Origin of the sequence: Sphingomonas natans (assembly GCF_030546695.1) — a bacterium.
Lineage (GTDB): Bacteria > Pseudomonadota > Alphaproteobacteria > Sphingomonadales > Sphingomonadaceae > Sphingomonas_I > Sphingomonas_I natans.
Map to the genome: position 1 here is coordinate 54,855 of NZ_JAUOTP010000011.1, position 109,711 is coordinate 164,565.

124 protein-coding genes and 1 riboswitch (2 of these 125 only partly in view) are annotated in these 109,711 nt (G+C 66.9%); of the genes, 42 read left to right on the top strand and 82 right to left on the bottom strand.

What is annotated here, in order from left to right; translation table 11 throughout:
• The 11 genes in view from Q4F19_RS19405 to flgB are tightly spaced (at most 42 nt apart) and all read right to left on the bottom strand, a layout consistent with a single transcriptional unit that may run on beyond the window.
• Positions 1-613: the 5' portion of a flagellin N-terminal helical domain-containing protein gene (locus Q4F19_RS19405; protein WP_303546202.1), read on the bottom strand. 308 nt of this gene lie to the left of the window's left edge; 613 of the gene's 921 nt are visible here — the first part of the coding sequence; its start codon is at positions 611-613; its stop codon lies beyond the left edge, outside the window.
• A gap of 10 nt (positions 614-623) precedes the next feature.
• A complete protein-coding gene (flgK, locus tag Q4F19_RS19410; protein ID WP_303546205.1) occupies positions 624-2,045 on the bottom strand; it encodes a flagellar hook-associated protein FlgK in 1,422 nt (473 codons plus the stop codon).
• The gene (locus tag Q4F19_RS19415; protein ID WP_303546207.1) at positions 2,042-2,374 is read right to left on the bottom strand and encodes a rod-binding protein; all 333 of its coding nucleotides are present in this window, start codon (positions 2,372-2,374) and stop codon (positions 2,042-2,044) included. Before Q4F19_RS19415 ends, flgK begins: the two co-directional genes overlap by 4 nt.
• Positions 2,371-3,462, bottom strand: coding sequence for a flagellar basal body P-ring protein FlgI (locus tag Q4F19_RS19420; protein WP_431312439.1), 1,092 nt, complete (start codon positions 3,460-3,462; stop codon positions 2,371-2,373). Before Q4F19_RS19420 ends, Q4F19_RS19415 begins: the two co-directional genes overlap by 4 nt.
• Before the next feature lie 20 nt (positions 3,463-3,482).
• Entirely contained in the window at positions 3,483-4,175 is a 693-nt protein-coding gene (locus Q4F19_RS19425) for a flagellar basal body L-ring protein FlgH (RefSeq protein ID WP_303546210.1), read from the bottom strand.
• Positions 4,176-4,180: 5 nt separating this feature from the next.
• Complete coding sequence (flgG, locus tag Q4F19_RS19430) at positions 4,181-4,969, bottom strand: flagellar basal-body rod protein FlgG (protein WP_303546212.1); 789 nt, start codon at positions 4,967-4,969, stop codon at positions 4,181-4,183.
• Positions 4,970-4,994: 25 nt separating this feature from the next.
• The gene (flgF, locus tag Q4F19_RS19435; protein WP_303546214.1) at positions 4,995-5,738 is read right to left on the bottom strand and encodes a flagellar basal-body rod protein FlgF; all 744 of its coding nucleotides are present in this window, start codon (positions 5,736-5,738) and stop codon (positions 4,995-4,997) included.
• Positions 5,739-5,761: 23 nt separating this feature from the next.
• Positions 5,762-7,063, bottom strand: coding sequence for a flagellar hook protein FlgE (locus Q4F19_RS19440; RefSeq protein ID WP_303546216.1), 1,302 nt, complete (start codon positions 7,061-7,063; stop codon positions 5,762-5,764).
• A 42-nt stretch (positions 7,064-7,105) separates the two neighbouring features.
• On the bottom strand, positions 7,106-7,783 hold the full coding sequence (locus Q4F19_RS19445; protein ID WP_303546218.1) for a flagellar hook assembly protein FlgD: 678 nt from the start codon (positions 7,781-7,783) through the stop codon (positions 7,106-7,108).
• A complete protein-coding gene (gene flgC / locus Q4F19_RS19450; RefSeq protein ID WP_303546220.1) occupies positions 7,780-8,184 on the bottom strand; it encodes a flagellar basal body rod protein FlgC in 405 nt (134 codons plus the stop codon). The genes Q4F19_RS19445 and flgC overlap by 4 nt, the downstream gene beginning before the upstream one ends.
• A gap of 3 nt (positions 8,185-8,187) precedes the next feature.
• Complete coding sequence (gene flgB / locus Q4F19_RS19455; RefSeq protein WP_303546222.1) at positions 8,188-8,550, bottom strand: flagellar basal body rod protein FlgB; 363 nt, start codon at positions 8,548-8,550, stop codon at positions 8,188-8,190.
• Positions 8,551-8,768: 218 nt separating this feature from the next.
• Here flgB and Q4F19_RS19460 point away from each other — a divergent pair, with 218 nt between their 5' ends.
• From Q4F19_RS19460 to Q4F19_RS19490, 7 genes are all read left to right on the top strand, one after another.
• Positions 8,769-9,443, top strand: a complete 675-nt coding sequence (locus tag Q4F19_RS19460; RefSeq protein WP_303546224.1) for a motility protein A — start codon at positions 8,769-8,771, stop codon at positions 9,441-9,443.
• Positions 9,444-9,453: 10 nt separating this feature from the next.
• On the top strand, positions 9,454-9,906 hold the full coding sequence (locus tag Q4F19_RS19465) for an OmpA family protein (RefSeq protein ID WP_303546226.1): 453 nt from the start codon (positions 9,454-9,456) through the stop codon (positions 9,904-9,906).
• Between the two features lie 197 nt (positions 9,907-10,103).
• On the top strand, positions 10,104-10,670 hold the full coding sequence (locus Q4F19_RS19470) for a flagella basal body P-ring formation protein FlgA (RefSeq protein ID WP_303546228.1): 567 nt from the start codon (positions 10,104-10,106) through the stop codon (positions 10,668-10,670).
• A gap of 68 nt (positions 10,671-10,738) precedes the next feature.
• Positions 10,739-11,017 carry a flagellar biosynthesis anti-sigma factor FlgM gene (gene flgM, locus Q4F19_RS19475; RefSeq protein ID WP_431312440.1) on the top strand — a complete coding sequence of 93 codons (279 nt, stop codon included), beginning with the start codon at positions 10,739-10,741 and terminating at the stop codon, positions 11,015-11,017.
• On the top strand, positions 11,014-11,334 hold the full coding sequence (locus Q4F19_RS19480) for a hypothetical protein (RefSeq protein WP_303546229.1): 321 nt from the start codon (positions 11,014-11,016) through the stop codon (positions 11,332-11,334). The genes flgM and Q4F19_RS19480 overlap by 4 nt, the downstream gene beginning before the upstream one ends.
• A gap of 235 nt (positions 11,335-11,569) precedes the next feature.
• Positions 11,570-13,696 (top strand): flagellar biosynthesis protein FlhA, encoded by a 2,127-nt coding sequence (gene flhA / locus Q4F19_RS19485; RefSeq protein ID WP_303546231.1) that lies wholly within the window; start codon positions 11,570-11,572, stop codon positions 13,694-13,696.
• A 14-nt stretch (positions 13,697-13,710) separates the two neighbouring features.
• Positions 13,711-14,436: a sigma-70 family RNA polymerase sigma factor gene (locus Q4F19_RS19490; protein ID WP_303546458.1), complete on the top strand. Its 726-nt coding sequence runs from the start codon at positions 13,711-13,713 to the stop codon at positions 14,434-14,436.
• Between the two features lie 127 nt (positions 14,437-14,563).
• Here the strand turns inward: Q4F19_RS19490 and Q4F19_RS19495 are convergent, their stop codons facing one another.
• The 7 genes from Q4F19_RS19495 to gluQRS form a co-directional block, all read right to left on the bottom strand.
• Positions 14,564-14,935 (bottom strand): UrcA family protein, encoded by a 372-nt coding sequence (locus tag Q4F19_RS19495; protein WP_303546232.1) that lies wholly within the window; start codon positions 14,933-14,935, stop codon positions 14,564-14,566.
• A 253-nt stretch (positions 14,936-15,188) separates the two neighbouring features.
• The gene (locus tag Q4F19_RS19500) at positions 15,189-15,830 is read right to left on the bottom strand and encodes a queuosine precursor transporter (RefSeq protein WP_303546233.1); all 642 of its coding nucleotides are present in this window, start codon (positions 15,828-15,830) and stop codon (positions 15,189-15,191) included.
• Positions 15,831-16,030: 200 nt separating this feature from the next.
• Positions 16,031-17,011, bottom strand: coding sequence for an L-histidine N(alpha)-methyltransferase (gene egtD / locus Q4F19_RS19505; protein WP_303546235.1), 981 nt, complete (start codon positions 17,009-17,011; stop codon positions 16,031-16,033).
• Positions 17,012-18,283, bottom strand: coding sequence for an ergothioneine biosynthesis protein EgtB (gene egtB, locus Q4F19_RS19510; protein ID WP_303546237.1), 1,272 nt, complete (start codon positions 18,281-18,283; stop codon positions 17,012-17,014).
• Between the two features lie 73 nt (positions 18,284-18,356).
• Positions 18,357-18,929: a cob(I)yrinic acid a,c-diamide adenosyltransferase gene (locus Q4F19_RS19515; RefSeq protein ID WP_303546239.1), complete on the bottom strand. Its 573-nt coding sequence runs from the start codon at positions 18,927-18,929 to the stop codon at positions 18,357-18,359.
• Between the two features lie 11 nt (positions 18,930-18,940).
• The gene (locus Q4F19_RS19520) at positions 18,941-19,174 is read right to left on the bottom strand and encodes an HIG1 domain-containing protein (RefSeq protein WP_303546241.1); all 234 of its coding nucleotides are present in this window, start codon (positions 19,172-19,174) and stop codon (positions 18,941-18,943) included.
• Positions 19,175-19,183: 9 nt separating this feature from the next.
• Complete coding sequence (gene gluQRS / locus Q4F19_RS19525; protein ID WP_303546242.1) at positions 19,184-20,041, bottom strand: tRNA glutamyl-Q(34) synthetase GluQRS; 858 nt, start codon at positions 20,039-20,041, stop codon at positions 19,184-19,186.
• A 189-nt stretch (positions 20,042-20,230) separates the two neighbouring features.
• Here gluQRS and Q4F19_RS19530 point away from each other — a divergent pair, with 189 nt between their 5' ends.
• On the top strand, positions 20,231-20,797 hold the full coding sequence (locus tag Q4F19_RS19530; RefSeq protein ID WP_303546244.1) for an HNH endonuclease: 567 nt from the start codon (positions 20,231-20,233) through the stop codon (positions 20,795-20,797).
• 117 nt (positions 20,798-20,914) lie between these two features.
• Here Q4F19_RS19530 and Q4F19_RS19535 read toward each other — a convergent pair whose 3' ends face one another.
• The 3 genes from Q4F19_RS19535 to pepN all read right to left on the bottom strand — a co-directional run bounded on the left by Q4F19_RS19535 (position 20,915) and on the right by pepN (position 24,990).
• Positions 20,915-21,817: a sigma-70 family RNA polymerase sigma factor gene (locus Q4F19_RS19535; protein ID WP_303546246.1), complete on the bottom strand. Its 903-nt coding sequence runs from the start codon at positions 21,815-21,817 to the stop codon at positions 20,915-20,917.
• Positions 21,810-22,271 (bottom strand): carboxymuconolactone decarboxylase family protein, encoded by a 462-nt coding sequence (locus tag Q4F19_RS19540; protein WP_303546248.1) that lies wholly within the window; start codon positions 22,269-22,271, stop codon positions 21,810-21,812. The genes Q4F19_RS19535 and Q4F19_RS19540 overlap by 8 nt, the downstream gene beginning before the upstream one ends.
• Before the next feature lie 115 nt (positions 22,272-22,386).
• On the bottom strand, positions 22,387-24,990 hold the full coding sequence (pepN, locus tag Q4F19_RS19545) for an aminopeptidase N (RefSeq protein WP_303546250.1): 2,604 nt from the start codon (positions 24,988-24,990) through the stop codon (positions 22,387-22,389).
• A 288-nt stretch (positions 24,991-25,278) separates the two neighbouring features.
• Here pepN and Q4F19_RS19550 point away from each other — a divergent pair, with 288 nt between their 5' ends.
• Complete coding sequence (locus tag Q4F19_RS19550) at positions 25,279-26,094, top strand: Rossmann-fold NAD(P)-binding domain-containing protein (RefSeq protein ID WP_303546251.1); 816 nt, start codon at positions 25,279-25,281, stop codon at positions 26,092-26,094.
• On the opposite strand, the gene Q4F19_RS19555 is transcribed toward Q4F19_RS19550, so the two are convergent.
• On the bottom strand, positions 26,004-26,924 hold the full coding sequence (locus Q4F19_RS19555; RefSeq protein WP_303546252.1) for a DMT family transporter: 921 nt from the start codon (positions 26,922-26,924) through the stop codon (positions 26,004-26,006). The genes Q4F19_RS19550 and Q4F19_RS19555 overlap by 91 nt on opposite strands.
• A complete protein-coding gene (locus Q4F19_RS19560) occupies positions 26,921-27,922 on the bottom strand; it encodes a threonine aldolase family protein (RefSeq protein WP_303546253.1) in 1,002 nt (333 codons plus the stop codon). Before Q4F19_RS19560 ends, Q4F19_RS19555 begins: the two co-directional genes overlap by 4 nt.
• A 51-nt stretch (positions 27,923-27,973) precedes the next feature.
• Between Q4F19_RS19560 and Q4F19_RS19565 the strand changes: the two genes are divergently transcribed.
• From Q4F19_RS19565 to Q4F19_RS19595, 7 genes are all read left to right on the top strand, one after another.
• The gene (locus Q4F19_RS19565) at positions 27,974-29,713 is read left to right on the top strand and encodes a DUF885 domain-containing protein (RefSeq protein ID WP_303546255.1); all 1,740 of its coding nucleotides are present in this window, start codon (positions 27,974-27,976) and stop codon (positions 29,711-29,713) included.
• A gap of 55 nt (positions 29,714-29,768) precedes the next feature.
• Complete coding sequence (locus Q4F19_RS19570; protein ID WP_303546257.1) at positions 29,769-30,062, top strand: plasmid stabilization protein; 294 nt, start codon at positions 29,769-29,771, stop codon at positions 30,060-30,062.
• 176 nt (positions 30,063-30,238) lie between these two features.
• Complete coding sequence (gene argB, locus Q4F19_RS19575) at positions 30,239-31,111, top strand: acetylglutamate kinase (protein ID WP_303546259.1); 873 nt, start codon at positions 30,239-30,241, stop codon at positions 31,109-31,111.
• Positions 31,112-31,199: 88 nt separating this feature from the next.
• A complete protein-coding gene (locus tag Q4F19_RS19580; RefSeq protein WP_303546261.1) occupies positions 31,200-31,505 on the top strand; it encodes a YggT family protein in 306 nt (101 codons plus the stop codon).
• Between the two features lie 7 nt (positions 31,506-31,512).
• On the top strand, positions 31,513-32,406 hold the full coding sequence (folD, locus tag Q4F19_RS19585; protein WP_303546263.1) for a bifunctional methylenetetrahydrofolate dehydrogenase/methenyltetrahydrofolate cyclohydrolase FolD: 894 nt from the start codon (positions 31,513-31,515) through the stop codon (positions 32,404-32,406).
• Entirely contained in the window at positions 32,403-32,990 is a 588-nt protein-coding gene (locus tag Q4F19_RS19590; RefSeq protein ID WP_303546265.1) for a Cif family virulence factor, read from the top strand. Before folD ends, Q4F19_RS19590 begins: the two co-directional genes overlap by 4 nt.
• Complete coding sequence (locus Q4F19_RS19595) at positions 32,987-33,619, top strand: MarC family protein (protein WP_303546267.1); 633 nt, start codon at positions 32,987-32,989, stop codon at positions 33,617-33,619. Before Q4F19_RS19590 ends, Q4F19_RS19595 begins: the two co-directional genes overlap by 4 nt.
• 36 nt (positions 33,620-33,655) lie before the next feature.
• On the opposite strand, the gene Q4F19_RS19600 is transcribed toward Q4F19_RS19595, so the two are convergent.
• The gene (locus tag Q4F19_RS19600; protein WP_303546269.1) at positions 33,656-35,437 is read right to left on the bottom strand and encodes an AcrB/AcrD/AcrF family protein; all 1,782 of its coding nucleotides are present in this window, start codon (positions 35,435-35,437) and stop codon (positions 33,656-33,658) included.
• Between the two features lie 50 nt (positions 35,438-35,487).
• On the opposite strand from Q4F19_RS19600, the gene Q4F19_RS19605 reads away from it, so the two are divergent.
• Positions 35,488-35,892 carry a GtrA family protein gene (locus Q4F19_RS19605; protein WP_303546271.1) on the top strand — a complete coding sequence of 135 codons (405 nt, stop codon included), beginning with the start codon at positions 35,488-35,490 and terminating at the stop codon, positions 35,890-35,892.
• A 9-nt stretch (positions 35,893-35,901) separates the two neighbouring features.
• Here Q4F19_RS19605 and Q4F19_RS19610 read toward each other — a convergent pair whose 3' ends face one another.
• The 3 genes from Q4F19_RS19610 to Q4F19_RS19620 form a co-directional block, all read right to left on the bottom strand.
• Positions 35,902-37,551, bottom strand: coding sequence for a hypothetical protein (locus Q4F19_RS19610; protein ID WP_303546273.1), 1,650 nt, complete (start codon positions 37,549-37,551; stop codon positions 35,902-35,904).
• A 115-nt stretch (positions 37,552-37,666) separates the two neighbouring features.
• The gene (locus Q4F19_RS19615; RefSeq protein ID WP_303546275.1) at positions 37,667-37,921 is read right to left on the bottom strand and encodes a GCG_CRPN prefix-to-repeats domain-containing protein; all 255 of its coding nucleotides are present in this window, start codon (positions 37,919-37,921) and stop codon (positions 37,667-37,669) included.
• 91 nt (positions 37,922-38,012) lie between these two features.
• Positions 38,013-39,302: an RsmB/NOP family class I SAM-dependent RNA methyltransferase gene (locus Q4F19_RS19620; protein WP_303546277.1), complete on the bottom strand. Its 1,290-nt coding sequence runs from the start codon at positions 39,300-39,302 to the stop codon at positions 38,013-38,015.
• Positions 39,303-39,363: 61 nt separating this feature from the next.
• Between Q4F19_RS19620 and Q4F19_RS19625 the strand changes: the two genes are divergently transcribed.
• Positions 39,364-39,549, top strand: coding sequence for a DUF1674 domain-containing protein (locus tag Q4F19_RS19625; protein WP_303546279.1), 186 nt, complete (start codon positions 39,364-39,366; stop codon positions 39,547-39,549).
• 57 nt (positions 39,550-39,606) lie between these two features.
• Positions 39,607-41,457 carry an AsmA family protein gene (locus Q4F19_RS19630; RefSeq protein WP_303546281.1) on the top strand — a complete coding sequence of 617 codons (1,851 nt, stop codon included), beginning with the start codon at positions 39,607-39,609 and terminating at the stop codon, positions 41,455-41,457.
• Positions 41,458-41,582: 125 nt separating this feature from the next.
• Here the strand turns inward: Q4F19_RS19630 and Q4F19_RS19635 are convergent, their stop codons facing one another.
• Positions 41,583-41,990 (bottom strand): SufE family protein, encoded by a 408-nt coding sequence (locus tag Q4F19_RS19635; RefSeq protein ID WP_303546283.1) that lies wholly within the window; start codon positions 41,988-41,990, stop codon positions 41,583-41,585.
• Positions 41,991-42,113: 123 nt separating this feature from the next.
• On the opposite strand from Q4F19_RS19635, the gene rutB reads away from it, so the two are divergent.
• The 11 genes from rutB (at position 42,114) to Q4F19_RS19690 (ending at position 53,060) form a co-directional block, all read left to right on the top strand.
• The gene (rutB, locus tag Q4F19_RS19640) at positions 42,114-42,797 is read left to right on the top strand and encodes a pyrimidine utilization protein B (RefSeq protein WP_303546460.1); all 684 of its coding nucleotides are present in this window, start codon (positions 42,114-42,116) and stop codon (positions 42,795-42,797) included.
• A gap of 117 nt (positions 42,798-42,914) precedes the next feature.
• On the top strand, positions 42,915-43,298 hold the full coding sequence (rutC, locus tag Q4F19_RS19645) for a pyrimidine utilization protein C (protein ID WP_303546285.1): 384 nt from the start codon (positions 42,915-42,917) through the stop codon (positions 43,296-43,298).
• The gene (rutD, locus tag Q4F19_RS19650; RefSeq protein WP_303546286.1) at positions 43,298-44,101 is read left to right on the top strand and encodes a pyrimidine utilization protein D; all 804 of its coding nucleotides are present in this window, start codon (positions 43,298-43,300) and stop codon (positions 44,099-44,101) included. The genes rutC and rutD overlap by 1 nt, the downstream gene beginning before the upstream one ends.
• A gap of 2 nt (positions 44,102-44,103) precedes the next feature.
• On the top strand, positions 44,104-45,174 hold the full coding sequence (gene rutA, locus Q4F19_RS19655; RefSeq protein ID WP_303546288.1) for a pyrimidine utilization protein A: 1,071 nt from the start codon (positions 44,104-44,106) through the stop codon (positions 45,172-45,174).
• Between the two features lie 90 nt (positions 45,175-45,264).
• Positions 45,265-46,503, top strand: a complete 1,239-nt coding sequence (locus Q4F19_RS19660; RefSeq protein WP_303546289.1) for a hypothetical protein — start codon at positions 45,265-45,267, stop codon at positions 46,501-46,503.
• 94 nt (positions 46,504-46,597) lie between these two features.
• Positions 46,598-47,050 (top strand): hypothetical protein, encoded by a 453-nt coding sequence (locus Q4F19_RS19665; RefSeq protein ID WP_303546291.1) that lies wholly within the window; start codon positions 46,598-46,600, stop codon positions 47,048-47,050.
• 145 nt (positions 47,051-47,195) lie between these two features.
• Positions 47,196-47,900 (top strand): tetratricopeptide repeat protein, encoded by a 705-nt coding sequence (locus Q4F19_RS19670; RefSeq protein ID WP_303546293.1) that lies wholly within the window; start codon positions 47,196-47,198, stop codon positions 47,898-47,900.
• 2 nt (positions 47,901-47,902) lie between these two features.
• Positions 47,903-49,228, top strand: coding sequence for a PQQ-like beta-propeller repeat protein (locus Q4F19_RS19675; protein ID WP_303546294.1), 1,326 nt, complete (start codon positions 47,903-47,905; stop codon positions 49,226-49,228).
• Between the two features lie 169 nt (positions 49,229-49,397).
• Positions 49,398-49,490: riboswitch (TPP riboswitch) on the top strand.
• A gap of 50 nt (positions 49,491-49,540) precedes the next feature.
• Positions 49,541-51,430 (top strand): phosphomethylpyrimidine synthase ThiC, encoded by a 1,890-nt coding sequence (gene thiC, locus Q4F19_RS19680; protein ID WP_303546295.1) that lies wholly within the window; start codon positions 49,541-49,543, stop codon positions 51,428-51,430.
• Between the two features lie 146 nt (positions 51,431-51,576).
• Entirely contained in the window at positions 51,577-52,506 is a 930-nt protein-coding gene (locus tag Q4F19_RS19685; protein ID WP_303546296.1) for a hypothetical protein, read from the top strand.
• Positions 52,503-53,060 (top strand): hypothetical protein, encoded by a 558-nt coding sequence (locus Q4F19_RS19690; protein WP_303546297.1) that lies wholly within the window; start codon positions 52,503-52,505, stop codon positions 53,058-53,060. The genes Q4F19_RS19685 and Q4F19_RS19690 overlap by 4 nt, the downstream gene beginning before the upstream one ends.
• Positions 53,061-53,149: 89 nt before the next feature.
• On the opposite strand, the gene Q4F19_RS19695 is transcribed toward Q4F19_RS19690, so the two are convergent.
• Genes Q4F19_RS19695 through Q4F19_RS19705 form a run of 3 tightly spaced genes read right to left on the bottom strand, consistent with a single transcriptional unit; the run spans position 53,150 to position 54,194 of the window.
• Positions 53,150-53,392, bottom strand: coding sequence for a type II toxin-antitoxin system prevent-host-death family antitoxin (locus tag Q4F19_RS19695; RefSeq protein WP_303546298.1), 243 nt, complete (start codon positions 53,390-53,392; stop codon positions 53,150-53,152).
• A 29-nt stretch (positions 53,393-53,421) separates the two neighbouring features.
• Positions 53,422-53,721, bottom strand: a complete 300-nt coding sequence (locus tag Q4F19_RS19700) for a type II toxin-antitoxin system ParD family antitoxin (protein WP_303546299.1) — start codon at positions 53,719-53,721, stop codon at positions 53,422-53,424.
• A gap of 59 nt (positions 53,722-53,780) precedes the next feature.
• The gene (locus tag Q4F19_RS19705; RefSeq protein ID WP_303546300.1) at positions 53,781-54,194 is read right to left on the bottom strand and encodes a GFA family protein; all 414 of its coding nucleotides are present in this window, start codon (positions 54,192-54,194) and stop codon (positions 53,781-53,783) included.
• A 132-nt stretch (positions 54,195-54,326) separates the two neighbouring features.
• Between Q4F19_RS19705 and Q4F19_RS19710 the strand changes: the two genes are divergently transcribed.
• The gene (locus tag Q4F19_RS19710) at positions 54,327-54,536 is read left to right on the top strand and encodes a hypothetical protein (RefSeq protein WP_303546301.1); all 210 of its coding nucleotides are present in this window, start codon (positions 54,327-54,329) and stop codon (positions 54,534-54,536) included.
• A gap of 52 nt (positions 54,537-54,588) precedes the next feature.
• Here Q4F19_RS19710 and Q4F19_RS19715 read toward each other — a convergent pair whose 3' ends face one another.
• A complete protein-coding gene (locus tag Q4F19_RS19715) occupies positions 54,589-55,386 on the bottom strand; it encodes a hypothetical protein (RefSeq protein ID WP_303546302.1) in 798 nt (265 codons plus the stop codon).
• A 250-nt stretch (positions 55,387-55,636) separates the two neighbouring features.
• Positions 55,637-56,332: a uracil-DNA glycosylase gene (ung, locus tag Q4F19_RS19720; RefSeq protein WP_303546303.1), complete on the bottom strand. Its 696-nt coding sequence runs from the start codon at positions 56,330-56,332 to the stop codon at positions 55,637-55,639.
• A 73-nt stretch (positions 56,333-56,405) separates the two neighbouring features.
• Between ung and Q4F19_RS19725 the strand changes: the two genes are divergently transcribed.
• Positions 56,406-56,801 (top strand): VOC family protein, encoded by a 396-nt coding sequence (locus tag Q4F19_RS19725; RefSeq protein ID WP_303546304.1) that lies wholly within the window; start codon positions 56,406-56,408, stop codon positions 56,799-56,801.
• Positions 56,802-57,313: 512 nt separating this feature from the next.
• Here Q4F19_RS19725 and Q4F19_RS19730 read toward each other — a convergent pair.
• From Q4F19_RS19730 to Q4F19_RS19755, 6 genes are all read right to left on the bottom strand, one after another.
• Positions 57,314-57,622: an alkylphosphonate utilization protein gene (locus Q4F19_RS19730; protein ID WP_303546305.1), complete on the bottom strand. Its 309-nt coding sequence runs from the start codon at positions 57,620-57,622 to the stop codon at positions 57,314-57,316.
• Positions 57,619-57,744, bottom strand: coding sequence for a hypothetical protein (locus Q4F19_RS19735; RefSeq protein ID WP_303546306.1), 126 nt, complete (start codon positions 57,742-57,744; stop codon positions 57,619-57,621). Before Q4F19_RS19735 ends, Q4F19_RS19730 begins: the two co-directional genes overlap by 4 nt.
• Before the next feature lie 64 nt (positions 57,745-57,808).
• On the bottom strand, positions 57,809-58,339 hold the full coding sequence (locus Q4F19_RS19740; protein ID WP_303546307.1) for a GNAT family N-acetyltransferase: 531 nt from the start codon (positions 58,337-58,339) through the stop codon (positions 57,809-57,811).
• Entirely contained in the window at positions 58,336-58,872 is a 537-nt protein-coding gene (locus Q4F19_RS19745; protein WP_303546308.1) for a SixA phosphatase family protein, read from the bottom strand. The genes Q4F19_RS19740 and Q4F19_RS19745 overlap by 4 nt, the downstream gene beginning before the upstream one ends.
• Positions 58,832-61,612, bottom strand: coding sequence for an ATP-dependent DNA helicase (locus Q4F19_RS19750; RefSeq protein ID WP_431312436.1), 2,781 nt, complete (start codon positions 61,610-61,612; stop codon positions 58,832-58,834). The genes Q4F19_RS19745 and Q4F19_RS19750 overlap by 41 nt, the downstream gene beginning before the upstream one ends.
• A complete protein-coding gene (locus Q4F19_RS19755; protein WP_303546309.1) occupies positions 61,609-62,172 on the bottom strand; it encodes a hypothetical protein in 564 nt (187 codons plus the stop codon). Before Q4F19_RS19755 ends, Q4F19_RS19750 begins: the two co-directional genes overlap by 4 nt.
• A gap of 164 nt (positions 62,173-62,336) precedes the next feature.
• Between Q4F19_RS19755 and Q4F19_RS19760 the strand changes: the two genes are divergently transcribed.
• The 3 genes from Q4F19_RS19760 (at position 62,337) to recQ (ending at position 68,233) form a co-directional block, all read left to right on the top strand.
• Positions 62,337-64,151, top strand: coding sequence for an ABCB family ABC transporter ATP-binding protein/permease (locus Q4F19_RS19760; RefSeq protein WP_303546310.1), 1,815 nt, complete (start codon positions 62,337-62,339; stop codon positions 64,149-64,151).
• Between the two features lie 222 nt (positions 64,152-64,373).
• A complete protein-coding gene (locus Q4F19_RS19765; protein WP_303546311.1) occupies positions 64,374-66,479 on the top strand; it encodes a M3 family metallopeptidase in 2,106 nt (701 codons plus the stop codon).
• Positions 66,476-68,233: a DNA helicase RecQ gene (recQ, locus tag Q4F19_RS19770; protein ID WP_303546312.1), complete on the top strand. Its 1,758-nt coding sequence runs from the start codon at positions 66,476-66,478 to the stop codon at positions 68,231-68,233. Before Q4F19_RS19765 ends, recQ begins: the two co-directional genes overlap by 4 nt.
• 121 nt (positions 68,234-68,354) lie before the next feature.
• On the opposite strand, the gene Q4F19_RS19775 is transcribed toward recQ, so the two are convergent.
• Positions 68,355-69,335 carry a YihY/virulence factor BrkB family protein gene (locus Q4F19_RS19775; protein ID WP_303546313.1) on the bottom strand — a complete coding sequence of 327 codons (981 nt, stop codon included), beginning with the start codon at positions 69,333-69,335 and terminating at the stop codon, positions 68,355-68,357.
• 111 nt (positions 69,336-69,446) lie between these two features.
• Here Q4F19_RS19775 and Q4F19_RS19780 point away from each other — a divergent pair, with 111 nt between their 5' ends.
• The 3 genes from Q4F19_RS19780 (at position 69,447) to Q4F19_RS19790 (ending at position 73,434) form a co-directional block, all read left to right on the top strand.
• The gene (locus Q4F19_RS19780) at positions 69,447-70,253 is read left to right on the top strand and encodes a creatininase family protein (RefSeq protein WP_303546314.1); all 807 of its coding nucleotides are present in this window, start codon (positions 69,447-69,449) and stop codon (positions 70,251-70,253) included.
• Between the two features lie 14 nt (positions 70,254-70,267).
• Entirely contained in the window at positions 70,268-71,191 is a 924-nt protein-coding gene (thiL, locus tag Q4F19_RS19785) for a thiamine-phosphate kinase (protein WP_303546315.1), read from the top strand.
• Between the two features lie 107 nt (positions 71,192-71,298).
• Entirely contained in the window at positions 71,299-73,434 is a 2,136-nt protein-coding gene (locus tag Q4F19_RS19790; RefSeq protein ID WP_303546316.1) for a sodium-translocating pyrophosphatase, read from the top strand.
• Between the two features lie 160 nt (positions 73,435-73,594).
• Here the strand turns inward: Q4F19_RS19790 and Q4F19_RS19795 are convergent, their stop codons facing one another.
• The 34 genes from Q4F19_RS19795 to Q4F19_RS19960 all read right to left on the bottom strand — a co-directional run bounded on the left by Q4F19_RS19795 (position 73,595) and on the right by Q4F19_RS19960 (position 97,599).
• Entirely contained in the window at positions 73,595-75,727 is a 2,133-nt protein-coding gene (locus tag Q4F19_RS19795) for a prolyl oligopeptidase family serine peptidase (protein WP_303546317.1), read from the bottom strand.
• A gap of 79 nt (positions 75,728-75,806) precedes the next feature.
• Entirely contained in the window at positions 75,807-76,223 is a 417-nt protein-coding gene (rplQ, locus tag Q4F19_RS19800; RefSeq protein WP_303546319.1) for a 50S ribosomal protein L17, read from the bottom strand.
• 141 nt (positions 76,224-76,364) lie between these two features.
• A complete protein-coding gene (locus tag Q4F19_RS19805) occupies positions 76,365-77,432 on the bottom strand; it encodes a DNA-directed RNA polymerase subunit alpha (protein WP_303546321.1) in 1,068 nt (355 codons plus the stop codon).
• 84 nt (positions 77,433-77,516) lie between these two features.
• Entirely contained in the window at positions 77,517-77,906 is a 390-nt protein-coding gene (gene rpsK / locus Q4F19_RS19810) for a 30S ribosomal protein S11 (RefSeq protein ID WP_303546323.1), read from the bottom strand.
• 112 nt (positions 77,907-78,018) lie between these two features.
• Complete coding sequence (rpsM, locus tag Q4F19_RS19815; protein ID WP_303546324.1) at positions 78,019-78,387, bottom strand: 30S ribosomal protein S13; 369 nt, start codon at positions 78,385-78,387, stop codon at positions 78,019-78,021.
• A gap of 219 nt (positions 78,388-78,606) precedes the next feature.
• Positions 78,607-79,269: an adenylate kinase gene (locus Q4F19_RS19820; protein WP_303546326.1), complete on the bottom strand. Its 663-nt coding sequence runs from the start codon at positions 79,267-79,269 to the stop codon at positions 78,607-78,609.
• Positions 79,266-80,627: a preprotein translocase subunit SecY gene (secY, locus tag Q4F19_RS19825; RefSeq protein ID WP_303546328.1), complete on the bottom strand. Its 1,362-nt coding sequence runs from the start codon at positions 80,625-80,627 to the stop codon at positions 79,266-79,268. Before secY ends, Q4F19_RS19820 begins: the two co-directional genes overlap by 4 nt.
• Before the next feature lie 119 nt (positions 80,628-80,746).
• Entirely contained in the window at positions 80,747-81,301 is a 555-nt protein-coding gene (rplO, locus tag Q4F19_RS19830) for a 50S ribosomal protein L15 (RefSeq protein WP_303546330.1), read from the bottom strand.
• A 46-nt stretch (positions 81,302-81,347) separates the two neighbouring features.
• Entirely contained in the window at positions 81,348-81,524 is a 177-nt protein-coding gene (gene rpmD, locus Q4F19_RS19835) for a 50S ribosomal protein L30 (RefSeq protein WP_303546332.1), read from the bottom strand.
• Between the two features lie 5 nt (positions 81,525-81,529).
• Positions 81,530-82,279 (bottom strand): 30S ribosomal protein S5, encoded by a 750-nt coding sequence (gene rpsE, locus Q4F19_RS19840; RefSeq protein WP_303546334.1) that lies wholly within the window; start codon positions 82,277-82,279, stop codon positions 81,530-81,532.
• Entirely contained in the window at positions 82,280-82,636 is a 357-nt protein-coding gene (rplR, locus tag Q4F19_RS19845; protein ID WP_303546336.1) for a 50S ribosomal protein L18, read from the bottom strand. It abuts the gene before it with no gap.
• Positions 82,636-83,169, bottom strand: coding sequence for a 50S ribosomal protein L6 (rplF, locus tag Q4F19_RS19850; RefSeq protein WP_303546338.1), 534 nt, complete (start codon positions 83,167-83,169; stop codon positions 82,636-82,638). Before rplF ends, rplR begins: the two co-directional genes overlap by 1 nt.
• Complete coding sequence (gene rpsH, locus Q4F19_RS19855) at positions 83,169-83,564, bottom strand: 30S ribosomal protein S8 (RefSeq protein ID WP_303546340.1); 396 nt, start codon at positions 83,562-83,564, stop codon at positions 83,169-83,171. Before rpsH ends, rplF begins: the two co-directional genes overlap by 1 nt.
• Positions 83,565-83,575: 11 nt before the next feature.
• Positions 83,576-83,881 carry a 30S ribosomal protein S14 gene (gene rpsN / locus Q4F19_RS19860; protein WP_303546342.1) on the bottom strand — a complete coding sequence of 102 codons (306 nt, stop codon included), beginning with the start codon at positions 83,879-83,881 and terminating at the stop codon, positions 83,576-83,578.
• A gap of 48 nt (positions 83,882-83,929) precedes the next feature.
• A complete protein-coding gene (gene rplE / locus Q4F19_RS19865) occupies positions 83,930-84,514 on the bottom strand; it encodes a 50S ribosomal protein L5 (protein WP_303546344.1) in 585 nt (194 codons plus the stop codon).
• Complete coding sequence (gene rplX, locus Q4F19_RS19870) at positions 84,507-84,824, bottom strand: 50S ribosomal protein L24 (RefSeq protein WP_303546346.1); 318 nt, start codon at positions 84,822-84,824, stop codon at positions 84,507-84,509. Before rplX ends, rplE begins: the two co-directional genes overlap by 8 nt.
• Positions 84,824-85,195 (bottom strand): 50S ribosomal protein L14, encoded by a 372-nt coding sequence (gene rplN / locus Q4F19_RS19875; RefSeq protein ID WP_303546348.1) that lies wholly within the window; start codon positions 85,193-85,195, stop codon positions 84,824-84,826. Before rplN ends, rplX begins: the two co-directional genes overlap by 1 nt.
• A gap of 15 nt (positions 85,196-85,210) precedes the next feature.
• A complete protein-coding gene (gene rpsQ / locus Q4F19_RS19880; protein WP_303546350.1) occupies positions 85,211-85,477 on the bottom strand; it encodes a 30S ribosomal protein S17 in 267 nt (88 codons plus the stop codon).
• A 12-nt stretch (positions 85,478-85,489) separates the two neighbouring features.
• Positions 85,490-85,693, bottom strand: coding sequence for a 50S ribosomal protein L29 (gene rpmC, locus Q4F19_RS19885; RefSeq protein ID WP_303546352.1), 204 nt, complete (start codon positions 85,691-85,693; stop codon positions 85,490-85,492).
• A 2-nt stretch (positions 85,694-85,695) separates the two neighbouring features.
• On the bottom strand, positions 85,696-86,127 hold the full coding sequence (gene rplP, locus Q4F19_RS19890) for a 50S ribosomal protein L16 (RefSeq protein ID WP_303546353.1): 432 nt from the start codon (positions 86,125-86,127) through the stop codon (positions 85,696-85,698).
• A gap of 63 nt (positions 86,128-86,190) precedes the next feature.
• Positions 86,191-86,886 carry a 30S ribosomal protein S3 gene (gene rpsC / locus Q4F19_RS19895; RefSeq protein WP_303546354.1) on the bottom strand — a complete coding sequence of 232 codons (696 nt, stop codon included), beginning with the start codon at positions 86,884-86,886 and terminating at the stop codon, positions 86,191-86,193.
• On the bottom strand, positions 86,886-87,263 hold the full coding sequence (gene rplV, locus Q4F19_RS19900) for a 50S ribosomal protein L22 (RefSeq protein WP_303546356.1): 378 nt from the start codon (positions 87,261-87,263) through the stop codon (positions 86,886-86,888). Before rplV ends, rpsC begins: the two co-directional genes overlap by 1 nt.
• The gene (rpsS, locus tag Q4F19_RS19905) at positions 87,263-87,538 is read right to left on the bottom strand and encodes a 30S ribosomal protein S19 (protein ID WP_303546357.1); all 276 of its coding nucleotides are present in this window, start codon (positions 87,536-87,538) and stop codon (positions 87,263-87,265) included. The genes rplV and rpsS overlap by 1 nt, the downstream gene beginning before the upstream one ends.
• Positions 87,539-87,540: 2 nt before the next feature.
• Entirely contained in the window at positions 87,541-88,380 is an 840-nt protein-coding gene (rplB, locus tag Q4F19_RS19910; RefSeq protein WP_303546359.1) for a 50S ribosomal protein L2, read from the bottom strand.
• A gap of 4 nt (positions 88,381-88,384) precedes the next feature.
• Complete coding sequence (locus Q4F19_RS19915; protein WP_303546361.1) at positions 88,385-88,699, bottom strand: 50S ribosomal protein L23; 315 nt, start codon at positions 88,697-88,699, stop codon at positions 88,385-88,387.
• Entirely contained in the window at positions 88,692-89,318 is a 627-nt protein-coding gene (gene rplD / locus Q4F19_RS19920) for a 50S ribosomal protein L4 (RefSeq protein ID WP_303546363.1), read from the bottom strand. The genes Q4F19_RS19915 and rplD overlap by 8 nt, the downstream gene beginning before the upstream one ends.
• A gap of 2 nt (positions 89,319-89,320) precedes the next feature.
• Entirely contained in the window at positions 89,321-90,181 is an 861-nt protein-coding gene (gene rplC, locus Q4F19_RS19925; protein ID WP_303546365.1) for a 50S ribosomal protein L3, read from the bottom strand.
• A 299-nt stretch (positions 90,182-90,480) separates the two neighbouring features.
• On the bottom strand, positions 90,481-90,789 hold the full coding sequence (rpsJ, locus tag Q4F19_RS19930; RefSeq protein WP_171743360.1) for a 30S ribosomal protein S10: 309 nt from the start codon (positions 90,787-90,789) through the stop codon (positions 90,481-90,483).
• A 131-nt stretch (positions 90,790-90,920) separates the two neighbouring features.
• The gene (tuf, locus tag Q4F19_RS19935; protein WP_303546369.1) at positions 90,921-92,111 is read right to left on the bottom strand and encodes an elongation factor Tu; all 1,191 of its coding nucleotides are present in this window, start codon (positions 92,109-92,111) and stop codon (positions 90,921-90,923) included.
• Positions 92,112-92,338: 227 nt separating this feature from the next.
• Positions 92,339-92,914 carry a Uma2 family endonuclease gene (locus tag Q4F19_RS19940; protein WP_303546371.1) on the bottom strand — a complete coding sequence of 192 codons (576 nt, stop codon included), beginning with the start codon at positions 92,912-92,914 and terminating at the stop codon, positions 92,339-92,341.
• A 105-nt stretch (positions 92,915-93,019) separates the two neighbouring features.
• A complete protein-coding gene (fusA, locus tag Q4F19_RS19945; RefSeq protein ID WP_303546373.1) occupies positions 93,020-95,095 on the bottom strand; it encodes an elongation factor G in 2,076 nt (691 codons plus the stop codon).
• A gap of 82 nt (positions 95,096-95,177) precedes the next feature.
• Entirely contained in the window at positions 95,178-95,648 is a 471-nt protein-coding gene (gene rpsG / locus Q4F19_RS19950) for a 30S ribosomal protein S7 (protein WP_303546375.1), read from the bottom strand.
• Between the two features lie 71 nt (positions 95,649-95,719).
• Positions 95,720-96,091 (bottom strand): 30S ribosomal protein S12, encoded by a 372-nt coding sequence (gene rpsL / locus Q4F19_RS19955; RefSeq protein WP_056426693.1) that lies wholly within the window; start codon positions 96,089-96,091, stop codon positions 95,720-95,722.
• Between the two features lie 257 nt (positions 96,092-96,348).
• Positions 96,349-97,599, bottom strand: a complete 1,251-nt coding sequence (locus Q4F19_RS19960) for a hypothetical protein (protein ID WP_303546380.1) — start codon at positions 97,597-97,599, stop codon at positions 96,349-96,351.
• 140 nt (positions 97,600-97,739) lie between these two features.
• On the opposite strand from Q4F19_RS19960, the gene Q4F19_RS19965 reads away from it, so the two are divergent.
• The 3 genes from Q4F19_RS19965 (at position 97,740) to Q4F19_RS19975 (ending at position 100,235) form a co-directional block, all read left to right on the top strand.
• The gene (locus Q4F19_RS19965) at positions 97,740-98,294 is read left to right on the top strand and encodes a hypothetical protein (protein WP_303546382.1); all 555 of its coding nucleotides are present in this window, start codon (positions 97,740-97,742) and stop codon (positions 98,292-98,294) included.
• The gene (locus Q4F19_RS19970) at positions 98,291-98,980 is read left to right on the top strand and encodes a COG3904 family protein (protein ID WP_303546384.1); all 690 of its coding nucleotides are present in this window, start codon (positions 98,291-98,293) and stop codon (positions 98,978-98,980) included. Before Q4F19_RS19965 ends, Q4F19_RS19970 begins: the two co-directional genes overlap by 4 nt.
• A gap of 121 nt (positions 98,981-99,101) precedes the next feature.
• Positions 99,102-100,235 (top strand): glycosyltransferase family 2 protein, encoded by a 1,134-nt coding sequence (locus Q4F19_RS19975; protein ID WP_303546386.1) that lies wholly within the window; start codon positions 99,102-99,104, stop codon positions 100,233-100,235.
• 6 nt (positions 100,236-100,241) lie between these two features.
• Here the strand turns inward: Q4F19_RS19975 and Q4F19_RS19980 are convergent, their stop codons facing one another.
• From Q4F19_RS19980 to Q4F19_RS20015, 8 genes are all read right to left on the bottom strand, one after another.
• The gene (locus tag Q4F19_RS19980; protein WP_303546388.1) at positions 100,242-101,759 is read right to left on the bottom strand and encodes a glycosyltransferase family protein; all 1,518 of its coding nucleotides are present in this window, start codon (positions 101,757-101,759) and stop codon (positions 100,242-100,244) included.
• Positions 101,760-101,790: 31 nt separating this feature from the next.
• Positions 101,791-102,774 (bottom strand): cation diffusion facilitator family transporter, encoded by a 984-nt coding sequence (locus Q4F19_RS19985; protein WP_303546390.1) that lies wholly within the window; start codon positions 102,772-102,774, stop codon positions 101,791-101,793.
• 36 nt (positions 102,775-102,810) lie between these two features.
• A complete protein-coding gene (locus Q4F19_RS19990; RefSeq protein WP_303546392.1) occupies positions 102,811-104,298 on the bottom strand; it encodes a hypothetical protein in 1,488 nt (495 codons plus the stop codon).
• 6 nt (positions 104,299-104,304) lie between these two features.
• Complete coding sequence (gene lpdA, locus Q4F19_RS19995; protein WP_303546393.1) at positions 104,305-105,705, bottom strand: dihydrolipoyl dehydrogenase; 1,401 nt, start codon at positions 105,703-105,705, stop codon at positions 104,305-104,307.
• 1 nt (position 105,706) lies between these two features.
• A complete protein-coding gene (locus Q4F19_RS20000; RefSeq protein ID WP_303546464.1) occupies positions 105,707-106,048 on the bottom strand; it encodes an acyl-CoA thioesterase in 342 nt (113 codons plus the stop codon).
• A gap of 56 nt (positions 106,049-106,104) precedes the next feature.
• Positions 106,105-107,403, bottom strand: a complete 1,299-nt coding sequence (locus tag Q4F19_RS20005) for a pyruvate dehydrogenase complex dihydrolipoamide acetyltransferase (RefSeq protein WP_303546395.1) — start codon at positions 107,401-107,403, stop codon at positions 106,105-106,107.
• Between the two features lie 89 nt (positions 107,404-107,492).
• Complete coding sequence (gene dapD / locus Q4F19_RS20010; protein ID WP_303546397.1) at positions 107,493-108,314, bottom strand: 2,3,4,5-tetrahydropyridine-2,6-dicarboxylate N-succinyltransferase; 822 nt, start codon at positions 108,312-108,314, stop codon at positions 107,493-107,495.
• Between the two features lie 6 nt (positions 108,315-108,320).
• Positions 108,321-108,986 carry a pyrimidine 5'-nucleotidase gene (locus Q4F19_RS20015; RefSeq protein WP_303546399.1) on the bottom strand — a complete coding sequence of 222 codons (666 nt, stop codon included), beginning with the start codon at positions 108,984-108,986 and terminating at the stop codon, positions 108,321-108,323.
• Between the two features lie 83 nt (positions 108,987-109,069).
• On the opposite strand from Q4F19_RS20015, the gene Q4F19_RS20020 reads away from it, so the two are divergent.
• Positions 109,070-109,711, top strand: the start of a protein-coding gene (locus Q4F19_RS20020) for a S8 family peptidase (protein WP_303546401.1). It continues 1,659 nt past the right edge of the window; 642 of the gene's 2,301 nt are visible here — the first part of the coding sequence; it begins with the start codon at positions 109,070-109,072; its stop codon lies off the right edge, out of view.

The window sequence follows — 109,711 nt, forward strand, 5'->3', positions numbered from 1 at the left end:
CATCGGTCGTGTTGCCGAGGCTATCGGTATAGGGGATGTCGTCGTTGGGGCCGGCTTCCAGCGCTGCGGCGGCGTCGGTCAGGATCTCGGCCATCGAGCGATCGCCATGCTCGGTCGGCACCGTGCCGAAGAGCGTCTTGGCGGACGTCGTCGCGGCGATGCTGCGGCCGGCCGAAACCGGGATTAGGATCGGATCGCCGGTCGGGAACAATGCCTGCCCGTTCGAATCCTTGGTCTGGCTGAGCGCAGTGATCTCGCCGGCGATCGAGCGCAGTTCGGTCGCGATCTGGGCGCGATCGACATTGGCGTTCGTGTCGTTGGCACCGGCGATGACGAGCTCCTTGGCGCGCTGGAGCATCGTCGAAAGGCTGGACAGAGCCGTGTCGGCGGCCTTGGCGATGCCAGCGCCGGTCGTCGTGTTGCGCAGCCAGACCGCATTGTCCGACTGGTTCTGGCGGATGTCGGCGATGCGCGCCGCGGCCTTCGGATCGTCCGATGCGGCGGACAGCCTCTTGTTCGAGGAGATGCTCTGCTGCAGCTTCGAGATGTCGGCGGACAGGGTCGTCTGCCGCTGGATCTCGACGCCGGCGATGTAGCGGGTTGCGCCGATCATGATGCTATCCTCAGAACAAGTCGAGAATGGTCTGGAGCGTTTCGCGCGCCGCCTGGATGACCTTCGCCGAAGCGGAATAGGCCTGCTGGAAGCGCAGCAACTCTGCCGCCTCATTGTCGAGATCGACGCCGGTCGTCTCGTCGAGTGCGGTGTAGGCGGTGTCCTTGCGCGTCGACGCGGCGCTCTCCTGGAGCTTGGCGGAGGAGACCTGCAGCGACTGATCGGTGACCATCGTCTTCCAGCGCTGCTCGAGTCCGTCGGGCCCGCGATTGTCGCCGACAAGCGCCAGTAGATTGCCGTTGGCGGCGCCCGCGACGGGCGGGACCGGCGGATCGAGCGGATCGACCGGGGGTGCTGCGGGATCGGGCGGCGCGACGCCGGCGGCGGCGATGTCGGCGATCCCGAACGGATCGACGAGCTTGATCGAGGCCGCGTCCGTGCCGGCCAGCATGTCCGTGCCGGCGACGCCCGCGTCGGTGAGGCCCGCGGCCTGGAAGCCGTTGAGCAGATCGACAAGGCCGGTGGCCATGCCATCGAGCTGCTGGCGGCGCCCGGCGGTGGTCGCCGCGCCATCGACGAGACCCGCCAGCGCGCCGCCCGTGGGCGTCGCGGCTAGCGTGGTATCGTCCTCGGTCTGGACGGAGATCGAGAGGCGGCCATCGGTCGCGGTCTGCAGCCTGACCTGCGATGCCGAGACCGCCGTATTGGAGAGAAGCAGCGGGCCGCTGACGTCGTTCATGCGGACCGAGACCGAACCATCGGCGGCGAAGGTCGTGTCGATCGCCATCGCGCCCGACAGCGTACCGAGCAGAGCGTCGCGCTGATCCTCGAGCTGCGCGCGCGCGGCCGTCGTGCTGGGCGTGATCCGCAGCGCGAGATTGATCTTGGCCAGATTGTCGAGCGCATCATTGCTCTGACCGACGAGCAGGTTCGCCTGCGTCGAGATCGTGCCCGACAGCTTGGTGAGGTTCGCCGCGGTCGTGTGGAACGCCGTGGTCGCATCGGAGACCGCGCCCAGGAAGGCTTGGCGCAGCCCGGTATCGGCCGGATTGGCTGAAAGCTGCGTCGCGGTCGCGAAGATCGCGGTCAGGCGCGTGCCGAGGCCGGTATCGCTGTCGTTGAGCAAGGATTCGACGGTCGAGAGATATTGGGTGCGCGTGCTGGCGCCGCTCGCGTCGGAATTGCTCGTCCAGGCATTGGACGCCTTATACTGGTCCCATACGCGCTGGACGCCCGTCGCCTGGACGCCGCCGAATGCGCCGGCCGAGCGATTGAGGCTGAACGCGCCGATATAGGTCGATTGCTCCTTGAGCACGACCGAGCGGCGCGAATAGCCCGCCGTATCCGCATTGGTGACATTCTCGCCGATCGTCTGCAGCGCGCCCTGATAGGCGAGTACGCCCGACCGGCCGATCGACAGAAGGTCGCTCATTTCGCGCTATCCTTGGTCGCGTCGCCGCCGGCGGTCGCCGTGCCCGTGACCCGCGCGCCGAACTGCTTCACGAGCAGATCGGCGACGTGCAGCACGCCCTTTTCGGCCATCGTATCGGCGAGCTTGGAGTCGCTCATCGTGCGGAACTGCTCGGTCGCGCTGGAGTCGAAGATCCCTTCGCTCGCGCTCGCGGTGCGCATCGATCCGATCATCTGGCGCAGGAACACCGCCTCGAACTGCTTGGCGACGGCCTTCAGCTTGTCGGTCGGCTGCGCGGGCTGGACCGTCGCCTGCGTCGCGCTCGTGGAGGAGGTGACGGCGTCGGTCATAGCACGATCAGCTCCGCCTTCATCGCGCCCGCCTGCTTCAGCGCCTCGAGGATCGCGACCAGATCGGCCGGCGATGCGCCGATCGCGTTCACCGCCTTGACGATATCGGACAGGCTCGCGCCGGGGGCGAAGCGGAACATCGGGCGCTTCTCCTCGTCCACGGTGATGCCGCTCTTGGGCACGATCGCGGTGCCGCCCTGGCTGAACGCCTCGGGCTGCGAGACCTTGTAATTCTCGTTGACGCGCACGGTCAGCTTGCCGTGGCTGACCGCGGCGGGCGCGATCCGGACCGCACCATTGATCACGACCGTGCCGGTGCGCGCATTGACGATCACGCGCGCGGGCGCATCGGCGGGATCGACGAGCAGATCCTCGATCTGGCCCATCAGCATCGTGCGCGTCTCGGCGCCCGGCGGGGCGACGATCGCGACCGTGGCGGCATCGATCGCGCGTGCGCGGCCGGGGAAACGGGCGTTGATCGAATCCGCGACGCGGGCGACCGTCGTCAGATCGGCCTCGGCGAGGTTGAACAGGACTTCGGGAGTCGTCGCGAAGCCGGCGGCGACTTCGCGCTCCACCGTCGCACCGCCGGGAATGCGGCCGGCGGTCGGCACGTTGACCGTGATCTTCGATCCGTCCGCGGCATCGACGCCCAGCCCGCCGACGGCGAGATTGCCCTGCGCCATCGCATAGATCTGGCCGTCCGCGCCCTGCAGCGGCATCATCAGCAACGTGCCCCCGCGTAGGCTCTTGGCCTTGCCCATCGCCGAGACGGTGATGTCGAGCTTCTGGCCCGGCTTGGCGAAGGCCGGGATGTCGGCGGTGACCATCACCGCGGCCGCATTCTTGAGCGCCGGATTGATGCTCGCGGGCAGCGCCAGGCCGAAGCGCGAAGCGATGCCCTTCATGCCCTGCGTCGCATAATCGAGGCTGTCGTCGCCCGTGCCGGCCAAGCCGACGACGATGCCGTAGCCGGTCAGCTGGTTCGAGCGGAGGCCCTGGAAATTGCCGAGATCCTTGATGCGCTCCGCCTGCGCCGGCGCGAAGGCGGCGAGCGTCGCGGCGGCGAGGATCAGGAGACGGGACAAGCGGAGGGTCATCATCGGTCCTAGAAGGGGCTGACGCGGGAGAAGAAGCGGCCGAGCCAACCCTGGCTGCTGGCGCGCGCGATCTCACCCTTGCCGGTGTAGGTGATGCGGGCATCGGCGACGCGCGTGGAAAGCACGCGATTGTCGAAGCTGATGTCGTTGGGGCGGATGATCCCCGAAATCTGGATCTGCTCGTCGCCGCGATTGAGCGTGAGCTGCTTCTCGCCGCGGATCAGCATCGTGCCGTTCGGATAGACCTGCGCGATCGTGACGCTGATCTCGCCGTTGAGCGAATTGGACTGGGCGGCATTGCCCTTGCCATCGAACTTGCCGCCGCCCGACGTGCCGATGTCCGTGCCCTTGATGAAATCCAGGGGGCCGGTGACGGGCGGGGTCAGGCTGATCGATCCGCTGCGATCGGTGTTGGCGCTGTTGCTCTTCAGCGCCTGCGTCTTCTCGACGAGCAGGATCGTGACGACATCGCCGACCATCGCCGCGCGCGTGCCCGAGGTGAGCGGCGCATAGCCGAACGCGGCGTGGAAGATCGCGCCGTCCGCGACGGGTGCGGCGGCGGGCGGCGAATAGCTCGGCGCATAGCTCGGCTTGTCCTTGGCCTTGGCGAGCCCGAACAGGCCGGCATCGGCCGGCGACGGCAGAGCGAGGATCGCGGCGCCGGCGGCGAGGCCGGCGAGGATGGCGAAGGTGATGCGCATCGCGATCAGAGCTGCTGGTTCGCGGTTTGCAGCATTTCGTCGGTCGCCTTGATGAGCTTGGAATTGACCTCGTAGGCGCGCTGCGTCTCGATCATGTCGACCAGCTCTTCCACGATATTGACGTTCGAGCTTTCCAGCGCGCCGGAGCGGACCGTGCCGCGCCCGTCCGAGCCCGGATCGCCGATCTGCGGCGCACCCGAGGAGGCGGTCTCGACGAGCAGATTGTTGCCGATCGCCTGAAGGCCGTCCTCGTTGGTGAAGCGCGCGATCTGGAGCTTGCCGAGTTCGGTCGCGGCGGTCTGGCCCTGCAACGTCGCCGAGACGGTGCCGTCCGAGCCGACCGTGATCGCGCTTGCGCCGTCGGGGATCTGGATCTGGGGGACGAGCGGCATGCCGTCCGAGGTGACTATATTTCCCTCGGCCGAGCGCTGGAAATTGCCGTCGCGCGTATAAGCGGTCGTGCCGTCGGGCTGGGTGATCTGGAAGAAACCGGCGCCCTCGATCGCGAAATCGAGCGCATTTTCGGTCTGCTGGACCGACCCTTGCGTCGAGATGCGCGAGGTCGCCTTGATCGCGACGCCCGAGCCGAGATTGAGGCCGGTCGCATATTTGTTGTCGGCCGAAGACGGCGCGCCGGGCTGCGTGATCGACTGGTAGGCCAGCGTCTCGAACTGGGCGCGGTCGCGCTTGAAGCCGGTCGTGTTCACGTTCGCCAGGTTGTTGGCGATCACGCGCATGCGCTCGTTCTGCGCATCGAGCCCCGTGCGGGCGACGTGGAGAGCTGCGTTGGTCATCTTTCTCTATCCTTCTGACGCCGGCTCAATCGGGCAGGCGCATGAGATCGGCGGCGGACTTGTCCAGTTCCTGGGCGGTCGAAAGCATCTTCACCTGCGTCTCCCACGATCGGCTCGCATCGATCATGTCGATGAGCGCCGAGGAGGCGTTGACGTTCGATCCTTCCAGGCTTCCACCCGTCACCTTCGCATCGGGATCTGCAGGAAGCGTGCCACCCGAGATTTCGTGGAACAGGCCGTCCAGTCCCTTGGCGATCTGCGAGCCCTTGGGGCTCACCAGCTTGAGCCGATCGACGACCTGCACGTCCTGCGCCTTGCCGCCGACGGGCACGATCGAGACCGTTCCGTCCTTGCCGATCGACAGGCTGTCATAGGGTGGCAGCGTGATCGGCCCGCCCTCGCCCATGACGACCTTGCCGTCGCCGGTGGTCAGCAGGCCGCTGTCGCTCATCTGCAGATCGCCGCGCCGCGTATAGGCCTCCGATCCGTCGGCGGCCTGGACGGTCAGCATCGCATCGCCGTCCACCGCGACGTCGAGGCTGCGGTTGGTCGCCATGACCGCGCCGGCGCTCATGTCCGCGCCCGACACCTCGCCCGACACCGTCGCGCGCGTGTCGAGACCCTTGCCGGAGAGCCACATCGCCTGGGCGTGCGTCACCTCGCCGCGGAAGCCCGCGGTGTTCACGTTGGCGAGATTGTTGCCGATCGTCGCCTGCCGCGACATCGCGCCCCGCATCGCCGCCAGCGATGAATAGATGAGCCGGTCCATGCTCTAGCTCCCCGTGCCCGCCGTCAGGTCCGCAGGTTGATGATCGTCTGGGTCATGTTGTTGCCCGTCTCGATCGCCTTGGCGTTGGCCGAGAAATCGCGCTGCGCCGAGATCAGCGCGACGAGCTCCTCGGTGATGTCGACATTGGCCTGCTCGAGCGCACCCGACTGGATCAGGCCGGCCGAGCCCGAGCCCGCCTCGGAGACGATCGCGTCGCCCGACAGGCCGGTCGATCCCCAGCGCGCATCGCCGAGCTGGCGCAGGCCGTTCGGATTGGCGAAATTGGCGATCATGATCTTGCCGAGCTTGGTCGTCGTGCCGTCCGAGAAGGTCGCCGAGATCAGGCCGTCGGTGCCGACCGAGACGTTGTTGAGCTGGCCCGCGGCCTTGCCGTCCTGGCGGAAGGCGCCGGGGGTGAAAGTGGAGGCGGCCTGGCGCGTCGTCGTGCCGTAGCTCAGGTTGATGCCGATCGGCTCGGATGCGCCCGAGGGCAGGACCGACGAGAATTGCTGCGCGCTGGTCGGCGAGGTCAGCGAGCCGTCCGCGGCGAAGGTCAGCTCCAGCGGAGCGGGCGGATCGGTGACGGCGCTGCCGTCGGCGCTCGCCTGCTGATCGCCGATGAACAGGCGCGCTTCCCACTTGCTCGTCGTATCGGTCGCGGTCGGCGCGGTGACGCGGGTATAATAGAGCGTCGCCTGCTGCGGATTGCCCGCGCTGTCATAGACGGTCGTCGCGCTCGAATAATTGTAGCTCTGCGGATCGTAGCGATCGAACTTATACGGGAAGGTCGCATTGTAGGCGCTGCGGCTGGCCGGCAGATCGGAATCGCTCGGGAAGGTCGCCGAGAGATCGAGCGTCGTCGTCGCCTTCGGCCGGCCGGCGGAGAGCGGCACCTGTAGATTCTGCGAGGACGAGATGCCCGTCGCGGTGACCGCGCCCGACGTATCGACCGGCAGCACCTGGACATAGGCGCCGTTGCTGTCGACCAGGTAGCGGCTCTCGTCGATCGAGAAGGCGCCGTTGCGCGTGAAGCTCAGCTGCGCGCCGGTCTTGGTGACGAAGAAGCCCTGGCCCGAAATGGCGAGATCGAGCGCGCGATCCGAGGTCTGGAAGCCGCCCTGCGTGAACTGCTGGCTGATCGACTTCAGGCGCGTGCCCTGCCCGGCGATATTGCCCGACTGGAGCGGCGAGGCGGAGATCAGATCGCCGAATTCGGCGCGGCTCTTCTTGAAGCCGATCGACGCGACGTTGGCGACGTTGTTCGAGATGACCGCAAGATCGGACTGGGCGCCCTTGAGCCCCGAAAGCGACGTGAAGAAGGACATGGTTTGGCTCCTGGAAGCAGGTTTTCGGGGGAAGGCGGGAGTTTAGGAAACGGCCTGGATGTCGCTCGGCGCGAAGCTGCCCAGCGCCGTGACGAGCTTGGTCGTGCCGCTGACGGGCGACTGGACCGAGGCGATCTCGGTCCAGGCCGCGTTCGTGGCGGTGACGCTGCCCGTACCGGTCGCGGCGGGTGCGGAGACGAGCATCTGGACGGGTCCGGCGACGGCATTGCCGTTGGCATCCTTGCCGTCCCAGCTCCAGTTGACCGCGCCGGCATCGTGCGCGCCGAGATCGGACTGGTGGACGATCTGGCCGCTCGAATCGAGCAAGGTGAGCTTCACGTCGCTCGCCGCATCCGGCAGCGTGATCTCGCCCGCAAAGGCGCCGTTCGAGGCGGCGGCGGCGATATCGGATTGCACGAGCGCGGCATGTCCGACCCAGTTGGACGCGCTGCCGAAGCGGCTGGCGGCGATATTGTCCGCCATCGACGACAGCGTCGTGTTCATCTGGGTCGTGCCGGCGACCTGGCTGAAGGTCGCCATCTGCTGGACCATCTGGTTGTTGTCCATCGGCGCGGTCGGGTCCTGCATCGTCATCTGCGTCGTGAGCAGCTTGAGGAAGCCGGCCTGGTCGATCGTGCTGTTCGACTTGGTCGCCGTCGTGGACGCGGACGCGCTGTTCGAGAGCGAATCCAGATAGCTGTTACCGGTGGATATGGTCATTTTTCGAGCCTCAGCGTGTCGAGGGTCAGCGACTTGGAGGTCTGCAGAACCTGGACGTTGTTTTGATATTGGCGGGCGGTTTCCATCATCTCGACGAGCTCGGCGGCGCTATCGACGCCCGCCTCCCAGACATTGCCGTCCTTGTCGGCGAGCGGATTGCCCGGATCGTGGCGCTGGGTGGGCTCGGTCTGGCTGGCGACGACCTGCGTGACGCCGACCGTGGCGGTGCCGGCCTGCCCGCCGATCGTTTTGAAGACCGGCTTCAGCGCGCGGAACGCATCGGCCTTGTTGGTCGAGACCGAATTGGCGTTGGCGAGGTTCGACGCGGCGGTCGACAGCCGCACGAGCTGCGCCGACATGGCGCGGCCCGAAATGTCGAACACGGAAAGATTGTTCGCCATCTCTTATTCTCCCCGCAGCGCGGTCATGACCGTGCCGATGCGCCCCTGCAGGAAGGAGAGCGTCGCACGATATTGGACGGCATTTTCGGCGAAGAGCGTCTGCTCGGTCGACAGCTCGACGGTGTTGCCGTCGAGGCTCGCCTGGAGCGGCACGCGATAGCCGGTCGAATCCTCGATCGCGCCGTCGACATTCGTGCCGGTGTCCTGCGCGGTGCTCGCCGCGGCGAGCGCCTTCTGGAAATCGAAATCCTTCGCCTTGTAATTGGGCGTCGCGGCGTTCGCGATGTTGGAGGCCAGCATCGCCATGCGTTGCGAGCGGAGCGCCAGCGCGTTTCCGTGAACGCCGAAGAGCGGATCGTCAGCCATCTTTGTCCCTTCTTGTCGCTAAAGACCGGCGCCAACCGGTCGTGAACAGTCATGGCCACAGGGCCCTCGCAGACCTCGTTGCAAACGGCGTGCCAGTTGCGCGCCGGACGCCTCGTGCCGGCTGAAACGGGGGTTTCGGAGGCCTGCCGGCAAGTTTTTGCCGGTGCCGGCAGATTTTTGCCGGGTGGATTCGGGCGGGACGGTGGATGGGCGGTGCGTTGACTATTCTCGCCTGGTTCGATCCCCAGGCGTTCGCTCTCGTCGTCGGTGGATCCTTGCTCGTCGGCTGCCTGCGCGCGACGCGCAGCGAGATTGCGGGCGCGTTCGCCGCATTCGGCCCGCTGCTGCGCGCGAATCCCGAGGCCGATGCCGACGCCGCGCGCCGCGCCGTCAGCCGCGCGCACGCCATCGCCGAGACCAAGAGCATCGTCTGCGTCGATCGCATCGCCACGACCGGGCGCTTCCTCGCCGAGGCGGTGCGCCGGCTTTCGGACGCGCGTTCCAGCGTCGAGTTCGCGATCTGGGCGGACGAGGCGCTCGATGCGCGCCGCCGCCGCCATGCCGGCGTCGCGGCCTTCTGGCGCGCGATCGCCGACACCGCGCCGGCGATGGGCATGATCGCGACCGTGCTCGGCCTGATCAGCATGTTCCGCCAGATGGAGGACGCCTCCAAGATCGGCGCGCCGATGGCGAGCGCGCTCGTCGCGACCCTGCTGGGGCTCGTCGTCTCGAACATCTTCGCCGGGCCGATCGCGGACCGGCTCGAGCGTCTGTCGGCGGCCGAGCTCGCCTGGCAGGAGCGGACCTTCGCGCATTTCAAGACGATCGCGCGCGCCGAGCTGGATCAGGCGATCGGCCTGCAGCGCAGCCTCGCGCGCAGCCTCGCCCGATGAGAAGCGGGTCATGAAGGCGATCAGCGCGCGCTGGGCGGTCAGCTTCGCCGATCTGTGCCTGCTGCTGCTCGGATTCCTGATCCTCGCGCAGGCAAAGCCCGACCGCGCCAAGCTCGCCGCGGGCATGCCAGATGCGCCGAGCGCGCCGCCGCCCGAGGCCGCGCAACTGATCGCGGGCCGCCTGTTCGAGCCCGGCGAGGCGCTGCTGACACAAGCCGGCCGCGCGCAGATTGCCGCCTTTGCGGCGCGCGCCGGCACCGGCAGCAAGGGTGCGCGCATTCGTCTCGAAAGCCTCGGCGCGGATCGTGCGACGAGCCGGCTCGACGCATGGGAGCTCGCCGCCGCGCGCGCCGCCGCCGTCGCCCGCGCGCTCGTGTCCGACGGCATCGGCGAGGAGCGGATCCTGCTTGCGATCGACCGCACCGAAGGCCGGCCTCAGCGTCTGTCGCTCGTCGCAGAATAGATCCGGACCGCTCACCCTGAGGAGGGGACTGAGCGAAGCGCAGCGGAGACGAAGGCATCTCGAAGGACCTGCATCGTCATACCCGACCTTCGAGACGCCACTTCGGCAGGCTCAGCGGCCCCTCAAGATGAGCGGTGGCGACAGGATGAGTGCAGGAGACAGCCGCAATTGGCACACATCATGCTTGGTGCGTAAGCATGAGATCCATTTTCCCCCTCCTGCCGCTGCTGGCGATCGCCACGCCGGCTGCCGCTGCGCCCTTCCAGAATCTGGAGGCGCTGGAATCGCGGCTTATCAACGCGCTCGGTGCCGGCGTCGGCGAGCCCGGCGGACTGGCCACGCCGATCGATCGGCGGATGAAGCTCGCCACCTGCCCCCAGCCGGTGACGATCGATCCGCCGGTGATGGGTGCGGTCGCGCTGCGCTGCCCGGCGATCGGCTGGCGGATCCGCGTGCCGCTCCAGCGCCTGCAGGGCGCAGCCCCGGCCTCCTATAGCGCTCGCGCGCAGGGAGCGGGCGGCTATGCCGCGATGGCGCAGCCGGCGGCCGCGAAAGCGGCGCCGGTCGTACGGCGCGGCGATCCCGTCGATCTCATCGCCGAGACGGGCGGCTTCAGCGTCAGCGTGACCGCGACGGCGCAGGAAGATGGCGCACCGGGGTCGCGAATTCGGGTGAAAACCGATAAGGGCGATCATCCGCAGGGCCAGATATTGTTCGCCGAGGTGATCGATGCGGGCCGCGTGCGATTACCAGGATTTAACTGATTGAACTCGGTGCCGTTATCTCGATCGTGGAACGGAGCGATCGGGCTAGTGCGATGCGAAAGGACGTGATGATGATTTCCGCGATCGGCCCCACGGGTACGCAGCGTATGGCGGACATGATCCGCACCAACGGCGCCAAGCCGAACGTCGCCACCGCGCAGGCGGCCGCGACCGGTGAAACCGTGCCCTCGACGCCCGCCGCTCTGCTCGCCGCCGAGGGCGCGCCGATCGACAGCGACAAGGTCGCCTCGATCAAGGCCGCGCTCGCCGCGGGCACCTATGCGATCAACCCGCGCGCGATCGCGGACCGGATGATCGCGCTCGACCTGCCCGGCACCGCACGGTGACCACCGCCGCCGCGCTCGAAGGCCTGATGGAACGCGAGGAGGCGCTCGTCGCCGCTCTCGACGCGAACGACGTCGGCGGGATCGAGCGCGCGACCTCCGCCATCGGCCAGACGCTGACAGCGATCGTCGCCACTGCCGGCTGGCACGAGAGCCACGCGCTTGGCGAACGCGTCACGCAGGCGCTCCGCCTCGCCGAAGCCGCCGGCGGCCGCATCCATTATCTGGCCGATGCCAATCGTCGCCGGATCGATCGTCTGGTCTCGCTCGCCGGCCAGCCCCGCGCCGAAGCCTATGCGCGCTCGGGGCGCCACGCCTGAGCTGACCGGCAAAAGCCTGCCGGCAAGATGTTGCCGGTCCCGATTTCCTCGACTTCACCGTTATGCTGAACGTGTTTCAGCAGCCATGAACCGCCACCGGCCCCACACGGCACGGTGGCGTTTTTCGTTTTGGGCGCGGCCGCGAAACGCGTTCGGATTGACGACCCCACCCCGCCCGATCACGCCCAAACTGGCACGGCCCTTGCTTCGAGTGAGCGAACGCAAGAGGAATCGAATGGCCACGCAGGCGATCAACAAACGGCTATGGTTGGGCACCGCAAAGGGCGCGATCCTTCCATTAGCCACGCTCATGCTCGTCGGACTGATGATCGTGCCGGTGCCGAGCCTCGTGCTCGACATGGGCTTCATCGCCAACATCATGATCAGCCTGGCGGTGCTGATGGTAGCGCTGAACGCGGAGAAGCCGCTCGACTTCTCGGCTTTCCCGACCGTACTCCTCTTCACGACTTTGTTGCGCCTCGCGCTCAACGTCGCCTCGACGCGCGTCGTGCTGGTCAACGGGCACACCGGTGCCGCCGCCGCGGGCCATGTCATCGAGGCGTTCGGTGAATTCCTGATCGGCGGCGATTATGCCGTCGGCCTGTTCGTGTTCGGCATCCTGATGATCATCAACATGGTCGTCATCACCAAGGGCGCCGGCCGCGTCTCCGAAGTCTCGGCGCGCTTCACGCTCGATGCCTTGCCCGGCAAGCAGATGGCGATCGACGCCGATCTCAATGCCGGCTTGGTCACGCCCGAAGAAGCCAAGCTGCGTCGCCAGGAAGTCGCGACCGAAGCCGATTTCTACGGTTCGATGGACGGTGCCTCCAAGTTCGTGAAGGGCGATGCCGTCGCCGGCGTGCTGATCCTCGCGATCAACATCCTCGGCGGCCTCGTCCTCGGCGTCGTCAATCACAAGATGGCGATCGGCCAGGCCGCCTCGACCTATATCCAGCTCGCGATCGGCGACGCGCTCGTCGCGCAGATCCCCGCGCTCCTGCTCTCGATCGCCGCCGCCGCGATCGTCACGCGCGTCTCCTCGCCGCTCGACCTTTCCAACCAGATCGTCAGCCAGTTCGGCTCGGCCAAGGCCTGGACGCCGGTCGCCGGCATCCTCGGCTTTCTCGGCATCCTGCCGGGCATGCCGCATCTGATCATGATGCCCGCCGCCGGCCTCGCCGGGTTCATCGCCTGGAAGCTGAAGGACGCCCCCCCGCTCCGCCCCGTCGCCGGCGCACCCGATACCGCGGCCGAGGCCGCCGCCCCGGTCAACCCGTCGCAGATCGGCTGGGACGAGGTCTCCGACGGCGCAGCGCTCAGCCTGGAGCTCGGCTATGGCCTCATCGGCCTCGTCGACGAGCGCAAGGGCGCCCCGCTCATGGCGCGCATCACCGGCATCCGCCGCCAGCTCAGCCGCGAACTCGGCTTCGTCGTGCCGCTCGTGCGCGTCCGCGACAATCTGTCGCTCGGGCCGAACAATTACCGGATCAGCGTCGCCGGCGTCGTCGTCGGCGAGGACGAATGCTGGCCGGACGATCTGCTCGCGCTCGACAGCGGCGATCTGCAGGGCATGGTCGAAGGCCGTGCGGTCAAGGATCCGAGCTTCGGGCTCGACGCGATCTGGATCCGCCCCGAGCAGCGCGGCGCCGCCGTCGTCGCGGGCTATACGGTCGTCGACGGCTCCACCGTCATCGCCACGCACCTCAACCAGCTCGTCGCGCACGCCGCCTCCGATCTGTTCGGCATGGACGAGATGCAGAAGCTGCTCGATGCGCTCAAGGAAAGCGCGCCCCAGTTGGTCGCGGGCCTCACCCCCAATCCGCTCAGCCTCTCGCAGCTCGCGGGCGTCAGCCGCTCGCTCCTGTCCGAAGGCGTGCCGCTCAAGGATTTCCGCCGCATCGCCGAGGCGATCGTCGACAGCGCCCGCGAGACGACCGACGCGATCGCGATCGTCGAGCAGGTCCGCAGCCGGATCGGCGCGCTGATCGTCCAGACTGTGGTGCCGGTGCGCATGCCGCTGCCCGTTATCACGCTGGATGCCGAGCTGGAGGGCCTGCTCGCCAATGCGGTGCGCGTCGGCGGCAATGCCCACCATCCGTTCGAGCCCGCGCTTTCCGCGCGCATCGTCGGCGCGGTGACCCAGGCCGCCGCCCCGCTCGTCAACACCGCGTCGCGCTTCGCGATCGTCACCTCGCCGCTCGCGCGCCGTGCGCTGGCCCGCCTGCTGAAACCCCATCTACCGGAGACGCCGGTGCTGAGCTTCCTCGAAATCCCCGACGGCAAGCCCGTCGAAGTCGTCGCCATCGTCGGCTCCAACGGAGCCCATAATGCGCTGACGCAACAGCCGGAGATGGCACGATGAGCCTCGCCGCTCGCATGGACGAGCCGATCGTCACGACCTATCAGCGCCGCCCGGCCAAGACCGATGCGGGCCAGCTCGCGCGCAGCCACATGCCGCTCGTCCGCAAGATCGCCTGGCACGTCCATGGCCGCGTCAGCAGCGCGATCGATATCGAGGATCTCGTCCAGATCGGCATGGTCGCGCTCGTGGAAGCCGCCAACGGCTATGAGGATCGCGGCCACGCTTTCTCGACCTATGCGTCGATGCGGATTCGCGGCGCGATGATCGATCATCTGCGCCGCCACGCGACGATCTGCCGATCGGCGATGGCCAAGCGCAAGGAACTGGGCAAGCAGACCGCCGCGCTGGAATCGCAGCTCGGACGGATGCCGACCGAGGCCGAGCTGGCGACGGCGATGGGCCTGAGCCCGTCCGAATATCGCGAGCTGGCCGATAGTGTGATCCAAGTGCGCCAGGAATCGCTCGACGAGGTCTATTCGGACCAGTCGATGTGGTTCGCCAATGTCGAGGAACGCGCTGACGATGCGCTGGAGCGCGAGCAGCTCGGCCAAATGCTCGCCGCGCATATTTCCGAACTGCCCGAGCGCGAGGCGCTCGTTCTCCAGCTCTATTTCGTCGAGGAGATGAATCTCGACGAGATCGGCCAGGTGCTCAATGTCGGCGCCGCGCGCATCTGCCAGATCAAGAAGGCCGCGCTCGACAAATTGCGCAATGCGCTGTCCGATCGGGACGACGACTGAGGCGGTCTCCGCCCGATACGAAATCGGCCGACCGGTAGATACCGGCCGGCCGAGGCGGGGACGACAAGGGCGCGTCGTCCCGATGCCGTCCGCGTCCGGCCGGAGCCGGGGGCGGAGGCTTGATCGATCAGCGGACCGCCGCGACCGTGCTGCCCTGCGTGGCGGCGAGGCGCTGGTCGAGCTGGTGCTTCGCATCGCGGACCGCGACGCTGTAGCAGTTGAGATATTCGACCGGCGAGCGCGTGTTGCTCACATTCTTGCCGTCGCAGACGTCGCTCGCCGCGAAGCGGACGCGCTGATCCAGCTGCGCGCGGCCCTTCTCGGTCGAGAGATCGAGATCGCCGAAGCGGACCTGCTTCTGCATCGTAACCTTCGACTGGGCAGCGGGCGACACGATCGTCGTGGATTCCGCCAGCGCGGCGCCGCTAAGCAGGCAAGTCGCCGCCAGACCCAGCGCGCTTTTGGCGATCGCCGAGCCAAAGCTCTTCGTGGTGGACATAGGTTTTCCTTCTCTCCTGCGCGCCTGACATGTTTCTGTCATGACACATTCATTTTGATGCACTGCAGCAACTTCATGTTGCACTGCGATGGCAGACATCCGATCTTGGGAATAGACGGCAAAGTCTGTCGTCTATACTTAGGCCGACTGAAGTTGTTCCACAAGCGAGCCGATTACAGGCCGCGCAGAATGGCGCAAAAATGCGCTCCCGCCCGGATCGGCGGGTGGGATTCAATACGGAAGGCGGATCCGACTAGCGGTCGAGCCGGCGTCCGAGCGCAACGAAGCCGGTTATCAGCCATGGCACGAGGATGATCGAGAGCACCACTTTCGTCAGCATCTGCCCGGCCATCAGCCCCATGATCGGCCGTTCGCCGTAAAAAGAGATGCTGATGAACAGGACGGTGTCGACGATCTGGCTGACGACGCTGGCGATCATGCCGCGCAGCCAGACGAGCTTGCCCTCCCCTTCCGCGCGCTTGAGCTTCGAGAAGATCAGCACGTTGAGCGTCTGGGAGGTGCCGTAGGAGATCAGCCCGGCGAGCATCATCCGCGCGCCCTGGCCGACGACGATCGGGAAAGCGTCGATCGCTGGCGGATACATGCCGCTGTCGGTCGGCAGCGCGAGCACGATCTGGATGAGCAGCGCCGAGACGATCAATGGCAGGAAGCCCCAGCGCACGATCGCGTCGGCCGTCTTGCGTCCGTGCAGCTCGGCGACCGCGCTGCCCATCGCGACGAGCAGCAGGAAGGCGAAGATCCCCGCCTCCACCGCGAGCGGCCCGAGCGTGACCTGCTTCACGCCCAGGACCCCGGCGATGACGACCATGCCGCCATAGAGAAGCGAGAAGACGAAAAGCGAGCGGCAGAGGAGCGGGGATTGGGCTGGGGTCATCGCGCGAAACCTAGCGGCTGACCCGAAGCTGTCACGCGGAAAAGCGGGTGCCCTACTAAGCCCCTCTCCCGCTTTCGCGGGAGAGGGTTGGGTGAGGGTCTTCTTTTTGGGCGCCACCCATCACCGAAAAAGAAGACCTCACCCTCCCACCGCCAAAGCGGCAGGCCCTCCCTCTCCCGCGAAAGCGGGAGAGGGATTTCTCAGGGCGCGACCGGCTCGGGCCGGGCTTCGGCCAGAAACAGCGAGAACATGCCGTCGGCATCGGGCCATTCGCGGATCGGCGTCCAGCCGCCCGCCGCGAGCAAGGCGCGCGCGCTGCGCGGATCATATTTGTGGCTGTTCTCGGTGTGGATCGTATCGCCGGCCTGCATCGCGAAGCGCCGCCCCGCGATCGTGAAGGACAGGTCCGCGCTCGCCACCAGATGCATCTCGATCCGCGCCCAAAGATCGTTCCAGCGCGCCTGGTGGCGAAAGAGATCAACGGGCACGTCCGCGCCCAACTCGCGATTGATCCGGCGCAGCAGGTTCAGGTTGAATTCGGCGGTAACGCCCGCTGCATCGTCATAAGCGGGGACGAGCACGTTCTCGCTCTTCACCCGATCCATCCCGATCAGCAGCATCGCGCCGAGCCCGAGCGTCTCGATCATGCCGCGCAGCAGATCGACCGCGCTGCGCGGCACGAGATTGCCGATCGTCGAGCCCGGGAAGAAGCCGAGCTTGGGCGCATCCGCGATTTCGGCGGGCAGGGCCACCGTCTGCATGAAATTGGCCTCGACCGGGAAGATCGGCAAACCGGGAAAGGCCTGGCCGAGCCCGGCCGCGCTCTCACGCAGGAAATCGCCCGAAATATCGATCGGCACATAAGCCGAGGGCGCGATCGCGCGCAGCAGATGCGGCGTCTTGACGCTCGATCCCGATCCGAACTCGACCACGGCGCGGCCCGCCCCCGCGATTTCGCCGACTTCGGGGCTGTGCCTTTCGAGCAGCCCCGTCTCGACGCGCGTCGGATAATATTCTGGCAGATCGGTGATCTGTTCGAACAGCTCCGAACCGCGATGATCGTAGAACCAGCGCGCCGGAATCGCCTTCGGGCTCTGCGCGAGGCCGGCGAGCACGTCCGACAGGAAGGCCGGATCGGCCGGCGGCGCATCGCCGTGCGTCTCGTCATCGAGCAGCAGCATCTAGAGATCCTTGGCGAGGCGCACGGCGGTGAACTGCCAGCGCTGATGGGGGTAGAAGAAGTTGCGGTAGCTGGCCCGGCTATGGCCGCGCGGCGTCGCGCAGCTCGCGCCCTTCAGCACCGCCTGCCCGCTCATGAACTTGCCATTATATTCGCCGACCGCGCCCTCGGCGGTCTTGAAGCCCGGATAGGGAAGGAAGGCGCTCGACGTCCATTGCCAGCCATCGCCGAACATCTGGCCGACGCTGCCCGACCGGCTTGCCGCGCGCGGCCGGACCGGGCCGGCCCCGTCCAGCTGGTTGCCCGCCGCGGAATCGAGCCCGGCGGCGGCGACTTCCCATTCGGGCTCGGTCGGCAGCCGCGCGCCCGCCCAGCGCGCATAAGCATCCGCCTCGTAATGCGAGACGTGCGTGACCGCGGCGGCCGGATGCAGCGGGTGCAGCCCGTCCAGCCCGAACTGAAGCCAGCCCCCCTCCCCGTCGCGCCGCCAGTAGAGCGGCGCCTCGACGCGGTTCGCCTTCACCCACGCCCAGCCGTCGGCGAGCCAGTGATCGGCGCGCGCATAGCCGCCATCGGCCATGAACTCTTTCCACTCGGCGTTGGTGACGAGCCGGTCGGCGAGCGCATGCGGGTGCAGCAGCACCGCGTGGCGCGGACCTTCGCAATCGAAGCCGAAGCCCGTGCCGTCATGCCCGATCTCGGCCAGCCCCTCGCGGCCCTCGATCCAGCCGATCGGCCCGGCCACGGGCGCGGGCGTCGGGCGGGGACGCGACCACACCGCCGGCGCGAGCGGATTTTCGGCGAAGCTGGCGAGCAGATCGGTCAGCAGCAATTCCTGATGCTGCTGTTCATGCTGGATGCCGAGCTCGATCAGATCGCGCGCCGCCTGCGGCAGCGTATCGAGCGCGCGGGCGACCTGATGATCGACCGCGTTGCGCCACGCGACGATCTCGGCGAGCGAGGGCCGGCTGAGCATGCCGCGATGCGCGCGCGAATGACGCTCGCCCTCGGCCTCGTAATAGCTGTTGAACAAGTAGGCGAAGCGCGGATCGAAGGGCGCGTGGCCGGCGACATGATCCCGCAGCACAAACGTCTCGAGAAACCAGGTCGTGTGCGCGAGATGCCATTTGGCGGGCGACGCATCGGGATGCGGCTGGATCGTCGCGTCGGCATCCGACAGCGCGGCGACGAGGTCGAGGCTCAGCCGGCGGGTCGCCCACAGGCGCGCAGCCAGATCTTCCCCGCCCGTAAGGGACTCAGCACGTGCCGCCATGATCCGGAACTCCTCCCCCGGGGAAGCAGAACATAGGGAGGCCGAAAAAGTTTCGCCACCCGTCCGGTGATCGTCAGCCCCGGCTCTTGCCCGGCACCCACAGCACTTCGCCGCCGCCCGCATTCGCCACGAGCCGCGCGAGCACGAACAGATGATCCGACAGGCGATTGATATAGGCCAGAGCCTGCGGATTGAGCGTCGCCGCCTGCGACGCCGCAACCGCCGATCGTTCGGCGCGTCGCGTGATCGCGCGCGCGAGATGCAGCGCCGCCACCGCGCTTGAGCCGCTCGGCAAGATGAACGAACGCAGCGGCTCCAGCGCCTCATTCATCCGATCGATCTCATGCTCGAGCCGCTCCACCTGATGCGCGGTGATGCGGAGCGTCATCTCGTCGGGCGTGAAATCCTCGCCCGGCGTCGCGAGATCGGCGCCGAGATCGAACATCTCGTTCTGGATCAGGCCAAGCATCTCGGCCTCGGGGCCGTCGCCCAGAGCGGCGATGGCGAGCCCGATCGCGCTGTTCGCCTCGTCCACGTCGCCGATCGCGGCCATCCGCGCATCCGCCTTCGACACGCGCGATCCGTCGACGAGCCCGGTCGTCCCCGCATCGCCGGTGCGCGTGTAGATCTTGTTGAGCTTCACCATCGCTGGCGAGATCAGCCCGCGTGGCCGCGCGCGACGAGCAGGAACAGGATCACGAAGACGATCGCGATCGCCTGGAACTGGACGCGCCGCCACATCATCCGGTTCTGCTTGAGCCCGTTGGCGCTCGGCTCGCCGGTCCGCAATTCCTCATGCTGGCTCTGGAGGAAATAATAGACGCCGCGCACGATCGAGACGAGCGCGCCGATCGCGGCCAGCACGATGAGGATGAAGAGGAAGGTCTGCATAAGGGCGTCCTACGCCTTACGATTATGATCGTCACGCCCAAGTTCCTCGCGGCACGGGGAGGATGTGAGGCTCGCCACCAGCGCCCGGGGATCAGCCCCTTCCGCCCGCAATTCGGCGAGGCTCCTCGCGCCGTCGCGTTTGGCGAGACGCCGCCCGTCCGACCCGGTCAGCAACGGATGGTGATGATAAAGCGGCGTCGGCAGACCGAGCAGAGCCTGCAGCAGGCGGTGCACATGCGTCGCCTCGAACAGATCGACCCCGCGCACGACATCGGTGACGCCCTGTGCCGCATCGTCGATCGTCACCGCCAGATGATAGGAGGTCGGTGCATCCTTGCGCGCGAGGACGACGTCGCCCTGGGAACCGGCATCGGCGCGAACCCATCCCGCGTCCGCATCCCACCACTCCAGACCCGCTCGAACCGAGGAAAGGGCATTCGCCATATCCAGCCGCCAGCAATGCGGCTCGCGCGCCAACCGCGCCGCGTCATGCGGCAACGCCCGGCACGTCCCCGGATAGACCGGCACCACCCCGTGCGGCGCCGAGGCGCTCGCCGCAATCTCGGCGCGCGTGCAGAAACAGGGATAGACGAGCCCACGCGCCTTCAGCCGCTCCAGCGCTTCGGCATAGAGCGGTAAGCGCGCCGACTGCCGCACCACCGGTCCGTCCCAGGCGAGCCCGAGCCACGCCAGATCCTCCTCGATCCCCGCGACGAAATCCTCGCGCGTCCGCCCGGGATCGATATCCTCGATGCGCAGCAGGAAAAACCCGCCCGCCGACCGCGCCAGATCGTGCGCGTGCACCGCCGAAAAGGCATGGCCGAGGTGCAGCCGCCCGGTCGGGCTCGGGGCGAAGCGGGAAATCATATCGGGCGTCGCCTAAGGACTCTTGACCGCGAGTCGCGAGCCTGCTGCAATGCGATTGTCACGCTTCGCTGGCAACGGGCGGGACAACGGAGACGCGGCGGCCGAAGGCCCAAGCGTCCTGCGTGCGACGGGACGACGAAGGCGCATTCGAAACCCAAGGCTCCGTGTCAACGGAGGCCTGGTCGTTTCATGTACCATCCCGATCTCATTCGCCATCCTGACGGGTGCCCCGCGCTCGTCCTCAATGCCGATTATACGCCCCTGTCTTATTATCCCCTGAGCGTCTGGCCGTGGCAGACCGCGGTCAAGGCGGTGTTCCTCGAACGCGTCGACATCGTTTCCAATTACGAGCGCGAGGTGCGCAGTCCGAACCACAGCATCAAGCTGCCCTCGGTCATCGCGCTGCGCCAATATGTCCGCCCCTCGGCGCATCCCGCCTTCACGCGCTTCAACCTGTTCCTGCGCGATCGCTTCGCCTGCCAATATTGCGGCAGCCTCAACGATCTGACCTTCGATCATGTCATCCCGCGCGCGCAAGGCGGGCGGACGACGTGGGAGAATGTCTCCACCGCCTGCGCGCCCTGCAATTTGCGCAAGGGCGGCCGCACCCCGCGCCAGGCGGGGATGGCGCTCGCCGAGGAAGCCTATCGCCCGACGAGCTGGCAGCTTCAGGAAAACGGCCGCAGCTTCCCGCCCAACTATCTCCACACGAGCTGGCGCGATTGGCTGTATTGGGACATCGAGCTGGAGGCGTAGCGCTCCTCGCGCGCCCCCCGTTCGGTTCGAGCAGCTTCGAGCCTGTCGAGAAGCGTCCGTCGAGAACTTCTCGACTACGATCTCGACAAGCTCGATCTCCGCTCGAAGCGAACGGGACTATGTGGTTCCACCCGCCAAAGCCGCCTCGTCCTCCGCCGCCAGCGCCTCGATATGCCGCAATTTGTCCGGATTGCGCACCATGTAGATCGCCGCGATCTTGCCGTCGCGCAGCTCCAGCGCGGTCGTCTGCAGCGCGCCGCCGCGATCGCAGCTGATGTAACCGGGCAGCCCATCGATCTCGACCCGGCGCAGCAGCACCGGCCGGTAATAGGATTTGCGCGACAGCCCCGCGAACAGCCGCTTTACGCGATCGAGACCGCGGATGATGTTGAGGAAGGCGATGACGCGCCCGCCGCCGTCCGAATGGAGGATCACGTCGTCCGCCAGCATCGATCCCAGCGCCTGCGTGTCGCCGTCGCGCGCAGCGGCGAAGAAGGCGCGCGCGATCCTGTCCGCCTCGGCCTCCGCGACGCGGTAGCGCGGCTTGGCGGCATGGACATGCCGGCGCGCGCGCACCGCGAGCTGGCGGACGGCGGCGGCGTCGCGATCCAAGGTCGTCGCGACATCGCCCAAGGCCACCCCGAACACGTCGTGAAGCAGGAACGCCGCGCGCTCCAGCGGCGACAGGCGTTCCAGCGCGAGCATCAGCGTCAGCGTCAGGTCGTCGGCGGTCTGCTCCGCCTCGGGATCGACCGTGCCGAGCAGCGGCTCGGGCAGCCACGCGCCGACATAGGTCTCGCGCCGCACCCGCGCGGATTTGATATGATCGAGGCACAGCCGCGTGACGATCCGCGTCAGGTAAGCGGCGGGCGTATCGACCGAATCCTCCGTCCGCGCCCAGCGCAGCCACGCCTCCTGGACGACATCCTCGGCCTCGGCGAGCGAGCCGATCATCCGATAGGCGAGGCGCAGCAAGCGTGGCCGCTGCGCCTCGAAATCGCGGAGGCGTACGTCAGGCATGTGCGGCCGGATGCGCGAAGCGGAAGCCGATCGCGAGCCGGTTCCACAGGTTGATCGCGCCGATCACGAAGCTCAGCCGCACCTGCTCCTCCTCGGAGAAATGCGCCGCCAGCGCGGCATAGTCGGCATCCGGCGCATGCGTCCGGCTCACCAGTGTCAGCGCCTCCGCCCAGCCGAGCGCGGCGCGCTCGCGATCCGTGAAATAGCGCGATTCGTGCCACCCGGCGAGAAGGTGGAGCTTCATGTCGGCCACGCCCAGCTTGCGCAGATCGCTCGCATGCATGTGCAGGCAGAAGGCGCAGCCGTTGGTCTGCGAAATGCGCAGCTTGAGCAACTCGACGAGTTCGGGATCGAGGCCTGACGTCGCGAAGCTCTCCTCGAGCGCGACCATCGCCTTCATCTGGTCGGGGGCCGCCTTGTAGGCTTGGGCCTGGCTGATCCGCTGCGTCGTCATCGTCCATCTCCTCAAGCGCAGGATGCGCATGCGGAGACATGACGAGACGGACGGGCGGGTTGTGACATCGCTCCAAACTTTTCCTCCCCGTCGCAAATGTGGGGAGGAGGAGGGATCACCCCAAACTCTTCGAAACCTGCTCGAACACGTCCTTCGACAGCCCCGGAACCGCCAGCACCCGCTCCAGCTCGTCGCGCATCAGGCTCGCGCGGCCCGGTTCGTAGCGCCGCCAGCGGCCGAGGCTCGGCACGAGCCGCGCCGCCGCCTGCGGATTGAGCTTGTCGACGCCGAGGATCATGTCCGCGACGAAGCGATAGCCGCGCCCCGAAGGATCGTGGAACGCGCGCTGGTTGACCGCAAACGCGCCGACGAGGCTGCGCAAGCGATTGGGATTGGCGATCGTGAAATCGGGGTGGCGCGCGAGCGCTTCGACCGCCTCGACCGTGCCGCTGCGCGTCGACAAGGCCTGGGCGGTGAACCATTTGTCGATGACGAGCGCATCGCCCGCATAGCGATCGTAGAAATCGGCGAGCGCCGCCTCCCGCTCGGGCGCGTCATTGTTGGCGAGCACGCCGAGCGCACCCTGCCGGTCGGTCATATTGTCCGAGGCCCGATACTGCGCGAAGGCAAGCTCGGCCCAATCGGGCGCGCCGGCGGCGGCGAGGAAGGCCAAAGCGACCGAGCGCAGCCGCCGCATCCCCTTGGCATTGGGGCTATATTCGTAGCGATTGGCATGCGCGCGGGCATAAGCGTCGCGCCATTCGTCGATCAGCTCCGTGCCCAGATCGGCGCGCAGCGCCTCGCGCACCGTCGCCACCATCTCGGGATCGACCGCGTCGAGCTGGTCGCCGATGAACGCCTCGGACGGCAGCAGCACCGCCTCCGCGACGAACGCCGCGTCCAGCGCGGGATCGGTCAATGTGTTGCGCACCGCATCGATCACCGGCGTGTGATCGACCGGACCACCCTTCGCCGCGCCGACGAGCGTATCGAGCATCAGTTGCTGCATCGCCTCGTAGCGCGCGAACGGATCCTCGTCATGCGCCGAAAGGAAGGCGAGATCGGCGGGGCTGCGATCGGTCTCCAGGCAGATCGGCGCGGAGAAGCCGTGGTTGATCGAGAGCACCGGCAGTTCGGTCAGCCCGTCGAAGGTCACCTCCTTCTCGGCCTCGTCGAGGATGACGAGATGCTCGCCACCCATCGCAGCGCCGCTCACCGCGCCGAGCAAGGAGAGCTTGAGCGGGATCGGCATCGGCTGTTTGTCGGGCTGGCCAGGCGTGGTCGGGACGCTCTGGGACAGGCGCAGACGCGCGCGGCCACCCGGCGCATCGGTCGTCAGCGAGGCGGTGACGCGCGGCGTGCCGGCCTGCGTGTACCAGAGGCGGAATTGGGTCAGGTCGGCGCCGCTCGCATCCTCCATCGCGACGATGAAGTCCTCGCACGTCGCCGCCTGCCCGTCGTGGCGATCGAAATAGAGATCGGTGCCGGCGCGGAAGCCCTCGTCGCCGAGGATCAGCTTCATCATCCGGATGACTTCGGCGCCCTTGTTGTAGATCGTCGCCGTGTAGAAATTGCTGATCTCGATATAGGAATCCGGCCGGATCGGGTGCGCGAGCGGCCCGGCATCCTCGGGGAATTGCGCGGCGCGTAGCGCGCGCACATCCTCGATCCGTTTGACCGCGGGCGAGCCCTGATCGGCCGAGAATTGCTGGTCGCGCAGGACGGTGAAGCCCTCTTTCAGCGAGAGCTGGAACCAGTCGCGGCAGGTGACGCGATTGCCCGACCAATTGTGGAAATATTCGTGCGCGACGACGCCCGCGATCGCATCGAAATCCGCGTCTGTCGCCGTATCCGGATCGGCGAGGATGTAGCGCGAATTGAAGATGTTGAGGCCTTTGTTCTCCATCGCGCCGAAGTTGAAATCGGAGACGGCGACGATGTTGAACACGGCGAGATCATATTCGCGGCCATAGACGCGCTCGTCCCAGGCCATCGAGGCCTTGAGACTGGCCATCGCATGGCGCGTCTTGGGGAGATCGGCCTCGCGTACCCAGATGCCGAGATCGATCGTCCGGCCCGATCGCGTGACGAACTGGTCGCGATTGGCGGAGAGATCGCCCGCGACGAGCGCGAACAGATAGCAGGGCTTGGGGAAGGGATCGCGCCACAGCGCATAATGGCGACCGGCGGGCAGCTCGCCCGCATCCAACTGATCGCCGTTCGACAGCAACACCGGATAGAGCGCGGCATCGCCCTCCATCCGCACCGTATAGCGGCTGAGCACGTCGGGCCGATCGGGGAAGAAGGTGATCCGGCGGAAGCCCTCCGCCTCGCATTGCGTGCAGAGCAGTCCGTTGCTCGCGTAGAGGCCCATCAATGTCGAATTGGCGGCGGGCGCGATCTGGACGATCGTCTCGACCAGATGATCGTCGCCGGGCAGATCGATGACGAGCTGCTCGCCGTCGATCCGCCACGCATCGTGCAGCTCCTCGCCGTCGATCGAGACGCTGACGGGCAGAAGCCCGCCGCCGCCGTCGAGCCGCAGCGGGTGCCCATGCGCACCCTGGCGGCGAACGGTGAGCCGCGCGGTGACGCGCGTCGCCTGCGCATCGAGCTGAAAATCGAGCGCGATCTCGGGCACGAGCCAATCGGGCGGCCGATAATCTTCGCGGCGGATCGCGGCGGGCGTGGCGGAGACGGCGGTGGCGGCATCGAGCATCACCCGGATGTATGGCGAGGGCGCGGGGGATGGAAGGGCTTACCCGTTCACCCAAGATCCGTTCGCTTCGAGCGAAGATCGAGCTTGTCGAGATCGCAGTCGAGAAGGCGCGCACATTTCGCTGAGTTCTCGACGACGCTTCTCGACTTCGCTCGAAGCTGCTCGAACCGAACGGGACAGGAGAACCGTCATCCCAGCGCAGGCTGGGATCCATCGCTCTCGCAACGCGCTCTTCGCTAAACGATAGAGGCATGGACCCCAGCCTGCGCTGAGTGACGAGAGGAAGAGATGAGACTGGTCCTGTTCGGCCCCGGCTATACGGGTGCGCGCATCGCTGCCGCCGCCGAGGCGCAGGGCGCCGCCGTCGCCGCATTCGGCCGCGCCGCCGATCCGCTCGAAATCCGCGGCGCGCTCGCCGCCGCGACGCACGTCCTGTCGACCGTCGCCCCAGAGGCCGACGCCGACGCGATCCTCGCCGCCTACCGCCCCGAAATCGCGCGCGTGCGCTGGATCGGCTATCTCTCCTCGACCGGCGTCTATGGCGACACGCGCGGCGCCTGGGTCGATGAGAGCGCCCAGCTCGCCGGCCGCCGCGGCCCGCGCATCGCCGCCGATCTGGCTTGGGCCGAGCTCGGCGCGCGCATCTTCCGGCTGCCCGGAATCTATGGGCCCGGCCGCTCGATCCTCGATCGCGTGCGCGCGGGCCAGGCGCACCGGATCGATCTGCCCGATCAGGTCTTCAGCCGAGTCCATGTCGACGATATCGTCGGCGCGGTGCTCGCCGCGACGATGCGCGGCGCCCCCGGCATCATCAATATCGCCGACGATCTCCCCGCGCCGCAAAATGCCTTGGTCGAGGTCGCCTGCTTTGCGCTGGGCCTGCCGCTTCCCCCGCTCCAGAGCATCGACGAAGCGAAGCTCTCGCCGGCCGCGCGCGCTTTCTATGCGGAGAATCGCCGCGTCGCGAACGGCAAGGCGAAGCGCGAACTCGGCTGGCGCCCGCTTTACCCGACCTATTTGGCGGGCATCCGCGCCCTCATCGCCACAACCAGCCCGGCGACGACGAGCGCGCCGCCGATCGCGGCTTCGACCGACCAGACATAATGTTCGAACAAAGTCGACAGCAGCATCGCCAGCACCGGCGTCAGCACGTTGACATATCCGCCCCGCGCCGGCCCGATCGCGCGGATCAGCCCGAAATAGAGCGTGAAGGCGAGCGCCGAGGCGAGCACGCCCAAGTAGAGCACCCCGCCCAGATAGACCGGCGTCAGCAGGATGCGGGGTGGCCCGGTCGTGACGAACGCGAACGCGGCATTGGCCGCCGCGCCCCACGTCATTCCCCAGGCGAGCATCGCCGGCATCGGGATCGCGCGCATCCGCTCGGTCGATTGCATGACGTTCGAAAGCGACGCGAAGACGAGCGCGACCAGCACGAAGCCGATGCCCAAAGCGGTCTCGTGCGGCGAGCGCGGCGAGGCGCGCAATTCATGCTCGAACAGCAGCCCGATCCCGCCCATCGCCACCGCCGATCCGGCGAGGAACGGGCGCGACAAGGGCTGGCCGAGGAACAGCCAGCCGGCGACCGCATTGTAGACGAGCAAAAGCGCGAACACGACCGCGACGATGCCCGAGGTGACGTGCGCCTCGGCCCGATAGATGAAGTTGAAATTCAGGCAGAAGATCGAGATGCCCATCACCGCGAGCAGACCTTGCTCGCGAAGCGTCAGCCGCAGGCGCGTGCGCGTGACCAGCGCGACGACGAACATCGTCGCGGCGGCGGTGAGGAAGCGGTAGCAGACCGACCAAGTGACCGGCACCTCGCCCAGCTGGCCGCGGATCACGAGCCAGGTCGATCCCCACAGGAAGGTGACGATCGCGAAGGGGACGAGCACGCGCCCCTTCGTCGCCTCGCTCAAGGGCTTGGCGTAACTCATAACGCGGCGATGGCGCCGGCCAGCGCCGCCACCTCTTGCCGGTCGCTCGCCCAATGCGTGACGAGCCGAATCTCGCCCACGGCCCAATCGTAGAAATCGAAGCCACGCGCGCGCAGCGCCGCCGCCTCGCTCGCGGTCGCGCGCAGGAAGATCTCGTTGGCCTGCACCGGATGCAGCAGGCGCGCGCCCGCGGCTTCAGCGAGCATCGTCGCCGCATCGTTCGCCGCGCGCGCCGTCTCCAGCCACAGATCATTGTCGAGCATCGCGTGGATCTGCGCGGCGAGATAGCGGCCCTTCGAGAGCAGATGCCCGGCGCGCTTGCGGCGGCGCTTGGTGTCTTCGGCGAGATCGGCATCGAAGAAGATCAAAGCCTCGGCCGAAAGTCCGCCATTCTTGACGAAGCCGAAGCTCAGCACCTCGACGCCCGCATCGCAGGTCAGCTCGGCCGGCGTGCAGCCGAGATGGACGATCGCATTTGCGAAGCGCGCGCCGTCCATGTGGAAGCGCCACCCGCGCGCCTTGGCGAGCGCGCCCAAGGCCGCGACCTCGTCGGGCGCATAGACGCAGCCATATTCGGAGGCGTTGGTGATCGAGAGCGCGCGCGGCTGGACGCGGTGGACGTCGTCGGCGATCGCATCCGCGGTTTTCCGCACCGTCTCGGGCGTCACCTTCGCGCCCGGCCCGTCGCACAGCAACAGCTTGGCGCCGTGCGTGAAGAATTCGGGCGCGCCGCATTCGTCATTCTGGATGTGTGCGTCGCGGTGACACAGCACGCCGCCGAAGGGCGGGCAGAGCGCGGCCAGCGCCAAGGAATTGGCGGCCGTGCCGGTCGGGATCCACAGCGCGGCGACCTCGCGCCCGAACAGCTCGGAGAAGCGCGCGTCGAGCCGCTTGCTCAAGCCATCGCCGTCATAAGCGGTGTCGACCGCGTCGGCCGCCTGCATCGCGGCGAAGACGGCGGGATGGACGGGGGCGGCATTGTCGGAGAAGAAGCGCATGGACCGCGCTTGCGGCGACCGACGCGCCTTAGTCAACCGAAGCGGAACGCGATGCGCCTGATCCTGCCTTTTCTCGCTCTCTTCCTCGCCGCGCCGGCGTTCGCCGCATCGCCGGCGGACACCGCCTTCGAGAAGCTCGCCCAGGCCGATTACGATTGGTCGCAGGCCGATCGCGGGCTGATCGACGGCGAGGATGACGATCGCGTCGCGCCACAGCTTGCCGACGTAAAGCCGGTCGCGCAGGCGAAGCGCCTCGCGGTGCTGGAGGGCTATGCCAGGACGCTGGCGAGCATCGACACCAGAACGCTCAGCCCAGCGCGCCAGACCGATGCCGCCATCTACCGCTACCAGCTCGACACGCGGATCGATCGCCTGCGCTTCCGGACGTGGGAGATGCCGTTCAACTCGGACAGCAGCTTCTGGGGCAATCTCGGCTACACATCCGCGCGCGATTTCAAGACCGAGGCCGATTATCGCAACTGGATCGCGCAATTGCGCCAGCTGCCCGCCTGGTTCGCGGACCAGACCGCCAATATGCGCGCCGGGCTCGCGCGCGGCTTCACGCCGCCGAGGATGACGCTTGCGGGGCGCGAAGCCTCGCTCGACGCGATCGCCGACGCGAGCGATCCCACGGCGACCAGCCTCTACAAACCGTTCAAGACGATGCCCGCCGGCATGGCGCCCGCCACCGCCGCCGAGCTGCGCGCGCAGGCCGCGCAGGCGATCCGCGCCGCGATCCCGGCTTATGCGGCGCTGCGAACCTTCCTGAAGACCGATTACATCCCGAAGTCGCGCACGACGATCTCGGCCGCGGCGCTGCCGGACGGCGACGCCTTCTACCGCGCGCAGATCGCCGAATTCGCCACCGTGGCGATGACGCCCGCCGAGATCCACGCGATCGGCTTGGCCGAGATCGCCGCGATCCGCGGACGCATGAACGGAGTGATGGCCGAAACCGGCTTCAAGGGCGACTTCCCCGCCTTCCTTACGTATCTGCGCAGCGATCCGCGCTTCTATGCAAAGACGCCCGAGGAATTGCTCAAGCAGGCTGCGTGGATCGCCAAGCAGATGGACGGCAAGGCCGCGACCTGGTTCGGCCACCTGCCCCGCCGCCGCTTCGCGATTGTCCCAGTCCCGGCCGACATCGCGCCGTTCTACACCGCCGGGCGCGGCGGCGACGGCGTCTATTTGCTCAATACCTACGATCTGCCCTCGCGTCCGCTCTACCAGCTGACCGCACTGACCCTCCACGAATCCGCCCCCGGCCACGCCTTCCAGATACCGCTCGCGCGCGAGAATCAGGATCGCCTCCCCTTCCGCCGCAACCTCTACATCTCGGCCTATGGCGAGGGCTGGGCGCTCTATTGCGAGACGCTGGGCGAGGAGATGGGCCTGTACGAGACGCCTTATGACCGCTTCGGCATGCTCTCCTATCAGGCGTGGCGCGCCGCCCGGCTCGTGATCGACACCGGCCTCCACTCGATGGGCTGGAGCCGCGAACAGGCGCAGGCCTATCTCCGCGACAACACCGCGCTCTCGCCGCACGAGATCGAGACCGAGGTCGATCGCTACATCAGCTGGCCGGGCCAGGCGCTGTCTTACTATCTCGGCGAGATGGCGATCCGGCGGGGCCGCGCGAAGGCCGAGACAGCGCTCCGCGCGAAGTTCAACATCCGCGCCTTCCACGACATGGTGCTCGCGCTGGGATCGGTGCCGCTGCCTGCGCTCGATCAGGCGGTCGACGGCTTCATCGCCTCGGGCGGGATCGGCCCCTATCCGAAGGAGGAATGAGGGAAACGCGGCCGGTGTTGCGCGTTTCGCCGCCATCGTTCGATGGAGGGAAGCCGTGCCCCAGGGTGACAAGGACGCGTACACCGACAAGCAGAAGCGCAAGGCCGAGCATATCGAGGAAGGCTATGAAAAGCGCGGCACGCCCAAGAAGGAAGCCGAGGCGCGCGCCTGGGCGACGGTGAACAAGGAATCGGGCGGCGGCAACAGGTCCGGCTCGGGCCGCGGCAAGGCCGACACGCACGTCTCCTCGTCGCGCGGAGGCAAGGCGCACAAGTCCGGCTCGCCCGAGCAGCGCTCGGCCGCGGCGCGCAAGGGCTGGGACACGCGGCGCAAGAACGCGGCGGGCTGAGCTTTCCAATCCTCCCTACAAGGGGGGGTGGCGCGCCGAAGGCGCGACGGAGGGGTGTCCCGCTCTCCGACGGGGCGATACCCCTCCACCATGCTGCGCATGGTCCGCCTCCCTTGCAGGGGAGGATTTGAGCCGAAGGGTTCACCCCAGGCCCCGCCGCCGCTAAGGCGCGGCGCATGATCAGCCACGCGCCCAATCCCGACCTGCTCGCCAAGGCCGAAACCCTCGCCGAGGCGCTGCCCTACATGCAGCGTTATGCCGGCCAGACCTTCGTCGTGAAATATGGCGGCCACGCGATGGGCGATGCCGAGGCGGCGACCGATTTCGCCGAGGATATCGTGCTGCTGAAGGCGGTCGGCATCAATCCGATCGTCGTCCATGGCGGCGGGCCGCAGATCGGCGCGATGCTGAAGGCGCAGGGGATCGAGAGCCGCTTCGTCGATGGCCTGCGCGTGACCGACGCGGCGACGATGAAGACCGCCGAAATGGTCCTGTCGGGCGCGATCAACAAGGAGATCGTCTCCTGGATCACGAAGGCCGGCGGGCGCGCGGTCGGGATTTCCGGCAAGGACGGCCGGCTCGTCACCGTCTCGAAGGTGCTCCACCCGACCGACGATCTCGGCTTCGTCGGCGAGCCCGACGATATCGACATCCGCGTGCTCGACACGATCTCGAAGGCGGGGATGATCCCCGTCGTCGCGCCGATCGGCGTCGGCCCCGACGGCGAGACCTACAATATCAATGCCGACACGATGGCCGGCGCGCTCGCCATCGCCACCGGCGCCGAGCGCCTGTTCCTGCTGACCGATGTCGCCGGCGTGCTCGACAAGGCGAAGAACCTCCTCTCCGATCTCACGCCCAGCCAGATCAAGATGCTGCGCGAGGACGGCACGATTACCGGGGGCATGATCCCTAAGCTGGAGACGTGCATCGATGCGGTCGAGGGCGGAGTCGATGCCGCGGTCGTCCTCGATGGCCGCGTGCCGCACGCGATGCTGATCGAGATCTTCACCCGCCAGGGTGCGGGCACGCTCGTGCGGCAGGGCTAGCTCCCGCTTCCTGCTCTGGACTTAGCTTCGCCTGATACCGATGTTATAGCTCGCTAAGACACCCGAACCTCAAGGCCCGGATACCGCCATGCTCACCCTGCTCGATATCGTCCAGCTGCTGCTCTCGGTGCTGATGTGGATCATCATCATCCAGGCGGTTCTGTCCTGGCTCGTCGCGTTCAACGTTGTGAACACGTCGAACGATTTCGTCCGCCAGGTGCTGTATTCGCTGAGCCGGCTGACCGAGCCGCTCTACCGCCCTATCCGCCGCGTCATGCCCGATTTCGGCGCGCTCGATTTCTCGCCGCTCGTGGTGTTGTTGCTGATCCAGATCATCTCCGGCATCGTTATCCCGCATCTGCGCGCCGCGCTCGTGATCGGCGCACCGCTTTGAGCCGATGATGAGCGACGCCAAGATCATCGACGGCAAGGCCACGGCGCTCAGCCTGCGCGCGCGCGTCGCCGAACAGGCGCAGGCGTTCGCCGATGCGGCAGGCCGCCTGCCGGGGCTGGCCGTGGTGCTGGTGGGCGAGGATCCCGCGAGCGCGGTCTATGTCCGCGCCAAGGAGCGCGCCTCGGCCGAGGCGCATATCGGCGGGACCGTCCACCGCCTGCCCGCGACGACGACACAGGAGGAATTGCTCGCGCTCGTCCGCGCGCTCAATGCCGACACGACCGTGGACGGCATCCTCGTCCAGCTGCCGCTGCCGCCGCAGATCGATGCGCATGCGATCATCGCCGCGATCGATCCGGAAAAGGATGTCGACGGCTTCCATCCGATCAACGCCGGCCGCCTCGCCAGCGGCCTGCCCGGCTTCGTGCCCTGCACCCCGCTCGGCTGCCTGATGCTGCTCAAGGACTATCACGATCATCTCGCCGGGCTCGAAGCGGTCGTCGTCGGCCGCTCGAACATCGTCGGCAAGCCGATGGCGCAATTGCTGCTCGCCGAAAGCTGCACCGTCACGATCGCGCACAGCCGCACGCGCGACCTGTTCGGCGCGGTCCGCCGTTCGGACATCGTCATCGCCGCGGTCGGCGTGCCCGAGCTGATCCGCGGCGACTGGATCAAGCCCGGCGCGACCGTGATCGACGTCGGCATCAACCGCGTTACGCTGCCGGACGGGAAGACGAAGCTGATTGGCGACGTCGCTTATGACGAGGCGATCGAGGTCGCTGGCGCGATCACGCCCGTGCCCGGCGGCGTCGGGCCGATGACGATCGCGGTCCTGCTGCGCAACACCCTCGTCGCCGCGCACCGCAAGACCGGCATCGCGCTGGACGAGCGCACGCTGTGATCGCGCTCGCGCTTGCCGCTGCCGTTGCAGCGAGCCAACCCGTCGAACAGGCAGAGCGGGCCTTCGCCGCGACTGCGCAGACCGAAGGGCAGTGGACCGCGTTCCGCCGCTTCATGGCCCCCGGTGCGCGGATCCTGACCGACGGCCCGACCGACGCCGCCAAGTTCCTCGCGCCGCTCAAGGATCCGCGCGTCGCGCTCATGTGGTGGCCCGCGCGCACCGTCACCGCGTGCGACGGCAGCTTGGCTTTCTCGACCGGCCCATGGCGCTCGGCCAGGGGCCATGGCCGCTTCCTGACGATCTGGCAGCGCCAGCCCGATGGTGCGTGGAAATGGCTCTATGACGGCGGCGGCGCCGACGATGCCGGCGGCAGCCCCGCCGGAGACACGGTCGTCGCGACGCGCGCGGCATGCGGCCGCCTGCCGCCTCCGCCCGCGACGCCGGCCATGCTCGCCGGCGGCGAGTCGCAGGATGGCTCGCTGCGCTGGAGCGTCACGAAAGACGGCGCCGCGTGGCGGATGCGCGTGCTCGCCGCCGCGCGCGGCACATGGGCCATCGTCGCGGATCGGATCGTGGGCACATGATCACGCTCTTCATCTCGGCGTTCGTCACCTTCTTCCTCGTGATCGATCCGCTCGGCTGCGCACCGATCTATGCCGGCCTTTCGCGCGGCGCCGGCCCCGCCCAGCGGCGCGCGATGGCGCTGCGCGCGACCCTCATCGCAGGCGCGATCCTGATCGTCTTCGCGATCATCGGCGAACCCTTGCTCCACGCGCTCGGCATCAGCCTCGATGCGTTCCGGATCGCCGGCGGGATCATGCTGTTCCTGATCGCGCTGGAAATGGTGTTCGAAAAGCGCACCGAGCGGCGCGAGGGCCGCGCCGAGGAGATCGCCAAGCGCGCCGAGGCCGAGCATCGTGAGATCGAGGATATCTCGGTTTTCCCGATGGCGATCCCGATGATCGCCGGCCCGGGCTCGATCGCGACCGTCATGCTCTTCGCCTCGCACAATCACGGGCTCGCGCTCGTCACGGTGCTCGGCGCGCTGATAACAGTGATGATCCTGATGGCGCTGGCGTTGCTCGCCGCCGGCCCGATCATGCGCGTGCTCGGCGCGCGGATCGAAGCGGTCATCACGCGCATGCTCGGCGTGATCCTTGCGGCGCTGGCGACGCAGTTCGTGGTCGACGGCCTGAAGGCGAGCTTCGGCTAAAGTTTTGGCGCGCGGCCGGTCAGCGCCGTTGGCGCGTCACCCCACCAGCCGCCAGAGCTTGAACGGCGAATTCTTCGGCAGCTCGACCCGCTCCAGCCACTTGGGCACCGTCCCGCGGTTGAGCTGGATGTAGAAGCCCTTCTTGTTCTCCGCCGCATAGACGGTGGATTCGCTCATCCCCGGGCATAGCAGCAGCATCGTCGCGCCATGCCGCTTCATCACTTCGTGCGCGACCTCGGGATCCTCGGCGCGGAAGCTGTGCTGGACATCGAGAATGTCGCTGCCCGCGCGATGATAGGGCCCGGCGATCGCGCTGTGATGCGTGACCGCGATCAGGCGCGGCCCCATGTCGGTGAAGGTCAGGAAGGTCGCCGGCGGCATTTCGGCGATCGGCTTCAGCGCCGGCAGCGTCGGGCAGCGCCGGTTGGCGGTATCCACGGTGCGGCGATAGGCGGTCTTGTGCTCGGGGATCCAGTTGATGATCAGCCCCGCGAACACGCCCGATACCGCGACGAACGCCGCGACCGAGCCCAGCACGCGCACCAGCATCGCGCGGTGGTTGAGCGTCAGGCTCAGGATCGGCTGGCCGAGCGCGGTCGCGCCGATCACGCCCATCAGCTGCGAGGCGGGCCCGGCGCGCGTCTGCCAGAGCAGAAGCAGCATCGAGAAGAGCGAGAAGAGCGAGACGACCGTCCACGGCATCGCGAGCGGCGTGCCCCGCGCACGCCAGCGCGCGAACAGGCTGCCGCCGAAGCCGATCACCGACAGCGCCATGATCGGCACCGCGATCCGCCAGCTATGCTCGTAGAGCGGCTTGGCCTCGCGGATATGGCTGAACCACATCCGATCGAGCTCGGGCGTGATATGCTCAGGCCGGCCGAGGCATTGCGGCCAGGCATAGACGAAGACGCCTGCGATCAGCGCCCCCGCCACGACCGCCAGCACGGCGCGCACCGGCAGCGAGCGGACGGGCACGAAGGCGAGGAGGACGAGCGCCGCGCCCGCCTCCAGGAGGGTCGAGAGATAGACGGGCGTCAGCGCATCGCACAGCGGCTGCCGGTTGTCATACGATGCGAACGCCGCAAAGCCGGCGGCGGCGCCCGCCGCGAGGCTCGCTCCGTAGGCCCGCAGCCGGTCCGCCTCGTCGCCGTCCAATACCCACCACAAGGCGATCAGCGCGCCGGCGGTGGCGAGATAGGGCATCAGCTCCAGCCCGATCGTCAGGCTGATTGCGGTGGCGAGGCCCGTCGTCACCCCGCCGCGCACGCGCTTGGGATCGGCGATGCCCGCAATCGCGATGATCAAGGTCGCCAGCTGCCAGCCATGATGGTCGATGCGCAGCGGCATCCACATCAGCACCGTCGTCTGCGCGCAGGCGAGGATCGCAGCCGCCAGCACATAAGCCTGGGGGCTCACAAGCCGCCTTGCGGTCAGCATCGTCCCGTAGAGCCCCGCGCCCATCGCCAGCAGAGGCGCGATCGCGCACGCCCAGCGCGCAGCCTGCTCACCGCCCAATATCGGCCGGAGCAGCAGGATCAGCCCCGCGATCGGCAGATCGACGATGCGCGACCAGTGGATCGAGATGCCGTTCGGCGGATCGAACCGGTGCTGACGCAGATCGTACCAGCCCTGCCCGTCGAGGAGAGCGCGCACCTGCGCAAAGCGCATATTGTCGTCGGTGTCGGAGAGCGCGAACCAGTGGATCGCGCCCCATTTATACTGGATCAGCCAGATTGCGGCGACGAGCCAGAACAGCAGGAACCAGCCCCGCCAGTCGGCCGCATCGTCTTCCCGATTGGTGGTGATCCAGCTTTCCATCGCTGCCTCCGGCCTCTAGGCGGGCGCGGCAAAAGAGCAAGGCATGTGCGATGACGGCGATGGCGAAGGACGGAAGACGCAAGCTGTTCGGCCAGCTCCTCCGCTATGGCGTCAACGGCGTCGTCGTCACGAGCATCTATACCGCAATCTTCGTCGGGCTCGACACGCTCACGCATGCCGGCATCCAGATCTGCAATCTCGCCGCATTCCTTGTCTCGGTCGTGGTCGGCTACAATCTCCACAGCCGCATCACCTTCGCCGGCCAAGGCGGGCGCGGGCGCAAGGCGTGGCTGCGATTCTTCCTCGCCGCTCTCCCCAGCTTCGCGCTCAACGCGTTCTGGACGTGGCTGTTCGCGACCGCGCTGCACTGGCCGCACTGGACCGTGCAGGTGCCGGTCTGGTGCGTCACCCCCTTCGCAATCTTCGCGATCAACCGCTGGTGGGTGTTCCGCTAGGGAGCGCCGCTAGGGCTTCTCCGGCCGATCGGTGGGATCCGAGCCCAGCCCCTTCTTCCGCTTCTTGACCTTGGGCAGGTTCGGCATCGGCAGGAAGCGATGCTCGGGCATCACCTTGTAGAGGATGCCCGCTTTCTCGCCCGTCCAGATCGGCATCAGCCCGGGGAAGCTCGCCCAGATGCCCTTGGGCAGGTTGATCAGCCAGACATAATCGAAGGCGCCGCGCGGCAGCGCGTTGACCGCCTCGGGATAGGTCTTCGCATCCGCCTGGCGGCAGCGATAGGGCCGTAATATCTGGCTCGGATCCTTGTCGTAATCGTCGGGCGGGACATATTTGAGAACGAGCAATTGCGCGCCGGGATCGGCCCACTGGCCGTTCATGAACGCGCCGCGGCGGACGATCGCCATCGATCCCAGATGATCCATCCGCGTCGTCTCCCACTGGCCGAGGCACTGGAGCGAGGCCTGCACGAACACGCGACTATAGGGGCGGATATGGTCGAGCGCCTCCAGTTGGCGCGCGTTCGCGGCATCGTGCTGCGCGAAGTTCAGCGTCAGCAGCAGGAGCCGCCCCGCGTAGAAGAAGGTCGCCGCGCCCGCGACCGCGGCGGATTGCCAGCGCACCGAGCTCTTCAGCGTCAGCGCGATCGTCCCGATCGCGATCACGTACGGCGCCAGCCGCATATCGGCATAAGCCGAATTGAGCAGGATCCGCGGCAGCAGCGCATACGCGATCATCAGCACGAGGCTGGCGATGCCCAGCGTGCGATTCATCCGCACCCAGACGCCGCCCAGCCCGAACGCGATCAGCCCCCACAGCAGATAGACGCAGGCGATATCCAGCACCATCCACTGCGCCCGCAGCGCGGAGAGCAAATAGATGTATTTCGCGCGCCAGTAAAAGAAGTCGGCATTTTCGGTGACGCCGTCGGCGGCGCCGGAGGCCATGCGCCAGGCGAGCAGCAGCAGGATCGGCGGCGCCAGCGAGATGCACGCCCAGCCGCCGTTCCACAAGGACCGCCACACGACGGTCCCGCGATCGCGCTGGCGCACGACCTCCGCCGCGAACGCCAGCAGGCACAGCACCGCCCAGCCGAAGATGTGCGCGACCGTCAGCAGGATCCCGATCGGCACGAACAGCCAGGCGCGCAGGCTGAACCGGCCCTGCCGCCCCAGCCGCAGCCAGAGCGCGAAGGCGTTGAGCGCCAGCGCCATCGAAAAGCTGAAATTGAGGAAGCCCCAGATGAAGGGGAAACTGTAGGTCAGCGGCAGCGCGAACAGGGCCGGCGGCGTCACGCGGCCATGCGCCTCGCGTGCGGTCCACAGCAGGCCTGCCGCCATCAGCGGCGGGATCGTGAGCACGATCAGCTTGAGCCCCAGCTCCAGCCCGAACAGCCGCGCCATCGGCAGGATCGCGATATCGACGCCCAGATTGGCGAGGAAGCGCCATTCATAGCCGTAATAAAGCTGGCGGAGCGGCGAGGCCGGATCGCTGATCTCGACGCGGTAGCGGCCCATATGCCCGGGCAGATCGGTCAGCGGCGGCATGCCCGGCCAGATCAGCGGAATTGCCGCGGCCAGCACCATCAGGATCAGAAACCAGCCGCTGTTCCACCAGCCCTTGGGCGGAAGGGACGGGGGAAGCGCGGGCCGGAACATGGCCTGCCTTATGAATATCGTGAGCGTCGCGGCAAGGGGTAAGGCGGCCGACGCCCGCCGTCCGAAGGCCAAGGGGCCGGCGCAATCGTGCGCGCCGGCCCGTCAGCGTGTCGGATCAGCGGTAGCGCCAACCATTCTGATGGCGATAGCGCTCGCGCCAGTAGCGGCGGCCATCCCAATAACCGCGATCATAATGACGGCCGACGATCAGCCGATCGCGGACGACCGGGCCGCCATTCGGGCGGCAGCGGCCCGCGGGGCCGCGATGGAAGCCGGCGCCACACCCTTGCGCCGCTTGCGCACTGGATGCGCCGGCGATCGCCGTGACGCCCGCACTGACCGCCAAGGCGATTGCGATCAATCTTTTCATATCGCTCTCCTACCTGATCATGAATTCGATCTGCCAACCGAACGTTACGGGGACGGCCGCGTTCCTCGGATCGTCGCTTCGCCCTGTGCGATCAGTTGCGGCGCAGCCGCGCGATGAAGAAGCCGTCCGCGCCGCCCTCGGCTTCCAGTATGCCCGGCAGGATCCGCACCCAGCCCTCTGGCGCGGCGGCGATCCCGGTGGGCAGTTCGACGTCGGTCGGCGGCTCGATCCGGAAGCCCGATTGCGCCGCGAGGAACGCCTGGATCGTCCGCTCGCCTTCTTCGGGCTCCAGCGAGCAGACCGCATAGACGAGGGTGCCGCCCGGCTTCACCGCGCCGGCCGCGCGCGCGAGCATTGCCCTCTGGCGCTCGGCCATCTCCACGATCGCGCGTGGGCGGACGCGGTGGAGCACGTCCGGATGCCGTCGGAAGATGCCCGTCGCCGAACAGGGCGCGTCGAGCAGCACCGCATCGAACGGTTCGGCCGGCGCATAGGTCAGCGCGTCGCCCAGCCGGATCGTCGCCACCAGCTTCGTGCGCGCGAGATTGGCCTTCAGCCGCTTGATGCGGCTCTCGGCGAGTTCGATCGCGGTCACGCTCCAGCCGGCGGCGACGAGCTGCATCGTCTTGCCGCCCGGCGCCGCGCACAGATCGAGCACGGTCTTGCCCTCGCCCGAACCGAGCAGGCGCGCGGGCAAGGCGGCCGCGATGTCCTGCGCCCAGAAGGCGCCTTCCTCGAACCCGTCGAGCTCGGTGATCCGCGTTCCGGCAGGCAGCCGCAGATGGCCCGGCGCGAGGCTCACCGCACCGAGCCGTTCGGCCCACTCCGCCGTCCTGCTCACCGCGCGCAGCGACAGATCGAGCGGGGCAAGCGCCGCGGAGGATCTCTGCGCGGCAGCGACCACCTCGTCGCCCCACGCCTCGGCCCAGCGCTCCGCGACGTCGGCGGGCAGGTTCGGCGGATCGGGCAGCGTCACGCCCGCGCGCGTCAGCGATCCGAACACGCCGTGGACGAGCTTGCGCGGGCCCCCGTCGACCAAAGGCAGCGCCGTCGCGATCGCCGCGTGCGGCGGCGTGTTGAGCAGCAGGGTCTGCGCGAGCGCGATGCGCAGCACGAAGCGCGCCTTGGCATCGTCGGGCAGGCGCTGCTTCGTCGCGCCGTCGATCGCCGCGTCGAGATCGCCGAGATGGCGCAGCACCGCCGCGGCGATCGCATGCGCGAGCGCGCGATCCTCGGAGCGGTCGAGCCCGCGCGCCGCCTTGTCGAGCGCGCCCTCCAGCGGCAGGCCGCGCCGGAGCACGGCATCGAGCAGGCGCAGCGCCGCAGCGCGCGCCGCCATGCCGGGAGCGGCGGTCTTGTCGGGATCGGGGGAAGTGGCCATCTGGCAGCATGTGGCCGCGATGCGCCCTTACCGCAACGCCGCCGCCGCCAGGAGCCGCGCCATGACCGACGAAACCACGCACCTGCCCGGCCGCCGCCCGCCGAACGTCACGCCGCCCGCGCACCTTTCGAAGAGCCCGCCCGTGCCCGAGCCGCGCGCGTCCGACGAGGCACCCGATCCCGATCGCCTGCTCGCGCCGACGCGCTATGGCGACTGGGAGCGCAACGGCATCGCCATCGATTTCTGACCGGGCGCCCGGCGCTTAGGGCCGGAACGGAAGCAGTCGATCGCGCGTCTTGGATCGATGCGGCCCGCTTTCCTGTCCCGTCGTGGTCCCCGCATCGCGCTCGCCGGTGTCGCGGTTTTGCTCGTGCTCTTGCTGGTCGCGGCGTTGCTGCTCCTCAGCTTCGGCTGGACCTGGCTGCGCCACCCGATCGAACAGCGCCTGAGCGCGCGGCTCGGCCGCCAGGTCACGATCGCCTCGATCCGGCGCCTCGATCACGGCTTGCTGGATGCGACGCTCGCGATCGACGGCATCCGCGTCGCCCAGCCCGGCTGGGTCGGCGGCGGCGATTTCGCGAGCGTGCGCCGCGCCACCGTCATCCTGCCGATCCTGCCCGTCCTGCGCGGCGCGATCCGCGCGCAGTCGGTGGAGCTGGAGGGGCTGCGCGTCCACCTGATCCGCCGCGACTCCGACCATGCCAACTGGAAGGACATTCCCGGCGGCAAAGGCGGCAAAGGCGGCAAGGGGCCGGGCCCGGCGCATGTCGTGATCCGCGACGGCCAGCTCCGCTTCGACGATTACAAACGCGACCATTTCTTCACGGCCGGCATCTCCGCCGACGATCGCGCCTTCCGCCTCGCCGGCACCGGCACGCTGATCGGCAAGCCGACGACCCTCGCGCTCACCGCTCCCGGCCTAGCGGGCCGCAAACCCTGGCCGTTCCGCCTCGATTATCGCTCGCCGATCGCCAATGCCACGCTCGTCGGGCAGGCCGACACGCCGCTCAGCCTCGGCCATTTCTCGGCGCAGACCACCGCCTGGGGCGACGATCTCAAGCATCTCGATCTCATCGTCGAGGCGGGCCTCCCCGGCACCGCGCCCGCGCGGATCGTCGCCGACGTTCGCCACGATGCGCGGATCTGGACCTTGCGCTCCTTCGCCCTCACGCTCGGCCGCTCGCAGGCGACGGGCGCGCTCGCGATCACGCTCGGCGATCGCACGAAACTGACCGGCAAGGTCGTCGCCAGCGCGCTCGATTTCGACGATCTCGCCAATGCCGAGGGGCGCGCCAAGGCCGCCGCCAAGCGCGCCGCCGCCCCCGACCGCCGCATCCCCGAGACGCGGATCGCGCTCGATCATCTGCTCAGGACCGACGGCGATCTCGATATCGAGGTCCATCGCCTGCTGTTCCGCGCGCCCAGCGCCGCGCGCTCGGTCCGCGGCCATATGGCGCTCGATCATGGCGTGCTCACGCTCTCCCCGTTCGTCACGACGCTCGAGAGCGGCACGCTCAGCGGGCTGATCCGGATCACGCAGGTCGAGCGCGCGACGCGGCTGCATCTCGATCTGCGTCTCGCCGGCAGCCGCATCGAATCGCTCGCGACCGATCCGACCGCTTTCTCGGGCGCGCTCGCCGGGCGCTTCCTGCTCGACGGCACGGGCGCGACAATCCGCCGCGCGATCGGCACTGCCAGCGGTCGCGTCGCGATCGTCGGCCATGACGGCACGCTCGGCCGCAAGACGGCCTTGCTGCTCGGCCAGGATATCGGCCGCGGGCTGCGCGCGCAGGCGGGCGAGGTCGCGCGGCTGCGCTGCGGGATCGGCAGCTTCATCGTCCAAGGCGGCCAGGCACGTCCTGCGCCCGTCATCATCGACACCAGCGTCGCCCGCGCCGAGGCGACCGGCCTGCTTGATCTGACGGACGAGCGGATGGATCTCGCCGTCACCGGCGCGCCCAAACAGCCAAGCGCGCTGCGCCTCTCCGGCCCGATCCGCGTGACAGGCGCGCTCTTCACCCCCACCGTCAGCGCCCCCGCCGCAACCTCGACCAAGGGCATCTTCAGGTCGATCCGCCAGGCGCTCTCAGGCAAGCCCCTGCCGCTCGCCGCCGACGCCGATTGCGCGGGACTTGCGGCCCGCGCACTCCGCTAAGCGCGCCGCCCTCACCAACCCCGTTGGGTTCGAGCGCAGTCGAGAAGCATCCCATCTGGCGCGCCTTCTCGACTACGATCTCGGCTGCGCTCGATCTCCGCTCGAAGCGAGCGGAGGGGGGTGAGCTAGCCCTGCCGCGCCGCCGTCGCGCGGATCAGCGCGATCATGTTCGGGATCCCCTGCGTCCGGTTCGAGCTGAGCTGCGTCTTCAGATCGAACGGCGCCAGCGCCCCCTCGATATCGGTCGCCTCGATCGCCACCGCCGCGCGGTCCTGCACCGTCTGCAGCACCAGCGCGATGATCCCCTTCGTGATCGCCGCATTCGAATCGGCGAGGAAGTGCAGCCGCCCGTCGGGCAATCTGGTCGGATAGACCCATACCGAGGCCGAACAGCCGCGCACCAAGGTGGCGTCGGTCTTGAGCGCCTCGGGCATCGGCTCCAGCGTCCGCCCGAGATCGATCAGCAGGCGATAGCGATCGTCGGGCTCGAGGAACTCATATTCGGCGAGGATATCGTCCAGCGGTTCGGCCATGGCGGCCCGCTAGCAGGCGCTTGCCCTCCCCGGAAGCCTGCGCCAGACTCATCGGCGCGTCATCAGGAGCATCTTTTGCCCGAACCCCAGGTCGTCGAAGTCGCCGCAGCGCCGGGCAAGCGGATGGTCACCCTGCCCGCGCGCCCCGAGCCGATCCGCGTCGCCGCGGACGAGACCGCGATCGTCGTCATCGACATGCAGAATGCCTATGCGAGCCTCGGCGGATACGTCGATCTCGCCGGCTTCGACATAGCCGGCGCCGCCGCGACGATCGAGAAGATCGCCGCCGTGCTGGAGACAGGCCGCGCGGCGGGCGTGCAGATCGTCTATCTCCAGAATGGCTGGGACGCCGATTATGTCGAGGCGGGCACCGCCGGCCAGTCGCCCAATTTCCACAAGTCGAACGCGCTCAAGACGATGCGCGCGCGCCCTGAGCTCCATGGCAAATTGCTCGCGCGTGGCGGCTGGGATTACGAGCTCGTCGAAGCCCTCAAGCCCCAGCCCGGCGACATCCGCCTCCCCAAGACGCGCTATTCGGCCTTCTTCAACTCGCAGCTCGATAGCGTGCTGCGCGCGCGCGGCATCCGCACGATCGTCTTCGTCGGCATCGCCACCAATGTCTGCGTCGAGAGCACGCTCCGCGACGGCTTCCACCTCGAATATTTCGGCGTGATGCTGGAGGATGCGACGCACCATCTGGGTCCGCCCGCGATGCAGGAGGCGAGCGTCTACAATGTCGAGCGCTTCTTCGGCTGGGTCAGCACGACCGCGGATTTCTGCGGCAGCTTCGGCCAGATGGAGACGTGACATCCCTCCTCGCCGTTCGTGCTGAGCGAAGTCGAAGCACGTGAAACCGGCGGTGTCGCCAGCAGCCCGTCCTTCGACTTCGCTCAGGACGAACGGATTATCTGAATGAGGACAACCATGCCCTTCGAAGCGATCAACCCGCCCCAATTCCCAACTCCCATCGCCCCCTTCTCGGCCGCCGCGAAGGCGGGCAAAACGCTCTACACGTCGGGGATCCTCGCGCTCGGCGAAGGCGGCGTGGTCCTCCATGTCGGCGATGCCGCCGCGCAGACGCGCCACATTCTCGAAGCGATCAAGATCACCGTCGAGGCGGCCGGCGGCACGATGGCCGACATCGCGATGAACCACATCTTCCTGAAGGACTTCGCCGATTATGCGGCGGTCAACGCGGTCTATGCCGACTATTTCCCCGGCCAGAAGCCCGCGCGCTACTGCGTCCAGACGCCGCTGGTGAAGCCCGACTGCCTCGTCGAGATCGCCAGCGTGGCGCATCTTAGCTGATGCCCGACGCGAACGGCCTCCATTACGAATTTCACGGTCCCGAAGGCGCGCCGGTCGTCATCCTCTCCTCCGGCCTCGGCGGCTCCGCCAGTTACTGGGCGCCTAACCTGCCCGCGCTGACCGCCGACTATCGCGTGCTCGCTTACGATCACCGCGGCACCGGCCGCAGCGAGCGCGCTCTGCCTTATGCGCAGGAGCCCGACGTCGGCATGACCGACGATCTGCTCACGCTGATGGACGCGCTCGCCCTCCCCTCGGCGCACATCATCGGCCATGCCGCGGGCGCGATGATCGGCCTGTCGCTCGCCGCGCGCGCGCCGGAGCGCGTCCGCTCGGTCGTCGCGATCAACGGCTGGGCGACCGCCGACCCGCACTTCCTGCGCTGCTTCGCCGCGCGCATGGCGATCCTCCGCGGCGCCGGCCCGGAGGCCTTCCTGCGCGCGCAGCCGATCTTCCTCTATCCCGCCAACTGGATCTCCGCGCACAGCGACGATCTGGAGCGCGAACTGCCCCACCAGCTCGCCGCCTTCCCCGGCGCCGACGTCGTCGAGCGCCGCATCGCCGCGCTCGCCGCCTTCGATCTCTCGCGCATCGCCGGCAGCATCGCCGCGCCTGTGCTGGTGCTCGTCTCGGAAGACGACATGCTCGTCCCTTCGGACGCCGGCCGCCGCTTGGCCGCGCTTCTGCCCAACGCGAAGCTCGCCTCGCTCGCCTGGGGCGGCCACGCGGTCAACATCACCGATCCGGAGGGCTTCGCAGGCGCGATTCTTCCGTTCCTCGCCCGCCAAACCTTGGAGTCCTGAGCATGCAGGTCGGCGTCTTCGTTCCCATCAATAACAATGGCTGGCTGATCTCGAAGACCGCCCCGCAATATCAGCCGAGCTTCGATCTCAACAAGGAGATCGCGCTCCGCGCCGAGAAGCACGGCCTCGATTTCCTGCTCTCGATGATCAAGCTGCGCGGCTTCGGCGGCGCGACCGAATTCTGGGATTATGGCCTCGAAAGCTTCACGCTGATGGCCGGCCTCGCTGCGGTCACGAGTAAGATCAAGATCTACGCGACCTGCCCGACTTTGCTCCTGCCCCCCGCCTTCGCCGCGCGCATGTGCAACACGATCGATTCGATCAGCCACGGCCGCTTCGGATTGAACCTCATCACGGGCTGGCAGCCGCCCGAATACACCCAGATGGGCCTGTGGCCCGGCGACGCGCATTTCCGCAACCGCTACAAGATGCTCGACGAATATGCCGGTATCCTGCGCGAGCTCTGGGAAACCGGCACGTCCGATTTCAAGGGCGATTATTACCAAATGGACGATTGCCGCGTGTGGCCGAAGCCGCAGGGCGACATGAAGATCATCTGCGCGGGCTCGTCGGACGAGGGCCTCGCTTTCTCGGCCAAGTGGGCCGATTACGCTTTCTGCCTGGGCAAGGGCGTCAACACGCCGACCGCCTTCGCCTCGAACAATGCGCGCCTCGCCGCCGCGACCGAGAAGACCGGCCGCGCCGTCTCGATCTTCGTGCTGATCATGATCATCGCCGACGAGACGGACGCAGCGGCGATGGCCAAGTGGCAGAATTATAACGACGGCGTCGATCTGGAGGCGATCGCCTGGCTCGCCGATCAGGGCGCCAAGGACACGGTCAACGCCGACACCAATGTCCGCCAGCTCGCCGCGCCCGAAGGCGCGGTCAACATCAACATGGGCACGCTCGTCGGCTCCTACGAAAATGTCGCGCGGATGCTGGACGAGATGGCGGCGGTGCCGAACACCGGCGGCGTACTGCTGACCTTCGACGATTTCATCGCGGGCGTGGAGAATTTCGGCACGCGCATCCAGCCGCTGATGAAAAGCCGCGCTGGAACAATGCGATAATTAAGCGCACGGTATCCCGGCGAAGAGAACTTTGATTCATGTTATGATCAGCGTCCTTCGCGGGGGAGAGGCCGGTTGAAGATCCGATTCATGCGGTCCTCCGCTTCGGCCGGCACGACGCCCGGCTCGGTCGCCTTCCTATTTTTGGGCGAATTGTTCCTCATCCCGCATCTGCTGCCGATCGCGATCGCGCTTGCCGCCACCCCTCACGCGCCGCGAATCACCTTGTTCGTGATCACCAGCGCGCATGAGGAGATCATCGCCGCCGCGCTGGCGGCCGCAGGCCTCTCGCTGCCGATCCGCCGCGCGCGCGGCTTTCGCCGCCTGCCCGCCGGATCGCGCGAGACGCCGCATCTGCCGCACAAGCTCGGCATCCTCGCGCGCAACGCCTTCGCCATTCTCGCTCACGACATCGCGGTCTGCGCCGAGCGGACGAGTCTGTGGCTGCCGCGCATCGCCCAATGCTTCGGCGCGGACTTCGTCTATAACGAGCATGGCGCCGGGCCCCACGCCAATTTCTCGGCGCCGCGCAACCGCGCCGCCGCGCGCATCCTGATGCCGGGCGACGGCATGGCGGATCGCGTCCGCGAAAGCGGCCATCGCGACGCGCCGATCGTGACCGTCGGCTATATCAAGCGCGATTATATGCGCACCGTCGCCGCGATCCGCCCCTGCCCGCCTTTCGCCGAACGCCGCCCGACCGTGATCTACGTGCCCCACTGGAAGCGGTGCAAATCCAGCTGGTGGGCGATGGGCGAACAGATACTCGATCATTTTGCCGCCTCGGACCGCTACAATCTGATCCTCGCGCCGCACATCCGCCTGCCCGAATTCGATCCGGACTTCGAAGCGCGCGTCGCTCCGTATCGCGACCGGCCGAACATCCATATCGACGCGACGTCGTTCCGGCTCGTCGACCAGACCTATATCGATGCCGCCGACATCTATCTCGGTTGCGGCTCCAGCCAGGCGCTGGAATTCGCCGAGCATCCCCGTCCCATCATCTTCCTCAATCCCGATTGCGTCGATTGGGCGGCCGATCCGCGCTTCAGCCACTGGACGATGGGTGATGTCGCCGACGACATTCCCGAGCTTGCCGCCGCGCTCGATCGCGCCGATGCGGTGCACCCCGCTTATGCGCCCGTGCAGACGGCCTACGTCGCGCGGATGATGGGTATCGACAACGGCTCTGCCGCCGCACGCGCCGCGGGTGTCGTGCTGGATGCCTTGGCCTGTCACCGCGCGCGTCGCTGGCGCGCGGTGCAGCCCCTGCCGCCCGCGGAAGGCGCTGAAACCGCACATGAAAGAGCGCCTCGAGCCGCTGCATGAACCTCGCCTGCAGGGCCCATTCCACCCCGATTAACCCTGAATGGCGCAAACCGCTCTCCGTACCCGGCCTCCCGGGTCACAGATGGAGAGTAAGATGCGTATCATGATCAACGCGACCCTCGCCGCCGCTGCGCTCGCTGCGGCCTCGCTCGGCGCGGTCCAGCCGGCTCAGGCGCGCGACCATACGGGCGTGGCTGTCGCCGCAGGCATTATCGGCCTTGGCGTCGGTGCGGCGCTCGCGTCCGATCGTGGCGGCTACGGATCGGGCTATGACGGCGGTTACGCCCCGGCTTATGGCGGCGGCTATGCCGATGTCGGCTATTACGGCCAGCCTTATTATGGCGGCGGCGCTTATTACGCGCCGGTCTATTCCTACGGTTATGGCCGCGCCTACGGCTATGGCTACGACCGCGGCTATCGCGGCGGGCCGCGCGGTGGCTATGGCTACAATCGTGGCCGCGGTGGCGATTATGGCCGCCGCGATCATGGCCGGGGCGGTGGCCGCGGTGGCCGCGACGGCGGTCATGACGGGCGCGGTCGCCGCTGACAAGCAGCGCCCCTCAGCCTGCGTTCAGGCGGATCCGGCGCATGAGCTGGATCGTCCGGGGAAAGGGCCAGCCCTTCCACCCCGGGCGATCAAGCACTAAGAGAGCGCGCGCCCATGGGTCGGGCGCTCTCCCCGGGGATATGGATTGGCGCTGACACCGCAGAATAATGAGGCCTTTTTCCGCGAGGTGGACGAGGAAGTCCGCCGCGATCGTGCGGTGGCTTTCTTCACCCGCTACGGAAAGGTCATCGCCGCGCTCGTCGCGCTCGCGCTCGTCGCGCTCGCCGGCTGGCTGTGGTGGAAGAGCCATCTCGCGCAGCAGGCAGGACAGGATAGCGAAAAGCTCGCCCCTGCGCTCGCCAACCTTGAAGCCGGCAATTCGCCGACCGCGCCCGATGCCGCAGCGCTCGCACAGGTCGGCGATTCGCCGCGCGACGGCTATCGCGCGCTCGCCGGGCTCGCGCTCGCCGATACCGCCGCGATGAAGGGCGACACGAAGGGCGCCGCCGCGCGCTATGCCGGGATCGCCGCAGACCAGGGCATCGCCCAGCCGGTGCGCGACGTCGCTCTGCTGCGGTCGATCGCGATCCGCTTCGATACGATGCCGTCTGCCGAGGTGATCGCGACGCTCAAGCCGCTGGTCGTGCCCGGCCAGGCCTTCTTCGCCAGCGCCGCCGAATATACCGCGCTCGCCGAGCTGAAGCTCGGCCACAACCAGACGGCGGCCAAGTTGCTCGCGACGATCGCGCGCGACCAGACCGCGCCCGCCACACTGCGCGGCCGCGCCGCGGGACTTGCGACCACGCTCGGCGAGACGATCGAGCCTGCGGATACGGTTTCGAAGGGATGAGGATGAGGAACGTTTCGCGCGCGCTCGTAGCGGTCGCGCTGGTCGCCGGCCTGGGCGGCTGCGGCATCTTCAAGGGCGGCAACAAGCCCAAGACCGCGGTCCTCGGCGAGCGCATTCCCGTGCTCGCCACGCAGAACGATGCCGAGGTCGATCCCTCGCTGTCCGATACCCCGGTAACCCTGCCCGCGCCCGCCGCGAACGAAGCCTGGGCGCAGCCCGGCGGCAATCCCGCCCATTCGATGGGCCATCTCGCTCTCGGCCTCGCGCCCGCCCGCGTTTGGACCGCGCGCATCCCCAAGAGCACGCCCCAGCAGCGCTACGGCGCCGCGCCGGTCGTCGCCGGCGGCCGGCTCTACGTGATGGACGCCGACAGCGTCGTCCACGCCTTCAGCCTCGAAAATGGCGCGCAAGTGTGGAAGCAGGGTTTCGCCGAGGGAAAGAAGGACAAGGGCGCGCTCTTCGGCGGCGGCGTCACCTTCGACGACGGCAAGCTCTTCGCGGTCAATGGCCTCGGCGATGCGGTCGCGATGGATGCCGCGACCGGCAAGCAATTGTGGAAGGTCCGGCCGGGTGGACCGCTCCGCGGCGCGCCGACCGTGGGCCTCGGCAACGTCTATGTCGTGACGCAGGACAATCAGGTGTTCGCGCTGAAGGTCGAGGACGGCAAAACCGCCTGGACCGACAGTGCCACGCTTGAAGCAGCGGGCGTGTTCGGCGTCGCCGCGCCTGCATTGGGCCGCGGCACGATCGTGGCCGGCTTCTCGTCGGGCGAACTCTCGGCGCTGCGCTACGAAAATGGCCGCGTCGTCTGGCAGGACCAGCTCGCGCGCACCTCGATCACGACCTCGGTCGCGACGATCTCGGACATCGACGCCTCGCCCGTCATCGACAATGATCGCGTCTATGCGATCGGCCAGGGCGGCCGCATGGTCGCGATGGATCTCGCCGCGGGCCAGCGCCTGTGGGAGCTCAACGTCGGCGGCGGCGATACGCCGTGGGTCGTCGGCGACTGGCTGTTCGTGCTGACCGACGAATCCAAGCTGCTCTGCGTCAACCGCGCCACCGGCAAGGTCCGCTGGCTCACCCAGCTCGAGCGCTTCCGCAACAAGAAGAAGAAGGACAATCCGATTCAGTGGTCGGGCCCGATCCTCGCCGGCGGACGGCTGTTCGTCGTCAGCGATCGCGGCGAGATCGTCGGCGTCCAGGCGGTCGACGGCGTGATCCGCGACACGATCAAGGGCAGCGGCCCGTTCCAGCTCGCTCCGATCGCGGTCAACAACATGCTGATCACGCTGGACGGCAAGGGTACGATCACCGCTTATCGCTAAGGCCATCTCGGGCGCGCGCATTGCGTTCGTGCTGAGCGCAGTCGAAACACGGGCAACGGGCGCTGCGCTCTGCGGCACGTCCTTCGACTTCGCTCAGGACAAGCGGGTCGGGGCTTGCGGCGCATTAATCCCTTTTCGCCTGAGCCCTAACCGCCTACAACTCGCGACATCCCCGGGGGGCCGCGTGATCGGCGGCTGAGAGGCGAGGCGAAACCTCGCGACCCGTCGAACCTGATCCGGTTAGCGCCGGCGGAGGGAGGGGCGGCCGCAAGGGCGTGATCTCTGTCCGTATTTTACGGAAGGACGCGTCTCATGGCCGATATCCCCGCCCGCACCGAACTCGCCGTCACGACGGGCCCGATCCGCGGCAGCCGCAAGATTCATGTCGAAGGCCCCGGCGGCATCCGCGTCGCGATGCGCGAGATCGTGCTCGAGGCATCCGCCAACGAGCCGCCCCTGCGCGTCTACGACTGCTCAGGCCCCTATACCGACCCCAAGGCGCGCATCGACATCATGGCCGGCCTGCCCGAGCTGCGCCGCGACTGGATCCGCGGCCGCGGCGATGTCGCCGAGGTCGCGCAGCGCGAAGTCCGCCCCGAGGATAATGGCCTGAAGGGCCCCGATCGCTCGGCCGGCGTCGATCCCTTCCCGCACGTCCGCAAACAGGTCCTGCGTGCCAAGCCCGGCGCCAACGTCTCGCAGATGCACTATGCCCGCCGCGGCATCATCACCCCCGAAATGCATTATGTCGCGATCCGCGAAAATGCCGGCCGCGCCGAGCTCCACGAGAAGCTGGTCCGCGACGGCGAGGATTTCGGCGCGTCGATCCCCGATTACGTCACCGCCGAATTCGTCCGCGACGAGGTCGCCCGCGGCCGCGCTATCATCCCCTCGAACATCAACCACCCCGAGAGCGAGCCGATGGCGATCGGGCGCAACTTCCTCGTCAAGATCAACGCCAATATCGGTAACAGCGCCGTCGCGTCGGACGTCGCCGCCGAGGTCGACAAGATGGTCTGGTCGATCCGCTGGGGTGCGGACACGGTGATGGACCTCTCGACGGGGCGCAACATCCACGACACGCGCGAATGGATATTGCGCAACTCGCCCGTGCCGATCGGCACCGTGCCGATCTACCAGGCGCTGGAGAAGGTCGGCGGCGTCGCCGAGGACCTGACCTGGGAGGTGTTCCGCGACACGCTCATCGAGCAGGCCGAGCAGGGCGTCGACTATTTCACGATCCACGCCGGCGTCCGCCTGCCCTATATCCCGATGACCGCGAAGCGCGTCACCGGCATCGTCAGCCGCGGCGGATCGATCATGGCCAAATGGTGCCTCGCGCACCACAAGGAGAGCTTCCTCTACGAGCGCTTCGACGAGATCACCGAGATCATGAAGGCCTATGACGTCGCCTATTCCTTGGGCGACGGCCTGCGGCCCGGCTCGATCGCCGACGCCAATGACGAAGCCCAGTTCAGCGAACTCGCGACCCTGGGCGAGCTCACCAAGCGCGCCTGGGCGCAGGACGTGCAGGTCATGATCGAGGGCCCCGGCCACGTGCCGATGCACAAGATCAAGGTGAATATGGAGAAGCAGCTGGAGGCGTGCGGCGAGGCCCCTTTCTATACGCTCGGGCCGCTCACCACCGATATCGCGCCGGGTTACGACCACATCACCAGCGGCATCGGCGCGGCGATGATCGGCTGGTTCGGCTGCGCGATGCTCTGCTACGTGACGCCCAAGGAGCATCTGGGCCTGCCCGATCGCGACGACGTGAAGGTCGGCGTCGTCACCTACAAGCTCGCCGCGCACGCCGCCGATCTCGCCAAGGGGCACCCGGCCGCGAAGCTCCGCGACGATGCCTTGTCGCGCGCGCGCTTCGATTTCCGCTGGCGCGACCAGTTCCACCTGAGCCTCGATCCCGACACGGCCGAACTCTATCACGACCAGACGCTCCCGGCGGAAGGCGCCAAGACCGCGCACTTCTGCTCGATGTGCGGCCCCAAATTCTGCTCGATGAAGATCTCGGCCGAGGTCCGCGAATTCGCGACGAAGCAGAACGCCGCAGCCGACACCTTCCTCGCCGCCAATCCCCAGCTGGCCGAGGACGAGGCCGAAGCCGGCATGGCCGAGATGAGCAAGGTCTTCCGCGAGACGGGGAGCGAGCTTTACATGGGCGCTGGCGATCGGGAGCATGATTGAGGGAGGAACTTGCCTGCCGAGACAAAGCCCAGTCGCCAAACCAGCCAGACAGCATCCAGCTATGCTTATAGGGTACGGCGCGCTTAACGCTGTCACTTGCTTATAAATTCAAATTATTGATAAAGGGCATAACATAATTGGGGGGGGTGCGTGTGGCACGACGATCAAAGGATCTTGCTTCAGTAAGCTTTCATTTTCTGCAGCGCGAGACCGAAGATCGAAATGGCTCGATCATTCCGTACACTACTGATGAATTTGATTTTCTCTGCAGCGGAATCGAAAATCAGCCATGGCCGGATTTTGATGACGAGGCACAAAAAGAGCGTCTTCGAATTGGTACATTAGTGCCTTTGAGAAACTTCGAGCGTGTGAATTCGCGCATAGCTAGCGGAACGTTCCAGACCTCGTATTCCGGTCATGCGTATCACAATACCGAGAAGGGAAAGATTTCAGCCCAGAGTCTCAATCAACGAGAGTTTCTCTATGTTCTATATCTTTCCGACGATGGGAAGATTTTCGTTGGGGCTCAGTACCTGGGAAACTACGGTGGCTACGAGACACTCAAGTGGGGCTTAACACGTCATCTGCATTCGCGTGCGGGACTTCGATCGTATTCCTTTCGACGTGATATCCACGAGGCTCATACAATACGCCCAAAAGAAATCCGAATTAATATTATGGCTAGCGGACGTTTAGACCAAGACAACGTTCTAACCAAGAAGAGGGTCGTGGTTCTACAACGTTCCGGCGGGAAAGATGAAGCATTTGAAGAGGCTGCCAGGGAGGTATTCCTTCCTTTCGTATCATCTGACGACCCCGGCAAGATAGCCGCACTTGGCCAAATGCTGAGCGCCAACCATCTGATGTCGGCTGATGACGAGGACGTTCAAAACTGCGTCTTGATCGCTGATGTGGATGGCCGTGAGAAGCGCTTTCACGTTATCGGCGATAGTCAGTTCGCAACGAAGCTCCATCTTTCCGTCCCATACAATATCGACGGCCACCCTGAGTATTCCGTCACTGCCCAAGCCATGGTTTCTATGCTTCATAGTCAGATCATTGATGCGGTTGCATGATCCCCGTTAATTTCTCGTCTTGGTCCGAAAATCGTGCCACTTTCGGCGGCGGCGGAAAAGCGTGGAGTGACCGCGCCGTTTTTCTATACTATTTTTCGGGCGTGGCGATCTGCTGCGCTCTGGGCGTCATATCTGGGCGACCTAGCGAAGACTTATTGAGCGGTCTTTTATCTGCCGTATCGATCATCGCCGGTTTTTCGTTCAGCGCTCTTATGTTTTTTGTGGATCATGAGTTCAGCGTCGTAAAAGAGATAGACTCTCTTGAGCAGGCTTCCAAACAGAAACGTATCGATAAGCTGGCTGACAGCGTATTTCGAATGCTGTACTATTTTACCATTGTCGCTCTTGCATTGATATCAAGCTGCGTTGTGGCACTTTTAATGCCGGCTCTATCGAGCAGCGCCCCTTTGAGTGTGGCCCGTTATTTTTGGGCACCTGAATTTTTCGGGCGATCACTTCTGTACTTTTTGATGCTTGAAACTGCGACCACGTTTTTACGAATCCTGAGGCGTTTGCGATATCTTTTTGGCAAGGTGCGCGAGCTTCAACGCTAGCCCGACTTGTTCCTAATGCGCATTCGCACGCGCTTGAGGCGCGATCTTATTACCAGTCAGCTCTCTATATGCTGAGCGTAACCGACGGGTCAGTCTGACTCGACGCGCTCACTAGCATCAAACCCAGCGATGCTATCGAGCAGCCGCTTCGCATTGGCCGGCGACGCCATGAGATACAGCGTCTCCTCCACACTTGCCCATTGGCTGGCGGAGATCAGCACGACGTTCCCGCCGCGCTTGCGCGTGACGAGGATCGGCGCGCGATCGGCGACGACCTTGTCGATAAGCGCCTCCAGGTTCTCCCGCGCCTCGGAATAGCTGACCGTCCGCATTGCCGAAAATGCCGACGATCTCGCCAACGTCAATGCGATCGGTCACTGCCGGCGTCGTCCGGCTCGTCCTTGCCGTTCGCATCCCCGTCCGCATCCGGATCGCGCACATCCCCCACGCGCCGCCGCAGCGTCTTGAGATAGGCGAACGGATCGGTTTCGCCCGTGGTCAGGCCTTCGTCGATCACGGTCAGCAGGCGCGTGAACTTCTCGCGATTCTCCTGATCGCGGCGCACCAGATCGGCGACATAGTCGCTCGTCGTGGTGTAGCGCCCCTCGGCCACGCGCTGCTCTGCCCAGCTCTTGAGCGCTTCGGGGATGGAGATCGTCATCCGCGGCATGGCCTGTTTATGCCGTTTCTTGCGCCGCCTGCCAATCTCCGGTCGATCCGTTACGACGGCATCGCCTCGAACTGGGGCACGTCCAGCGGCGTCGCCCAGGGCAGGCGGCGCTTCACGAACATCTCCAATTTGGGCCGAACCCACGCCATATCGTCGAGGCTGCCGAGCTGGACGAAGACGAGCCCCGGAAAGCTGCCGAGGTTGCTCGTATAGAGCCGGGCACCGCAGGTCGGGCAGAAATTGCGATCGAGTTTCTGGCCGGAATCCGCGATATATCCGAAGGCCTGCGGGCTCCCGCTCAGCAGCGCGAAATCCGCCTCCGGCACGCCGAACCAGGTCGCCGCCTCGCCGCCGCTCGCTTTCTTGCAATCGAGGCAGTGGCAGACCGCGATGAAATCGGGATCGCTGTCGAATGCGAACGTGATCGCGCCGCACGCGCAGCGGGCCGTGTGCTTCTTCGCCATGTCTCGCTCCCCGATCAGAACAAGCGCGGGCGCGGCGCGCGGTGGGCCGCTCCCGAAGCGGGTTCATAGCCGATTCGCCCCGCGCGCTGAAGCCACCGCCTGTGCTAGGCTCGGCGCTCGAGGAGCCGCTTCATGCCACCCGAAACGCCCCACCCGCTCGCCGCCCCGCAGACCGCGCGCGCCACGATACGCTGGGGCAATGTCACGATGGAGGCCGAGGCGCACGCCACCCCGCTCGGCTTCCTCGCGGTCGGCGGGCTCGTCGCCGCGATCCTGCTCGCCATCCCGCCGATCGTCCGTGCCAAACGCCGACCGAAGGCCTTGCCGCCACCGCAGGACTGATCCGGCGGCGGATCGGCGGATCCGCGCGGAAGTTGACAAAGTTGACACTACGTCACCCCCCACCCCCGGTCCCCGGCGGCGGTTCGCCCAGCGATGCGATCAGCTTTTCGACAAGCGCGTGCTCCTCTTCGTCGAAGCCGGCCCCGTCCCGCGGCGGCTCCGCCACGCGCCGTGCGCGGCGGAGCGCCTCGATCCGCCGACGCCGTTCGACCGTGCCGTGAAGGGGGGCGTCGGAGCCGATAAGCGCGTCTTCATCCCGGCGCGCGCGCTCTTCGGACAGCGGGACGGTCTCGAACGGCGCGACATCGGGATCGTCGGGCAGATCCGGGACCTTGTGCGCCTCGTCGGCCGTGCGATCGCGCGCCTTTGAAAGGCGGATCGCGGCGGCTTCGACATGGCCCGAATAGACCATCTGATCGAGCGTGGCGGCATAACGCAGCGGATCGCGATAGCGGAGCAGGAAGAGCGCAAGGCGGGTATCGTAGCGGCGATGCTCGCCGACGACCGCGCCCCCGAAATAATGGGGCACGGGCGTGCCGTTGAGCGCGCGGGACAGGCATTCGTCGGACAGGCGGCGGATCGCATAATCCAGCGCCGCATCCCAGGCGATGCGGAAGGCCTGCGCATCGATGCGCGCGCGCCGCGCATATGCCGACTGGCGCGATACGCCGACCGACGCGCAGGCTTCGTGGATGCAGCCGCTTTGCGCGAGCGCATCGATGAAGGCGGTCTGGCGATGGGGCGTCCAGCCATCGTGGCGGGCGCGGGTGGGGACGGGCGCGAAGGCGGAGGCCCTGGGCGACGACGGGGGCGCGGCAACCCGCCGGCGGGGGGATCTGGCTCTGCTCATCCGTCCTATATAACCTATCTGGTATGCTGTAGGACAACGAAAAGTGAATATCGGTTCGACCGATGCGGGGTCTCTGTCCGTTCGACGCAGGCGCATCGAAGCCTGCCTGAGCGCATGTCCTGCAGGCATTCGACGGCACCGGCCTTGGTGCGCAGACGGAACAGGCCTTCGACGGCTCAGGACGAACGGGCTGAGGGCGTCGCACCTGTTTCTACCGCCGTCGGCATCGGCACATGGCCTGCCGGCAGGCCTAGCCGACCGTCTCCGGCAGCGCCCAGTCGATCGGCGCCTGCCCGTGCGCGACGAGAAACGCATTGGCCTGCGAGAAAGGGCGGCAGCCGAGGAAGCCGTTATGCGCGGAGAGCGGCGAGGGGTGCGCGGCCTTCAGCACGAGGTGTCGCCCGCCTGCGCTTTCCACGAACGCCGCCTTCTTCTGCGCATAGGCACCCCATAGCAGGAACACGACCGGCTGAGGCTGCGCGGCGACGGCGCGGATCACCGCATCGGTGAAGCGCTCCCAGCCCTTGTCCTTGTGCGAGGCGGCCCGCCCCATCTCCACGGTCAGCACGCTGTTGAGCAGCAGCACGCCCTGCTTCGCCCAATGTTCGAGAAAGCCGTGCGCGGGCCGCGCGACGCCGAGATCGGAGTGCAATTCCTTGTAGATATTGGCCAGGCTCGGCGGCGGGCGGACGCCGGGCAGGACCGAGAAGCTCAGGCCATGCGCCTGCCCCTCGCCATGATAGGGATCCTGGCCGAGGATGACGACGCGGACCCGATCGAGCGGGGTCAGCTCCAGCGCGCGGAACCGGGCGCCTTCGGCGGGAAAGATGCGCTTGCCCGCCGCCTGCTCGGCCGCGAGGAAGGCGCGCAACGCCGCGATCTGCGGCGCGGCCAGCGCGTCGCCCAGCGCCGCGCGCCAGCTTTCGGGCAGCTTCGTCTCCGCCATCGTCTATCGTCTCCTTGGGCCGGCGATGCGAAACCGTGCGCCGCCCGTCAATCGCGCCGTCCCGGAGATCGCCATGCCCCGCCTCGCTCATATCGCTTTGATCGTCCGCGACTATGACGAGGCGCTGGCTTTCTATGTCGGCAAGCTCGGCTTCGGCCTCGTGGAGGACTCGCCTCAGCCCGAACCGGGCAAGCGCTGGGTCACGATCCGCCCGCCCGGCGCGCCGGAGCAGGCGACGACGATCCTGCTCGCGCGCGCCGCCACGCCCGGACAGGCGCGCGCGATCGGCGACCAGTCGGGCGGCCGCGTCTTCCTGTTCCTCGCCACCGACGATTTCGCGCGCGACCACGCCGCCTTTACCGCCGCCGGTGTCGATTGGGTCCGCCCGCCGCGCGTCGAGCCTTATGGGACGGTCGCGGTCTTCGCCGATCTCTACGGCAATTTGTGGGATCTCGTGCAGTTCGCCTGAGCGCGTAGAGCCGGCTCGATTCGAGGTGCAGTGGTCCGAAAGACGCCTTGATCCGAAAGAACATATCAGGTACATGCATCCCGAAGCGGGGAAGATGCCGATGCGGGGGTGGGTCATCCTGATGGCATGGTTGATCATACGCACCTCCAGCGGGCAGTTGCCCGATCGCACGGAGGAAGATCGTTTTCTGCCTCCGGATTACCCGCGTCTGCGCGCAGGAAGCTGGCTCCTGCCCCGATCGGGGGCGCCTTGAGCCGGGCGCGCCGCGGCGACAGCGCCTTCTCCCGGATCGCATGTGCGCATCGACAGCAACCCACCCCTCAATCCCCTCCGCGGAAGGGACTGTTGCAAAAGTTCAAAGCCCAATTCCGTTTGCCCTGAGCTTGTCGAAGGGCCGTACTTTTTATCGAGGCTTTTCCAAAGAAGGGCGGTGCTTCGACAAGCTCAGCACGAACGGTTTTTGGGGTTTGCCCGACTTTTGCAACGCCGCCTTCTAGGAATGGGGAGAAGGCTCAGCGCTTCTTCACGAACTCGGCGCGCAGGACGAGGCCCTTGATGCCCTCATATCTGCAGTCGATCTCCTGCGCGTCGCCGGTCAGCCGGATCGACTTGATGAGCGTGCCGCGCTTCAGCGTCTGACCAGCGCCCTTGACGGTCAGGTCCTTGATGAGCGTCACCTGATCGCCGACAGCGAGCACGTTGCCGACCGCGTCGCGCACCACGGCCGCGTCGTCGTCCGCCTCGGCGCGCGCCGCGCCAGCGCTGATCCATTCGCCGCTCGCCTCGTCATAGACGAAGGCGTCCTCGTCGACCTCGCTCACTTCAGCGTGGTGATCGAGACGGGCTTGTCCTTGGTCGAAGGATTGGAGGCATTCTGCTTGGGCGCCTTGGCCGCCTTCGGCTTGCGCGTTTCCTTGTTCGATTTCGCCTGGCCCTTGGCCATGATAAGTTCCCATGGGGCGGAAGGCCCTGCGCCACCCTACGCCGCGAACGGCATCGGCCGCACATCAAATCGTACGCGGCAGCGCCTTCTCCCAGATCGCATCGTCGAACGGGACGTCGCCCACGAGGAAGGCCTGGCGCGATCCGGTGTCGGCGAAACCCTCGCGCGCATAGAAACGCTGCGCGCGGTGATTGACCGTATAGACGCACAGCAGCAGCCGGTCCGCGCCCCGCGCCGCCGCTTCGGCCTCCACCGCACGGAGCAGTTTCACGCCCCAGCCGCCCTGCTGCCAGCCGTGCAGCACATAGATGCGCTTGAGCTCGAGATCGCCGGGGCGGGTCGGGTGGTTGACGTCGGGCGGAGTCATCACCGCATAGCCGACCGGCGCGCCGAGTTCGGTCTCGACGATCCAGATCGCGCAGTCCGGATCGGCGATCGTCGCCGCATACCATTCGGGCGAGTGGGTGCGCTGGACATGCTCGACGATCGCGTCGCCCGGATGATCGAAGGCGAAAGACGTGAGGAAGGTCGCGCCGCCGAGCAGCGAGAGCCGCGCGGCATCGTCCGCCGTCGCGCGCCGCATCGTCTCGGTCATAAGGCGTCGGGCCCCAATTCGGGATCGAGATCGCGCGGCCGTACGAAGCGCGCGAGCCCGCCCGTCGCCGGCGCCAGATCCGCCCAATCTTCGATATCCAGATCGATCTCGGCGAGCGATCCGGTCGGATATTTCTCCTCGACCGCACCCCGTTTGCCATCGGACGCGGGCACGAGCGTCAGCACCAGATCCTCGAGCCCCGGATTATGCCCGATCAGCAGTAGGCTCCCGGTCTCGGCGGGCTGACCGCGGATCAGATCGATCAGTTCGGACGCGGAGGCGAGATAGATGCGGCGGTCCCAGATCGGCGCGAGCCCGCGCCCATATCCGGCGGAGACTTCCTCCACCGTCTCGGCCACGCGCACCGCGGGCGAGGCGACGACCGCATCGAACCGGCTCGCGGTGTCGCGCAGATGGCGCCCGATCGCGCGCGCCGCACGCCGGCCCTTCGCATTGAGCCGGCGATCGATATCGCGCGCCACCAGTCCGTCGTCACCTGATTTGGCGTGCCGAAGCAGCGTCAGCTTCTTCATGCCTCTCCGCTGCCTTTGCCTCTTCGGGGCCCTGATGCCCGAAAGATGCGTCGGACGAAAGACGCGATGCGACGTGGCGCACCGCCTCGTCGAGCGGCAGCCGCCGGATCGGCACGCCGGGCGGAAAGGCGCTGAGCAGGCGCGACGGCATCGCCGCGGACAGCAGCACGAAGCAGCCACGATCGCCCGCGCGCCGGATCAGCCGTCCGAAGCCCTGCGCCAGCCGCGCGCGGACAATCCGGTCGTCATGCGCGCTGCCGCCATTGGCCGCGCGGCGTGCACCGTGCAGCACGGTCGGCCGCGGCCAGGGCACCCCCTCCAGCACGACCAGCCGCAGCGAATCCCCGGGAACGTCGACCCCGTCGCGCAGCGCATCGGTGCCGAGCAGAGACGCGTGCGGCTCATCGCGGAACATGTCGACGAGCGTGCCGGTGTCGATCGGATCGACATGCTGCGCGTAGAGCGGCAGGCCTTCGCGGGCGAGCCGGTCGGCGATGCGCGCATGGACCGCCTTCAGCCGCCCGATCGCGGTGAAGAGCCCGAGCGCGCCGCCGCCCGACGCCTCGATCAGCCGCGCATAGGCGCCGGCCAGAGCAGGCATGTCGCCTTTCCGGACGTCGGTGACGATCAGCACTTCAGACTGGTTGGCATAATCGAACGGGCTTTCGACCGCGAAATTGGTCTGCGGCGCATCGAGGTGGAGCGCGCCGCTGCGCGCCTCGGCGACCGACCAGTCGCCGCCGCCGGTGAGCGTCGCCGAAGTGACGAGCAGGCCATGCGCGGGCTTGAGCACCGCCTCGGCGAGCGGCCGCGTCGGATCGAGCCAGTGGCGGTGCAGCCCTACGTCGAACTCGCGCCCCTCGACGCGATCGACCGCGAGCCAATCGACATAATCGGGATCGGTGGTCCCGCCGAGCCGCGCGAGCATCGCCACCCACGCCGCCAGCGTCTGGCCGCGCCGGAGCAGCCCGCCCAGCGCGCCCTCGATCCGCGCGCGCGCCTGCCCGTCGAGCCAGTCGGGCGCATCCTCCATCACCGCGATCAGCCGCTGGCGCAGCCGCGCGAGCGGGCGCATCAGCGCCTCCAGCGCCTCGACCGCGGGCGCGGCCGCCTCGATCAACGGCGCGTCGAGCTCGGCGGCGTGCGTCTCCAGCCCGAAGCCCGCATCGCCGGCGCTGGCGCGCGCGAGCACGGTCGCGCGCACCCGGGCGAGCAATGTCTCGATCGGGCCGAGCGGCAGCTCCTCGGCCAGCCGCCCGAGCCAGCTGTCGGCGGGCAATTCGTGCGCGGCGGCGACCGCCTGCTCGATCGCGCGCGCGCCCTCGTCGTCATAGGAAGCGAGGTCCGCCAGCCGCGCCGCGAGCCCGCGCCGCCGTCCGCGCGAGCGGCTCTCGGGTCCGACGATCCAGCGGCGCAGTTCGATCGCCTCCTGCCCCGTCAGCGCGGCGGCGAAGGTGCTGTCGGCGGCGTCGAACAGGTGATGGCCTTCGTCGAACACGATTCTGGCGAGCGGCTGCCCGCCCTCCGCCTGCCGCGCGGCGAGCAGCATCACCAAGGCGTGATTGGCGATGACGAGGTCGGCGCCTTCGGAGGCGCGCGCGGCGCGCTCGATGAAGCATTTCCGGTAATGCGGGCAGCCGGCATAGACGCATTCGCCGCGCCGATCGGTCAAGGCGGTCGCGCCCGCGCGGCGGAACAGGCTCGGCAGCCAGCCGGGCAGATCGCCGCCGACCATGTCGCCGTCCGCGCTATAGGCCGCCCAGCGCGCGACGAGCTGCGCGAGGATCGCCGCGCGCCCGGCGAACCCGCCCTGCAGCGCATCCTCCAGATTGAGCAGGCAGAGATAATTCTCGCGCCCCTTGCGGACGACGATCTTCTGGCGCCGCTCCGCCTCGTTCGAGAACAGCCGCGCGCCCTCGGCGGCCAATTGGCGCTGGAGCGCCTTGGTGTAGGTCGAGACCCACACCGCGCCGCCCGCCTGCTCCGCCCAGAGCGAGGCGGGTGCGAGATAGCCGAGCGTCTTGCCGATGCCCGTGCCCGCCTCGGCGAGAACAAGCCGCGGCCGCCCTGCCTCCAGCCGCGGATCGAAGGCGCGCGCCGCCGCCGCCGCATAAGCGCGCTGGCCCTCGCGCGGCTCGGCGCCCTCGCCGACGAGATCGGCGAGCCGGTCCTGCGTCGCGCCGTCGGGCAGGCGGAGTGGGCGCGCCTCGGGCCGCGCGCCGGCTTCCTCCCATTGGGGAAGCTTCGAGAAGAGCCAGCGCTCGCCCCGCTCGGGCTTGACGATGCGGGGACCGACCAGCGCCGCCCACGGCCAGCGCAACCGGCCGAGCGCCTGGCACGCGGTCCATGCGCCTTCGCGCTCCGGCCAATCGGACGCGCCGAGCCGGGCGAGCAGGGCCGCCGCGGCGCGCTGGTAGAAAGCGGCCGCGCCGCTGTCGTCGGCGGGCGGATCGAGCCCGAGCGCGCGCGCCAGTCCCGGCGGGGTCGGCACCGCGAAGCGCGCGGGGTGGACGAAGGCGAACAGCTCCAGCAGATCGAGCCCGGACATTTCGGGGAGGCCCAGCCGCGCGGCGACGAGCGGCGCGTTGAGCAGGATGGTCGGCGTGCCGGCGCAGAGCGACAGCGCCTCGCCGCGGCCGACCGCGCGCACCCGGCCGTCGCCCTCGGCGAGCCAGATGCCGCCATGCGTCGCGTGCAGCGCGGGCAGGCCGATCGCCGCCGCCTCGGTCAGATCGCTCACCAGCTTTCGATCGCCCCGACGAAGCGCGCGACCTGCGGCAGGCGATCGAAATGGATATGACCGTCGATATCGGCGGCGGGATCGCCCGCGACCAGCTCGACCGCGGCATTGCCGCGCCCGCGCCGATCGACCGAACCCAGCACCCCGCGCAGCATCCGCCGCCGCCCGATCTCGATCAGCGGCTGCTTCTCCCACGGCACGGTCCACAGCATCCGACGATCGGTTACGGTGATGCTGATGAAGGGCGCTTGCACCACCGCGCTGATGAAGCCGCGATTGCGCCGGATCAGCATCGCCGCGACCGTCACCACCGCGCCGGCCAGCACGATCGAACAGAGGATCGCGCGGACGAAAGCGTGCATCGACGCCGGATAAGGCCACCAGATCGCCCAGACGAGGAAGCCCAGCGAGAGCAGCTGCGGCATCATGAAGACGAGGATCGTCCCAGAGCCCGACGGCAGCGCGCCGAAGCCGGCGCGCGCGACATAGAGGATACGCTCCGGCCGTTGCTCGGCGCGCCGCAGCGCGGGCAGGCGGATCGGCGCATCCTGTTCGTGCATAAGGCTTTTTCCACGGGAAGCGGCGGGAGTCGCGCTCCCGTCGAGCGCGAACATAGCGTGGACATCGGCGGGGACCAAGCCTTCCGCTTCACCGCCGGCCTCGGCACCCGCGCGGCCGGACGCACCGCTGGCGTAACCCTGCGGACACACTATCTTGGGCGACGATGCCTCCTTCCGCCACCGATTCCACCCAAAAGCCGATGGACGGCTTCGGCGCGCTCCGCCGCTTCCTGCCCTATCTGTGGCCTGCGGGTCAGCCGGCGATGCGCGTGCGCGTCGGCGTGGCGATGCTGTTCGTGCTCGTCTCCAAATCGATCACGCTGCTGATGCCCTTCGCCTACAAGGCGGCGATCGACCGGATGGCGCCGGGGCTCCAGCCCGGCGTCGGCCTCGCGATGGCGCTCGTCGTCGCTTATGCCGGCGCGCGCTTCGGCGGGGTGCTGTTTGACAATCTGCGCAATGCGATCTTCGAGCGCGTCGGCCAGGAGGCTGCGCACCGGCTCGCGCTCGAAGTGTTCGGCCATCTTCATCGCCTGTCGCTGCGCTTCCATCTCGAGCGGCGCACCGGCGCGGTCACCAAGGTCATCGAGCGCGGCACCAAGAGCATCGATACGATGCTCTATTTCATCCTGTTCAACATCGCGCCGACGATCCTCGAGCTCGCCGCGGTCTGCATCATCTTCCTGACCAAGTTCGGCTGGCCGCTCGTCGCGGGCACGATGGTGATGATCGCCGCATATGTGACGTTCACGCAGCGCATGACCGAGTGGCGCACGGTCGTTCGCCGCGAATGGGCGAAGAGCGACAGCGAGGCGACGCAGAAGGCGGTCGACAGCCTCTTGAACTATGAGACGGTCAAATATTTCAACGCCGAGGAAGTCGAGCGCCGCCGCTACGGCAGCAGCGTCCGCAAGCTCGTCGACACGACCGCGACGGTCGAGATCAGCCTCGCCTGGATGAATATCGGCCAGTCGCTGATCACCAATCTGATGATGGCCTCGGCGATGGCGTATAGCGTCTGGGGCTGGTCGAAGGGCCTGTTCTCGGTCGGCGACGTCGTGCTGGTCAACACGCTGTTGGCGCAGCTTTTCCGCCCGCTCGATTTCCTCGGCATGGTCTATCGCGAGATCCGCCAGGGGCTGATCGACATGGAGGCGATGTTCGGCCTGATCGACACGAACGAAGAGGTGAAGGACGCGCCCGCCGCGACGGCGCTGACCGAGAAAGGCGGCGCGGTCCGCTTCGAGGACGTGCGCTTCTCCTACGATCCCGAGCGCGAGATATTGAAGGGCGTCGACCTGTCGGTGCCGGTGGGCGGCACGCTCGCGGTGGTCGGCTCGTCGGGCGCGGGCAAGTCGACGCTCGCGCGGCTGCTGTTCCGTTTCTACGACGTCACCGGCGGCCGGATCACGATCGACGGGCAGGATCTGCGCGCGGTGACGCAGGCGTCGCTGCGCCGCGCGATCGGCATCGTCCCCCAGGATACGGTGCTGTTCAACGATACGATCGGCTACAATATCGCCTACGGCCGCGACGGCGCGAGCCGGCTGGAAGTGGAGGCCGCCGCCAAGGGCGCGGCGATCCACGATTTCATCCTCTCGCTGCCCCAGCAATATGACACGCCCGTCGGCGAGCGCGGCCTCAAGCTCTCGGGCGGCGAGAAGCAGCGCGTCGCGATCGCGCGCACTCTGCTCAAGGATCCGCAATTGCTGATCCTCGACGAGGCGACGAGCGCGCTCGACAGCCGGACCGAGGCCGAGATCCAGGAGACGCTCGCGCGCGTCGCCGAGCGCCGCACGACGATCATCATCGCCCACCGCCTCTCGACCATCGTCCATGCCGACGAGATCGTCGTGATGGAGGCGGGCCGGATCGTCGAGCGCGGCACGCATGGCGGGCTGCTCGCGCAGGCCGGCCTCTATGCGGAAATGTGGATGCGCCAGCAGACCGAGGACGAGGAAGCGCTGGCGGCGGAGTAGGGTTTTCTTCGGAAATCGAACCCCGCTCATCCTGAGGAGGGACTGAGCGGAGCGTAGCGAAGTCGAAGGCCCGTCTCGAAGGACAGGGACCGTCCTTCGAGACGCCACTTCGACAAGCTCAGTAGCTCCTCAGGATGAGCGGAAGGGGGTTAGACCGGCCCATCCGATGCGTTAATGAAGCCCATCAGCCGCTTGTCGGCACCCCCATCATCGGAGAGCGCTTTGCTCCGCACCCTGATCCTCGCCACGACCGCTCTCGCTTCGACCGCGGCCAGCGCGCAGCCCGCTGCCAACCCGTTCGCGCAGCCCAGCACGCTTCCCTATCAGGCGCCCGATTTCGCCCACATCAAAGACACCGACTTCGATCCCGCCTTCGCCGCGGGCATCGCGCAGGAGCAGGCCGAGATCGCGAAGATCGCCGCCGACCCTGCCGCGCCAAGCTTCGAGAACACGATCGTCGCGCTAGAGAAAGCCGGCGAGACGCTCGGCCGCGTCCGCATCGTCTTCGGCGCGCTGACCCAGGCCAACACCAATCCGACGCTCCAGAAGGTCCAGGCCGCGCGCGCGCAATGGCTGAGCGAAGGCGACGATCCGCTTTACGGCGATCCCAAGCTCGCCGCGCGCGTGAAGACTCTCCACGATCGCGCCGCCAGCCTCCGCCTCGATCCCGAGCAGGCCGCCTTGCTCGATCTCCACTGGCAGCGCTTCGTCCGCGCCGGCGCGGCGCTCGCGCCCGCGGATCGCGCGACGCTCGCCCAGATCAACCAGCAGCTGAGCTCGCTCGGCGTCACCTTCCGCCAGAAATTGCTCGCCGCGACCAAGGCGGGCATGCTCGTGCTCGATCGCCCCGAGCAGCTCGCCGGCCTCGGCGAGGACGGCATTGCCACCGCCGCGCTCGCCGCCAAGGAGCGCGGGCTGGCCGGCAAATATGTGCTGTCGCTCCAGAACACGACGCTCCAGCCCGCGCTCCAGTCGCTGACCGACCGCGCGACGCGCAAGGCCCTGTTCGACAAGAGCTGGACGCGCGCCGAGCAAGGCGACGCCAACGACACGCGCGCGACAATCCTCCAGATCATCCAGCTGCGCACGAAGAAGGCGAACCTGCTCGGCTATCCGACCTGGGCCGATTTCACGCTGACCGATAATATGGCGAAGACCGCGAAGACCGCGCGCGACTTCATGGCCGGGCTCGATGTGCCAACCGCCGCCGAACAGACGCGCGAGGTCGCCGAGATCCAGAAGGTGATCGACAACGAAAAGGGCGGTTTCCAGCTCCAGCCGTGGGACTGGGACCATTATGCCGAGAAGGTCCGCAAGGCGAAATATGATCTGAACGAGGAGGACACCAAGCCCTATCTCGAGATCGGCAAGGTGCTCCAGGACGGCGTCTTCTACGCCGCGAACCAGCTTTACGGGCTGAGCTTCAAGGAGCGGAAGGACCTGCCGACCTACGATCCGGACATGCGCGTGTTCGAGGTGTTCGAGGAGAATGGCACGCCGCTCGGCCTCATGTATTTCGATTACTGGAAGCGGGACAACAAGGCGGGTGGCGCCTGGATGTCCAATTTCGTCAAGCAATCCAGGCTGATGGGCACCAAGCCCGTCATCTACAATGTCGCCAATTTCGCCAAGCCCGCGCCCGGCCAGCCGCAGCTGATCACGTTCGAGGATGTGCGGACGATGTTCCACGAATTCGGCCATGCGCTGCACGGTCTGTTCGGTGCGCAGGCCTATCCGAGCATCTCGGGCACCGCGGTCGCGCGCGATTTCGTGGAATTCCCGTCGCAGTTCAACGAACATTGGGCGCTCGAGCCGCGCGTGCTCGCGCGCTACGCGGTCCATTACAAGACCGGTGCGCCGATGCCGGCCGAGCTCGTCGCGAAGATCAAGAAGGCCGAGCATTTCAACTCGGGCTCCAGCTTCGGCGAGCTGCTCGCCGCCGCCCAGCTCGACATGAGCTGGCACTCGCTCAAGGCCGACGCGATCCCCGCCGATGTCGATGCGTTCGAGGCGAAGGCGCTCGGGGAGACCGGGCTCGACATCGCCCATGTTCCGCCGCGCTACCGGACCAGCTATTTCAACCACATCTGGGGATCGGGCTATTCGGCCGGCTATTATGCCTACATCTGGACCGACATGGTCGAGGAAAATATCTACGCCTGGTTCGAGGCGAATGGCGGCATGACCCGCGCCAACGGCCAGCGCCTGCGCGACCTGATCCTCTCGAAGGGCCGCACGCGCGATTACAGCGTCATGTTCCGCGAGATGACCGGCCACGATCCCGAGCTCGCGCCCTTCCTCAAGAGCCGGGGTCTCGTCCCCGAATGAGCCCCCTCGAAGCGCTCGGCACCACCTTCGGCTACAAGAGCTTCCGGGGTCGCCAGAGCGAGGTGATCGATCGCGTCATGGCGGGGGAGCGCACGCTCGCCGTGATGCCGACGGGCGCGGGCAAGTCGCTGACCTACCAGATCCCCGCGCTGTGCCGGCGGGGCATCGGCCTCGTCATCTCGCCGCTGATCGCGCTGATGCACGATCAGGTCCGCTCGGCCGAGGCGGCGGGCATCCGCGCCGCCGCGCTGACCTCCGCCAATGACGATCGCGACGAGACGATAAGGCGGCTGCGCGCCGGCGATCTCGATCTGCTATATGTCGCGCCCGAGCGCGCGACGACCGAGAGCTTCCGCCGCCTCGCCGACCAGATCCCGCTTGCGCTGATCGCGATCGACGAGGCGCATTGCGTCTCCGAATGGGGCCATGATTTCCGCCCCGATTACCGCCAGTTGCGCGGGCTGCTCGATGCGTTTCCGGGCGTGCCCCGGCTCGCGCTGACCGCGACCGCGGACGTCCGCACGCGCGCCGACATCCTTGCCCAGCTCGGCATTCCCGACGAGGGCCTGATCCTCGCCGGCTTCGATCGGCCCAACATCCAGTATCGCATCGCCGCGCGCGAGGGCCTGCCGCGGCAACTTGGACAGTTCATCGCCGAGACGCCCGGCTGCGGCATCGTCTATGCGCAGAGCCGCGCCGAGACCGAGCGGCTTGCCGCCTCGCTGCGCGATACCGGCCGCCCCACGCGCGCTTATCATGCGGGGCTCGAGCCTGCCGCGCGCGCCGCCTCGGCCAAGGCCTTCGTCCAGTCGGAGGACATGGTGATGGTCGCGACGATCGCGTTCGGTATGGGAATCGACAAGCCCGACGTCCGCTTCGTGGCGCATGCCGGCCTGCCCAAATCGATCGAGGCTTATTATCAGGAGACGGGCCGCGCCGGCCGCGACGGCGATCCGGCGATCGCGCAGCTCTTCTGGGGCGCGGACGATTTCGCGCGCGCGCGCCGCCGGATCGAGACCGAGATGGAGGAGAGCCGCCGTGGCGGCGAGCGCGCGCGGCTCAACTCGCTCGCCAGCCTCGTCGAGACGAGCGGCTGCCGCCGCGCGGTGCTGCTGCGCCATTTCGGCGAAGAGCCACCGCTGACGTGCGGCAATTGCGACAATTGCCTGAGCCCGCCCGCGACGGTGGAAGCGACCGAGATCGCGCGCAAACTGCTCTCGGCCGCCTTCCGCACCGAGATGCGCTATGGGATCGGCCATCTGACCGACGTGCTCGCCGGAAAGGGGACCGACAAGATCCTGGGTGCGGGTCACCACAAGCTCTCCGTCTTCGGGATCGGGACGCCCGAGGAGCTGCGCCTGATCAAGCCGGTCGCCCGCGCGTTGATGGCGCGCGACGCGTTGCGCGCCGACGATTTCGGGGGGCTGTCGTTCGGACCCGGCGCGAAGCCGATCCTGAAGGGCGAGGAGCCGGTCGCGGTCGTCCTGCCGCCCAAGCGCGCCGAGCGGCGCTCGCGTAGCAGCGAGGATTTTCCGCACGATCCCGTGTTCGAGCGGCTGCGCGAAGTCCGCCGCGATCTCGCCAAGGCGCAGGGCGTGCCGCCTTATGTGATCTTCCACGATTCGGTGCTGCGCGAGATGGCGGCGGAGCGGCCGCGCTCGATCCACGCGCTCTCGCGGATCGGCGGCGTCGGCGCGAAGAAGCTGGAAAGCTATGGCGCGGCGTTTCTCGAGGCGCTGAAGGAAGTGGCATGATCGAGCCGAACCCGCTCATGCTAAGGAGAGGCTGAGCGTCGAAGCCTCGTCTCGAAGCACGACCTTCGAGACGCCACTTCGCCAAGCTCAGTGGCTCCTCAGGATGAGCGGTCGATCGGCTTCAACTCGGCGGCGCGACCTGGTCCGCGACGCTCGCGCCGCGCTGGCCGAGCGGCTTGTCCGGGCCGGTCGTCGTATCCTGCGCGGTCTGGCGCTCGGCCTCGGCATTGATCACCGCGCCGAGCAGGATCGCATAGGCCGAGACCCACAGCCACATCAGCAGCACGACGACCGCGCCGAGCGAGCCATAGGTCGCGTTGTAATTGCCGAGCGTCGCGGCATAGGCGCCGAAGCCGACCGTCGCGATCAGCCACAGGAAGGTCGCGAGGCCCGATCCGACCGTGAGCCACTGCCAGCGCGCATCGTGGCGCGAGGGGCCGTAGCGATAGGCGGCGCCGATGCCGACCGAGGCGAGCACCGCCGCGATCGCCCAGGTCGTCAGGTTGATGCCGAGCGCGACGGTCGGCCCCAGCCCTTCGACGAAGCGGCCGACCAGCGCCAAGGCGGAGGCGGCGAGCAGGCCGACGATGCCGACCAGCACCGCGCCGATGATCATCACGAACGAGATGATCGTCGTCTTGATGATCCCGCGCTGCTCGGGCTGCTCGTAGACGACGTTCAGCGCGGTCATGATCGCGCCCGACGCGCGCGTCGCGCCATAGATCGCGATCAGCAAGGCGACGAGCAGGCCGATGCCCTTCTTGGTCGACGCGGTCGTGACGAGGCTCACGAGCTGATCGAGGATCAGCTTCGCGGCATCCTTCGGAACGACGCTGATGATCGCGCGCATATGATCGGCGATCGTGCCGGGATCGGCGATCAGGCCGTAGGTCATCACCAGCGCGCCGAGCAAAGGCACGATCGAGAGGAAGGCGTAGAAGGCGACGCCGGCCGAGAGCAGCCCGATATTGTCGGTGCCCGTCTTGGTCCAGACGCGCCCCAGCACTTCGCGCCACGCATGCGCCGGCAGCCCGATCGGCGCGCGCGCATTGCGCCCGTGCCGGTCGACATGCTCCGTCCGCGCTTCTTCCATCGTCGCCATCAGCCCTCCTGTGGGCGCTTAACGCCTGAAACGACGATGGTGCCGCGTTCGTTCGAGCGATTGTCGCGAGGGTGTGTGCCCGTTACCTTCTCGCTCCGGAGGAGGATCGATATGCGCAAAGTGACGATCGGAATGGCCGCGGCCGCCTTGGCTTTCGGCGGGCCGGCCCACGCCGCGAAGCCCGCCGCGCTGGAGCAGCTGACCACCGTCGAGCTGAAGGAGCGGCTGCAGACCGGCTGCCCGGTGGCGATCCTCTACAATGGCGGCGTCGAGGAGAGCGGTCCGCACCTGGCGCTCGGCAAGCATAATCTGCGCATCTATCAATATGGCGCGGCGCTGGCGCAGGCGATCGGCGATGCGATCCTGCTGCCGGTCATGCCCTTCTCGCCCAACGACGCGGCGCGAATGGCCTTTGCGGGCACAATCAGCCTGCGGCCCGAAACCTGGGTCGCGGTCAACGAGGATGTGATCCGCAGCCTCATCGGCGGCGGCTTCCAGCGGGTCGCGATCCTGACCGATCATGGCGACGGCATGGCCGGCCTGCGCGAGATGGTGGAGCGGCTGGACAAGGAATATCGGCCGAAAGGCGCGCGCGCCTTCTTCGTCGAGGATGCCTATACGAAGGCGCGCACCCAGATCGAGGCCGAGATCAAGGCCGACGGCAAGGTGCCCGGCGGCCATGGCGGGCTGTGGGATACGGCCGAGGCGATGGCGGCCGACCCCAATCTGGTCCGTCCGGGCCTGCTCGCGCCGGGCAATCTGGCGAATGACGGCAACGGCCCGATCGATGCGAACGGCGTCTCGGGCGATCCGCGCGGCGCGACCGTGGCGATGGGGCGGCGGTTCGGCGCGATCCGCGTGAAGCTCGCCGCCGATCAGTTGCGTGGTCAGCTCGCCGCCGCCGGGCCCTGCCGTTGAACCGCTGCCGCTGAGTGTCGCGCGAAAGCATCTTCATCGCCGCGCTGCGCGGGCTGGCACGGGATCCTGCGGCGCGCGACCTGATCGACGACGCCGCGGTGCTGACGGTCGGCGGCACCGCGCTCGTCCTGACCCACGACATGATCGTCGAGGGCGTCCATTATCTGCCCGCCGATCCGCCCGAAGATGTGGCGTGGAAGCTCGTCGCGGTGAACCTGTCCGACCTCGCCGCGAAGGGCGCGCGGCCGATCGGCGTGTTGCTCGGCTATGCGCTGGGCGAGGATGAGTGGAACCTGCGCTTCGTCGCCGGCCTGCGCGATATTCTGGCGCATTATGATGTCCCCTTGCTCGGCGGTGACACCGTCGCCGGCCAAATGGGCACACCACGTATGTTGGGGCTTACCGCGATCGGCGAGGCGCCGGCGGGCGGCGCGCCGTCGAGAACGGGAGCGCAGATCGACGACATCTGCTACGTCACCGGCGCGATCGGCGCGGCGGGGATCGGGCTGGCTGTCGCGCTCGGCGAGCGGAGCGGACCGGCGAGCGCGCTCGCCGCCTATCGCCGGCCGGTCCCCCGCCTGGCCGAGGGGCGAGTGCTCGCGCCGCACATCAACGCGATGATGGACGTCTCGGACGGCCTGCTGATCGACGCGATGCGGATGGCGCAGGCGAGCGGCATCGGCCTGACGATCGATCTCGATGCCGTGCCGCTCGCCCCGGCCTGCCCCGACGACCAGGCGGGCCGGATCGCCGCCGCCAGCGCGGGCGACGATTACGAACTGCTCTTCGCCGCTCCCGTCGATGCGATGCTCCCTTCGTTCGGCGACGTAGCGATCACCGCGATCGGGCGCTTCCAGGCCGAGGAAGGCTTCGTCCTCATCGACCGCGACGGCCCCGTCGAGCTGCCGACGCGGCTCGGCTACGAGCATGGCGCATAGGCGCAAAAAGGACGGTTCCGGCCCTGCTTGCCCAAACCACCACCGCTGTTCATACTCGCGCCCAAGGGGGCACCACGCAGTGACCTCCCATGAGGAGAGGAAACCGCATGCTCATCGTCCAGCTTGCGATCGCCTGTGGCGTGTTGGCCGTAATCTACGGCATCGTCACCAGCGGTCAGGTTCTGAAATTGTCGCCCGGCAACGCGCGGATGCAGGATATCGCCGCCGCGATCCAGGAAGGCGCGCGCGCCTATCTAGCGCGCCAATATACGACGATCGCGGTCGTCGGCGTCATCATGGTGGTGTTGGTCTTCTTCCTGCTGGGGACGGTATCCGCGGTCGGCTTCCTGATCGGCGCCCTCCTCTCTGGCGCGACCGGCTTCGTGGGCATGAACATCTCGGTAAAGGCCAATGTCCGCACCGCCGAGGCCGCGCGCACCAGCCTGCAGGCGGGCCTGACCACCGCGTTCCGCTCGGGCGCGATCACCGGCATGCTCGTCGCCGGGCTCGGCCTGCTCGCGATCTCGGTCTTCTTTGGGTATCTGATCGGGCCGGCCGGCCATGCGCCGACCGACCGGATCGTGATCAACGCGCTCGTCGCGCTCTCCTTCGGCGCCTCGCTCATCTCGATCTTCGCGCGGCTGGGCGGCGGCATCTTCACCAAGGCGGCCGATGTCGGCGCGGATCTCGTCGGCAAGGTGGAAGCGGGCATCCCTGAGGACGATCCGCGCAACCCGGCGGTGATCGCGGACAATGTCGGCGACAATGTCGGCGATTGCGCGGGCATGGCCGCCGATCTGTTCGAAACCTATGTCGTCACGCTCGGCGTGACGATGGTCTCGATCGCCTTGTTCGTGAAGAACGAGGACGTGCTGGCGCTGATGAGCCTGCCGCTTCTGGTCGGCGGGGTGTGCATCATCACCTCGATCATCGGCACTTACATGGTCCGCCTCGGATCGGGATCGATCATGGGCGCGCTCTACAAGGGGTTCCTGACCTCGGCCCTGCTCGCCGTGCCTGCCATCTATGGCGCGACGAAATTCGCGCTGGGGGATCTCAACGCGGTCATCGGCGGCGGGCGCGAGGCGGCGGGGCCGGATGTCGCCGGCGCGGTCGCGGCGGGCGCGGGCAGCTTCACGGGCATGGACCTGTTCTGGTGCATGATGATCGGGCTCGCCGTCACCGGCGCGCTCGTGTGGATCACCGAATATTATACGGGCACCAATTATCGCCCGGTGAAGTCGATCGCGAAGGCGAGCGTCACGGGGCACGGCACCAACGTGATCCAGGGGCTGGCGATCAGCCTGGAATCGACCGCGCTGCCGACGCTCGTCATCGTCGTCGCGGTGATCGGCGCCTATCAGCTGGCGGGCGTGATCGGCATCGCCTTCGGCGCGACATCGATGCTCGCGCTGGCGGGGATGGTCGTCGCGCTCGATGCTTATGGCCCGGTCACCGACAATGCCGGCGGCATCGCCGAAATGGCGGGGCTGGAGGACAGCGTGCGCGAGCGCACCGACGCGCTCGACGCGGTCGGCAATACGACCAAGGCGGTGACCAAGGGCTATGCGATCGGCTCGGCCGCGCTCGCCGCGCTCGTCCTGTTCGGCGCCTATACGGCCGACCTGAAGGAGTATTTCCCGACGCTGATCGTCGATTTCTCGCTGTCCAATCCGTACGTGATCGTCGGGCTGCTGCTTGGCGCGCTGCTGCCCTTCGTGTTCGGCGCGTTCGGGATGACCGCGGTCGGCCGCGCGGCGGGTGCGGTGGTCGAGGATGTCCGCGACCAGTTCCGGAGCAATCCGGGGATCATGGCGGGGACGAGCCGCCCCAATTATGCGCGCACCGTCGATCTCGTCACCAAGGCGGCGATCCGCGAGATGATCGTCCCGAGCCTGCTGCCGGTGCTGGCGCCGGTCGCGGTGTTCTTCGTGATCCGGCTTGTCGCGGGGCCTGCCAACGGCTTCGCATCATTGGGCGCCTTGCTGCTCGGCGTGATCGTCTCGGGGCTGTTCGTCGCCATCTCGATGACGAGCGGCGGTGGTGCGTGGGACAATGCCAAGAAATATATCGAGGACGGCAATCATGGCGGCAAGGGATCGGAAGCGCACAAGGCGGCGGTGACCGGCGATACGGTCGGCGATCCCTACAAGGATACGGCGGGCCCGGCGGTGAACCCGATGATCAAGATCACCAACATCGTGGCATTGCTGCTGCTTGCCGCCTTGGCGGCTCACGGGTGAGAAGACGGAAGAAGGGTTGATTCACGCGGAGGCGCAGAGAGGGATCGCCTGCGTGCCGCGTCGTTCGTCTCGTCATCGTCGCGGAGGAAAAGCCGCTACGCGGCGACTGGGCGGATGGCCTCCGCGTCTCCGCGCCTCTGCGTGAAAAGAACCTCCTGCTTCACTTCGCCGGCGGCGCCAACCCCGTCCAGTAAGCGGCGAAGGCGAGGATGTCGGCATATTCCTCGATCGCCTTGGAGGTCGGCTTGCCCGAGCCGTGGCCGGCGCGCGTCTCGATCCGGATCAGATGCGGCTTGGGGCCGATGTCCGCAGCCTGCAGTGCGGCGGCATATTTGAAGCTGTGCGCGGGCACGACGCGATCGTCGGTGTCGGCGGTCGTCGCGAGGATCGCGGGATAGGCCGTGCCGCTGCGGATCGTATGATAAGGCGAATAGGCCAGGTTGTACGTCAGATCGGCTTCCTTGGCCGGATCGCCATAGTCGCCTGTCCAGAAGCGGCCCGCCGTCCAGTTGGTGAAGCGGATCATGTCCATGACGCCGACCTGCGGGATCGCGGCGACGAACAGGTCCGGCCGCTGGTTCGTCACCGCGCCGACGAGCAACCCGCCGTTCGAGCCGCCATTGATGACGAGCTTGTCCTTGCGCGTGATGCCGCTCGAAACCAGCGTCTCGGCGGCGGCGATGAAATCGTCGAACACGTTCTGCTTGCGATCGAGCTTGCCGGCATCGTGCCAGGCCTTCCCATATTCGCCGCCGCCACGCAGGTTCGCGACCGCGACGACGCCGCCCATCTCCATCCAGTCGAGCCAGGCGACCGAGAAGCTGGGCGTGAGCGAGATGTTGAAGCCGCCATAGCCGTAGAGCAAGGTCGGCGCGCCGGCGGCGAGGTCCAGACCCTTGCGGTGTGCGACGAACATCGGGATGCGCGTGCCGTCCTTCGACGGATAGAAGATCTGCTCGACCTGATATTGGCCGGGATCGAACGGCGTCTGCGGCGCCTTGAAGATGGTCGAGGCGTTCGTGGCCGCATCGTAGCGGTAGATCGTCGTCGGGCGATTGTAGCTGGCGAAGCTGTAGTAAGTGAGCGGGCCGTCGCCATTTTCGGCGAAGCCGGCAGCGGTGCCGATGCCGGGCAGCGCGACGACACCTTCGGCCGTGCCGTCCAGCGCGTAGCGGCGGACGACGCTCTTGGCATCCTCCATCGTGCCGATCAGGAAGCGGCCGCCGACGATCGAGGCGGAGTCGATCGTGCCGGGCCCCTCGGCGATCAGCGGCGTCGACACTGGATGGCCGGGCGCGGTGCCGTCGAGCGCGACGATCCGCTTGCGCGGTGCGCCATCGGTGGTGACGACGAAGAGCGTATCGCCGGACGAGCCGGCGAATTGCAGCTCATGATCGCCATAGGGGATCAGGATGCGCGGCGCGGCGCCGGGCTTGGCGAGATCCAGCGCGACGAGCTCGGTCTTCACATCGTCCTCGGTCGAGAGGATCACGAGCCAGCGGCCATCTTCGCTGACCTGGAGGCCGTGCGTCAGCTTCGGCCGATCGGACGCGGCGTAGACCAGCGTGTCCGCCGACTGGGGAGTGCCGACCTTGTGGAAATAGACGCGCTGATCGAGCGTGCCCGCGGTGAAGAGGTGCCCGCCCTCGGGCTTCGCGTAGCGGCCGTAGAAGAAGCCCGAGCTGTCGCCCTTCCAGCTGATGTTCGAATATTTGCCCCACTCGACCGCGTCGGGCAGCACCTTGCCGGTCGCGACCTCGACGAGGTGATAGGTGCGCCAGTCGGTGCCGCCTTCCTGCACGCCATAAGCGACGTAGCGGCCGTCCTGCGAGGCTTCCCATTCGGCAAGCGCGGTCGCGCCGTCCTTCGACCAGGGGTTGGGATCGATCAGGATCCGGGGCGCGGCGCTGCCGTCCTGGACGTAGAGGACATATTGATTCTGGAGGCCGCTATTGCGTCGGTAGAAGAGACGTTGCCCGCGCAGCTGGGGGACTGCGAACTTCTCGAAATCCCACAACTCGGTCAGCCGCGCCTTGATCGCCGCGCGGCCCGGCAGCGTCGCCAGATAGGCTTCGGTGAAGGCGCTCTGGCCATCGACCCAGGCGCGGACCTTGGCGTCGGTGCGGACATCGCCTTCGAGCCAGCGATAGGGATCGGGGATGGCGAGCCCGAACGGATGATCGACGACCGTGCCGCGCTCGGTCGCCGGATAGGGCGCGACCGTCTGCGGGGGGGCGGCCAGGCTCGGCGTGGAAATCAGTGTCATGGCGAGGAGCACCGGGCGCAGGATCATGGGGAGCCTTGAAACGAGAAAGGGCCGGAGGCTTGCGCCCCCGGCCCTCATCGCATTCAATCGCAAGCGAAGCCCGCGATCAAGCCGCCTCGTCTTCGTAGATCTCGACCGGACCCGAATCCTGGCCCTTGGCCGAGACGTCGCGATCGACGAACTCGATGACCGCCATGGCCGCCGCGTCCGACAGGCGGGTCGGCGCCTTGATGATGCGGATATAGCCGCCGTTGCGATCGGCGTAACGCGGCGCGATCACGTCGAACAGCTTCACGAGCTGAACATCGTCCATCAGGCGCGAATAAGCGAGGCGGCGGTTGGAGAGGCCGCCCTTCTTGGCGAGCGTCACCAGCTTCTCGACATAGGGGCGAAGCTCCTTCGCCTTGGCGAGCGTGGTGATGATCTGCTCGTGCTTGATGAGAGCGGCAGACTGATTGCGGAACAGGGCGGTCCGGTGCGAACCGGTCCGCTGGAGTTTACGACCGCCGACGCGATGGCGCATGATGACTTTCCTTCATGTTCGTCCGGCAGCCGTTTCAGGTACTGCCGGCCGGGCGGTGTGGAACGGGCCACCGCCCAAAGCCCGAAGAGGATGCGAAGTTGAGGAAGTTGAGGGACACGTCCAACCGGCGTGCCCCGCCCCTCAGAACTCCTGTTCGAGCTTCTTGGCCATTTCCTCGATATTCTCGGGCGGCCAGCCGGGGATTTCCATGCCCAGGCGGAGCCCCATCGTGGCGAGGACTTCCTTGATCTCGTTGAGCGACTTGCGGCCGAAATTGGGCGTCCGCAGCATCTCGGCCTCGGTCTTCTGGACCAGATCGCCGATGTAGATGATGTTGTCGTTCTTGAGGCAATTGGCCGAACGGACCGACAGTTCGAGCTCGTCGACCTTCTTGAGAAGGAAGCGGTTGAGCTGGTTCGAACCGACCTCCGGCTCGCTGACGCCGCCGCCGATCGGAGCGATCGGCGCCTGCGCGACCGGCGCCGACTGCGCCATGCCATCGTCGAAGTGGACGAAGAGCTGGAGCTGGTCCTGCAGGATGCGCGCCGAATAAGCGAGCGCGTCCTCGGGCGTCACGGTGCCGTCGGTCTCGACGGTGATCGTGAGCTTGTCGTAATCCAGTTCCTGGCCGACGCGCGTATTCTCGACCTTGTACGCCACCTGGCGGACGGGCGAGTAGAGCGCATCGATCGGGATCAGGCCGATCGGCGCATCGACGGGACGATTGGCCGCTGCCGGCACATAGCCCTTACCGATATGGACGGTGAGCTCCATGTTGAGCGAGGCGCCCTCGTCCAGATGGCAGATCACGAGATCCTTGTTCATGACCTCGATGTCGCCCGACGTGGCGATATCGCCCGCGGTGACTTCGGCCGGACCCGTCGCCGAGAGCTGAAGACGCTTCGGCCCTTCGCCCTGCATGCGCAGCGCGACCTGCTTCACGTTCAGGACGATGTCGGTCACGTCCTCGCGCACGCCGGCGAGGCTCGAGAATTCGTGAAGCACGTTCTCGATCTTGATCGCGGTGACGGCGGCGCCCTGAAGCGACGACAGCAGAACGCGGCGCAGCGCATTGCCGAGCGTGAGGCCGAAGCCCCGCTCCAGCGGCTCGGCAATGAAGGTGGCGCGGCTCTTGGAGCCACCGCCGGCCTTGCGCTCGAGGCCCATGGGCTTCTTCAGTTCCTGCCAATTCTTGGCGTTGACGGCCATGTTTTTCCCCTTGGGGTTTGAGCCGCGGCGCGTCCGCCGTGGCTGAGATAGGTCAGCGGGGCCGGAGCGACCCCGACCGGAAGATCAGACGCGACGACGCTTGGACGGGCGGACGCCGTTGTGCGGGATCGACGTCACGTCGCGGATCGACGTGATGTGGAAGCCGACCGCCTGCAGCGCGCGCAGCGCGGACTCGCGGCCCGAGCCGGGGCCCTTGACCTCGACTTCCAGCGTGCGGACGCCGTGCTCGGCGGCCTTCTTGCCGGCGTCTTCGGCGGCGACCTGCGCGGCATAAGGCGTCGACTTGCGGCTGCCCTTGAACCCCATCATGCCGGCGGACGACCATGAAATGGCGTTGCCCTGGGCATCGGTGATGGTGATCATCGTGTTGTTGAAGCTGGCGTTCACATGCGCGACGCCGGACGTGATGTTCTTCCTTTCGCGCCGCTTGATGCGCTGGGGTTCGCGTGCCATCGAATTCTTCCTGACCTATATCTCTGTTGCTGGCGGAGGGGTCGGCCCGTTGCGGGCTTCCGCCTCCGGCGGAGAAGAAGTTGGAAAAACAGTCTACAAGACTGCTTTTCTCTTACTTCTTCTTACCCGCGATCGGCTTGGCCTTGCCCTTGCGGGTGCGCGCATTGGTATGCGTGCGCTGGCCGCGGACCGGCAGGCCCTTGCGATGGCGAAGGCCGCGATAGCAGGCCAGATCCATCAGCCGCTTGATGTTCATCGCCACCTGACGACGAAGATCGCCCTCGACCGTGTAAGTCGCGTCGATCGCTTCGCGGATCTGGAGGACCTCCTGGTCCGACAGATCCTGAACGCGGCGCTGGGGCACGATGCCGAGCTTGGCGGTGATGTCCTTGGCGGTCTTGGGACCGATGCCATGGATGTAGGTCAGCGCGATTTCGACGCGCTTGTTGGTCGGGATATTCACACCCGCGATACGTGCCATGTCTAAATTGTCTCCTCGCTCCACGGGGCAGTTGGCAGCCGCCCCATCTCTACGCTCTGGTGGCCCCGAACGCCGAAAGCACGACGCACGCCGAAGCGCCGCCGGAAACCGGGTTCATGGGATGTGAAGCCTCTAAGAGAGCGCGGGAACCGAGTCAAGCGTCGCGCGTAACGCCCCGCCCGTCTCGTCGCAAACGGACGCAATATCGTCCGCCGCGCTTCAGACGGTCGCCGGCTCGCCCAGGATGCGATCGATCGACTCGGTCACGACATCGATATCGGCCATGCCATCGACGCGCGCGACGATGCCCTGCGCCTCGTAATGCGGAAGGATCGGCGCGGTCTTCGCGCGATATTCGGCGAGGCGCGTACGGACCGTCTCGGCATTGTCGTCCGGCCGGCGCTTGAATTCGTGGCTGCCGCAGACGTCGCACGTGCCCGCCACCTTCGGCAGCTTGTAGCGATCGTGATAGCCTTCGTTGCATGTGGCGCAGGTGAAGCGCCCCGAGATGCGATCGACGAGCGCGTCCTCGTCCACTTCGAGCTCGATCACATGATCCAGCTTGAGGCCCCGCGCGGACAGCAAAGCGTCCAGGGCTTCGGCCTGCGCCTGCGTGCGCGGATAGCCATCGAAGATGAAGCCGGGGGCATGCGCCTCGTCGTCGAGGCGATCCGAGATCAGCTTGGTGACGATCTCGTCCGAAACGAGCCCGCCCGACTTCATGATCGCATCCGCCTCGCGCCCGACATCGCTGCCGGCCTTGACCGCGGCGCGCAACATGTCGCCGGTCGAGAGCTGGATCAGGCCATGCTTGGTCATCAGCAACTGGGCCTGCGTGCCCTTCCCCGCCCCCGGGGGTCCCAGCAGGATCAGAAGCTTCATCTACGCACCCCTCCCTTGAGGCGAGCCTTCTTGATGAGGTCGCCATATTGATGCGCGAGCAGGTGGCTCTGGATCTGCGTCACCGTATCGATAGTGACGTTGACCACGATCAGCAGGCTGGTGCCGCCGAAACCGACCAGATGCCGCGGCATGAAGATTTCTGGCACCACGCAGATCAATGTCAAATAGGCGGCGCCGATCACGGTGATGCGCGTCAGCACATAATCGAGATACACCTCGGTATTCTTGCCGGGCCGGATTCCGGGGATGAAACCGCCGTAGCGCTTCAGATTGTCCGCCGTTTCCTCGGGATTGAACACGACTGCAGTGTAAAAGAACGAGAAGAAGATGATTCCCGCCGCATAGAGCACGAAATAGAGCGGCGTATCCTGGCCGATCAGCTGGTTCACCGTGATCAAGAAATCGCCCCAGCGGCTTTCGCCCGAGATGCGATTGCCCGCGAACTGGGTGATCGTCAGCGGCAGCGCCAGCAGCGACGAGGCGAAGATCGGCGGGATCACGTTGGCCGTGTTGATCTTGAGCGGCAGGTGGCTCTTGTCGGCCTGCATCATCCCGCGCGCGGTCTGGCGCTTGGGATATTGGATCAGCACGCGGCGCTGCGCGCGCTCCATGAAGCAGATCAGCAGGATCAGCGCGATGATGAACAGGAAGCCGGCCAGCACCATGAAGGGCGAGGAGGCGCCGGTGCGGGCCTGCTCGAACGCGGTGGCGATCGTCGTCGGCAGCTGCGCGACGATGCCGGCCATGATGATGAGGCTGACGCCGTTGCCGATGCCGCGGCTCGTGATCTGCTCGCCGATCCACATCAGGAACATCGTGCCGCCGACGAGCGTGATGACCGTCGTCACGCGGAACAGCATCGGATCGACGACGACCGCGGCCTGGCCGGCATTCGCACCCCAGGCGGAGAGGCCGACGGCGATGAAATAGCCCTGGATCGCGGTCAGCAGCACCGTGCCGTAGCGCGTATATTGATTGAGCTTCTTGCGCCCGCTTTCGCCTTCCTTCTTGATGGCGGCGAGCTGCGGGCTGAGCGACGTCGACAGCTGCACGACGATCGAGGCGGTGATGTAGGGCATGACGCCCAGCGCTACGATCGACATGCGCGTCAGCGCGCCGCCGGTGAAGGTGTTGAAGAAATCCATGACGCCGCCCTTCGTCGTATCGAAGAGCGTGGCGAGCGCGCGCGGATCAATGCCCGGCAGCGGCACATAAGACAGCAAACGGAACACGACGAGCGCACCCAGCGTGAACCAGATGCGCTTCTTGAGCTCGGTGGCCTTGGCGAATTGCGAGAGGCTCGCGTTCGAGGCCATTTGTTCAGTGGCGGATGCCATGGAGACTGTTCGAACCTTCAGAAATGACAGGAGCGGCGCAGACGATCAATCCGCCTGCGCCGCTCCATATAGTGCCCGTTCGGCCAAAGCCACCCGACTCAAAGCCGCCCGATTGGGGGTCAGGCCTTCGCCGCGGCCTTCTTGTCGGCCTTGTCGGCCGCGCGGACCTTCTGGACCGTGCGATGCTTGGCCTTGTGCTTGTCGGCTGCGAGGACGAGCTCGATCACCTCGACCGAGCCGCCGGCGGCTTCGATCGCTTCGCGTGCCGACTTCGACACGCCGGCGACCTTCAGCGACAGCTTGGTCGAGAAATCGCCCTTAGCGAGGACGCGGACGCCATCCTTGCCGCCGCGCGCGACACCCGCCGCCTTCAGCGCGGAATGATCGATCACGCCGTCGGTAGCGAGCGTGCCGGCCTCGACCAGCTTCTGGATCGCGCCGAGATTCACCTCGGCATAATCCTTGGCGAAGATGTTGTTGAAGCCGCGCTTCGGGAGACGCATGTGGAGCGGCATCTGGCCGCCTTCGAAGCCGGCGATGGACACGCCCTCGCGGCTCTTCTGACCCTTCTGGCCGCGGCCAGCCGTCTTGCCCTTGCCCGAGCCGATGCCGCGTCCGACGCGCATCTTGCCCTTGCGGGCGCCGGCATTGTCCTTGATCTCGTTAAGCTTCATCGTCTGCACTCGCTTTCGCTTTTGTCGCGCTGACGAAGGAGAGGGCTCAGCCCTCCACCTTCACCATATGCTGCACCTTGCGGATCATTCCGCGGACCTCGGGGCTGTCGACCAGCTCGCGGGTCTTGTGCATCTTGTTGAGGCCGAGGCCGATCAGCGTCGCGCGCTGATCGGCGGTGCGGCGGATGGGGGAACCCGTCTGGGTCACCTTGATATTCGCCATCTGTCTTACTCCACCACGGCGGCGGCGTCGGCCTCGGCAACCTCGGCAGAGGCTCCGCCACGACGCAGCAGGTCCGCGATCTTCTTGCCGCGGCGCTGGGCGACGGCACGCGGGCTCGTCTGCTCGCCAAGCGCCTCGAAGGTCGCGCGGATCATGTTGTAGGGATTGCTCGTGCCGACCGACTTGGTGACCACGTCGTGGACGCCCAGGCTCTCGAAAACGGCGCGCATCGGGCCGCCGGCGATGATGCCGGTGCCGGCTGGTGCCGAGCGGACATAGACGCGGCCCGCACCGAAATGGCCGAGGCCATCGTGATGGAGCGTGCGGCCGTCCTTCAGCGCGACGCGGATCATCGCCTTCTTGGCAGCGGCGGTCGCCTTCGAAATGGCTTCCGGCACTTCGCGTGCCTTGCCATGACCGAAGCCGACGCGGCCGGCGCCATCGCCGACGACGACGAGTGCCGCGAAGCCGAAGCGCTTGCCGCCCTTGACCGTCTTCGAGACGCGGTTGATGTGAACCAGCTTCTCGACCAGCTCTTCGCCGCCCTCGTCGCGGTTGTTGTTGCCGCCGCGGTTGCGATCGTTGCGACCACGGCCGTCACGATTGCCGCCGCCACGATTGTTGCCACCGGGACCACCGCCACGGCCGCCGCGCGGCGGGCCGCCACGACCACCCGGGCCGCCGGGGCCCGGATTCTCGCGGGGAGCCGGAGCGGTCGCCTCGACGGCGACCTCGTTTGGAACTTCGTCAGCCATTTAGAACTCCAATCCGCCAGCGCGGGCGGCATCGGCGAGCGCTTTCACCCGGCCATGGAACAGGAAACCACCGCGATCGAACACCACCTTGGTGACGCCGGCCGCAGCCGCACGCTCTGCGACGCGCTTGCCGACGCTCTCGGCCGCGCCGATATTCGCGCCGGACGCATCGCGCACATCCTTTTCGAGGGTGGACGCCGCCGCGACGGTCTTGCCCGCCGCATCGTCGATCACCTGCGCATAGATGTGGCGGCCCGAACGGTGGACCGAAAGGCGCGGACGCAGCGTGCCCTTGGACTTGAGCGCAGTGCGCACACGGCGCCTGCGGCGCTCGAAGAGAGAGAGACCCTTGGCCATTACTTCTTCTTCCCTTCCTTCCGGAAGATGAACTCGCCGGCATATTTGATACCCTTGCCCTTGTAGGGCTCGGGCTTCCGCCAGCGGCGGATCTCGGCGGCCACCTGGCCGACCTTCTGCTTGTCGATGCCGGAGATGTTGACCGTCGTCTGGTCGGGCGTCACGATCGTGATGCCCTCCGGGATCGCATAATCGACATCGTGGCTGTAGCCGAGCTGCAGCTTCAGGTTCTTGCCCTGAACGTTCGCGCGGTAGCCGACGCCGGTGATCAGGAGCTGCTTGGTGAAGCCTTCCGTCACGCCGGTGATCAGGTTCTGCACGAGCGTGCGCTGCATGCCCCAGAAGGAGCGCGCCCGCTTGGTCTCGTTCGCGGGCATCACCGAAATGCCGCCCTCGACCATCTCATAGACGATCTCGGAGACCTTCGGGATCACGAGCGCGCCCTTGGGGCCCTTGACCGAGACTTCATTGCCTTCGATCGTCGCGGTCACGCCGGCCGGAACCGGGACCGGCTTCTTGCCGATGCGGCTCATCAGAACACCTCCGCGAGGACTTCGCCGCCGACATTCTGGTCGCGTGCTTCCACGTCGGACAGAACGCCACGCGGCGTGGAGACGATGGTCATGCCGAGGCCGTTGCGGACGCGCGGCAGGTCCTTCGAACCCGAATAGACGCGGCGGCCCGGCTTCGAGACGCGCGCGACATGCTGGATCGCGGGCTGGCCCTCGAAATACTTGAGCTCGATGCGCAGACCGGGATGGTCGCCGAGCTGCTCCTCGGAATAGCCACGGATATAGCCCTCGCGCTGGAGAACATCGAGCACGCGGGCGCGCAGCTTCGATGCCGGCGACAGGACCGAATCCTTGCGCGCGCGCTGGCCGTTGCGGATGCGGGTGAGCAGATCACCCAGGGGATCGTTGATCGACATACTGCGGACCCTTACCAGCTCGACTTGACGACGCCGGGGATCATGCCCCGGGTGGCAAGCTGACGCAGCATGACGCGGCCGAGCTTGAACTTGCGATAGACGCCGCGCGGACGCCCGGTGACCATGCAGCGATTGCGCACACGGGTCGGGTTAGCATTGCGCGGGATCTCGGCCATCTTGAGGCGTGCGATCAGACGCTCGCCATCATCCCTGGATTCGTCATCCGCGATCTCGCGCAGCCGGGCATATTTGCCCGCATACTGCTTAACGAGCTTCTTGCGACGCTCGTTCTTGTTGATCGAACTCAGTTTCGCCATCGACTTAAGTCCTTTGACGTCGCCGGCGAACCGGCGACGGAGAGTTGATTACGCCGCCTTCTTCTCTTCGACAGGCAGCGGGAACGGGAAGCCGAACAGGCGGAGAAGCTCGCGAGCCTCCTCGTCGGTGCGGGCGCTGGTCTGGACGATCACGTCCATGCCGCGGATATTATCGACCTTGTCGTAGCTGATCTCCGGGAAGATCAGCTGCTCTTTCAGGCCGCAGGCGTAATTGCCACGACCATCGAACGACTTGTCCGACAGGCCACGGAAATCGCGGACGCGGGGCAGTGCGATCGTCACGAAGCGGTCGAGAAACTCGTACATCCGCTCGCGACGCAGCGTCACCTTGCAGCCGATCGGCATGCCTTCGCGCAGCTTGAACTGCGCGATCGACTTCTTCGCCTTCGTGACGACCGCCTTCTGTCCGGCGATGAGCGTCATCTCGTTGGCGGCCGCATCGACCTTCTTCTTGTCCTGCGTCGCGTCGCCGACGCCCATGTTCAGCACGATCTTCTCGAGCTTGGGCACCTGCATCGCGTTGGTATAACCGAACTTCTCGGTCATCGCCTTGACGATCGACTCGTCATATTTGGTGTGAAGACGGGGCTTCACGTTCTTGGCCTCAGCCATCGATCTTCTCCCCGGTCTTGACGGCCACGCGGACCTTCTTCCCGTCCTGGGTTTCGAAACGGACGCGCGTCGGCTTGCCCTCGGCGGTCGCGATCGCGACCTTCGAGATGTGCATCGGCGCTTCGCGACGCTCCAGTCCACCCTGCGGGTTGGACTGATCCGGCTTGCGGTGGCGGGTCGCGACGTTGACGCCGGACACGATCACCTTGCCCTCCTTCGGGAGAGCCTTGGTGACGTCGCCCGTCTTGCCCTTGTCCTTGCCGGACAGGACGACGACGCGGTCACCCTTCTTGATCTTGGCAGCAGCCATCACAGCACCTCGGGCGCGAGCGAAATGATCTTCATGTGACCGGCGGCGCGCAGCTCGCGCACGACCGGACCGAAGATACGGGTGCCGATCGGCTCCCCGCTATTCTTGTTGATGAGAACGGCGGCATTGCCGTCGAAGCGGATCGTCGAGCCGTCAGCGCGATTGATGTCCTTGGCGGTGCGGACGATCACGGCGCGGTGAACGTCGCCCTTCTTGACCTTGGCGCGCGGCGCGGCTTCCTTGATCGACACGACGATGACGTCGCCGACCGAAGCGAAGCGACGCTTCGAGCCGCCGAGCACCTTGATGCACTGGACGCGCTTGGCGCCCGAATTATCGGCGACCTCGAGGTTGGACTGCATCTGGATCATGGTTCAGTCCTTCCTTTAAGCTGCGTGGGCTTCGGGGGCGCGGTGGGCGTCCACCGCTTCGACGACGGTCCAGGTCTTCAGCTTGGACATCGGCTTGCACTCTTCGATGCGAACCGTCTGGCCTTCCTTGAAGACATTGCCCTCGTCATGGGCATGATATTTTTTCGACCGCTTGATGATCTTGCCGTAGAGCGGGTGCTTGACCCGGCGCTCCACGAGCACGACGATCGTCTTGTCGGTCTTGTCGGACACCACAGTGCCCGTCAGCACGCGCTTCGGCATCGTGTGGCTCCCTTACTTCGCAGCCGAGCGGGTACGCTCGGTCTGCAGCGTCTTGATCTGCGCGATCGTCCGGCGGACTTCACGCACCCGGCTCGGCTTTTCGAGCTGGTTGGTGGCGGCCTGGAAACGCAGGTTGAACTGCTCGCGCTTCAGCTCGGCGAGCTGGGTCGAGAGCTGGTCGTCGGTGCCGACCTTGAGATCCGAAATCTTCGCCATGATCACACAGCCTCGTGCACGGACTCACCCAGACGGGCGACGACCTTGGTCTTGATGGGCAATTTCTCCATCGCGCGCTCGAAAGCGACGCGGGCGATCGGGCCGGGGACACCGTCCAGTTCGAAGAGAATGCGGCCGGGCTTGACCCGGGCTGCCCAGAATTCCGGCGCGCCCTTGCCCGAGCCCATGCGGACTTCGGCGGGCTTCGACGAAACCGGCAGATCCGGGAAGATGCGGATCCACAAACGCCCCTGGCGCTTGATGTGGCGCGTGATCGCGCGGCGAGCCGCCTCGATCTGGCGGGCCGTGATGCGATCCGGCTCCATCGCCTTCAGGCCGAAGGACCCGAAATTGAGCGCGGTTCCACCCTTGGCGTCGCCATGGATGCGGCCCTTATGGGCCTTCCGGAACTTGGTGCGCTTTGGTTGCAGCATGTTCTCTAACCTTCAAACACCGCGTGTCTTACGCGGCCGATAAGGCGGCAGGGCTTTTCAGCCTCAGCGCGCCGGACGAACTCCGGAAGTCTGCGCTTCCATCATCAGGCGATCTTGCGCGAGCGGATCATGGCCGAGGATCTCACCCTTGAAGATCCAGACCTTGACGCCGCAGACGCCATAAGCGGTGTGCGCTTCGGCTTCGGCATAATCGACATTGGCGCGCAGCGTGTGCAGCGGCACCCGGCCTTCGCGATACCATTCGGTCCGCGCGATCTCCGCGCCGCCGAGACGGCCGGCGCAGGTGATCCGGATGCCCTCTGCACCGAGACGCAGCGCCGACTGGACCGCGCGCTTCATCGCGCGACGGAAGGCGATGCGGCGCTCGAGCTGGTCGGCGACGCCCTGGGCGACGAGCTTGCTGTCGATCTCCGGCTTGCGGATCTCGACGATGTTCAGGCTCACTTCCGAGCTGGTCATCGAATTGAGCTTCTTGCGAAGCTTCTCGATGTCCGCGCCCTTCTTGCCGATGATCACGCCGGGGCGTGCGGCATAGATGGAGATGCGGGCCAGCTTGGCCGGACGCTCGATCACGACCTTCGAGATCGCGGCCGACGGCAGCGTCTTGAAGATGTAAGCGCGGATCGCGAGATCCTCGAGAAGCAGGCGGCCATAGGCCTCGCCCTCGGCATACCAACGGCTGTCCCAGGTGCGGTTGATCTGCAACCGCATCCCGATCGGATTGCTCTTCTGACCCATTATGCTTCTTCCTGCTCGCGCACGACGATGCGGATGCGGCTGAACGGCTTGATGATCTGCGCCGAACGGCCACGCGCACGGGTCGCGAAGCGCTTCATGACGAGGCCCTTGCCGACCGACGCTTCCTTCACGACGAGCGAGTCCACATCGAGATTGTGGTTGTTCTCGGCATTGGCGATCGCCGAGGCGAGGCACTTGCGGACCTCGATGGCCATGCCCTTCTTCGAGAAGGTCAGGACGTTGAGCGCATCGCTCACCTTGCGGCCGCGGATCAGGCCCGCGACGAGATTGAGCTTCTGCGGGCTACCGCGGACCGAGGTGTTGACGGCAAGGGCTTCCTTGTCGCCCACCTTGCGGGGGGATGCTGGCTTCGACATCAGCGCTTGCCCTTCTTGTCCGCGGCGTGGCCGGGGAAGTAGCGCGTCGGCGCGAACTCGCCGAGCTTGTGCCCGACCATGTCCTCGTTGACGGCGATCGGCACGAACTTGCGGCCGTTATAGAGGCTGAAGGTCAGCCCCACGAACTGCGGAATGATCGTCGAGCGACGCGACCAGGTCTTGATCGGCGTACGCGTGCCGGCCTCCTGTGCGGTCTCGGCCTTCTTCAGAAGGCTCAGTTCGACGAACGGGCCTTTCCAGACTGAACGAGCCATGGTTAGCCCTTCCTCTTAGTGGAATGACGCGACCGGATGATCATCTTGTCGGTCGACTTGTTGTGACGGGTGCGATGACCCTTGGTCGGCTTGCCCCACGGCGTGACCGGATGGCGGCCGCCCGAAGTCCGGCCTTCGCCACCGCCGTGCGGATGGTCGACCGGGTTCTTGGCGACGCCGCGCGTCAGCGGGCGCTTGCCGAGCCAGCGGGTGCGGCCGGCCTTGGCGAGATAGGTGTTGGCGTTGTCGGGGTTCGACACCGCGCCCACGGTGCACATGCAATCCGAGCGAATGTAGCGCTGCTCGCCCGAATTCAGGCGAACCATCACCATGCCCTTATCGCGGCCGACGATCTGCGCGTAGGTGCCAGCGGCACGCGCGATCTGACCACCCTTGGCGGGCTTCATCTCGACATTGTGGACGATCGTGCCGACCGGAGCCTGGCCGATTTCCATCGCGTTGCCGGGCTTCACGTCCGTCTTCTTCGCGGCGAGCACGACGTCGCCGGCGGCGAGACGCTGCGGCGCGAGGATGTAGGACAGCTCGCCGTCCGGATACTTGACCAAAGCGATGAAGGCCGAGCGGTTGGGATCATATTCCAGCCGTTCCACGGTCGCAGGCACATCCCACTTGCGACGCTTGAAGTCGACGTGGCGATACTTCTGCTTGTGGCCGCCCGCGATGCCGCGCGCAGTCGCGTGGCCCATATTGTTGCGGCCGCCCGACTTGTGCTTGCCCTCGACGAGCGCCTTGACCGGCTTGCCCTTCCAGAGGGACGACTTGTCGACGAGCACCAGGCCACGACGGGCCGGGCTGGTCGGGTTATAATGCTTGAGTGCCATCGCCTCAGATCCCCGTCGTCACGTCGATGGACTGGCCGTCCGCCAGCGTCACGATCGCCTTCTTGGCGTCCGAACGCTTGTAGGGCTGGCCCTTCCACTTCTTGGTCTTGCCCTTGGTGACGATCGTGTTCACGCCCGTCACCGTCACGCCGAACAGCGCCTCGACGGCCGCCTTGATCTCGGGCTTGGTCGCATCGTTGGCGACCTTGAAGACGACCGCATTATGCTCGGAGAGCAAGGTCGACTTCTCGGTGATGTGCGGAGCGAGCACCACGTCGTAATGACGGATGTCGATCGCGCCCTTCTGCTGCTTAGCCATTGAAGCGCGCCTCCAGCTTCTCGACAGCGGCGCGGGTGAGCACCAGCGTGTCATGCTTCAGGATATCGTAGACGTTGGCGCCGATCGCGGGCAGCAGATTGATGCCCTTGATGTTGGCCGAGGCCCGCGCGAACGAGACGTTCAGCGCCTCACCGTCGATCACCAGGGTCTTCGTGCCGAAGCCGAGATTGGCGAGCTGACCGATCAGCGCCTTGGTCTTGCCGTCGGCGACGTCGAGGCCGTCCAGCACGATCAGGCTGCCGTCCTTGGCTTTCGCCGAGAGCGCCATCCGCAGACCGAGCGCACGGACCTTCTTGTTGAGGCCCGGATTGAAATCGCGGACGCGGGCGCCGTGCGCCTTGCCGCCGCCGATGAACACCGGAGCGCGACGATCGCCGTGACGGGCGGTACCGCCGCCCTTCTGATTGCCGAGCTTCTTGCCCGAGCGTGCGACATCGGCGCGCTCGCGCGTGCCGCGGGCGGTGCCGCGACGCTTCTCGAGCTGCCAGGTGACGACCCGGTGAAGGATGTCGGCGCGCGGCTCGAGGCCGAACACGTCGTCGTTAAGCTCGATGTCGCCGGCTGCCGCCGCGTCGAGGTTCTTGACCTGAATCTTCATGATCAGCCCTCCTTGCCGTCGGTGTCGGGAGCCTGCTGCTCCACGGCAGCGACTTCGGCGTCATGCGCGATCGCGACATCCGCCGCGGCCACGCCGGCTGCGACTTCGTCGGCACCCGGCAAAGGCGGAAGCTCGTGCACGGCGCCCGGCTCGACCATGCCGGCCGGCGCTGCTTCGTGAACGGCCTTGCCGGTCCACAGGCCTGCGGGCAGCGGCGCGTCGGCGTGCGCCGGCTCCTTGACCGCGTCCTTTACGAGCAGCCAGCCACCCTTCGAGCCCGGAACCGAACCCTTGATGAAGAGCAGGCCGCGCTCGGCGTCCGTGCGGACGACTTCCAGATTCTGCTGGGTGCGCTGCTTGTCACCCATGTGACCGGCCATCTTCTTGTTCTTGAAGACCTTGCCCGGATCCTGGCGCTGACCGGTCGAACCGAGCGAACGGTGCGAGACGGAGACGCCGTGGGTGGCGCGCAGACCGCCGAAGCCCCAGCGCTTCATGCCGCCCTGGAAGCCCTTGCCCTGCGTCTTGCCGGAAATGTCGACATACTGGCCGGCGACGAAATGCTCGGCCGAGAGCGTCGCGCCGACATCGAGGAGATTGTCCTCGGTCACGCGGAACTCGGCGACATACGCCTTGGGCTCGACCTCGGCCTTGCCGAAGTGGCCGCGCTGCGGCTTGGAAACATTCTTGGCCTTCGCGGTGCCGGCACCGAGCTGGACGGCGACATAGCCATCGGACTCGACATCCTTGCGCGCGATAACCTGGACGCTCTCCAGCTGCAGGACCGTGACGGGCACGTGGCGCCCATCGTCCTGGAACAACCGGGTCATCCCCATCTTCTTAGCGATCACGCCTGTGCGCATGATCCATCCCTTCCACAACAGAGGCTCCAGACCGAAGCCGGGAGCTTGCCAACGAAAAGGGCCCCACGTCGCCGCGAAGCCCCTGCCCAAATGAAACTGCGCGCCCCGCCAGGGCCATGTTCAACAAAGCGGCGACGGATCACCGAAATGTCGAAAGCGGGGACGCAGGCAACGGTCATCCCCTTGCGGGTCAGTCCGTTCGGTATCCTTGCTTTCTGCTTCGACCGCGGTGCGAGCACCAGGCGGGAAACTAAAAGCGCTGGCCGGATGGAATCACCTGGCCAGCGAATGTCAGCGCCTTACGCCAACTTGATCTCGACATCAACACCCGCGGCGAGATCGAGCTTCATCAAAGCGTCGACCGTCTGCGGCGTCGGCTGCACGATATCGAGCAGGCGCTTGTAAGTGCGGACCTCGAACTGCTCGCGGCTCTTCTTGTCGATGTGCGGGCCACGGTTGACGGTGAACTTCTCGATCCGCGTCGGCAGGGGGATAGGGCCACGGGTCAGCGCGCCGGTGCGGCGGGCGGTGTCGGCGATCTCGCCGGTCGCCTGATCGAGAATACGATGATCGAACGCCTTCAGGCGAATGCGGATATTGCTGTCCATGATACCTACCGATGCGAAAGAGCCTGGGCCGGCCACCACACCCGCTCGGGGGTAGCGTCGCGACCTCTCATAAAATGCAAACCGCCCGACTCTCTTGCGAGAGCCGGGCGGCTTCAAGGCTGGCGCCTATATTATGCGGTGATCGAGCTGACAACCCCGGCGCCGACGGTGCGGCCGCCTTCGCGGATCGAGAAGCGCAGACCCTGCTCCATCGCGATCGGCGCGATGAGCTTGATGCCGAGCTTCACGTTGTCGCCGGGCATCACCATTTCGGTGCCCTCCGGCAGCTTCACTTCGCCCGTCACGTCGGTCGTGCGGAAGTAGAACTGCGGACGATAGTTGGCGAAGAACGGCGTGTGACGGCCACCCTCTTCCTTCGAGAGCACATACACTTCCGATTCGAACTCGGTGTGCGGCTTGATCGAGCCGGGCTTGCAGAGAACCTGGCCACGCTCGACCTCTTCACGGCCGACGCCGCGAACCAGCGCGCCGATGTTATCGCCGGCCTGGCCCGAATCGAGCAGCTTGCGGAACATCTCGACGCCGGTGACGACGGTCTTGCGCGTGTCCTTGAGGCCGACGATCTCGACTTCCTCGCCGACCTTGACGATGCCGGCCTCGACGCGGCCGGTGACGACCGTACCGCGACCCGAGATCGAGAACACGTCCTCGATCGGCATCAGGAAGGGCTTGTCCAGCGGACGCTCCGGCTGCGGGATGAACTCGTCAACCGCCTGCATGAGCTTCAGGATGGCGCCACGGCCGAGTTCCTCGTTCACGCCGTCGAGCGCGGCCTTGGCCGAACCCGGGATGACGGGGATGTTGTCGCCGTCGAAATCATACGACGAGAGCAGCTCGCGGATCTCGAGCTCGACGAGCTCGAGGATCTCGGCGTCGTCGACCAGATCGACCTTGTTCATGAACACGACGAGCTGCGGCACGCCGACCTGACGTGCGAGCAGGATGTGCTCGCGGGTCTGCGGCATCGGGCCGTCGGTCGCCGAGACGACGAGGATGCCGCCGTCCATCTGCGCCGCACCCGTGATCATGTTCTTCACATAATCGGCGTGGCCCGGGCAATCGACGTGCGCATAGTGGCGCGCCAGCGTCTCATACTCGACGTGGGCGGTCGAGATCGTGATGCCGCGCTCACGCTCCTCGGGAGCCTTGTCGATGTTGTCGTAGCTCGTGAAGGTCGCGCCGCCGGTTTCGGCCAGGATCTTGGTGATGGCGGCGGTCAGCGACGTCTTGCCGTGATCGACGTGCCCGATGGTGCCGATGTTGCAGTGCGGCTTCGTCCGCTCAAATTTCGCCTTCGCCATGTTCTTCCCTCTACAGCGCGCCGCCCAATATGCCGGCGGGCCGCGTGAACGTGATGTGATCTGGAACGGGGATAAGGAATCCCCTGAAACACAAGAAGCCGGACGTTACCGCCCAGCCCCCTGCGAAGGCGCGCCTTTAGCGGGTGTGGCCAAGGCGCGCTAGCCTTTATTTGGGTTTGTGACAGCGGGAGGCAAGGGGGCGGACCGCTTTCGGCACAGAGTTAAGGTCACTCGACGAGTCCGGCGCTGTCGATCTCCAAGCCCTCGATGGTAGCAGAGAATAGGGTCTCGCCGAGCAGCACATCCAATTGCCCGTGATAGCCGTCGGCATCCGGATGCTCGTGCATCAGCATGCGCCGCTCTTTCAGGTCCAGAACCCAATATTCGGGGATGCCGGCGGCGGCATAGAGATCGGACTTGCGGCCGAGATCCCTGTCCAGCGTAGTGTCCGAGACCTCCACCACGAGCGCGACCGACTCGACGGGAACCGCGCCGTCACCACGGTAACGGGTCAGCACGATGTCGGGCGCCGGCATGCTGTCATCGTTCACGCGAACCGAAACCGAGCTGAGCACATCGAGGTCGCTGCCCATCTGCTCAAGCCGAGTGACCAGCGCGACGATCAGGCGGCTCTTGGGGCGTGCATGCTCGCTATAATGCGCGTTCACGCCCGTAACCTCACCGTCGATCAGCTCGGTCTTCGTATAGGCGGCGAACGCACCATTGTCGTTGAGCAGCAGGAAGTTCTCAACGCTCAGCCAAACGCGCTCGGGCGACGTGACGACACGGAGAGAGCTGGTCATCAGATCAGCTTATGCCTGACCGAGTATCGTGCAAGCCGGCAAAAGAAAGGCCCGCCCCCGGACAGGGACGGGCCTCTCGACGTGTAGCAGCTAAGTAAGAAGCAATTACGCCAGCTTGGCGACGACCTCTTCCGCGACGTTCGCGGGGACTTCGTCATAATGCGAGAACTGCATCGTGTACTGCGCGCGGCCCTGCGTGAACGAGCGGAGCTGGTTCACATAGCCGAACATGTTCGCGAGCGGCACCGTCGCCTCGACCGCCTGCGCGTTGCCGCGCGTGTCGGTGCCCTGGATCTGGCCACGACGGCTGTTGAGATCGCCGATGACGTCGCCGAGATAATCTTCCGGCGTCACGACCTCGACCTTCATGATCGGCTCGAGGATCTTGATGCCCGACTTCTGGGCCGCTTCGCGCATCGCGCCGCGGGCGCAGATTTCGAACGCCAGCGCCGACGAATCGACGTCATGGTAGGCACCGTCGGTCAACGTCGCGGTGAAATCGATGATCGGGAAGCCGATCTTCGAGCCCGTCGCGGCGATCTCGCGAATGCCCTTCTCGACCGACGGAATATATTCCTTCGGAATGTTGCCGCCCTTGACCTCGTCCTTGAAGACGACGCCCTGGCCGCGCTCGCCCGGCTCGACCGTCATCTTGATGCGGCCGAACTGGCCCGAGCCGCCCGACTGCTTCTTGTGCGTATAGTCGACGTCGACCTTCTTACCCAGCGACTCGCGATACGCGACCTGCGGGGCGCCGATATTCGCCTCGACCTTGAACTCGCGCTTCATGCGATCGACGAGAATCTCGAGATGGAGCTCGCCCATCCCCTTGATGATCGTCTGGCCGCTCTCATTGTCCGAAGACACGCGGAACGACGGATCCTCGCGCGCCAGGCGATTGAGCGCGACGCCCATCTTCTCCTGATCAGCCTTCGTCTTGGGCTCGACCGACAGCTCGATCACGGGCTCGGGGAATTCCATCCGCTCGAGGATGATCGGAGCGTTCTGCGCGCAGAGCGTGTCACCGGTCGTGGTGTCCTTGAGGCCCGCGAGCGCGACGATGTCGCCGGCGAAGGCTTCCTGGATGTCCTCGCGGCTGTTGGCATGCATGAGCAGCATGCGCCCGACCTTTTCCTTCTTGTCCTTGACCGAATTGAGCACGACCGAGGCCGTGTCCATCTTGCCCGAATAGATGCGGGCGAAGGTCAGGGTGCCGACGAAGGGATCGTTCATGATCTTGAACGCGAGCGCCGACATCGGCGCATCGTCGCGCGGCGGGCGCGAATCCGGCGTCTCGCCGTCGAGCTTGAGGCCCTCGACGTCCTTGATGTCCAGCGGCGACGGCAGATAATCGACGACGCCGTCGAGCAGAGGCTGCACGCCCTTATTCTTGAACGCCGAGCCGCACAGGACGGGGACGAACGAGAAGTTCAGCGTGCCCTTGCGGATCAGCGCCTTCAGCTGCGCGACGGTGGGCTCGGTGCCCTCCAGATACGCTTCCATCAGATCGTCGTCCTGCTCGACGGCCATCTCGATCAGCTCGGAACGAGCAGTCGCGGCGGCATCGGCCAGATCGGCGGGGATGTCCTGATATTCGAACTTCGCGCCCAGCGACTCCTCGAGCCAGATGATCGCGCGATTCTCGACGAGATCGACGAGGCCCTTGAAGCCGCCCTCGATGCCAATCGGCAGATACAAGACGGCGGGCCGCGCGCCGAGACGATCCTTGATCATCTCCACGCAGCGCTCGAAGCTCGCGCCGGTGCGATCCAGCTTGTTGACGAAGCACATCCGCGGGACGTGATACTTCTCGGCCTGGCGCCAGACCGTCTCGGACTGCGGCTCGACGCCGGCCACGCCATCGAAGCAGGCGACCGCGCCGTCGAGCACGCGCAGCGAACGCTCGACTTCGATCGTGAAGTCGACGTGGCCTGGCGTGTCGATGATGTTGATGCGGTGATCGTTCCAGAAGCACGTCGTCGCAGCCGACGTGATCGTGATCCCGCGCTCCTGCTCCTGCTCCATCCAGTCCATCGTCGCGGTGCCCTCATGGACCTCGCCGATCTTGTAGGACTTGCCGGTGTAGTAGAGGATTCGCTCGGTCGTGGTCGTCTTGCCGGCATCGATGTGGGCCATGATGCCGATGTTGCGATACATGTCGAGCGGATGGCTGCGGGCCATTTCGGAACTTCCTTAGCGATGTGGGGAGCAAGCGACGAGCCGGCTCCCCACGATATAGGTCAGGGTGCGGAGAGTTCCAGCCTTACCAGCGGTAATGGCTGAACGCGCGATTCGCTTCCGCCATGCGGTGCGTGTCTTCGCGCTTCTTGACCGCGTTGCCGCGGTTGTTCGCCGCATCCATGAGCTCGCCCGACAGGCGTGCCGACATGGTGTGCTCCGAACGGCCGCGCGCCGCGGTGATCAGCCAGCGGATCGCCAGGGCCTGGCTGCGCTCGGGGCGAACCTCGACCGGAACCTGGTAGGTCGCGCCGCCGACGCGGCGGCTGCGGACCTCGATGCCCGGGCGGATGTTGTTGAGCGCGTCATGGAACACGCCGATCGGCTCGCGCTTGGCGCGGGTCTCGACGGTCTCGAGCGCCGTATAGACGATGCCCTCGGCGACGGACTTCTTGCCGTCGAGCATGACGGAATTCATGAACTTCGAGAGGATCTCATCGCCGTATTTGGGATCCGGCAGGATGATGCGCTTCTCGGGACGACGACGACGTGCCATCTGATCTTCCTTTTCAATTCTTCAGCCTGAATGGTCGAACTGGCCGGCGCCTGCGCGCCGGGCCGACCGGCTTACTTCGGACGCTTGGCGCCGTACTTGGAGCGGGACTGCTTGCGGTTCTTGACGCCCTGGGTGTCGAGCACGCCGCGCAGCACATGATAGCGGACGCCGGGAAGATCGCGAACGCGACCGCCACGGATCAGCACCACCGAGTGCTCCTGCAGATTGTGGCCCTCGCCCGGGATGTAGCTGATGACTTCGCGCTGGTTGGTCAGGCGGACCTTGGCCACCTTGCGCAGAGCCGAGTTCGGCTTCTTCGGGGTCGTCGTGTACACGCGGGTGCAGACGCCGCGCTTCTGCGGGTTCTGCTCCATCGCAGGGACCTTGGACTTGGCCTTCTGCGGTTCGCGACCCTTGCGGATCAGCTGGTTAATCGTCGGCATTGAAGCCTTCACCTTTCATAGGGTTACTTTGCCGTTCGCCCGCCCGCTTCGCGCTGGATGGCGCCGCAGATCGACGAAATGCACGGAAGGCCCCAGCCGATCGGTTCCGATCGTCTTGGTGCCTGCGCAAGCAACGGCAATGTTCATGCACCCGAGGCCGGAAACCGGCTTCGGACGGTGGCGGCCTATAGTCACGGGGGTGCGAACGGTCAACCGGAGTCACGCGGCGCCGGCCCCGCCGCCCCGCGCGGCGCGAATCAGAACGGGCTGACCGCGCCCTTCAGCGTATCGAACAGGCCGCCCTTCTTTTTCTTCGGCGGCTGTTCCTGCTGTTGCGGCCGCGCCTCATCGGCCTCCGCGCTTATTGCGCCGCCCGGCATCCCGAGGATCAGGCCCGTCGTCGATTTGAAGCGGACCTTGGTGGTCCAGCTGATGTTCCACGGCATCTTCGGATCGGCCGGGCGCGGCGGATCGGCGAAATTGGCCTCGTCGCCATATGCGATCATCGAGACGATCCCCGATTTCGCCGCGGTCGCCACCTCGACCGGCACGGTGCACTGGGTGGTGCTCGGCGGGATGATCAATTTCTGGCCGATCAGGCGCCTGACCTCGCCGGGCGCTAGATAATCGAGCAGCCCGCCGCCGGCGAAGGTCTCGACCGCGCTGGAGCTCCACATCACGATCGTGGTTGTGCCATCGCCCCCGCTTTCGCCGGACGCGCCGAACAAGGTCGCGAAATAGCCCGTCGCGCTCGGGATCGCCTGCCACTTCAGGATCGTGCCGCCGGCCGGGCTCTTGCCCGCCGCATCGAGCAGCAGCGGCGGCATATAATCCTGCCCCGGCGGCAGCGTGAACTTGATGTCGGGCGAATAATTGCCCTTCACCTGGTGATCGCCGAGCAGGCTGGCGGGCATCTGCCTGTCGCGCGACTTGCTGTTCGGCCATTCGCCATAGGTGGCGTAGCGGCCCGGCGACGGCGGATTCTGGTGGCGGATCGCGACATAGGGGATCCTGGGCAGGGCCTGGCCGGCCATGATCTTCGAGAAATCGAGCACATAAGGCTGCCCCGGCCCGGCATGTTCGCCACAGCCCCAATAGATCAGGATCCGCGCCTTGGGCGGATCCTTGATCTCGGGCTGGGTCTCGGTCGATTCCTCCGGGGTCGAGGCCGGCGCCTGGACGGGGGTCAGCAGCGGGAGCGGCGTGCCGACGCCGGGCAGGTGATTCGCCTCGGGCGCTGTCGCCTTGAGGCTGGAGCCCAGCTGCAATTCCAGCTGGTGGATCGCGCGGCCGCTGCCGCCGCGCATCATCGACATGATGTCCCCCATCGACGGCTTCTTGCCGCCGTTCGCGTTCATTCCGCCGAAGCCGAAGCCGCTCGAGGTCGCCGCGCTCATCCAATAGACGGCGACGGGGCCGGTGACCTTTTGCGGGGTGGCGGGTGGTGCTGCTGCCGCCGCGAATGCGATCGCGGATCCGAAGCCGATGGTTTTCCCGCCGATTTTCACAAGCATCGCCCCTCAAACGCCGTGAACTAAGCGGATTGATGCGCCGGATGGCCCATTATCGTCAATCTCGGAACACGGATATTGCTTGCACGAACCGCGATGGGGCAGGAAGAACGGCTCGATATTGGGGGTGGGAACTCGTGAGATCGCTTCGTTTCGCCTGCGCGTTCGCGGCCATTGCCGTAGCCGATCCGGGGTCGGCGCAGTTCGGCTCGTTTCTGCGATCGATCACGCCGCCCGCCTCGTCCTCGACCACGACGGCGGACAGCAGCGGGACCTGCAAGCAGGGCCAGCGCAGCAAGGGTGCCTCGATGGTCGGCAAGATGTTCGGCAACGCCACCAATCGCGCGCTGGGCGGCACGGGCCTCGCCCAATTCGTGCCGATCCCCGAAGTGGCGGGCGTGCTGAGCGACGCGGTCGCCTGCCGGCTCGACCAGAAGGAGCAGCGCCAGGCCGCCACCGCGACGCAGACCGTGGTGCGCGAGGGCGAGATCGGCACCTCGTCGGAATGGAAGAGCGACAGCCGCGCGGGCGTCTCGGGCAAATCGACGCTGACGGCGCGCAGCGAGCAAGCGGACGGCACGACCTGCGTGCAGGTCACCGACGTCGTCATCGTCGAGGGCGAGGAGACGACCGTGCCGAAGAAGATGTGCCGCGCGCCGGGCGCATCGGGCTATACGATCGCGACGGCATGATGCGCGCCGCCGCTTTGCTGATGCTGCTCGCCACGGCCGCGCACGGCCAGGCGCAGATCGACCCGCGCAACCCGACCTGCCCGCTCAATCCGGACTGGTCCTCCTATCCGGCGATGAAGTTCACGCCCGAGAAGAAGGACGGGCGGACGATCCTGTTCGCCGAAGGGCGGATCGATGCCGATGTCGCCACCCGGCTGCAGGCCGCGATCGAGAGATCCAAGCCGATCGACGAGATCGTCGTCCGCTCGCCGGGCGGCGATGCCGAGGCCGGCAACAGAGCGGGGCTGGTGGTCCGCAAGGCGGGGATTCCGACGCGGATCCCTGCGGGCTGGGCGTGCTTCTCGGCGTGCAATTTCCTGTTCATGGGCGGGCCGATCCGCGCGGTGGAGCCGGGCGGGCTGTTCATCGTCCACATGTTCACCTTTACCGGCGACGGCGGCGTGATCGCGGCCGAGGCGCAGCGCGGCTATAAAGAGGCCGTCTCGGTCATCGGCGATGTCGAGCAGGGATCGGCGCTCCTCGCCAGCGAGGACAATGATTTTCTGATCCGCATGGGCGTTTCGCGAAAATTGCTGACCGAGATCATGTACCGCCAGAAGGCGGTGTCCGGCGGGGGCGACGGTTCGACTCGCCGCTGTCTCACGCAGGACGAGCTGTTCCGCTACAACGTCGCCAACGTTCGCTGACGCGAACGGCCGCGCGCGCGGCTCCCTCCGTCGTACCACCCGGCCCGGTACTGCAACATCCGAGCTACGTGGCGCCTCATTCGGCAATCGTTAAGCAAACCGGCTCATAGAGATTGCGGCCATGAACGCTCCGCTTCGCCTTCCGACGCGCCCTTTTGCGCCCGTCGAGCTTCGCCCGCTGGCTTTGGCCGTCATCATCCCCACGCTCAACGAGTGCGACAATGTCGCGCCGTTGCTCGCCGCACTCGACCGCGCGCTTGCCGGGCGCGAATGGGAGGCGATCTTCGTCGATGACGGATCGACCGACGGGACGCAGGGCGAGATCGAGACGCTCGCCCGCCATCGCCGCGATATCCGCCTGATCCGCCGCCACGGCCGGCGCGGGCTTTCGACTGCGATCATCGAGGGCATGATGGCCACGACCGCGCCCGTCGTCGCGGCGATCGACGCCGACATGCAGCATGACGAGGCGATCCTGCCGCGCCTCCACGATGCGGTCCTGGCCGGCGCCGACATCGCGGTCGGCACGCGCTACGCCAATGGCGGATCGACGGGCGAATGGGACAAATCGCGCGTCCGCAAGAGCGAGATCGCCACGCGCCTCGCCGCCGCGATCACGCAGACCCGCGTGTCCGATCCGATGTCCGGTTTCTTCGTCGTGCGCCGCGAGGCAGTGCTCGCCGCCGTGCCGCACATGTCGGGCGTCGGCTTCAAGGTGCTGCTCGATCTGCTCGCTTCCTCTCCGCAGCCGCTGGCGGTGGCCGAGGTGCCCTATACGTTCCGGTCGCGGCAGGCCGGCGCGAGCAAGCTCGATTCGATGGTCGCGCTCGAATATCTGCTGCTGCTCGTCGACAAGATCACGCACGGCGCGGTGCCGGCGCGGATGATCCTGTTCCTCGCGGTCGGCGCGGTGGGCCTGATCGTCAATCTCGCGGCGCTGGACATGCTTCTGAACGGCGCCGGCTTCACCTTCCGCGCCGCGCAGACCGCCGCGGTCGCGCTTTCGATCCTGTTCAATTTCGCGCTGAACAACTGGCTGACCTACAATGATCGCCGGCTGCGTGGCCTCGCCTGGCTGCGCGGGCTCGCGACCTTCACGCTCGTCTGCGGGATCGGCGCGATCGCGCAGGTCGGCATCAGCGAGATGGTCTATGACGAGCGCCGCATCTGGTGGATCGGCGGGCTCGCCGGCGCTGCGGTGGGGGCGGTGTGGAACTACGCCGCCTCGTCCTTCCTCACCTGGCGCCGCGCGTAAATCCCGTCACTCGCCGCGCCGCGCCAGCGCAGCGTTGATCCCATAGCGGGGATCGAGCGGCGCGCCGCACCCGCCGGGCCGGACGAACAGGCAGCTTTGCGGCAGCCGCTCCAGGCGGCTGCCGCGGCGATCCTTGCGCCCCGCCACGCAGCGGACGAGCCGATACTGCGTGCCGAGCAGGTGCGCGCGATCGGGCGAGGTCACCGCCATATTGAACGCGCTCCCGAGCTGCGAAGCGGCGCGATACGAATCGTCTTGGTTGAAGACGTAGATCGGCGTCGCGCGATCATAATAAGTATAAGCCGCGACCAGCGCGCCGGGGGGCTGCAGGAAGGCCAGCCCGCAGCCATTGGGCACGTTGTGCGCCGCACGCATCAGCGTGATGATGCGTTTGTTGCTGCTCCACGTGCGCCGCCCCGGGGACGTCGCCACCGCGACCGACGCCGCCACCCAGATCAGCATCAGGCCGGTCAGCAATGCGGGCCTCGCCACGTTCCTGCGCCGCGCGACCCACGAGGCGACGTCCGCCGCGCCTATCCCCGCCAGGACCAGAGCGAGCACCACGCTGAGGAAGATGAAGCGATATTCCTTGTGCGGAATCGCCGAATGAGCAGCGACGTTGACGAGCGCGACGACCGCGAGCAGCGGCATCCGCCGCGCGCCGACGATCGCGCAGGCCAGGATGGGCACGAACGCCCAGCCCCAGACGCGGATCTGGTTGGGCAGATACCACTGCCATGATTCGGTGCCGTAATCGGCGCTGCGCCGTTCGACGAGATTGATGCGGACATTCTCGATGATCCAGCGCAGCGGCACCGCGCCGTGCGCGAGATCGACGAGGCCATCGACCGCCAGTGCGAGCAGCCCGCCGGCGATGGCCGGCAGCCAGAGCCGCCGATCGCGCCAGCAGCCGCCGATCAGCGCGACGCCCAGCGCCGGCGCGAGCTGGAAGCGGACCGCGAAGCACAGGCCCAGCAAGGCGCCGCCCGCCAAAGCGCGCAGGCGCGGACGCGGGCCATCGACGAGCAGCAGCCAGAGACCGGGAAGGAACAGAGCCGGCGCGATACTGTCCGACAGCGCGCGATCCGAGAAATAGACGAGCTCGAACGACGTGGCGAGCATCAGGCCCGTCACCAGCCCGTGCCAGCGCGAGATGCGCAGCGCAAAGGCCGCGCCGAAGCCGACGATCGACAGCGAGAACGAAGCGAGCGCGAGCCGGACGGGCAGGAGATAATGGAGCGTATCGGGCGCCAGCAGCTTGCCCAGCGCCATCGGCACGCTGAGCATGCTCGGGATCAGCCAGGTGCGGATCCCCGCGCGATATTCCCACGGCACCACCGCATGGCCGGTCAGGATGCCGTGCGCCGGCTCCAGATATTGCCAAAGCTCGTCGGGGTGATGGAGCAGTTCCCAGAAAGCGAAGGGCAGGCGCAGCAGCAAGGCGAGCGCGAGGCTGATGCCGATGATCCTCCGGCCAGCCGGCAGGCCGTCCGCATTGCGATCCGAAGAGAGAAAGGCGCTCACCCGCGCCGCTTGATCCCCGTACAGACGGGCGTCAACCGCGCGCGGGACGATCCGGTGTCCCCGACGCGCCCGATCGGTTGCCCGGCTTCGCCCCGGCGCGCGGCTTGATGTAGATCGATCCGATGATCGGCCAGGCTTCGCGCAGCCGCGCCTCGGTCTCGGCGATCAGGCGCTCGACGTCTCCCGCAAGGACATGATCCTCGAAATCGACGCTGGCGGCGACGAACACCCGATCGGGCGCCGCGTGCAGCGTCATCACCTCGCCCACCGCCGTCACTTCGGGGCGGCCGTCGAAGGCGGCGCGGATCGCGGCGCTGAGGCGCGGATCGGCGCGCTCGCCGATCAGCAGCCCCTTCGATTCGCGCGCCAGCAGGGCCGCCACCACCGCCAGCGCGAGCCCGATCACGATCGAGGCGGCGCCGTCCCAGGCGGGATTGCCGGTGAGGATCGCGAGCGTCACGCCGACGCCCGCGACGACGAGGCCGAACATCGCCGCCGAATCCTCGAACATCACCATGAAGGAGGGCGGGTCCTTCGATCGGCGCACCGCCTCCCACCAGCCCTGATCGCCCTTGGTCTTGGCGAATTCGCGCACTGCGAGCAGCCACGATCCGCCCTCCAGCACGAAGCTGACGCCGAGCACGACATAGTTGATCAGCGGATTCTCGATCGCGACCGGATCGAGCATGTGGAGGATGCCCTCGTAGATCGAGAGGCCCGCGCCGACCGCGAAAATCAGGATCGCGACGACGAAGCTCCAGAAATAGAGTTCGCGGCCATAGCCGAACGGATGGACTTCGTCGGCGGGCTTGCGGCTGCTCTTCTGGCCATAGAGCAGAAGGATCTGGTTGAGGCTGTCGACGACCGAATGGACGCCTTCGGTGAGCATCGCCGAAGAGCCGCTGATCCCCGCCGCGACGAACTTGGCGACGGCGATGCCGAGATTGGCGGACAAGGCCGCATAGAGGACGAGCTTGCCGCCTTTGTCGCTCTGCGTCGCCACCTGTCCGTTCATCCCGCAATCGTTGGAGCCCGCGCCACGGCGGCGGGCTCAGGCTATGGTCGAACCGGAAAGCTTGCCCTCGACCGGATAGGGATAAGGCTCTGTCGGCAGGACAATACGCGCGGCGACGCCGATCAGGCACAGGATCGCCACGACGACGAGCCCGGCGCGGAGTTTGCGCCGGTCGAGCGCATCGGCGGCGACCAGCAGCACGAGCGCCAGCGCGGTCGCGAGCATCGACCAGAGGTGATAGCGCAGATCGCTGGCGATGCTGACGAGCGCATAGCTCGCGCCCATCACCAGCGCCGAGAAGGCGAGCGTCGCGCCCAGCGCCGCGATCGGCGCGCGCACGTCGCGGATCGCTCCGAGCAGAGCGAGCGCGAGCGCCAGCCAGGCGAAGGGCCAGCCGAGCGGCGTCGCCGCCATCCAGGATGCGGCGGTAACCAAAGCCCGCCCGGCGCCGCTCGGCGGCGCGCCGAGGCCGTCGTCATTCTTCTCGGAGCCGGCGGGCGGCGCGGCATCGCTCTGGCCGCGGCCGACGAGGAAGCGGATGTTCGAGTTGAAGTGGCGCAGGCGATGCTCGGCCCAGGCGATCGGGTGCGTCGCGACCAAGGTGATCCACGCGCGCATCAGCGGCGCGCCGCTCACCGCATCGAAGGCGACGCTGTCGCCGAGCGACTCGCATTGCGTCGGCATCCCATAAGGATTCCAGAAATAGGGGGTGTAGCAGCCCTTGCGCTCGCCCTCGCGCCACGCCTGCTCGGTCGCGCCCGCGACGGTCGGGAGGCCCGCCTGATGCGCGATCCCGGCGATGTCGTAGAGCGGCAGAGCGCGCTCGACCTTCGAGGCGCGCGCGCCGAGCAGATGGTGGTTGATCGACGGGCCGACGACGAGCACGGCCAAGATGAGCCCGAGCGTCAGCGCGCCCCGCATCCACCAGCGACGCACGCCGAGCCAGCCGAACAGAGCGAGCGCCAGCGGTACGGTCGCGAACACGGCATTCCCTCGCACGAGCGTCGCATAGACGAGCAGGACGAGGATCGCCGCCACCGCCCAGCGGGGAATGGCACCTCCGGTGAAGCGGAAATGCGCGGCGAGACCCATAGTGGCGACGAGGCACGAGGCAAGCTGCGCGTCTTTCAGCACGACCGTGTCCCAGCCGACGAACAGGGGCAGCGCGCCGACGACGAGCACTGCCGACGCCGCTTTCGCCTTGCCCGTGCGCGCAAGAGCCGCGCCAAGCAGACCGAGCCCGCCCCACCACAAGGCCACCTGCAGGATCAGGAAGGGCGCGGTGCCCGGCCAGATATGGATCAGCAGCGCCCAGGTGCGCGCCATGATCGGCGGGTGCCAATCGAAGAAATCGCCGCTGGTCGCCTGTTCATATTGCGAGATGCTGTCGTACATCGCGACGCCCGGCCAGCGCGCCGCCAGCGTCGCAAGGCAGAGCAAGGCGGCGGCGATCGCAATCGCGCGCGCCGCTCCCGCCCCCGTGGACCGCGCCTTCACCGTCGTCGCGCGGATCCCGTCGATCATGTCCGCTTACATGTGGAGCTGACGGCCATAGGCCGACAGCACGGACTCATGCATGGTTTCGCTGATCGTCGGATGCGGGAAGACCGTCTCCATGAGCTCGGCCTCGGTCGTCTCGAGCGTCTTGCCGATCGTATAGCCCTGGATCATCTCGGTGACCTCGGCGCCGATCATGTGCGCGCCGAGCAGCTCGCCCGTCTTCGCGTCGAAGACGGTCTTCACGAAGCCCTCGGGCTCGCCGAGCGCGATCGCCTTGCCGTTGCCGATGAAGGGGAAATTGCCGACCTTCACTTCGTAGCCGGCGTCGCGCGCCTTCGCCTCGGTGAGGCCGACCGACGCGATCTGCGGGTGGCAATAGGTGCAGCCCGGTATGTTGAGCGGGTCCATCGCATGCGGATGCAGGCCGGCGATCGCCTCGACCGCGATCACGCCCTCATGGCTGGCCTTGTGCGCGAGCCAGGGCGGCGCGGTGATGTCGCCGATCGCGTACAGCCCCTCGACATTGGTCTTGCAGGTCGCATCGGTCTTGAGGAAGCCGCGATCGTCGACCGCGACGCCCAATTCCTTCAGGCCGATATCGGCGGTGTTGGGGACGATGCCGATCGCGACGATGACGTGGCTATACTGGCCGTCGCTCGCCTTGCCGTCCTTCGTCGTGATCGTCGCCTTCACGCCCGATGCGTCGGCGGAGATCGTGTCGATCTTCGCGCCGGTCAGGATCGTCATGCCCTGCTTCTTGAGCGCCTTTTCGAGATGCGCGGAGATATCGGCATCCTCGACGGGGACGATCCGGTCGAGCATCTCGACCACGGTCACCTCGGCGCCCATGTCATTGTAGAAGCTGGCGAATTCGATGCCGATCGCCCCCGAGCCGATGACGAGCAGCTTCGTCGGCATCTCTTTGGGCGTCATGGCGTGGCGATAGGTCCAGACCTTCTCGCCATCGGCGGGCAGGTTGGGCAGATCGCGCGCGCGCGCGCCCGTGGCGACGATGATGTTCTTCGCCTCGAGCTCGGTCGTCTTGCCGTCGGCGCCGGTGACGCTGAGCTTGCCCTTGCCGGCCAGCTTGCCCGTGCCCATGAACACGGTGACCTTGTTCTTCTTCATCAGGTGCGTGACGCCCTGATTGAGCTGCTTGGCGACGCCGCGCGAGCGCTTCACGACCGCGGCGATATCCGCGCTGATCCCGTCGGCGACCAGGCCGTAATCCTTGGCGTGGCTCATATAATGGTAGATTTCGGCCGAGCGCAGCAGCGCCTTGGTCGGGATGCAGCCCCAGTTGAGGCAGATGCCGCCAAGCAGTTCGCGCTCGACGATCGCCGTCTTGAGGCCGAGCTGCGCCGCGCGGATCGCCGCGACATAGCCGCCGGGGCCGGAACCGAGAACGATGAGATCGAAGGCGTCGGCCACGTCAGTTAGCTCCATGCGTCAGCGGGCGGGGTCGCCCGTCTTCATCGATTGCGACGAAGGTGAACGTCGCGTGCGTCACCCGATATGTGTCTTGCGACGCGCGCTTGCGACTCCAGGCGGCGACATCGATCTTCATCGAGCTGCGCCCGGACGAGACGACCTCGGCATAGACCGAGATCACGTCGCCGATCTTGACCGCGCGGTGGAAGGTCATGCCGTCCACCGCGATCGTCACGGCGCGACCCTTGCTGTGCAGCGCGGCGACGGTGCCGGCGGCGCTGTCCATCTGGCTGAGCAGCCAGCCGCCGAAGATGTCGCCATAGGGGTTGGTGTCCGCCGGCATCGCGACCACGCGGATCGCGGGCTGCCCCTCCGGCGGTTCGGTCGGTTCGCCTTCGCTCAAGCCAGCATGCCCAGCGGCGCTTCGACGAGCCGCTTGAACGCCGCCATGAACTTGGCGCCGTCCGCGCCATCGATCGCGCGGTGATCGAAGCTGCCGGTCGCGCTCATGATCGTTGCGATCTGGAGGCTGTCGCCCACCACATAAGGCCGCTTCTCGCCCGCGCCGATCGCGAGGATCATCGCCTGCGGCGGATTGATGACCGCCTCGAACTGCTTGATCCCGAACATGCCCATGTTCGACAGGCTGGCGGTGCCGCCCTGATATTCGTGCGGCTGGAGCTTGCCGTCGCGCGCGCGCTCGGCGAGGTCCTTCATCTCGGTGGCGATCAGCGAGACGGGCTTGATGTCCGCGCCGGCGATGATCGGGGTGATGAGACCGCCGGGGATCGAGACCGCGACCGAGATGTCGGCGCGCTTGAACGAGGTCAAAGTATCGCCGCCGAACATCACGTTGCAGGCGGGGACTTCCATCAGCGCCACGGCCTGCGCCTTGATCAGCAGATCGTTGACCGAGAGCTTGATGCCGCGCGAGGCGAGCCCGTCGTTGAGCTGGCCGCGCAGCTTCAGCAGCGCATCGAGATTGATATCGACCGTCAGGTAGATGTGCGGGACGGTCTGCTTCGATTCGGTCAGGCGGCGCGCGATGACCTTGCGCATGTTCGAAAGCTTGGCCGTCTCGGCCGGGATGCCCTCGGGCGCGACGGCGGGAGCCGGCGCGGGGGCCGGTTTCGCGGCCGGCGCTGCGGGAGCGGCGGCTTCGGGCTTGGCGGCAGGCGCACCGCCGGCCTTGCCCGCGAGATCCGACTTCACGATCCGACCGTTTGGCCCGGAGCCGCTGACCGCGCCGAGATCGACACCCTGCTGCTCGGCCAGACGGCGGGCGAGCGGGCTCGCCTTCACGCGGCTGCCGTCGCCCGCCGGCGCGGGCGCCGCCTTGGGGGCCTCCGCCTTTGCGGGCGCGGCTTCGCCCTTCGGCGCGTCGGCCTGGGGAGCCTCCGCCTTCGGGGCGGCCGGCTTGGCGGCCGCCGTGGGCGCCGGCGCCGAGGCATCTTCGCCCTCTGCGGCGATGATCGCGATCACCGTGCCGACCTTCACGCCGTCCGCGCCTTCGGCGACGAGCAGCTTGGTGACGACGCCTTCGTCGATCGTCTCGAATTCCATCGTCGCCTTGTCGGTCTCGATCTCGGCGAGGATGTCGCCGGACTGGACCGTGTCGCCTTCCTTCACGAGCCACTTGGCCAACGTCCCCTCTTCCATGGTCGGGGAGAGCGCGGGCATCTTGATTTCGATGGGCATCGGCAAACTCGTGGCTGGCGGGAAGGCGCCCCCTTTCGGATTTCGGGGCGGGACGGTCAAGGGTCAGCGGCGGCGGGACAGACTAAGTCTCAATCACGCAGCAGTTCGTTGATGCCGGTCTTCGAGCGGGTCTGCGCATCGACGCGCTTGACGATCACCGCGCAATAGAGGCCCGGCCCGCCATCCTTGCCCGGCAGCGTGCCGGGGACCACGACCGAGTAAGAGGGCACGCGCCCGATCACAATCTCGCCCGTCGCGCGATCGACGATCTTGGTCGAGGCGCCGAGATAGACTCCCATCGAGAGGACCGCGCCCTCCTCGACGATGACGCCCTCGGCCACTTCCGATCGCGCGCCGATGAAGCAATTGTCCTCGATGATCACCGGATCGGCCTGAAGCGGCTCCAGCACGCCGCCGATGCCGACGCCGCCCGAGAGGTGCACGTTCCGGCCGATCTGCGCGCAGGAGCCGACCGTCGTCCACGTATCGACCATCGTGCCCTCGCCGACATAGGCGCCGATATTGACGAAGCTCGGCATCAGCACGCAGCCCTTGCCGATGAAGGCGCCCGAGCGCGCGACCGCGCCCGGCACGGCGCGGAAGCCCGCCTCGCGAAAGCGATTGTCGCCCCAGCCGGCCCATTTGAGCGGCACCTTGTCGAAGGCCGGGCCGCCCGCATCCGCGCCGACGACCGCATTGTCGTTAAGCCGGAACGACAGGAGGACGGCCTTCTTGAGCCACTGATTGACGGTCCAGGCGTTCGCGACCTTCTCGGCGACGCGATACTCGCCCGCATCCAGCCCGGCGATCGCCGACTCGACCGCGTCGCGGACCTCGCCCTGCGTCGAGAGGGAGAGCGTGTCGCGCGCCTCCCAGGCGGCGTCGATGACCGCGGCAAGCTGCGTGCTCATATCGTGTCAGTCCTTCAGTATGTCGGCGAGCCAGGCGCCCAGATCGGCGGTCCGATAATCGATCCCCTCGCCCGCGCCCAGATCGCCGACCTGCTCGGATCCGTTGTCGATCCAGAGCGTGGTGATGCCCAGCGCATGCGCCGGCGTGAGGTTGCGGGCCATGTCGTCGGCGAAGAGCGCCCGCCGGGGATCGACCCCAAAAGCGGCGATCATCGACTCGTAAGAGTGCGCGCTCGGCTTGGGCCGATAGGCGCAGGCGTGGATGTCGTGGATCGCCTCGAACGCCTCGGACAGACCGATTCGTTCGAGCACGCGGCGCGCATAAGTTTCGTCGCCGTTCGTGAAAATGAGTTTCCGTCCGGGCAGAGCGGCGATCGAATCGATCAGCCGGCGATCCTCGGCCAGCACGTCCATCTCGATCGCGTGGACGTCGGCCAGGAAGTGATGCGGGTCCACGTCGTGCAGCGTCATCAGCCCCGACAAGGTCGTGCCATGCTCGCGAAACAGCACTTTCTGGAGCTGGTAGGCGGCGTCGCGATCGATGCCCGCGGTGCGCGCGACATAGTCGGTCATGCGCTGGTCGATCAGCCCGAACAGATCGGACGACGCCGGATACAGCGTGTTGTCCAGATCGAAGATCCAGCTGTCGATATGGGCGAGCGCGGGGAGCATGAGGCGGCCGCTGCTAACCCTCTCGCAATACTCAGGCAATATGGCGGGGCTTCCTTATGGTAAACGGGGCGTAGAGGATTGGCATGTCGAGCAGGGGGATGAAGGCACGGATGTGTCTCGCGGCGGCGCCGCTGGCGTTGCTCGCCGGTTGCGGCGGCGGCGGAGGGGGTGGTGTCGGCTCGACGCCGACACCCACCACGACGACCCCAACCACCACGACGCCGACCGTGACGCCCACAGTCGTCACTCCGACGGTCACCAACCCGACCGTCGCCATTCCGGCGGCAAATTACGACGATGCCGAATATCGGCGATCGAACGGCGCGACCGACATCGGCGCGGTCACCGCCTACAATGCCGGATCGAACGGTACGGGCGTCACGATTGCGGTCGTCGATACCGGCATCGCCACGGTCGGCTCCGAATTCAGCGGCAGACTCTCGACCGCGAGCCGCGCCTTCGGCGGCAATACGAGCGTCACCGATGTCGACGGGCACGGCACCGCGATCAGCGCGATCGCCGCAGCCGCGCGCAACGGATCCGACGTCCAGGGCATTGCCTGGGGCGCGACCGTACTTGCCCTTCGCGCCGATACGACCGGTACCTGCGGCACGACCGACGGCTGCAAATTCGGCGATTCGTCGCTCGCCAGCGCGATCGATTATGCGCGCACCAACGGCGCCAAGGTCATCAATCTCTCGCTCGGCGGATCGGCCGCGAACGGC

Bases quoted from the DNA above. Each gene is read 5' to 3' on its own strand.
- flgK (WP_303546205.1), bottom strand. From the start codon at position 2,045: ATGAGCGACCTTCTGTCGATCGGCCGGTCGGGCGTACTCGCCTATCAG.
- Q4F19_RS19415 (WP_303546207.1), bottom strand. From the start codon at position 2,374: ATGACCGACGCCGTCACCTCCTCCACGAGCGCGACGCAGGCGACGGTC.
- Q4F19_RS19425 (WP_303546210.1), bottom strand. From the start codon at position 4,175: ATGCGCATCACCTTCGCCATCCTCGCCGGCCTCGCCGCCGGCGCCGCG.
- flgG (WP_303546212.1), bottom strand. From the start codon at position 4,969: ATGACCAACGCAGCTCTCCACGTCGCCCGCACGGGGCTCGATGCGCAG.
- flgF (WP_303546214.1), bottom strand. From the start codon at position 5,738: ATGGACCGGCTCATCTATTCATCGCTGGCGGCGATGCGGGGCGCGATG.
- Q4F19_RS19440 (WP_303546216.1), bottom strand. From the start codon at position 7,063: ATGTCCTTCTTCACGTCGCTTTCGGGGCTCAAGGGCGCCCAGTCCGAT.
- Q4F19_RS19445 (WP_303546218.1), bottom strand. From the start codon at position 7,783: ATGACCATATCCACCGGTAACAGCTATCTGGATTCGCTCTCGAACAGC.
- flgC (WP_303546220.1), bottom strand. From the start codon at position 8,184: ATGGCGAACAATCTTTCCGTGTTCGACATTTCGGGCCGCGCCATGTCG.
- flgB (WP_303546222.1), bottom strand. From the start codon at position 8,550: ATGGCTGACGATCCGCTCTTCGGCGTTCACGGAAACGCGCTGGCGCTC.
- Q4F19_RS19465 (WP_303546226.1), top strand. From the start codon at position 9,454: ATGAAGGCGATCAGCGCGCGCTGGGCGGTCAGCTTCGCCGATCTGTGC.
- Q4F19_RS19470 (WP_303546228.1), top strand. From the start codon at position 10,104: ATGAGATCCATTTTCCCCCTCCTGCCGCTGCTGGCGATCGCCACGCCG.
- flgM (WP_431312440.1), top strand. From the start codon at position 10,739: ATGATGATTTCCGCGATCGGCCCCACGGGTACGCAGCGTATGGCGGAC.
- flhA (WP_303546231.1), top strand. From the start codon at position 11,570: ATGGCCACGCAGGCGATCAACAAACGGCTATGGTTGGGCACCGCAAAG.
- Q4F19_RS19490 (WP_303546458.1), top strand. From the start codon at position 13,711: ATGGACGAGCCGATCGTCACGACCTATCAGCGCCGCCCGGCCAAGACC.
- Q4F19_RS19495 (WP_303546232.1), bottom strand. From the start codon at position 14,935: ATGTCCACCACGAAGAGCTTTGGCTCGGCGATCGCCAAAAGCGCGCTG.
- Q4F19_RS19500 (WP_303546233.1), bottom strand. From the start codon at position 15,830: ATGACCCCAGCCCAATCCCCGCTCCTCTGCCGCTCGCTTTTCGTCTTC.
- egtD (WP_303546235.1), bottom strand. From the start codon at position 17,011: ATGCTGCTGCTCGATGACGAGACGCACGGCGATGCGCCGCCGGCCGAT.
- egtB (WP_303546237.1), bottom strand. From the start codon at position 18,283: ATGGCGGCACGTGCTGAGTCCCTTACGGGCGGGGAAGATCTGGCTGCG.
- Q4F19_RS19515 (WP_303546239.1), bottom strand. From the start codon at position 18,929: ATGGTGAAGCTCAACAAGATCTACACGCGCACCGGCGATGCGGGGACG.
- Q4F19_RS19520 (WP_303546241.1), bottom strand. From the start codon at position 19,174: ATGCAGACCTTCCTCTTCATCCTCATCGTGCTGGCCGCGATCGGCGCG.
- gluQRS (WP_303546242.1), bottom strand. From the start codon at position 20,041: ATGATTTCCCGCTTCGCCCCGAGCCCGACCGGGCGGCTGCACCTCGGC.
- Q4F19_RS19530 (WP_303546244.1), top strand. From the start codon at position 20,231: ATGTACCATCCCGATCTCATTCGCCATCCTGACGGGTGCCCCGCGCTC.
- Q4F19_RS19535 (WP_303546246.1), bottom strand. From the start codon at position 21,817: ATGCCTGACGTACGCCTCCGCGATTTCGAGGCGCAGCGGCCACGCTTG.
- Q4F19_RS19540 (WP_303546248.1), bottom strand. From the start codon at position 22,271: ATGACGACGCAGCGGATCAGCCAGGCCCAAGCCTACAAGGCGGCCCCC.
- pepN (WP_303546250.1), bottom strand. From the start codon at position 24,990: ATGCTCGATGCCGCCACCGCCGTCTCCGCCACGCCCGCCGCGATCCGC.
- Q4F19_RS19550 (WP_303546251.1), top strand. From the start codon at position 25,279: ATGAGACTGGTCCTGTTCGGCCCCGGCTATACGGGTGCGCGCATCGCT.
- Q4F19_RS19555 (WP_303546252.1), bottom strand. From the start codon at position 26,924: ATGAGTTACGCCAAGCCCTTGAGCGAGGCGACGAAGGGGCGCGTGCTC.
- Q4F19_RS19560 (WP_303546253.1), bottom strand. From the start codon at position 27,922: ATGCGCTTCTTCTCCGACAATGCCGCCCCCGTCCATCCCGCCGTCTTC.
- Q4F19_RS19565 (WP_303546255.1), top strand. From the start codon at position 27,974: ATGCGCCTGATCCTGCCTTTTCTCGCTCTCTTCCTCGCCGCGCCGGCG.
- argB (WP_303546259.1), top strand. From the start codon at position 30,239: ATGATCAGCCACGCGCCCAATCCCGACCTGCTCGCCAAGGCCGAAACC.
- Q4F19_RS19580 (WP_303546261.1), top strand. From the start codon at position 31,200: ATGCTCACCCTGCTCGATATCGTCCAGCTGCTGCTCTCGGTGCTGATG.
- folD (WP_303546263.1), top strand. From the start codon at position 31,513: ATGAGCGACGCCAAGATCATCGACGGCAAGGCCACGGCGCTCAGCCTG.
- Q4F19_RS19595 (WP_303546267.1), top strand. From the start codon at position 32,987: ATGATCACGCTCTTCATCTCGGCGTTCGTCACCTTCTTCCTCGTGATC.
- Q4F19_RS19600 (WP_303546269.1), bottom strand. From the start codon at position 35,437: ATGGAAAGCTGGATCACCACCAATCGGGAAGACGATGCGGCCGACTGG.
- Q4F19_RS19605 (WP_303546271.1), top strand. From the start codon at position 35,488: ATGACGGCGATGGCGAAGGACGGAAGACGCAAGCTGTTCGGCCAGCTC.
- Q4F19_RS19610 (WP_303546273.1), bottom strand. From the start codon at position 37,551: ATGTTCCGGCCCGCGCTTCCCCCGTCCCTTCCGCCCAAGGGCTGGTGG.
- Q4F19_RS19615 (WP_303546275.1), bottom strand. From the start codon at position 37,921: ATGAAAAGATTGATCGCAATCGCCTTGGCGGTCAGTGCGGGCGTCACG.
- Q4F19_RS19620 (WP_303546277.1), bottom strand. From the start codon at position 39,302: ATGGCCACTTCCCCCGATCCCGACAAGACCGCCGCTCCCGGCATGGCG.
- Q4F19_RS19625 (WP_303546279.1), top strand. From the start codon at position 39,364: ATGACCGACGAAACCACGCACCTGCCCGGCCGCCGCCCGCCGAACGTC.
- Q4F19_RS19630 (WP_303546281.1), top strand. From the start codon at position 39,607: ATGCGGCCCGCTTTCCTGTCCCGTCGTGGTCCCCGCATCGCGCTCGCC.
- Q4F19_RS19635 (WP_303546283.1), bottom strand. From the start codon at position 41,990: ATGGCCGAACCGCTGGACGATATCCTCGCCGAATATGAGTTCCTCGAG.
- rutB (WP_303546460.1), top strand. From the start codon at position 42,114: ATGGTCACCCTGCCCGCGCGCCCCGAGCCGATCCGCGTCGCCGCGGAC.
- rutC (WP_303546285.1), top strand. From the start codon at position 42,915: ATGCCCTTCGAAGCGATCAACCCGCCCCAATTCCCAACTCCCATCGCC.
- rutD (WP_303546286.1), top strand. From the start codon at position 43,298: ATGCCCGACGCGAACGGCCTCCATTACGAATTTCACGGTCCCGAAGGC.
- rutA (WP_303546288.1), top strand. From the start codon at position 44,104: ATGCAGGTCGGCGTCTTCGTTCCCATCAATAACAATGGCTGGCTGATC.
- Q4F19_RS19660 (WP_303546289.1), top strand. From the start codon at position 45,265: ATGCGGTCCTCCGCTTCGGCCGGCACGACGCCCGGCTCGGTCGCCTTC.
- Q4F19_RS19665 (WP_303546291.1), top strand. From the start codon at position 46,598: ATGCGTATCATGATCAACGCGACCCTCGCCGCCGCTGCGCTCGCTGCG.
- Q4F19_RS19675 (WP_303546294.1), top strand. From the start codon at position 47,903: ATGAGGAACGTTTCGCGCGCGCTCGTAGCGGTCGCGCTGGTCGCCGGC.
- thiC (WP_303546295.1), top strand. From the start codon at position 49,541: ATGGCCGATATCCCCGCCCGCACCGAACTCGCCGTCACGACGGGCCCG.
- Q4F19_RS19690 (WP_303546297.1), top strand. From the start codon at position 52,503: ATGATCCCCGTTAATTTCTCGTCTTGGTCCGAAAATCGTGCCACTTTC.
- Q4F19_RS19695 (WP_303546298.1), bottom strand. From the start codon at position 53,392: ATGCGGACGGTCAGCTATTCCGAGGCGCGGGAGAACCTGGAGGCGCTT.
- Q4F19_RS19700 (WP_303546299.1), bottom strand. From the start codon at position 53,721: ATGACGATCTCCATCCCCGAAGCGCTCAAGAGCTGGGCAGAGCAGCGC.
- Q4F19_RS19705 (WP_303546300.1), bottom strand. From the start codon at position 54,194: ATGGCGAAGAAGCACACGGCCCGCTGCGCGTGCGGCGCGATCACGTTC.
- Q4F19_RS19710 (WP_303546301.1), top strand. From the start codon at position 54,327: ATGCCACCCGAAACGCCCCACCCGCTCGCCGCCCCGCAGACCGCGCGC.
- Q4F19_RS19715 (WP_303546302.1), bottom strand. From the start codon at position 55,386: ATGAGCAGAGCCAGATCCCCCCGCCGGCGGGTTGCCGCGCCCCCGTCG.
- ung (WP_303546303.1), bottom strand. From the start codon at position 56,332: ATGGCGGAGACGAAGCTGCCCGAAAGCTGGCGCGCGGCGCTGGGCGAC.
- Q4F19_RS19725 (WP_303546304.1), top strand. From the start codon at position 56,406: ATGCCCCGCCTCGCTCATATCGCTTTGATCGTCCGCGACTATGACGAG.
- Q4F19_RS19735 (WP_303546306.1), bottom strand. From the start codon at position 57,744: ATGGCCAAGGGCCAGGCGAAATCGAACAAGGAAACGCGCAAGCCGAAG.
- Q4F19_RS19740 (WP_303546307.1), bottom strand. From the start codon at position 58,339: ATGACCGAGACGATGCGGCGCGCGACGGCGGACGATGCCGCGCGGCTC.
- Q4F19_RS19745 (WP_303546308.1), bottom strand. From the start codon at position 58,872: ATGAAGAAGCTGACGCTGCTTCGGCACGCCAAATCAGGTGACGACGGA.
- Q4F19_RS19755 (WP_303546309.1), bottom strand. From the start codon at position 62,172: ATGCACGAACAGGATGCGCCGATCCGCCTGCCCGCGCTGCGGCGCGCC.
- Q4F19_RS19760 (WP_303546310.1), top strand. From the start codon at position 62,337: ATGCCTCCTTCCGCCACCGATTCCACCCAAAAGCCGATGGACGGCTTC.
- recQ (WP_303546312.1), top strand. From the start codon at position 66,476: ATGAGCCCCCTCGAAGCGCTCGGCACCACCTTCGGCTACAAGAGCTTC.
- Q4F19_RS19775 (WP_303546313.1), bottom strand. From the start codon at position 69,335: ATGGCGACGATGGAAGAAGCGCGGACGGAGCATGTCGACCGGCACGGG.
- Q4F19_RS19780 (WP_303546314.1), top strand. From the start codon at position 69,447: ATGCGCAAAGTGACGATCGGAATGGCCGCGGCCGCCTTGGCTTTCGGC.
- Q4F19_RS19790 (WP_303546316.1), top strand. From the start codon at position 71,299: ATGCTCATCGTCCAGCTTGCGATCGCCTGTGGCGTGTTGGCCGTAATC.
- Q4F19_RS19795 (WP_303546317.1), bottom strand. From the start codon at position 75,727: ATGATCCTGCGCCCGGTGCTCCTCGCCATGACACTGATTTCCACGCCG.
- rplQ (WP_303546319.1), bottom strand. From the start codon at position 76,223: ATGCGCCATCGCGTCGGCGGTCGTAAACTCCAGCGGACCGGTTCGCAC.
- Q4F19_RS19805 (WP_303546321.1), bottom strand. From the start codon at position 77,432: ATGGCCGTCAACGCCAAGAATTGGCAGGAACTGAAGAAGCCCATGGGC.
- rpsK (WP_303546323.1), bottom strand. From the start codon at position 77,906: ATGGCACGCGAACCCCAGCGCATCAAGCGGCGCGAAAGGAAGAACATC.
- rpsM (WP_303546324.1), bottom strand. From the start codon at position 78,387: ATGGCACGTATCGCGGGTGTGAATATCCCGACCAACAAGCGCGTCGAA.
- Q4F19_RS19820 (WP_303546326.1), bottom strand. From the start codon at position 79,269: ATGAAGCTTCTGATCCTGCTGGGACCCCCGGGGGCGGGGAAGGGCACG.
- secY (WP_303546328.1), bottom strand. From the start codon at position 80,627: ATGGCATCCGCCACTGAACAAATGGCCTCGAACGCGAGCCTCTCGCAA.
- rplO (WP_303546330.1), bottom strand. From the start codon at position 81,301: ATGAAGCTTAACGAGATCAAGGACAATGCCGGCGCCCGCAAGGGCAAG.
- rpmD (WP_303546332.1), bottom strand. From the start codon at position 81,524: ATGGCGAATATCAAGGTGACCCAGACGGGTTCCCCCATCCGCCGCACC.
- rpsE (WP_303546334.1), bottom strand. From the start codon at position 82,279: ATGGCTGACGAAGTTCCAAACGAGGTCGCCGTCGAGGCGACCGCTCCG.
- rplR (WP_303546336.1), bottom strand. From the start codon at position 82,636: ATGGCCAAGGGTCTCTCTCTCTTCGAGCGCCGCAGGCGCCGTGTGCGC.
- rplF (WP_303546338.1), bottom strand. From the start codon at position 83,169: ATGAGCCGCATCGGCAAGAAGCCGGTCCCGGTTCCGGCCGGCGTGACC.
- rpsH (WP_303546340.1), bottom strand. From the start codon at position 83,564: ATGTCGATCAACGATCCCCTGGGTGATCTGCTCACCCGCATCCGCAAC.
- rpsN (WP_303546342.1), bottom strand. From the start codon at position 83,881: ATGGCGAAACTGAGTTCGATCAACAAGAACGAGCGTCGCAAGAAGCTC.
- rplE (WP_303546344.1), bottom strand. From the start codon at position 84,514: ATGGCTGAGGCCAAGAACGTGAAGCCCCGTCTTCACACCAAATATGAC.
- rplX (WP_303546346.1), bottom strand. From the start codon at position 84,824: ATGGCTGCTGCCAAGATCAAGAAGGGTGACCGCGTCGTCGTCCTGTCC.
- rplN (WP_303546348.1), bottom strand. From the start codon at position 85,195: ATGATCCAGATGCAGTCCAACCTCGAGGTCGCCGATAATTCGGGCGCC.
- rpsQ (WP_303546350.1), bottom strand. From the start codon at position 85,477: ATGCCGAAGCGCGTGCTGACGGGCACTGTGGTGTCCGACAAGACCGAC.
- rpmC (WP_303546352.1), bottom strand. From the start codon at position 85,693: ATGGCGAAGATTTCGGATCTCAAGGTCGGCACCGACGACCAGCTCTCG.
- rplP (WP_303546353.1), bottom strand. From the start codon at position 86,127: ATGCTGCAACCAAAGCGCACCAAGTTCCGGAAGGCCCATAAGGGCCGC.
- rpsC (WP_303546354.1), bottom strand. From the start codon at position 86,886: ATGGGTCAGAAGAGCAATCCGATCGGGATGCGGTTGCAGATCAACCGC.
- rplV (WP_303546356.1), bottom strand. From the start codon at position 87,263: ATGTCGAAGCCAGCATCCCCCCGCAAGGTGGGCGACAAGGAAGCCCTT.
- rpsS (WP_303546357.1), bottom strand. From the start codon at position 87,538: ATGGCTCGTTCAGTCTGGAAAGGCCCGTTCGTCGAACTGAGCCTTCTG.
- rplB (WP_303546359.1), bottom strand. From the start codon at position 88,380: ATGGCACTCAAGCATTATAACCCGACCAGCCCGGCCCGTCGTGGCCTG.
- Q4F19_RS19915 (WP_303546361.1), bottom strand. From the start codon at position 88,699: ATGGCTAAGCAGCAGAAGGGCGCGATCGACATCCGTCATTACGACGTG.
- rplD (WP_303546363.1), bottom strand. From the start codon at position 89,318: ATGAAGATTCAGGTCAAGAACCTCGACGCGGCGGCAGCCGGCGACATC.
- rplC (WP_303546365.1), bottom strand. From the start codon at position 90,181: ATGCGCACAGGCGTGATCGCTAAGAAGATGGGGATGACCCGGTTGTTC.
- rpsJ (WP_171743360.1), bottom strand. From the start codon at position 90,789: ATGGACAGCAATATCCGCATTCGCCTGAAGGCGTTCGATCATCGTATT.
- tuf (WP_303546369.1), bottom strand. From the start codon at position 92,111: ATGGCGAAGGCGAAATTTGAGCGGACGAAGCCGCACTGCAACATCGGC.
- Q4F19_RS19940 (WP_303546371.1), bottom strand. From the start codon at position 92,914: ATGACCAGCTCTCTCCGTGTCGTCACGTCGCCCGAGCGCGTTTGGCTG.
- fusA (WP_303546373.1), bottom strand. From the start codon at position 95,095: ATGGCCCGCAGCCATCCGCTCGACATGTATCGCAACATCGGCATCATG.
- rpsG (WP_303546375.1), bottom strand. From the start codon at position 95,648: ATGGCACGTCGTCGTCGTCCCGAGAAGCGCATCATCCTGCCGGATCCC.
- rpsL (WP_056426693.1), bottom strand. From the start codon at position 96,091: ATGCCGACGATTAACCAGCTGATCCGCAAGGGTCGCGAACCGCAGAAG.
- Q4F19_RS19970 (WP_303546384.1), top strand. From the start codon at position 98,291: ATGATGCGCGCCGCCGCTTTGCTGATGCTGCTCGCCACGGCCGCGCAC.
- Q4F19_RS19975 (WP_303546386.1), top strand. From the start codon at position 99,102: ATGAACGCTCCGCTTCGCCTTCCGACGCGCCCTTTTGCGCCCGTCGAG.
- Q4F19_RS19985 (WP_303546390.1), bottom strand. From the start codon at position 102,774: ATGAACGGACAGGTGGCGACGCAGAGCGACAAAGGCGGCAAGCTCGTC.
- Q4F19_RS19990 (WP_303546392.1), bottom strand. From the start codon at position 104,298: ATGATCGACGGGATCCGCGCGACGACGGTGAAGGCGCGGTCCACGGGG.
- Q4F19_RS20000 (WP_303546464.1), bottom strand. From the start codon at position 106,048: ATGCCGGCGGACACCAACCCCTATGGCGACATCTTCGGCGGCTGGCTG.
- Q4F19_RS20005 (WP_303546395.1), bottom strand. From the start codon at position 107,403: ATGCCCATCGAAATCAAGATGCCCGCGCTCTCCCCGACCATGGAAGAG.
- dapD (WP_303546397.1), bottom strand. From the start codon at position 108,314: ATGAGCACGCAGCTTGCCGCGGTCATCGACGCCGCCTGGGAGGCGCGC.
- Q4F19_RS20015 (WP_303546399.1), bottom strand. From the start codon at position 108,986: ATGCTCCCCGCGCTCGCCCATATCGACAGCTGGATCTTCGATCTGGAC.